Annotated in this window: 85 protein-coding genes and 2 pseudogenes (1 of these 87 running past the window's edge); 60 read left to right on the forward strand and 27 right to left on the reverse strand. The window is 47.2% G+C overall.

Annotated features, from left to right (window positions below):
- Positions 1–291: 291 nt before the first annotated feature.
- Complete coding sequence (locus tag FN808_RS12375; protein ID WP_142714921.1) at positions 292–933, reverse strand: DUF3871 family protein; 642 nt, start codon at positions 931–933, stop codon at positions 292–294.
- A gap of 1,152 nt (positions 934–2,085) precedes the next feature.
- On the opposite strand from FN808_RS12375, the gene FN808_RS12380 reads away from it, so the two are divergent.
- The 4 genes from FN808_RS12380 to FN808_RS12395 all read left to right on the forward strand — a co-directional run bounded on the left by FN808_RS12380 (position 2,086) and on the right by FN808_RS12395 (position 5,608).
- Positions 2,086–2,349: a helix-turn-helix domain-containing protein gene (locus tag FN808_RS12380; RefSeq protein ID WP_142714922.1), complete on the forward strand. Its 264-nt coding sequence runs from the start codon at positions 2,086–2,088 to the stop codon at positions 2,347–2,349.
- 5 nt (positions 2,350–2,354) lie between these two features.
- Complete coding sequence (locus FN808_RS12385; RefSeq protein WP_142714923.1) at positions 2,355–3,446, forward strand: AAA family ATPase; 1,092 nt, start codon at positions 2,355–2,357, stop codon at positions 3,444–3,446.
- Between the two features lie 670 nt (positions 3,447–4,116).
- Complete coding sequence (locus tag FN808_RS12390) at positions 4,117–4,557, forward strand: hypothetical protein (RefSeq protein ID WP_142714924.1); 441 nt, start codon at positions 4,117–4,119, stop codon at positions 4,555–4,557.
- Between the two features lie 733 nt (positions 4,558–5,290).
- Complete coding sequence (locus FN808_RS12395; RefSeq protein ID WP_142714925.1) at positions 5,291–5,608, forward strand: hypothetical protein; 318 nt, start codon at positions 5,291–5,293, stop codon at positions 5,606–5,608.
- Positions 5,609–5,657: 49 nt separating this feature from the next.
- On the opposite strand, the gene FN808_RS12400 is transcribed toward FN808_RS12395, so the two are convergent.
- The 3 genes from FN808_RS12400 to FN808_RS12410 all read right to left on the reverse strand — a co-directional run bounded on the left by FN808_RS12400 (position 5,658) and on the right by FN808_RS12410 (position 8,336).
- Positions 5,658–6,431, reverse strand: coding sequence for an SOS response-associated peptidase (locus FN808_RS12400; protein WP_142714926.1), 774 nt, complete (start codon positions 6,429–6,431; stop codon positions 5,658–5,660).
- 6 nt (positions 6,432–6,437) lie between these two features.
- Complete coding sequence (locus tag FN808_RS12405) at positions 6,438–6,779, reverse strand: hypothetical protein (RefSeq protein WP_142714927.1); 342 nt, start codon at positions 6,777–6,779, stop codon at positions 6,438–6,440.
- Positions 6,780–6,995: 216 nt separating this feature from the next.
- Complete coding sequence (locus tag FN808_RS12410) at positions 6,996–8,336, reverse strand: Y-family DNA polymerase (RefSeq protein ID WP_142714928.1); 1,341 nt, start codon at positions 8,334–8,336, stop codon at positions 6,996–6,998.
- Between the two features lie 79 nt (positions 8,337–8,415).
- On the opposite strand from FN808_RS12410, the gene FN808_RS12415 reads away from it, so the two are divergent.
- Positions 8,416–8,760: a hypothetical protein gene (locus FN808_RS12415; RefSeq protein ID WP_142714929.1), complete on the forward strand. Its 345-nt coding sequence runs from the start codon at positions 8,416–8,418 to the stop codon at positions 8,758–8,760.
- On the opposite strand, the gene FN808_RS12420 is transcribed toward FN808_RS12415, so the two are convergent.
- From FN808_RS12420 to FN808_RS12455, 8 genes are all read right to left on the reverse strand, one after another.
- On the reverse strand, positions 8,757–9,404 hold the full coding sequence (locus FN808_RS12420) for a LexA family protein (RefSeq protein WP_142714930.1): 648 nt from the start codon (positions 9,402–9,404) through the stop codon (positions 8,757–8,759). The genes FN808_RS12415 and FN808_RS12420 overlap by 4 nt on opposite strands.
- Positions 9,405–9,845: 441 nt before the next feature.
- Positions 9,846–11,321, reverse strand: coding sequence for a class I SAM-dependent DNA methyltransferase (locus FN808_RS12425; protein ID WP_142714931.1), 1,476 nt, complete (start codon positions 11,319–11,321; stop codon positions 9,846–9,848).
- A complete protein-coding gene (locus FN808_RS12430) occupies positions 11,318–12,982 on the reverse strand; it encodes a hypothetical protein (protein WP_142714932.1) in 1,665 nt (554 codons plus the stop codon). Before FN808_RS12430 ends, FN808_RS12425 begins: the two co-directional genes overlap by 4 nt.
- 4 nt (positions 12,983–12,986) lie before the next feature.
- Positions 12,987–14,417, reverse strand: coding sequence for a restriction endonuclease subunit S (locus FN808_RS12435; RefSeq protein ID WP_142714933.1), 1,431 nt, complete (start codon positions 14,415–14,417; stop codon positions 12,987–12,989).
- Between the two features lie 8 nt (positions 14,418–14,425).
- Positions 14,426–15,160, reverse strand: a complete 735-nt coding sequence (locus FN808_RS12440; protein WP_142714934.1) for a DUF5131 family protein — start codon at positions 15,158–15,160, stop codon at positions 14,426–14,428.
- 11 nt (positions 15,161–15,171) lie between these two features.
- On the reverse strand, positions 15,172–16,281 hold the full coding sequence (gene tcmP / locus FN808_RS12445) for a three-Cys-motif partner protein TcmP (RefSeq protein WP_142714935.1): 1,110 nt from the start codon (positions 16,279–16,281) through the stop codon (positions 15,172–15,174).
- A 64-nt stretch (positions 16,282–16,345) separates the two neighbouring features.
- Positions 16,346–19,090 carry a type I restriction endonuclease subunit R gene (locus tag FN808_RS12450; protein ID WP_142714936.1) on the reverse strand — a complete coding sequence of 915 codons (2,745 nt, stop codon included), beginning with the start codon at positions 19,088–19,090 and terminating at the stop codon, positions 16,346–16,348.
- Positions 19,091–20,070: 980 nt separating this feature from the next.
- Complete coding sequence (locus FN808_RS12455) at positions 20,071–20,400, reverse strand: antibiotic biosynthesis monooxygenase (RefSeq protein ID WP_142714937.1); 330 nt, start codon at positions 20,398–20,400, stop codon at positions 20,071–20,073.
- An 813-nt stretch (positions 20,401–21,213) separates the two neighbouring features.
- On the opposite strand from FN808_RS12455, the gene FN808_RS12460 reads away from it, so the two are divergent.
- The 3 genes from FN808_RS12460 to FN808_RS12470 all read left to right on the forward strand — a co-directional run bounded on the left by FN808_RS12460 (position 21,214) and on the right by FN808_RS12470 (position 25,133).
- The gene (locus FN808_RS12460; RefSeq protein ID WP_246068355.1) at positions 21,214–23,070 is read left to right on the forward strand and encodes a tetratricopeptide repeat protein; all 1,857 of its coding nucleotides are present in this window, start codon (positions 21,214–21,216) and stop codon (positions 23,068–23,070) included.
- Positions 23,071–23,341: 271 nt separating this feature from the next.
- Entirely contained in the window at positions 23,342–24,115 is a 774-nt protein-coding gene (gene mddA, locus FN808_RS12465) for a methanethiol S-methyltransferase (protein WP_142714939.1), read from the forward strand.
- Between the two features lie 46 nt (positions 24,116–24,161).
- Entirely contained in the window at positions 24,162–25,133 is a 972-nt protein-coding gene (locus FN808_RS12470) for a hypothetical protein (protein WP_142714940.1), read from the forward strand.
- Positions 25,134–25,263: 130 nt separating this feature from the next.
- Here FN808_RS12470 and FN808_RS12475 read toward each other — a convergent pair whose 3' ends face one another.
- From FN808_RS12475 to FN808_RS12485, 3 genes are all read right to left on the reverse strand, one after another.
- Positions 25,264–26,937, reverse strand: coding sequence for a S8 family peptidase (locus tag FN808_RS12475; RefSeq protein ID WP_142714941.1), 1,674 nt, complete (start codon positions 26,935–26,937; stop codon positions 25,264–25,266).
- A 30-nt stretch (positions 26,938–26,967) separates the two neighbouring features.
- Positions 26,968–27,801 (reverse strand): hypothetical protein, encoded by an 834-nt coding sequence (locus FN808_RS12480; protein ID WP_142714942.1) that lies wholly within the window; start codon positions 27,799–27,801, stop codon positions 26,968–26,970.
- Positions 27,802–27,882: 81 nt separating this feature from the next.
- Positions 27,883–28,677, reverse strand: a complete 795-nt coding sequence (locus tag FN808_RS12485) for a protein-L-isoaspartate(D-aspartate) O-methyltransferase (RefSeq protein WP_221930038.1) — start codon at positions 28,675–28,677, stop codon at positions 27,883–27,885.
- Positions 28,678–28,852: 175 nt separating this feature from the next.
- On the opposite strand from FN808_RS12485, the gene FN808_RS12490 reads away from it, so the two are divergent.
- On the forward strand, positions 28,853–29,578 hold the full coding sequence (locus FN808_RS12490) for a hypothetical protein (protein WP_142714943.1): 726 nt from the start codon (positions 28,853–28,855) through the stop codon (positions 29,576–29,578).
- A gap of 62 nt (positions 29,579–29,640) precedes the next feature.
- Here FN808_RS12490 and FN808_RS12495 read toward each other — a convergent pair whose 3' ends face one another.
- On the reverse strand, positions 29,641–30,072 hold the full coding sequence (locus FN808_RS12495; RefSeq protein ID WP_142714944.1) for a hotdog fold thioesterase: 432 nt from the start codon (positions 30,070–30,072) through the stop codon (positions 29,641–29,643).
- A gap of 129 nt (positions 30,073–30,201) precedes the next feature.
- Between FN808_RS12495 and FN808_RS12500 the strand changes: the two genes are divergently transcribed.
- From FN808_RS12500 to FN808_RS12520, 5 genes are all read left to right on the forward strand, one after another.
- Entirely contained in the window at positions 30,202–31,995 is a 1,794-nt protein-coding gene (locus FN808_RS12500) for an AMP-dependent synthetase/ligase (RefSeq protein ID WP_142714945.1), read from the forward strand.
- A gap of 54 nt (positions 31,996–32,049) precedes the next feature.
- Entirely contained in the window at positions 32,050–34,422 is a 2,373-nt protein-coding gene (locus tag FN808_RS12505; protein ID WP_142714946.1) for a 3-hydroxyacyl-CoA dehydrogenase/enoyl-CoA hydratase family protein, read from the forward strand.
- Between the two features lie 111 nt (positions 34,423–34,533).
- Positions 34,534–34,836 carry a four helix bundle protein gene (locus FN808_RS12510; RefSeq protein ID WP_221930039.1) on the forward strand — a complete coding sequence of 101 codons (303 nt, stop codon included), beginning with the start codon at positions 34,534–34,536 and terminating at the stop codon, positions 34,834–34,836.
- 84 nt (positions 34,837–34,920) lie between these two features.
- Positions 34,921–36,108, forward strand: coding sequence for an acetyl-CoA C-acyltransferase (locus FN808_RS12515; protein WP_142714947.1), 1,188 nt, complete (start codon positions 34,921–34,923; stop codon positions 36,106–36,108).
- Positions 36,109–36,171: 63 nt separating this feature from the next.
- On the forward strand, positions 36,172–37,032 hold the full coding sequence (locus tag FN808_RS12520) for an SDR family oxidoreductase (RefSeq protein WP_142714948.1): 861 nt from the start codon (positions 36,172–36,174) through the stop codon (positions 37,030–37,032).
- 78 nt (positions 37,033–37,110) lie between these two features.
- On the opposite strand, the gene FN808_RS12525 is transcribed toward FN808_RS12520, so the two are convergent.
- The 3 genes from FN808_RS12525 to FN808_RS12535 all read right to left on the reverse strand — a co-directional run bounded on the left by FN808_RS12525 (position 37,111) and on the right by FN808_RS12535 (position 38,977).
- Positions 37,111–37,965 carry a Gfo/Idh/MocA family oxidoreductase gene (locus FN808_RS12525; protein ID WP_142714949.1) on the reverse strand — a complete coding sequence of 285 codons (855 nt, stop codon included), beginning with the start codon at positions 37,963–37,965 and terminating at the stop codon, positions 37,111–37,113.
- Positions 37,966–38,056: 91 nt separating this feature from the next.
- Positions 38,057–38,239: a PspC domain-containing protein gene (locus FN808_RS12530; protein ID WP_142714950.1), complete on the reverse strand. Its 183-nt coding sequence runs from the start codon at positions 38,237–38,239 to the stop codon at positions 38,057–38,059.
- A 54-nt stretch (positions 38,240–38,293) separates the two neighbouring features.
- The gene (locus FN808_RS12535) at positions 38,294–38,977 is read right to left on the reverse strand and encodes a CDP-alcohol phosphatidyltransferase family protein (protein WP_142714951.1); all 684 of its coding nucleotides are present in this window, start codon (positions 38,975–38,977) and stop codon (positions 38,294–38,296) included.
- Between the two features lie 581 nt (positions 38,978–39,558).
- On the opposite strand from FN808_RS12535, the gene FN808_RS12540 reads away from it, so the two are divergent.
- A complete protein-coding gene (locus tag FN808_RS12540) occupies positions 39,559–41,322 on the forward strand; it encodes a PAS domain-containing sensor histidine kinase (RefSeq protein WP_142714952.1) in 1,764 nt (587 codons plus the stop codon).
- Positions 41,323–41,440: 118 nt separating this feature from the next.
- Here the strand turns inward: FN808_RS12540 and FN808_RS12545 are convergent, their stop codons facing one another.
- Positions 41,441–42,400, reverse strand: a complete 960-nt coding sequence (locus tag FN808_RS12545; RefSeq protein WP_142714953.1) for a hypothetical protein — start codon at positions 42,398–42,400, stop codon at positions 41,441–41,443.
- A 416-nt stretch (positions 42,401–42,816) separates the two neighbouring features.
- Between FN808_RS12545 and FN808_RS12550 the strand changes: the two genes are divergently transcribed.
- The gene (locus FN808_RS12550; RefSeq protein ID WP_185958387.1) at positions 42,817–43,221 is read left to right on the forward strand and encodes a hypothetical protein; all 405 of its coding nucleotides are present in this window, start codon (positions 42,817–42,819) and stop codon (positions 43,219–43,221) included.
- 383 nt (positions 43,222–43,604) lie between these two features.
- On the opposite strand, the gene FN808_RS12555 is transcribed toward FN808_RS12550, so the two are convergent.
- The 3 genes from FN808_RS12555 to FN808_RS12565 all read right to left on the reverse strand — a co-directional run bounded on the left by FN808_RS12555 (position 43,605) and on the right by FN808_RS12565 (position 46,966).
- Positions 43,605–45,626 (reverse strand): TonB family protein, encoded by a 2,022-nt coding sequence (locus tag FN808_RS12555; protein ID WP_142714955.1) that lies wholly within the window; start codon positions 45,624–45,626, stop codon positions 43,605–43,607.
- A 2-nt stretch (positions 45,627–45,628) separates the two neighbouring features.
- On the reverse strand, positions 45,629–46,006 hold the full coding sequence (locus FN808_RS12560; protein WP_142714956.1) for a BlaI/MecI/CopY family transcriptional regulator: 378 nt from the start codon (positions 46,004–46,006) through the stop codon (positions 45,629–45,631).
- Positions 46,007–46,735: 729 nt separating this feature from the next.
- Positions 46,736–46,966 (reverse strand): hypothetical protein, encoded by a 231-nt coding sequence (locus FN808_RS12565; protein WP_142714957.1) that lies wholly within the window; start codon positions 46,964–46,966, stop codon positions 46,736–46,738.
- A gap of 589 nt (positions 46,967–47,555) precedes the next feature.
- Here FN808_RS12565 and FN808_RS12570 point away from each other — a divergent pair.
- The 7 genes from FN808_RS12570 (at position 47,556) to FN808_RS12600 (ending at position 56,936) form a co-directional block, all read left to right on the forward strand.
- Positions 47,556–48,662 carry an aldose epimerase family protein gene (locus FN808_RS12570; RefSeq protein ID WP_185958401.1) on the forward strand — a complete coding sequence of 369 codons (1,107 nt, stop codon included), beginning with the start codon at positions 47,556–47,558 and terminating at the stop codon, positions 48,660–48,662.
- 44 nt (positions 48,663–48,706) lie between these two features.
- Entirely contained in the window at positions 48,707–50,251 is a 1,545-nt protein-coding gene (locus FN808_RS12575; RefSeq protein ID WP_142715048.1) for an alpha-N-arabinofuranosidase, read from the forward strand.
- A 61-nt stretch (positions 50,252–50,312) separates the two neighbouring features.
- Positions 50,313–51,017, forward strand: coding sequence for an NUDIX hydrolase (locus FN808_RS12580; RefSeq protein ID WP_142714959.1), 705 nt, complete (start codon positions 50,313–50,315; stop codon positions 51,015–51,017).
- Positions 51,018–51,106: 89 nt separating this feature from the next.
- Complete coding sequence (locus tag FN808_RS12585; RefSeq protein WP_142714960.1) at positions 51,107–52,798, forward strand: ribulokinase; 1,692 nt, start codon at positions 51,107–51,109, stop codon at positions 52,796–52,798.
- A 10-nt stretch (positions 52,799–52,808) separates the two neighbouring features.
- Complete coding sequence (locus FN808_RS12590) at positions 52,809–53,513, forward strand: L-ribulose-5-phosphate 4-epimerase (protein ID WP_142714961.1); 705 nt, start codon at positions 52,809–52,811, stop codon at positions 53,511–53,513.
- Positions 53,514–53,546: 33 nt separating this feature from the next.
- Complete coding sequence (locus FN808_RS12595) at positions 53,547–54,947, forward strand: L-fucose/L-arabinose isomerase family protein (protein WP_142714962.1); 1,401 nt, start codon at positions 53,547–53,549, stop codon at positions 54,945–54,947.
- Positions 54,948–55,181: 234 nt separating this feature from the next.
- Entirely contained in the window at positions 55,182–56,936 is a 1,755-nt protein-coding gene (locus FN808_RS12600; protein WP_142714963.1) for a sodium:solute symporter, read from the forward strand.
- 94 nt (positions 56,937–57,030) lie between these two features.
- Here FN808_RS12600 and eboC read toward each other — a convergent pair whose 3' ends face one another.
- From eboC to FN808_RS12615, 3 genes are all read right to left on the reverse strand, one after another.
- A complete protein-coding gene (gene eboC, locus FN808_RS12605; RefSeq protein WP_221930040.1) occupies positions 57,031–57,957 on the reverse strand; it encodes a UbiA-like protein EboC in 927 nt (308 codons plus the stop codon).
- A 169-nt stretch (positions 57,958–58,126) separates the two neighbouring features.
- On the reverse strand, positions 58,127–59,062 hold the full coding sequence (locus FN808_RS12610; protein WP_142714964.1) for a TatD family hydrolase: 936 nt from the start codon (positions 59,060–59,062) through the stop codon (positions 58,127–58,129).
- Between the two features lie 59 nt (positions 59,063–59,121).
- A complete protein-coding gene (locus FN808_RS12615; RefSeq protein WP_185958388.1) occupies positions 59,122–60,024 on the reverse strand; it encodes an EboA domain-containing protein in 903 nt (300 codons plus the stop codon).
- Positions 60,025–60,271: 247 nt separating this feature from the next.
- Between FN808_RS12615 and FN808_RS12620 the strand changes: the two genes are divergently transcribed.
- The 12 genes from FN808_RS12620 to FN808_RS12675 all read left to right on the forward strand — a co-directional run bounded on the left by FN808_RS12620 (position 60,272) and on the right by FN808_RS12675 (position 77,913).
- A complete protein-coding gene (locus tag FN808_RS12620) occupies positions 60,272–61,453 on the forward strand; it encodes a 3-dehydroquinate synthase (protein ID WP_142714965.1) in 1,182 nt (393 codons plus the stop codon).
- Between the two features lie 99 nt (positions 61,454–61,552).
- The gene (gene eboE, locus FN808_RS12625) at positions 61,553–62,773 is read left to right on the forward strand and encodes a metabolite traffic protein EboE (protein ID WP_142714966.1); all 1,221 of its coding nucleotides are present in this window, start codon (positions 61,553–61,555) and stop codon (positions 62,771–62,773) included.
- A 99-nt stretch (positions 62,774–62,872) separates the two neighbouring features.
- Positions 62,873–64,258: an alkaline phosphatase family protein gene (locus FN808_RS12630; protein WP_142714967.1), complete on the forward strand. Its 1,386-nt coding sequence runs from the start codon at positions 62,873–62,875 to the stop codon at positions 64,256–64,258.
- 310 nt (positions 64,259–64,568) lie between these two features.
- Complete coding sequence (locus FN808_RS12635) at positions 64,569–65,174, forward strand: RNA polymerase sigma factor (protein WP_142714968.1); 606 nt, start codon at positions 64,569–64,571, stop codon at positions 65,172–65,174.
- A gap of 635 nt (positions 65,175–65,809) precedes the next feature.
- Positions 65,810–66,856: a FecR family protein gene (locus tag FN808_RS12640; RefSeq protein WP_185958389.1), complete on the forward strand. Its 1,047-nt coding sequence runs from the start codon at positions 65,810–65,812 to the stop codon at positions 66,854–66,856.
- A gap of 57 nt (positions 66,857–66,913) precedes the next feature.
- Positions 66,914–70,234 carry a SusC/RagA family TonB-linked outer membrane protein gene (locus FN808_RS12645; RefSeq protein ID WP_142714970.1) on the forward strand — a complete coding sequence of 1,107 codons (3,321 nt, stop codon included), beginning with the start codon at positions 66,914–66,916 and terminating at the stop codon, positions 70,232–70,234.
- 33 nt (positions 70,235–70,267) lie between these two features.
- Positions 70,268–71,878, forward strand: a complete 1,611-nt coding sequence (locus tag FN808_RS12650) for a RagB/SusD family nutrient uptake outer membrane protein (protein ID WP_142714971.1) — start codon at positions 70,268–70,270, stop codon at positions 71,876–71,878.
- Positions 71,879–71,882: 4 nt separating this feature from the next.
- A complete protein-coding gene (locus FN808_RS12655) occupies positions 71,883–72,905 on the forward strand; it encodes a ThuA domain-containing protein (RefSeq protein ID WP_142714972.1) in 1,023 nt (340 codons plus the stop codon).
- Positions 72,906–73,006: 101 nt separating this feature from the next.
- The gene (locus FN808_RS12660; RefSeq protein WP_142714973.1) at positions 73,007–73,912 is read left to right on the forward strand and encodes a sugar phosphate isomerase/epimerase family protein; all 906 of its coding nucleotides are present in this window, start codon (positions 73,007–73,009) and stop codon (positions 73,910–73,912) included.
- Between the two features lie 207 nt (positions 73,913–74,119).
- Positions 74,120–75,448 (forward strand): Gfo/Idh/MocA family oxidoreductase, encoded by a 1,329-nt coding sequence (locus tag FN808_RS12665; protein WP_142714974.1) that lies wholly within the window; start codon positions 74,120–74,122, stop codon positions 75,446–75,448.
- A 430-nt stretch (positions 75,449–75,878) separates the two neighbouring features.
- Positions 75,879–76,877, forward strand: a complete 999-nt coding sequence (locus FN808_RS12670) for a ThuA domain-containing protein (protein ID WP_142714975.1) — start codon at positions 75,879–75,881, stop codon at positions 76,875–76,877.
- Between the two features lie 160 nt (positions 76,878–77,037).
- Complete coding sequence (locus FN808_RS12675; protein ID WP_142714976.1) at positions 77,038–77,913, forward strand: sugar phosphate isomerase/epimerase family protein; 876 nt, start codon at positions 77,038–77,040, stop codon at positions 77,911–77,913.
- Positions 77,914–78,514: 601 nt separating this feature from the next.
- Here FN808_RS12675 and FN808_RS12680 read toward each other — a convergent pair.
- Positions 78,515–78,711, reverse strand: a pseudogene (locus FN808_RS12680) (integrase core domain-containing protein); the annotation flags it as partial.
- Positions 78,712–78,758: 47 nt separating this feature from the next.
- Here FN808_RS12680 and FN808_RS12685 point away from each other — a divergent pair.
- From FN808_RS12685 to FN808_RS12800, 25 genes and pseudogenes are all read left to right on the forward strand, one after another.
- Positions 78,759–79,007 (forward strand): annotated as a pseudogene (locus FN808_RS12685) (transposase); the annotation flags it as partial.
- 294 nt (positions 79,008–79,301) lie between these two features.
- Complete coding sequence (locus FN808_RS12690; protein WP_185958390.1) at positions 79,302–80,471, forward strand: M14-type cytosolic carboxypeptidase; 1,170 nt, start codon at positions 79,302–79,304, stop codon at positions 80,469–80,471.
- A 391-nt stretch (positions 80,472–80,862) separates the two neighbouring features.
- Positions 80,863–81,099 carry a hypothetical protein gene (locus FN808_RS18930; protein ID WP_185958391.1) on the forward strand — a complete coding sequence of 79 codons (237 nt, stop codon included), beginning with the start codon at positions 80,863–80,865 and terminating at the stop codon, positions 81,097–81,099.
- Between the two features lie 81 nt (positions 81,100–81,180).
- Positions 81,181–82,653, forward strand: a complete 1,473-nt coding sequence (locus FN808_RS12695) for a sulfatase family protein (protein WP_221930041.1) — start codon at positions 81,181–81,183, stop codon at positions 82,651–82,653.
- Positions 82,654–82,841: 188 nt separating this feature from the next.
- A complete protein-coding gene (locus FN808_RS12700; RefSeq protein ID WP_185958392.1) occupies positions 82,842–84,515 on the forward strand; it encodes a sulfatase family protein in 1,674 nt (557 codons plus the stop codon).
- A gap of 93 nt (positions 84,516–84,608) precedes the next feature.
- The gene (locus FN808_RS12705; RefSeq protein ID WP_221930042.1) at positions 84,609–86,072 is read left to right on the forward strand and encodes a sulfatase; all 1,464 of its coding nucleotides are present in this window, start codon (positions 84,609–84,611) and stop codon (positions 86,070–86,072) included.
- A 154-nt stretch (positions 86,073–86,226) separates the two neighbouring features.
- Positions 86,227–88,440, forward strand: coding sequence for a polysaccharide lyase family 8 super-sandwich domain-containing protein (locus FN808_RS12710; protein WP_142714980.1), 2,214 nt, complete (start codon positions 86,227–86,229; stop codon positions 88,438–88,440).
- A gap of 340 nt (positions 88,441–88,780) precedes the next feature.
- Complete coding sequence (locus FN808_RS12715; RefSeq protein WP_142714981.1) at positions 88,781–89,959, forward strand: VCBS repeat-containing protein; 1,179 nt, start codon at positions 88,781–88,783, stop codon at positions 89,957–89,959.
- Positions 89,960–90,081: 122 nt separating this feature from the next.
- The gene (locus tag FN808_RS12720) at positions 90,082–90,639 is read left to right on the forward strand and encodes a gluconate 2-dehydrogenase subunit 3 family protein (RefSeq protein ID WP_142714982.1); all 558 of its coding nucleotides are present in this window, start codon (positions 90,082–90,084) and stop codon (positions 90,637–90,639) included.
- A gap of 38 nt (positions 90,640–90,677) precedes the next feature.
- On the forward strand, positions 90,678–92,387 hold the full coding sequence (locus FN808_RS12725) for a GMC oxidoreductase (protein ID WP_142714983.1): 1,710 nt from the start codon (positions 90,678–90,680) through the stop codon (positions 92,385–92,387).
- Positions 92,388–92,863: 476 nt separating this feature from the next.
- The gene (locus tag FN808_RS12730; protein WP_185958393.1) at positions 92,864–93,442 is read left to right on the forward strand and encodes an RNA polymerase sigma factor; all 579 of its coding nucleotides are present in this window, start codon (positions 92,864–92,866) and stop codon (positions 93,440–93,442) included.
- 264 nt (positions 93,443–93,706) lie between these two features.
- Positions 93,707–94,777, forward strand: coding sequence for a FecR family protein (locus FN808_RS12735; RefSeq protein WP_142714985.1), 1,071 nt, complete (start codon positions 93,707–93,709; stop codon positions 94,775–94,777).
- Between the two features lie 58 nt (positions 94,778–94,835).
- Positions 94,836–98,180: a SusC/RagA family TonB-linked outer membrane protein gene (locus FN808_RS12740; RefSeq protein WP_185958394.1), complete on the forward strand. Its 3,345-nt coding sequence runs from the start codon at positions 94,836–94,838 to the stop codon at positions 98,178–98,180.
- A gap of 24 nt (positions 98,181–98,204) precedes the next feature.
- Complete coding sequence (locus FN808_RS12745) at positions 98,205–99,701, forward strand: RagB/SusD family nutrient uptake outer membrane protein (protein ID WP_142714987.1); 1,497 nt, start codon at positions 98,205–98,207, stop codon at positions 99,699–99,701.
- A 46-nt stretch (positions 99,702–99,747) separates the two neighbouring features.
- Complete coding sequence (locus tag FN808_RS12750) at positions 99,748–101,217, forward strand: sulfatase family protein (RefSeq protein ID WP_142714988.1); 1,470 nt, start codon at positions 99,748–99,750, stop codon at positions 101,215–101,217.
- An 82-nt stretch (positions 101,218–101,299) separates the two neighbouring features.
- Positions 101,300–102,820, forward strand: coding sequence for a sulfatase family protein (locus FN808_RS12755; protein WP_142714989.1), 1,521 nt, complete (start codon positions 101,300–101,302; stop codon positions 102,818–102,820).
- 92 nt (positions 102,821–102,912) lie between these two features.
- Complete coding sequence (locus FN808_RS12760; protein ID WP_142714990.1) at positions 102,913–104,337, forward strand: hypothetical protein; 1,425 nt, start codon at positions 102,913–102,915, stop codon at positions 104,335–104,337.
- A 56-nt stretch (positions 104,338–104,393) separates the two neighbouring features.
- On the forward strand, positions 104,394–105,938 hold the full coding sequence (locus FN808_RS12765; RefSeq protein ID WP_142714991.1) for an arylsulfatase: 1,545 nt from the start codon (positions 104,394–104,396) through the stop codon (positions 105,936–105,938).
- A gap of 131 nt (positions 105,939–106,069) precedes the next feature.
- A complete protein-coding gene (locus tag FN808_RS12770; RefSeq protein ID WP_142714992.1) occupies positions 106,070–106,552 on the forward strand; it encodes a VOC family protein in 483 nt (160 codons plus the stop codon).
- Positions 106,553–106,774: 222 nt separating this feature from the next.
- Entirely contained in the window at positions 106,775–108,229 is a 1,455-nt protein-coding gene (locus tag FN808_RS12775; RefSeq protein ID WP_185958395.1) for a sulfatase, read from the forward strand.
- Positions 108,230–108,249: 20 nt separating this feature from the next.
- Positions 108,250–110,136 carry a neutral/alkaline non-lysosomal ceramidase N-terminal domain-containing protein gene (locus FN808_RS12780; protein ID WP_142714994.1) on the forward strand — a complete coding sequence of 629 codons (1,887 nt, stop codon included), beginning with the start codon at positions 108,250–108,252 and terminating at the stop codon, positions 110,134–110,136.
- Positions 110,137–110,180: 44 nt separating this feature from the next.
- The gene (locus FN808_RS12785; protein WP_185958396.1) at positions 110,181–113,255 is read left to right on the forward strand and encodes a PVC-type heme-binding CxxCH protein; all 3,075 of its coding nucleotides are present in this window, start codon (positions 110,181–110,183) and stop codon (positions 113,253–113,255) included.
- A 176-nt stretch (positions 113,256–113,431) separates the two neighbouring features.
- A complete protein-coding gene (locus tag FN808_RS12790; RefSeq protein WP_142714996.1) occupies positions 113,432–114,136 on the forward strand; it encodes an orotidine 5'-phosphate decarboxylase / HUMPS family protein in 705 nt (234 codons plus the stop codon).
- Positions 114,137–114,196: 60 nt separating this feature from the next.
- Positions 114,197–115,222: a zinc-binding dehydrogenase gene (locus tag FN808_RS12795; protein ID WP_142714997.1), complete on the forward strand. Its 1,026-nt coding sequence runs from the start codon at positions 114,197–114,199 to the stop codon at positions 115,220–115,222.
- A 5-nt stretch (positions 115,223–115,227) separates the two neighbouring features.
- On the forward strand, positions 115,228–115,343 hold the beginning of the coding sequence (locus FN808_RS12800; RefSeq protein ID WP_142714998.1) for an SDR family NAD(P)-dependent oxidoreductase. It continues 688 nt past the right edge of the window; 116 of the gene's 804 nt are visible here — the first part of the coding sequence; the start codon lies at positions 115,228–115,230; its stop codon lies beyond the right edge, outside the window.

Here is a 115,343-nt window from a genome sequence, read left to right on the forward strand (position 1 = left end):
TGGCAAAACAACAATCAGGTCGCCAAAGACGTTATGCAATCGGCTGAATCTGATATTGGATTAACCGATGAACAACCAGCTCCGGAAGAGCCAAACTCAGATGAGATCAACCTGACAACTAAAACCAACTTCTAACGGCTGACTGTCAGATCAAGTCGTGGCTATTACAACTTATAACGGCTGACTGTCGGATTTCATCGTGGCTATTACACATTATATAACATTTCCTACTCTGACATTATATCTAAATAGGAGGGGCTAATCCCCCTCCCATTTTACTTCCAAATTCAGTCACATCTCTGTATTAGCAGAGAAACCAGGATAGTTACTTACTCTTTTTACGAAATTGAATAACCTGCCCTCCAGAGCCCTTACACTTTCCAACTGATTTGCTATAAGGGTTTCACACGTCTTTATAGCCAGTTGTCTGCTCCTCTTGTCTTCGAAGCCTTCAAAGATTTTAATTATCTCCTCTCCTGGCTTCTTACAATCCGAACTTTGATTGTAGCAGTGGAAACCGCCTATTATATATGTAAGGTTGAACGCCTCTAATTCTGATGTAATGGGTACAGGTATCACTACACGCATGGCATTATAATAGATCGTCTTCTCAAATTCTTGCAACTGGCTATCCGGTTTGCCCTTCGCCTGAGGTATTCTTCCTATAACAGGCTGTTTAACTAAAATATTTGGCTCCAGATTGCACTGCAATGGGAAGACATGCTCTACTATGCCTATAACAGAATCAACAAACGTTGTGTGAGAAATAAATGGCTTATTCTCTTCTTTGTTTTCTGGGACTATGTGTAAGAGGTCTAGCTCATAATGCTTGAGTCGTTTGGTTTCGGGAGCTTGAAAATGAAGCTTTTCATCTTTCACAGTCTCCTCTTTCCAGTTTGTGGTTGTATTGAAATTCAATTGATTTGATTCCATGATATCATGATTTGATTACGGTTTTAGTGGGGGGGTATTTGAAATCCCGGAACCAAGCGGGGGTGATCTGTGGAGATGGTTGCTTTGCGCTTAAACAATTGGCAAAAATGACATTATGACGATAAACTATAGACGAAAAAATCTTAGAAAATTTGTAATTATCTGGATAGGGGGGGCAAATTGAATGAGGTCTTTGATGATTTGGTTCCAAGTCTAATCATAGATTTGTCGAGAGCGGACTTCTGTTTATTCAAACCAGCCACTTCACAAAAAAGGTACCAACTACAGAGAGGTGAAAAGTTTCTCAAACATACGAAAGAGGTTGCCTGATCCATTTATGTCATATGGTACTGATGAGAAAGAAAATAGGATAGCCTAAAGATGGGTAAAATCCCCCGTAACAGGATATACCTGTTCTCTTACAAACAGATTTAAACGACTTGACAGAGGAGTTTTAACGTACATTTTATGCTCTATGCCTATTAGACAGATGTAAAAGGGGGGGGTATTTAACACAGAGCCTTCAAATCCATACTCTTCTACTTATTTAGCTAATTTCAATGATCATGAGTTAGAGATACATTAGAAAGCAACACCCGGAGCCGAGGTGGAGTAATTAGTCGTGATACTACATACTTCTCTCTCCCGTTCCGGAGGACAGACCATTCCAGTAAGCCGACTTATTCTTATTGTCATATGGCTTTATGGTGATAGATGCATCTAAGAACCTATACTATCATATTGATATACTATACATTGATGGAAAGTAGCTCCTAAATGGTTTTATATCTTATAGCAAAATAAGATTATAAAATATTTGACAATACCGATTTTAACATTTAGATTAGGCGGTCCATTACTGGAAAAGAAGACAGACCCTTCAAACGATATTGAAATTGCTCTTTTTCAGGTGGTGACTATTGTAGTGGAAACGATTTCCGCCAATAGCATGTGAGCCGAGGTACTCACACTTTTACAGACTCCATTTCCATAGATTACCTTATATATATATATATGACATTTAGTGTAAGCGCATGCGCTTACCTCTAATTTCATTCGATCTCGCTTTTACAGACATCCGTATTATATAACTCGGGAGTTATATAACAAGGGAAAAGCGTCTAATTTTCATATTTCAAATTCAAAACAACTATGAAAACCATAGACAAGGGCGAGTTATTATCTCTTATGTACTCAATTGATAATAAGCTAAACACACTCATAAAAGAAAACCTTGCACAAAATAAAACGTGGATGCGCACTTCAGAAGTTGCAGATTATTTAAATATGTCTGAATCGCAACTTCACGTTCTCAAATCAGAGGGAACCCTTCCATTTACAAAACTGAAAGGGATAATTTATTTCGATAAAGAGGATATAAATGAAATTCTTGAGAGTAATAAAAACTGGAGGTAAAAACTATGTCTAATACAACACAATTTGATAACAATACAAAAACAATGTCAATGGGTGAAACAGTGAATAAATACAAAGACATGCCAGAACCTGAAACAATATGGAGAGGAATCACAGAAGGAGATTTAGGTTTTGTTGTAGGCCGATCTAAGAGTGGTAAAACAATCATGTGTGAAAATTTTGGTTTTAACCTTGCAGCACGCAGAGATCAATTCTTGGGATCCAAACTTTACTCCCATGACAAAACTGTTCTTTTTGTCCCACTTGAGGGCATAGATTTAAACGATCGGAAAAGAAATATCAATCAACTTGAAGGGTATACACAGGAAGAACAACAACTTATTTTTAATAACTATTACATTATGGATGAATCTCCATCACATTTAGATACAAATGAAAAAAGAGAGATGCTTATTGATTGCATCAATATGTGTAATGCTAATGTTGTAATTATTGACTCCCTTACCAGATTATACTTTGGTGGAAAAATAGAAGAATCAGCAACGGCTCAAAAAGTAATGAGCTCCATTAGTGATATTTCCAAGGCAACAAATGCAACAATGATAATAATTCATCACACTCCTAAAATACGCAGAGATAAACCCATGTCCATTGAAGATGTGGCCGGTAGTAGAGTAGTTGCTCAAGAAAATGGATTTGTTATCGGAATTAACAAATGCATAACGGGAAAAAGATACGTTAAAGACGTTGCATATCGATATAGGAAGGAAGATAGTGACAATGTGCTGTTATTTGATATCAATGAAAATAGAAACATTTTTTTGATTGGAGAAACCTCTGAGTATAGAGCTCTTAAAGGAAAAGATGGACGAAGAAATAACACTAACCGTAATTACATTCTTGACACTATTTTAAATTATATAAAAGAAAACGATATAGAAGGAAATACCGTACAGTCCTCTGACATATACTCTTTGACAGATATTAAAGACAAAATGTCCAGAAAGGCATTTCAAGACAATTTTAGACGTCTAACCGATAAAGGATTACTAATCAAAATCAAGAAAGGGGAGTATAAAGTTAATGTAGAAGAAACAACTACCACACCAATAGATATAAGTCCCGCAACCCACTAACTATAATAACCACAATAACTTCAATATCTATAATAACTTCAATATAGATCATACATATAACTGAAATAGAAGTTATTGAACATATTGAAGGTAATATGTAAGAGTATAGAGCCCATAACTTGTCCGGTTATGGGCTCTACTTTATTCAGTCTATTGGTAATGTAAATTAAACTCTATCCGCGTTGTTTATTTCTTAGGGTAACGGTTTAAGTTTAGGCCAGTTGAACTCTTATTCGAGTGTGAGCTCTTGTACGCTTAAGTCTCATTCATATAGTGGACTTGTTAAATCTCCTTTACTGAACTCATAAAAAATAATTGTTGTAACCGTCCACTTTCGGTTATCCTCACGCAATGTTAGTTCAAGTAGATGTCTCTCATTTGGTGTGTAAGGCGCTAAAAATGGTTTAATGGGGACTCATATAAGGATACGTTTTTGTTCAAGCGTATGAGGTACAGAGGATGGATAAGAATGTTCAGGGATGGGGTACATGAAGAGGAGCCAAACAACCTTGAATTATTGAAATAACGAAATTCAGGTTTCTGTGTTATCTTAGAACAGTATATAGATTACTTATTTATGCTAACACAAATTTGACTATTTGAAAAGGAACTACTCTCGCTAAGAGCGATTGGAACTTACTTTCTGAACATCCATAATAGTGGGGTAAAGATGAAATCAATCACGCAGTTACGGGAGGCTATAAACAGCTTCATTGATGCTCATGGTAGTAAGCCTGCCATAAAGATTAGCAAAGCGTACTGGGAGGATAATGCCAGTGAGATAGCCATGCTTTCAAAAGAGGGCTATGATATTGTAGTGACTGAAGAGCTGGAAAGCAGGAAAAGTTTTCATGTGGGTCCGTCACCAAATCTATATCCCACCGTCAATACCCTTAATGATCTAAAAGAGCAGGTAGATCGTCTTATTGAGGAGGGAAAAGGTCACTGGCCTGTAAAGTATCTGCCCCATGATGCCAACTGCTACCTGCAAATTAAACTTTGCCCCATTATACCAGGGAACGCACCATTTGAAGGGTTGGAACTAATGTCCGGTTTTGCCGATGCTCCAGAAGGGGAACATATTCTAATGCTCGTGGGCAACACAGAATGATCCTATGGTTTGCCCGGACTCTTTATCTTTTGACTGAAATCAGATACGTAAACTATAAATAGTCTAATTAAGGTCTTAGAAAGCTCGATCACCAGATAAGGATTAGATTGAAAAAATTAGGTAGTGCCTTTTAAAGTCTTTTCCAGTAAATTTTATTAGATATAAAGATATCAACGAGAGATCTGTCTAACTACGATGAAGGCCTTAAGCTTATCAGCTATCATAGGTGTAGTCTTGGGATCAAGCGTAATCTACTGGCTTGAGTTAGATGAAGTGGGAGCAATAGGACTGGTATTGCTACTGTGTTTAAGTTTCACCATCGCAATCGGAAACTTTATTTCGAGGTCGAATGCCAAAGGGACTTAAAACATATCATAGAACCTACAATTTATCGTTTATACTTGCGATCCTTTTTATAGTGGTAGGATGCCGGCAGTGGAGTAAAACAGCCGGGGGTGGCAAAGGACCAAACTTTTATATCCCAACACGGGACTTTTTATTTGAAAATCATTTTGGAAGCGACGGATTGGGAGGATACAGTTACTTGCTTTTTACAAGTCGACCGACACCTGATACAGAGGACCGTTACCTGCGCGTATGCAATTCCTTTATTAGTAGCATGAATCTTAGTTCCTATTATCCGGCTTCCACGACTTACCAGCAGATTGTAACCTATTGGCCTTTGCAAAATAAACCGTTTTCTACCTCAGATTTGAAAAACTGCAGTTGGTTGGTGGAAAACTACGATTACGCAAAATCAGAAACCATCCTCTCATACATCCGTATGAATCATGTCAGCGGACCTATACTTGTGGCCTGGGAAAAACCGTTCAATCCAGCTATTGTAAATGATAATTTCATTGTATTTAATTTATCAAATTTCGCTGACCATGATATCGCCAGAGCAATAAGCATATGGAAGGGGCAAACAATTAAAGGCCCGGAGGATTGGGAGGACGGATTTTTATACACCCGAACCAAGGAAGAGCTTCGAAATTTCATTCAGCGGTACGGTAATACCATTTTTGCTTTTGTAACGGGGGCAGGATAAAGCTCAATGGTAGGCTTTTTAGCAACCAAAAGTAGTATTCAAAACCTTTTCAGTCTCCAAACAGTCCCTTTTGGGTCCCTGGAATCTCGTCCAGGTCAATGGGATGGTCTACGGGCTTAATGAGCTCTTCGTCATTCTGGCCATAGTCCAAACCCTTGCTTACCTGCCACACCTCCATATCGTCTTCCGGGTAGGGGACAAAGATGTTCTGATCAAAATAATCTTCGGGGTTCAACGTCTTATCCAGCCAAAAATCATAATCCTCTTTGCGCAGGATGGTCGGCATTCGTTCTTTTGAATTATGAATTTTTCGGACCACAGGGTTTGGATCGGTGGTGATAATGGAGAAGGATCCTATGGTTTGTCCGGACTCTTTATCCACCCAGTGGTCGTACAAGCCTGCCAGCCCAAATGCCTGCTGGCTTGACAGGGTAAAGTAATAGGGGATTTTATCCGTGGGCTTCTTGCCACCCGGAATGGAAACTTCCTTGTCCAGGTGATGGTGCTCATAAAATCCGGCCACTGGTACAATACACCGCTTGCTCTTGAACAGGGGACGCCAAAGGTTGCTGCTCATGAGTTTATCATCCCGTGCATTCATGGTGCTGTATTGCAACTTTCTATCTTTAGACCAGCTTGGTATGAGTCCAAATTCATGGATGGTGACCTCCCTTTCACCATCTTCGCCCGTTTTAATAATGAAGGATGGATTAGTGGGCCGGGTATTCCTGCGGCCTTCAAAATTCTTGGGGATATTAAGCTTAGCCCCAAAAAGGTATCCGAGTTTATCAGGATGAATGTGGCTGTCAAAAAAGGTACACATAGCTATTTAATTTGTTGGCCTAAAATCTTCATTATCTTCAAAAAAGTCAGCCTGACCACTGACATCGATGTTCTTTTTTCCCTCTTCTACCGCTTTTACTATCATGACTACATAATTGGCAATAAGCCGGAGATAGTTTGCTGCAGAATAGCCTTCCTTTTTGCTTACAGCACTAAGATGCTGGATATCATGATACACGTGCGCGGAGTGGGTTACCGTCTCTGGCACTTCTGAATCGATAACGGCTTGTATTTCATGCTGAAACTGACTCAGAAATTCAGGATGTGTTTTAGCCCGGCGATAGGCTGCAATCACTTTTGATTTTATCCTGTCCTTATCCATGATCACCGCATGTAATTTTAATAAATGTAGCAGGAATAACGATAAGCAACAACAGGAAATACAGCTTGTCAGCATTGGTATATGGAGGCTCTGATGCACAGTGATGACTATTAGAGCCTTCTACGGTGTTATATACGTTAAAACATGGGCTGTTATGCTGGCGAATGTGGAGTATCGTATTTGGAAATAGATCGGGGGACGTGATATAAGGTTCGTTAGAGTTTACGAGCGTTCCAGAAAATGGGTTTTCCCTTGAACTGAGTCCATGATGGAAGCTCGGGTGATGGTTTGGTTGCCAAAAGTGTTGTTAATAGCATCCTGCACCAGGCAAAATTGTCGTTCCTGGGGGTTTTCCCGGAAGAAGAGTTCCTGCTGGTTGGAATGGTCTACCCCAACAGTACCTACGCCAATGCCCCGGAGGGCATAACCGCTGTTCAGCAGTTGTTTCATACGTGGGGCAGCCCCCTTCATACACTCATGATGGATGTAGCCGTCCAGGTTGGTATAGCCCTCAGTATTAAACCGAAAGCTGACGCCCTTGTGCTCCCGGTGCTGGATACGAAGGTAACAGAAGTACTGCCGGGCCCGGAGGTTATATCCGCGCATCCGGTAGCAAAGCCGGGAGATCCCTTTCATGATTTCTCCGCTAATGCAGGCGGGATCGGTGGACTGACTGCTGAAGGTGTGCATATAGTTCAGCTGCTCTTTGGGGCTCAGTTGTTCCGTGAGTACTTTGGCGCGGTCTTTCCCGGAGATCATCTCATACATGATTTTGCCAAAGTAGGCGCCAAACAGCTGCTGGAAGATGGGATAGCCCCGGTCAATGCCTTCAGATATAGTATTAAGACCTTCCTTTTGTAGTTTTTCATACCGCTTGCGGCCTATTCCCCAGACTTCATCCAAGGGCAGGGGGCCCAGCAAGTCTTTGGCTTCCTGTTGGTCCAGTACCAAGGTTAATCCATCCGGCTTGTCAAGGTCACTGGCCAGTTTGCTATAGGTTTTGGAATAGGAGATGCCAATAGAGCATACCAGCCCGATCTCCTGGTAGATCAGGTTACGGAGGGATTGGCCATACTGCTGAATCTCAGCGCGGGAGTGATCCTTTAGGAAATTGATGTCCAGGAAATACTCATCCATGGAGTATTTCTCCATTGTAGGCGCAAAATCGTTGAGCACATCCTCGATCAGGCTGCTGATTCCCTTGTACTTTTCGTAATCAGCCTGCAGGCCGATGATATACGGGCAGATCTGCTCGGCTTCATAGGCGCTCATGGCGGTCTTGATACCCAGGGCACGAGCCTCATAGGAGCTGGTAGCGACTATGCCCCGGGGAATCCCTTGTTCGCCCTTGTACCAGCCCCCAATATAGATGGGTAGGCCGTGAAGCTTGTAACACTGCTGTTCCACCTGGGCATAGAAGCAATTCATGTCCAAATGCAGGTACAACCGCTCCTTCACAGAGGTATGCTGCATATCCCGGCTCACGCACCGGTAATCGGTGATCTTGTGTACATCTTCATCTGGGCTGTAGGTTCCGGGATTAATGGAAGGTAGTTTAGGCATGAATAATAAGTTGAAAATAATGGCTTTTATTGCTTAATATACATGAAAATAAATATGAAAAACAATAAATGTATTAGCCATGCAAACCGTGCTCAAGGAAAAGGTGAATGTAGATGCCGTCTTCCGCTCCTTTAAAGAGGATAATACCCGTAACCGGAGTGGGTGGGAGCATAAACGCATTCAGCCCCGCTATGTCAAACGAAAGAAGGGGGAAGTACTAAAGGTCCGGGAAGTGAGAAGATCATATGTCCAGCGTAAAGGCAAGCGCGTACAGGTCCATTTTGTTATTCACTGTGAGGAGGACCGGTATTTTCATCTGGTCTATGACTCCGATAAGATTATCTGGATCCTGTTGTACGAATTTGACGACCAGATGCTCTTTGATGAGCGAAAGGTTGACGTTGACATTCAATGGAAGGGCTAGGCGGATCTAAAGATTAGGCCCCAGTTGCCGCCGGTCTTCCATGCTTTACCTACATAGGTTCCAATGACTGTGATCTCTTCCCATTCTTTCGGGGTAATGGTAATGGAATCATAGGCGGGATTCTCCGGGTGCAGGATAACGCCACCCGAGGTACGCTCAATGGTTTTCAGGGTAGTCTCTCCACGGTAGTCAATAGCTCCAATTTCCCCATCTCCGGGAGACCGTGGATCTATGATAATGTAGTCGCCATCCCGAATGTCCGCATCTATCATACTCTCGCCATCGACAATCAAAGCAAAATAGTGATCCGACTTGGCAGGATGAATTTCTACCGGCAGGTGCCCCAGGTTCTCACTGATAGCCTCATGCATGGCTCCAGCGGTAATGCGCCCCTTTACCGGTATGCCCGGATAAAAGCCTTTGAGTTGTGAGCGCTTGGTGGGATGAATGGTATAGTTCCCCCTTCCTTCTTTGGACAGGTAATTTTTCTTTTCCAAGGCCCGCAGGTGCTGGAAGATGCTGTTGGTGGAACTGTAGTCCAGAGCCTCCTGCATGTCCCCGTAGGAAGGGAACTGGTCATGGTCTTCCAGATAGCCGAGGAGGTACTCCCAAACCCCTTGTTGTTTGTCGGTCAGTTCTTTCATAAGAGCTAATTATACAAAAATAGCATGAAAAAATATATGAAAATAATTAACTGTTGATTCTTATTTCAATACCTCTAAGGTGCAATTATTAGGAGATATAAGCTAAGAGGTATGCTTATTAGGCGTCGTATTTTAAGCGTACTATCTTGATTAGTTGTGAGCATAAGGTCAGAGAATTCACACAAGTCTTTTATGGCTTCATGGCAGAAGATAGCACGCAAATGACTATCACAGAGCGGGAAACTTTCCCTGTCCATCAGTTGAAAAAACGTCAAAGATCGTGAAGTACGGATATATCCATTCATTGCTCTGTGCAAGGGCTCTATCCAGCTTTATGTTCTGGCAAATGAAAAGTCCGTTATAAGATAATTTTACTAAAGAAGGGGAGAGAACATTAGCCTTATTATTTAACTATGACCATACATAAGGGGATAAAGGATACTACTCATCGAGTTCATCCATAATCTGCCTGAAGCTTTCCAGTCCGGCCTCTAAGTTTTCTACAATGTCACCGGCTAATACTTCCGGTTCCGGAAGATTCTCCAAGTCAGTCAGACTATCATCCTTGATCCAGGTAATATCGAGAGAGGTCTTATCCCGGTTGGTAACCTCCTCATAGGTGTATTTACGCCATCTGCCATCCTTGTTATCCTCTGACCATGTTTGTTCCCGCTTATGTCGTTTGCCAGGCTTATAGCACTGTACGAAAGGTTTCAAGTCCTCATAGGTCATCGGCTTTTGCTTGAGTGTGTGGTGGACATTGGTGCGGTAGTCATAGAACCATATCTCTTTGGTCTGGGCCTCCTTGGAAGCAGGTTTAGTATCGAAGAAGAGGACATTCGCCTTAACGCCATGTGCATAGAAGATACCGGTAGGCAGGCGCAGAATGGTATGCAGATCGGTGGTTTGTAAGAGCTTCTTCCTAACGGTCTCACCAGAGCCGCCTTCAAATAGGACATTATCAGGCACTACCACTGCTGCCTGACCATTATTTTTAAGCAGTGTTCGGATATGCTGCAAAAAGTTGAGCTGCTTGTTGGAGCTTGTGGTCCAGAAGTCCTGTCGGTTGTAGGTCAGCTTCTCCTTACTCTGGCTACCATCCTCATTGGTGATGGTAATGCTGCTTTTCTTGCCAAAAGGCGGATTAGCCAGTACATAGTCAAATCGGTCTCTTGGGTCGGATATTAAACTATCTTCTCGTTCAATGGGTGGCTTGGAGGTAAGATCGCCTATGTTGTGGAGGAATAGGTTCATCAGGCACATACGCGCCGTATTAGCGACAATCTCCCACCCTTTAAAAGTATCGTACTTTAAAAATTCTTTTTGGGCCTTGTCGAGCTCGTAATTCTCTAATATGTAATCATAAGCGGCCAGGAAGAAACCTCCCGTACCACAGGCCGGGTCTCCGATTGTTTTCTCTGGTTTTGGAGCTACACACTCCACCATTGCTTTAATCAAGGGACGTGGGGTGAAGTACTGACCGGCTCCGCTTTTGGTATCTTCGGCATTCTTCTCCAATAGCCCTTCATAAATATCGCCTTTTACATCTGGGCCGAGCATGACCCAATCTTCGCTGTCAATCATCTGGATAAGCTTGTACAATTTAGCTGGATCAGTAACCTTATTTTGGGCTTTCACAAATATTTGCCCAATCATTCCTTCTTTTTGTCCCAGTTCACGTAGTAGCTTTATGTAGTGGGTCTCCAGATCGGTACCGCTTTTACTGGTCAGGCTATTCCAGTTGTACTCTTTAGGAATATGGGTTTCCCGGTTATAGGGCGGTTGACTATACTCCCAAGCCATTTTCAAGAACAGGAGATAAGTGATCTGCTCCAGGTAATCCCCGTAGCCAACCCCATCATCCCTAAGTGTATCGCAAAAATTCCAAACCTTCTGTATAATTCCGTTTGTCGTCATATTAACTTAATACCTACTTGTTCTATAATATTTTTTCTAATTAGATCGAAGTTGATATAGCCAAATTTCAATGATAATCTTTCATTTATATGTTCTATATATTTTTTGATTTCCCTATCAGGATGAATATTTGATACTAAGTAAAGTTCATCAACCTGTTCATTATCAGGGAAGAAGTTATAATCAATTAGCTGGCCTAACCCTACATTAAGAGAAGTTTTTAGTGAATTATAGCTCTTTACTTCAAAGATAATTTGTTTCCCTCCATGTACCATATAAATATCAAGCTTACGACCGTCTTCAGTGGGGTGCTCTACCTCTAAAATATTTGGATTTAATCTATTATAGAGCCAGTTGCTGAATGATACCTGAATCTGATCATGTACATTTTTAAATTCCTTTTTTTCTGTCCTTGTGCTACGAGTAATTTTGGGTTTAAAATCTTTGGGTGAATATTTTTTGTTACCACCTTTTATAGCATATGATTTCTCATTCTTGACACTTGACAACCGGTCTCGAATTGCTTTATAACGATCAGAATTTATGGCCTGATATTCTTCCTCCTTCATTGGAACTAATTCATCGTGTAGGCTTTCAATTTGGTCTGGACGGAACCGAACATTAAACAAAGAGGTAGGATCATCAATAAACTGATTATTTTTAACAAAAGTGTTCGGATCTAAATCGTGCGGTATCAAATCTTTTTTTCTCTGGTCTAACCACCCCTCTGTGTCGAATCTTTCATATGCATATCTACTAATTTCTTTACCAACTATCTCAATATCATTAATAGCCCCCACCCAATACCGTTGTTTATTTATCCCATCAAATGTATAGAGTTTTACATCTCTCTTTGTGAGACTAAAAGTACTTTTACCGTTACTATGGAATGGTTGCATGAATCCGTATAAATATCCATCAAGCATCTTTGATTTATCAAAAAGCCACTCCTCAAATCCAAATCCGTACTTTCCCTCATGGGTATCCTTATTTTTACTTTTACCTTCTCTTCCGGATGGTAATTCCCAACCATTAGTATTCCATGTTAAGCGAATAATTCTTGTATCCTTGGGCTCAAAATAATTATTAAGTACAACCCCCTCGTAAACGGGAATTAATTTATCGAACGTCGATACTATTTCTAATAGTTGATCATCATTTAGGTTGTAATCATCTTGTTCAAAATAATTGCCAATGAAGATGAAATTACCTTCTCTAATAAATTTATCCTCAATCGGAACGACTTTTTCAAAAACTGTAGCTCCAAATTTATCCTTTTCATTTATCCAATAGGTTAAATCTTCAAAAATTGTTGGATAGTCATTTATAAACTTGTTAAATCTTTTAATTAGTTTGCCTAATTTATCTGTTGGATTTGGAATGCTTTGAGTTGCTTTTAAAGAAAATGCAACACCGTATCTCAATACATTGCGTATTCCTAAAGTTTGAATGCCTATATTAAATTGCAACTCATCCAAGCCCCCCCAGTGAAATGTATATCCATCTCTTTTAAGAGATGGAGATTTATTAAATATTTTATGGTCTCTATGTTTGTAATTTAAGCAGTGCGCACGCCTTCTTTGAAGTCCCCCAAATGGATGGAGATCATTTTGTTCTAAAATGTCTTCGATTGCTTCGGCAAGATTTATTATGGTATTCATATTCCTAACTAATTAGCTTCCCTTCAAAAGCTTTTTTGAGAATGCTTTGGCGTAGAGCTTTTGCTTTTTGAAGTTCTTGCTCAATTGTTTTTTCAGTCTGATCCACAATAGACAATCGGGAGTCAATCATATCTGCCACTTTTTTCTGCTCTTGTAAACATGTGAATGGTAATGGATAACCTGAAAGTTTTGTCCCATTTATGTTAGACTGATTAACTCCATCCGTTTTGACCTTATTACCATAATTTTGAGCTTCATAGCTATTCAGGTAGTAGGTCAAATACCGAGCATCTATTATTGTATTAATTTGATTTAACCGTATTAAATAACCAGCAAAAATTGCTTTCTTTTTTCCTTTATAAAGAGCTGTTTTCCCAACCAGTTCTGGACTATTAGTTCTATTAAACAACACATCCCCTGGCTGAAGTAAATACTTCTCAATTTCTTCTGGATCATTTGAATAGACTAAATCGTCCCATACAAACTTCCCATCTTGCATATTTCCCATTCTAAGAACTGGCATATCACCCGAATCCTCAGATTTTTGAGATGTCCCATACTCCACCCTTGAAACTGTATCACTAATCCTAATCCATTCCCAATTATTTGGTAATTTGGGTAAACTATCTAATTCTTCATCGAGAGGATCAAATGTTCTCCCTTTCATGGGTTTACGTGGCTTCTTACCGGGCTCTCCCTGTTCTTCCCACTCATCAACTTCTTGTTCCCATTCTTTTAGTTGCTTCTGTCGATATTCTTCTTGCTCTTTTTCAATATGTCGTTTCAACTCCTCCGGGGTCGGCAAATCCTCCTGTTGCTCCCGCCACTGCTTGGTGAATTTCCCTTCAAAGGCGGCTTTGAGGACGGACTGCTTGTAGGTTTCGAGCTGCTGCTTCACTTTTTTGAGGTTTTGGATTCCGTTATCCAGGTCGGAGAAGAGTTCTTCTATTTTTTCGACGATACGGTGTTGTAATTTAAGTGGAGGAACTAAAATCTCAGTATTTTCAAATTTCTTTTTAGTCACATGGACCATTCCAGATCCATGTGACTTTGCATATAAATCCCTTATTATTCTTTTCAAATAGTGAAAAAGAAAACGATTATCGATAAAATCTCTTGGGACTACCTTAAAGATATGCTGATTTAGCCATGCGTTTCCCCCTTTCCAGATGTAAGCATCCAAAGAAGCTGACCAAGCAAATAACAGATCCCCACTCTGCACCAAATATCTATCCTTAAAATCTTTAGTAGAATAATTATAACTTGCCTCAGGATCGTTCAAATTCTGTATCCTAATTATTGGCAGTCCTTTATTCTCCCATTCTTCAGGCTTAAATGCTCTTCCATTGAGATATTCAGCTACCTCCCCCAAAGTGTATTTTTCCCATCCCTTGATCTTTTCTTCTGTAATTTCAATTGTCTCAACTTCACTCATATTATATCCTATACTACTGTAAATTCTTGTGGCATATCCGGCATGGCATCATAGGTACGCCCATCCAACTCACGACCAGCCTTTTTCTTATTACGTCCACCCCATTGTTTAAAAAAGAATGGCACATCGTCTTTTTCACACTGCCGTTTAATATCTATAACCCATTCCGGCTTCATAGGCCGTGGATTGTGGCCACTTTCGCCTCCAACAATGACCCATTCTATATTATCCAGTGGCATATTAGGTAGTGGTCCTATGAGGGGCTCACAAGAAAGGAATTTAACATGTGCTTTTGTTTTACGCAGTGTATTTATACGGTGCATCACATCTTCATTTTCGACAGATACACCCATCCAGATGTTGTCAGCCCAATCAAGGTAACCGACTTGGTCATACTCTAATAATACTTCGGGCCGCTTGGTCAATATCTGAAAAACGTGGCGCCGGTTATCATTCATAACCTTGAATACGTCCTGTATGAACTCGACCGGAATTTTTTCATGAAATAGATCGCTCATGGAATTGACAAATACCACTCGGGACTTCTTCCAGGAATAGGGCTCATCCAGCGTATCGGGATGTGTTGTTACCTCAAACTCATTGCGGTATTTTTCTACGCCCATTGCTTTCAGGCGCTTGGCCATTACTTCTGCATAACAGAACTTACAGCCCTGAGATACCTTGTTGCACCCGGTTACGGGATTCCAAGTCATCTCGGTCCATTCAATGGATGATTGTGCCATGTTGCGCCTAATTATACTTTATAGTTAACTATATTCTTCTTTTTGAAGACATTATCATAAGTAATACCTGGTGTTCTTCCTTCATAGTCAATTATACCGTCCTTTTTCAACATCCTTAAGTACTTATTTGCAATCTGTCGTGAATTTCCAGTTTCGTAAGTAAATTGTAAAGCCTCTTTGTTATTGGTAATTGAACCTTCAACTATTTTTTCTTCTAATTCCTTTTTGAATTTTTCAATTTTAGTCAATTTTTCATTGTCAAATAAGTCAGTTTGCCTTTTTGAAGTGTCATCATCAATGTCAAAGTTAGCTTCACCATTCTGTTTATTTTTCTTCCATGATATATATAGGAATTTATCAACTGCGAGGGGATGACTTGCTCCAAATATTATACCGTAAATATTTGCACCCTTTTTGATTGAAAATGGATGCAGCTTTAGCTGACTGTCTAAAGACAAGCTTTCCCTTAACTTGTCAACTATAACCCGGTGAATATTTGCCCATTCTATTTCATTTAGCTCCTTTTTTGAGAATTTTAGCACATTCTGGAATTCATCAGTCATGCCAAACCTTTTGAAATAGGATGAAGAACCAAAAAACAAAAAATCTGTGGTATTTAACTTTTCAAGTTCTGACAAATATTGATCTGATATAAACTTAATACCATTCTGATCCAAGAATACCAAGGATGGATAATTTTTCATTATTGGTAGTAACTCATTTAAAAGTGACCCAGCATCCTTGTTATAGAATTTAAGTTCTAAGCAATACTTAAATTTTTCATGCTCATCGACAAAATTTTTACAGTTTTCTTTAAGCATTTCAAATTTTTTTTGATCACTTTTATTTGGCTCAAATTCATTGAGATGTAAGGTTATTTGTGTTTTTTTGTTAAGAATATTACCAAGGTGATCAACAATCTTTTTTAAAATTCGAATAGGGCTCCCAGCTATCCCATTCACATCATATCCCGGTCCGGCAAACAAATCAAAAATATGAATTTGTTGTATCCCACTCATTACAAATGGTGGTATCCAAGCTTCGGCATAATCCTCGAATATCTCTAACTTAGAAAGAGTGGCCTCATCGAAAGGCTCAAGATGCAAATCTTTATATCCCATTAAGGTTTCTCCTGATATTTAATTAAGGCCGGTGACAACACTATGACATCCCCTATTGTGCATTTTAAGCCACCAACTCTTCATTCATCTCTTCAATAATTTCATCCATCTCATCCCCAAAGACTTTATACATCCCCCCGATGCCTCCCTTGGCATCAAACGGGGCATAGTCCAGATCATCCCTAGTGAAGTGTATGGAAGTAGCGATATGATCCTTGATCATGTGCAGCCATTCCATCTGCTCTTCATTGAATTTCAGGGCACCGGCCTGTTTATCGAAGACCCATTCCTGGAAGTTCCGGTTTACCGTGGAATCAAACGGTCGGAGCTCCTCATCCAGTCCACACACCTTTCGGATCAAGGCCACCAAAGCCGTTAATTCCGATTTTGGATTTCTGCCTTCATACTTCTCCAGCTGGGAATAGCCCTGCCAAACATGCATCGGTGCCAGATTGGGTTTTTCCTGCCGGATCTTGTCGGCCAGTTCCTTTATCATCTGGTAGGTAACCTCTTTCAACCGATGGGGCTGATCGTAAAAGATGGATAAGGCTGTAATTTCATCCTTATGCTCTTTGATATAGGCCTTAAAATCTTCAACAAGTGTTTCAGACTGCTGTTTCTGTTCTTTGTCCCACCCAGCGTAGGTGACCTCATCAATATTGACCACATCAAGAATCTGCTCGTGGGTCTTCTTCGCCTGGTCCAGAAACTCAATCAGTTCCCCCGTAAAATTGGAGGCGGCCTTCTCCCGTAACTTTCTCTTTGCCGCTTCCTCATCCCCTCCGGTTCCTCCTTCTTCCTGCGGCTTACCGGCCAATTCCTGGACTTTATCGGGATTGGTTGCATCCAGCAACTCGTTGGTAACAGTGTTAATGGATTTCCCGGTCACCTCCTTGAAATGCTCTTTCTCTCTGCCATCAAGCAGTTTATTTAGTCGTGCCAGGCGATTGGCTGCCGAATCAAAAAAGTCTTCGTCCGCACTGCCCATCATAATGTGATGCAATAGATCCTTAAAAGGAACAGTGCGGTTTCGCTCTAAGGGACGGCTGTCGGTTTTCAGACTCTTGGTAACCCCAACCGCATCCACAACCACAAAATGGGTCTTATCCGTTTTTGCGGAGGGCGTGACCTTTTCCAGATCCTCTTTCTGCAGGGTACGGGTACCCCTTCCTTTCATCTGTTCAAAGTAATTCCGGCTCTTCACATCCCGCATGAACATCAGACACTCAATGGGTTTCACGTCGGTACCGGTAGCAATCATATCCACCGTTACGGCAATGCGGGGATAAAATTCATTGCGGAACTGTTGCAATACCGATTTGGGATCTTCTTCGGTCTTATAGGTCACCTTTTTACAAAAATCATTGCCCTCGGCAAACTCTTCACGGACCGTTTTAATAATATCATCACAATGACTGTCCGTCTTGGCAAAAATCAGTGTTTTGGGCACTTCCTCCCGATGCGGGAAAATAGTCGGTAGGCTGTCTCGATATGTTTTAATGATATTGCGGATCTGGCTGGGATTGACGACATCTTTATCCAGCTGTTTGGCCGTATAATCCACATCTTCATCCAACTGCTCCCAACGCTTCTTGCGGGTGAGCTTCTCCCGCTTCTCAACATACTCCTTTGCCTTAATTTCCTTGCCATTCTTGGAAATCTCCGTTTCAATCGTAAAGACATCGTACCCAACGTTCACACCATCTGCTACAGCCTGCTCGTGTTTATATTCGCTGACCACGTTCTCTTTGAAATACCCATAGGTGCGCTTATCCGGGGTGGCAGTCAGCCCCACCTGAAAGGCGTCAAAATAGTCTAATACTTGCTTCCATAAATTATAGATAGAGCGATGGCACTCATCTATAACGATGAAATCGAAGAACTCAATCGGTACCTCTTCATTGTACTCAACCGGAACCGGTTCCTTCGGCTGGTACTGCTCGTTGGGATTCTCTTCCTCACTACTTTCTTCCAGCTCATCTCCCTGCAGGATGGAGTACATTCGTTGTATGGTGCTGATACATACCTTGCTATCAGGTGCGATGTAGCTGGACCGCAGTAATTGAACTGGATAGATCTCGGTGAACTTTCGATTTTCCCCGGTGGGCGTATACTTCATAAACTCCTGTTCGGCCTGTTCCCCCAGGTTTTTGGTATCCACCAGAAAGAGAATGCGCTTGGCATCGGCATGTTTCAGCAAGCGGTAAATCGAGGTAATGGCCGTAAACGTCTTACCAGCACCGGTAGCCATCTGAATCAAAGCACGTGGCCGACCCTCCTTAAAGGATTGCTCCAGATTTCTAATCGCACTGATCTGGCAATCCCGCAGGCCTTTGGTTTGAAGGTCCGGAATCTCCTGTAGGCGGGCTCTTAGTGTCTTGTCCTTTTCCATCCATCCCTGCAACGTTTCCGGGCGGTGAAAGGAAAATACTTCACGGGACCTCGGTTTGGGGTCTCTTAAGTCGGTAAATCGGGTTATTTCCCCATTGCTTTCATAAATGAAGGGGAGGGATGCTTGTCCAATATACTGTAGATCGCTTGCCGAATACCGGTTAGACTGAGCCTCAGCCTGTAGAAGTCGGTGTCCTTCTTCCTCTCGTTTTGCTTCTATAATGGCTGCGGGTCGTTTTTGTACAAAAGAAATGTAATCTGCAGGACCGGAGTCGGTATGGTACTCACGGATAGTGACCCCATCTGATACAGAAAAATCTATGCTTTCCTTATTTTGAATATCCCAACCTGACTGTTTAAGTCTCTCATCAATTTTTTTTCTGGCCTCTTGTTCAGGCGTAAGGTTATTACTACTCATTATGCGGTAGATAGACTATGATAAGATGAAACCCAACGTAAATCATTAAATTGGTTATAAGGTAACAAAATGTTGTAAAAGAGCAAGGAGTAGAAGGAGGTGGCTTGTTAGCAGTAAGAAAAAGAAATCCCATGGCATCCAAACATTTGTAACGATCCAATGCCTCGGACTACTTATAGTTGCATTGTGGTTGAGTTGGTTTTTTTCTTACGGTAAAATGATCCTGGATAACAAATAACTGATCGAGTAGAGTGTCAATGTTTAGTAAAATCAATAGGATAGCTTAACTATTCCTGGTGTACAGAATTTCTGGTGGGAAGACTTTTCAGAGGAAGAAAACAAGGGGCCTCAAGGCTTCCGAAGAAGGCCGGACCTGTATCAGAGAAGAAATTTGGAGCGACTCTGAGCAATGCCTTTGATATAATATTGTTAAACATAATATATTTTCTGTCGATCAGACGTGGAAGAACTTTTTTAGCTGAAATTTGCGGTTGCCTCTTTGCGAGTAGACTTATGAATCCAAGTTGAAAAAGGAAATAGCTAATTTGCGAGTAGGAAAAATCGGTGATATATTAGATTTTTGATTTGAACCCTCGATCCTTGATGATCGAGAAATTTAGTGAACCTATGGGTGACCATAGGAATTGAGCGGTCAAAATCGGTTTCTGTGTACTGTAAAGCCACAAATTAGAGAAGGTTCAAAATCCTCTCTCTCCGCTCTCAAAGCCCTGATATAGGTTCTGCTCCTGCATCAGGGCTTTTTATGTGCCGCACAGGCGGCAGAGCATACCAACTGGAAACCAGAGGCAGCGCCTCTTTGGAGAGGCGGCAGCAAGCCTTGCGCATTTGCCTTAGTCCTTGTAGCAAAAGCCCCGGGCAGATTATCTGTTGATGTACAATACCTCCGCTTCCGGCTGCCGGGCTATGGGGTTTCAGGGTAGCGGAAGCAGGAGCTGCCGTCACTGCACAGCCCCATCCCCTTAAATCGCCCTGCTGTACTGGAATTGTTCCCTGACTTCGTAGTGCTGGGATCGATTATCATACCGCTTGAGAATTTTTCTCTCCACAGCCGATACATAGGATCTCTTAAAATTTTGCCCGGCAAATTCCTTTACCGATTCCCAGGAGTCAAACCACATGATGGTGATGAATTCTACCTCATCCCCGTGGTTTTTTCGAAATAGCTGAATGCTTTTATAGCCCCTGACCTGCCTGTCGGCAATGGTCGGGAAAATTTTCTCCCGAAGGAGGTTTTCGTATTCATCAGCATCTTCCATGGTGGTCCATCCACGCCAAATTCTACTAATCATAACATATGACAGCTTATTATCGGTTATTGCCCTATTTAAATTTTATCTGCCTGCCAAAGTTCCGGATCGTATAAAAAAGAGGGGTAATCGGCTGAAATTAGTCTCTTTCCGGTCATATTGTGCCTTTTCGACCGGTGATTAATCTCCGGGCGGCATGCACCCACCCGGTGCCCTGAGGGAAGTCCCGGGGAAGGCTGTGGGGGAGAAGCAGCTGAATAGGGCCGCCCTCTCCGAGAGAGCAGGTTGCTTCTGCATTCGGGGCCATGAGGGCCGGATGCTGATAATACAATGGTTTTTTCAACCGCTGACACACAAGAGTTTTGGGAGTAGTTCGTTAGGAGTTTTATACACCGGTACTGCGTGGTAAGTGCCGGTCGTCATTTTACACCTACACTAACAGTAACCTAAAAGAACAATAAAGCCTGCGAGTCCTGCACGAATATAACGTGCAGGACTCCAAAGGCTTCGGAGAGTGCTTCCAAAGGTTTGGGTATCACAGCATCCGGTCTTTCGGTTAGACCATTTCGCCGGTGTTGGGAGGCTTTTGAAACGGATAATGCATGGGGGCAACTGTTTTGATGGTCGGCCTGTGCCGCATAAAGTCAACAAGCATGGCAAAAGGATGAACCATGGGATATTTCGGAATAATCTGACAAGTAATCTTTAGCACAGACTGGAGGCTGCGATACTTTTGATGGATAATGATACGGTAAATTGATAAGATGATTGGAAAAAGCTGTTTTTTTGCTTTTCTATCCTTAGCTTTTACATATGGTTAGGGGTTGTGCAATTGTCATACTGTTAGTGTCATTGATGGGAGGCGTTCCCGACAGGGGAGGTGCGCAATTCAGCCTGGACCGCGACAGCTTGCGGATTCTGCTGGATGAATCCAGCGGCAAAGAGCGGCTGACCCTGCTTCATCAATTGAGTGAACGGCTGCAGCAGTCAAGTCTGGATTCTGCCCTGGGGTATGCCAATGAGGCGCTGATTCTTGCCCAGGATATGGAGTCACCGTCCCTTCGGGCCGAAAGTCATTGGCGACTGGGTCGGCTGTTATCCCGAAGCGGCGCCCATACCGAAGCCCTGTCCCATTTGCTGGAGGCAAAAAGGACGTTTGAGCAGCTTGGAGACCTGGCCAGCGAGGCGGCTGCACTTGGTAGTCTGGGAGCCTTGTACCGGCGCCAAAGCAATTACAATACTGCCCTCGAACACTTTTTTAGTTCCCTGAACTTGTGGGAACAAGTTGAAAATGTTCGGGGAGCGGCAAATATCCTTCACCAGATTGGGATTGTCAATGAACGGATGGGACAATTATCGCAGGCTGCTACTTTTTATGAGAGAGCTTTACGCCTGAGTGAAGATATCCGGGATTTCAGTGATATGGCGGTCAATGCCACCCAGCTGGGCAGGGTATATGGAGAACTCGGAGAAAACGAGAAAGCTTTTGAACTGATGAGACGGGCACTGGATGCCTCGGAGCATTTGCCGGGTAAACATGCTACGGCATCCATTTTACTGGAGCTGAGTGCGTTATATGAAGAAAAGCAGGCCTATGATGATGCCATCATGGCAAATCGCCAGGCACTGGCGCTGGCTGATTCAATGGAAAACCCTGTATTGAAGTCACTGAGTTTGCAAAATATAGCTGCCGTATCTGCCGAGATGGGAGCCTATAAGGAAGCAAATGAACACTTGCAGCGGGCACTTTGGCTGCTCGAAACAACAGGTGTTAAGCAGGAATATATCAAGGTGTTGAACCGAATGGCCCGCAACTTTCTCCATTTGGATCTACTGGCAGAAGCTGTGGATGCGGCTGAACGGGCGCTGGATGAAGCTATGGCGATGAAGGCGTATGAATTGAGCCAGCAGTCTCTGTTTATCTTAACGGAAGCTTACGAGCGGGAAGGAGATTTCGAGCAGGCACTGGATACCCAGAAACGTCTTAATGCCATCAAAGACAGTATCTTTGACCGGGAACAAGCCCGGCAGATAGCCAACATGCAGGCGCGATACGAAATGGACCAGAAACAACAGGAGATTGCCCTTCTGGAGGAGCAACAAAGTCGGGCAGAGCTGGTTCGCAATGTCTCTATGGGGGGAGTCGTTCTGATAGTGGTTATAGGATTCCTGATTTATAACCGGCAGCGTCTCAAGATAAAGAAGAACAAAGCAGAACTTGAAAATACACAACTGAAAGAACAACAGCTCGAGAAGGATCTGGCCTACAAAAACAAGCAGCTGACCAGTCATTCACTTCATCTGGTGCAAAAGAATGAAGCCATGAAGGAATTAATGGATAATATTGACCGGCTCAGTCAGAGCCGGGGAGGAACATTGAGTCATGAGCTGCAGGAGCTGAGAAACCTGGTAGATTACAGCTTTAACCTTGATGAGGATTGGGAACAGTTCCGGCTCTATTTTGAAGAGGTTCATTCCGGTTTTTTCAATATTCTAAAAGAGCGGTATCCCGATCTTACCCCCAATGAACTACGCCTTTCGGCCCTGGCCAAATTGAACCTTTCTATCAAAGAGACGGCTACCATTATGGGCATAACACCCAACAGCGTGAAGACCGCCCGTTATCGGTTGCGCAAGAAACTTAATATGGATACCAGCGAAAATCTCAATGAATTTATGATGGCTGTCGAAAAAACGGCCAGCGACCGATAGCAGCAGACTGTCCCTGTTGTTAAATGCCGTCTGGCAGCACGGCATTTTCTCTTCCGTTCTGCATGTTTACCTGTTATCTACGTAATAATTCCTGATGTATACTCATTGTTGACCCCTGCTGGCTTGTGCCTTCAGCCCCCCTCATGATAGTTTTTTGCGTATCAGGGACGATAAACCTTCTGGCTGAAGGGAACTGTGGAATTCCATTTCATCATGGGAAAGTAACCCCGTGGCAAACCTGTGACAATTACAAACAAAATATGATAAGACAATGAAAAGAATACTGGCGTTCATCTACGGTATATTAAGTTACGTGATATTTCTGGCTTCTTTTTGCTATGCGATTGCTTTTGTGGGCGATTTTTGGGTACCGAAGACCATCAACAGCGGTGCAACAAGCGCCCTGGTGCCGGCCCTTCTGGTTAATATGGCGCTGCTGGGGGCATTTGCCATTCAGCACAGCGGTATGGCCCGCAGGGGCTTCAAAAGATGGTGGACGAACATCATCCCCAAACCCATTGAGCGAAGCACCTATGTACTCATATCCAGTATGATACTGATCCTGCTGATGTGGTTCTGGCAGCCCATACCGGCAACAGTCTGGAGCGTAGAAAGCGAGCTTGGCCGGTGGCTTTTGTGGGGCGTGGCCGCGCTGGGCTGGCTGATCGTGCTTGTTACAACCTATCTGATCAGTCACGCTCACCTGTTCGGCCTGCAGCAGGTCTACGATTTTCTGCAGGCCCGCGACTTGTGGTATCCCCGGTTTCAAACACCCGGGCTGTACCGCTATATCCGGCATCCCATGATGCTGGGATTTTTTCTGGCTTTCTGGGCCACCCCCGAGATGACGGGCGGGCATCTGCTGTTTGCTGTTGCCACTTCGGGCTATATCCTGGTCGCTCTTCGTTTTGAGGAGCAGGACCTTATTCGGGTATTTGGAGACCAGTACCGGAAATACCGGAAGCGGGTGCCGATGTTATTACCGGGCATAAAGGGGAGAAAGGCTGTCAGCAAAAACAGGAACGTCAAGGTCCCGTCTGAATAGGGAAGAATAACAAGCTGAAATATTGCACTCAAAAGGAGGAAGCATTATGAGCACAAACATCGACAAAGCACTGCATGCCGCTCTTGAAGGTCCCGAAATACAGCGACTGAAAGTGTATGGCCACCACTGGAACGTCAAACCCGCAGATGTGCTGCGAAGAGAAGGTACACGGGTTCGCGTGGAGGGCCAGCTTGATCACAGCGTGCGCATGTGGGATGATGACCATCTTTTTTACAAGTTTACCTTTAAAAACGGCAAGCTTGAAGAGCAGGATCTTCAGATTAAAGAGAAGGGACTCGGGCAAATAGCGGGAATAGTAGCCAATGCGGTTGGCAAATTCGTTGATATGCCCATCCCGCCCGAGGAGATATCGAAGATTGGTAATAAACTTGAAAATATGGCGCATAATGAGTGGCAGTATGCCATTCAAAAACTGGCGCTGCGCATTGGACTGGAAGGGTACAGGCGAATGCACAGCATTACGGCCTATACGAAACCCCGCTTCGGGGGAGTATCCCAGGTTTTTTCGCCCGGGGTCTATGAAGCCAGCGACTTCTGGGCCGTGGGCAACGATCGCATCGCTTCGCTGAGGGTGCCGCCCCGTATGAAGGTGCTGGTTTGCAAGCACCGCCCGGGGGTGGGCCGTCCCGAAGAATGCAAGACATACACCAAGGATCGTCCTGCGCTTGACGAAGAGGTGATGGGCGTGTCTTACTTGAGTGTGGAAGACCTGGACAACCCCGGCCATACGCTTGTCATTGACGGTACAGAGGCACAGCGTGCCGAGTATACGGTTCGCCTGAAGGAAGGCAGCGGCTGGCTTCGGAAGGACGCCCACCGGGGGTCGATACAGCGAAGCGACAAAATATCCGACGACCGAACCACGGCGCGCGGCATTGTGGGCGGCGGGAAGGACGCCTATCAGTTTACCGGCGACCTTGAGGAGGTACGGCTCAGCGGTGACGAGCAGCAGGTCGTGATTAAAGTAGACGGGGAACCCGTCGAGGCCCTGCACTAAGCGGTAGTCTGATCTATAGGTTGAAAAATACCGGTCCTTGCCCGCGGCCCTTATTTTTTGCCTGTGGCAACGGGTTGTGGGGTCGGGCCTGTGAGATCAAAGGCAAAGCCGATATCGAGGTCCTGCGGCCTCACTGCTGCGATCGGGCATCAGCTGCCTGCAGTGCCCTGAATACATTCACCACACCGTCGGATACGGACAGTTCACTGAAAGGTACGGTCCGGGCCTCCTGGGTGGGTTTGTGCGGGATGGTGACGGTCTGTTCGGGATAGGTCACCACGCTTTGCATAATGATTTCACGGACCCCGGCAGCCGTTAACTCCGGGTAGTAGTTCATAAGCAGGGCAGCTGTTCCGCTGACGACCGGGGCAGCCATGCTGGTGCCCTGCTGCCGCTCATATTCGTTGTCCGGCATGGTGGAGTAGATGTCAACGCCCGGAGCAAAAAGATCCACGGTTTGATCGCCGTAGTTGCTGAACCCGCCAACAAATTCATTTCCCGGCTTCCATGAACTTGCACCAACGGTGAGCCAAAGTTCAATGGAGGGTCCTCCTTCTTCAGGTCCGAGAGTATCGGTGGGGTAACTGGTATCCTCATCGGAATTCTCGGACGAGTTGCCTGCCGCGTGAACCATCAATACGCCGTTTTCCTGGGCATGCCTGACTGCATCATCGACAATCGGCTTGTGGGGCGAGTAGGATTTCCCAAAACTCATGTTGATGATATCGGCCCCGTTGTCGACAGCGTAGCGGATGGCGTTGGCCACATCTTTGTCTCGTTCGTCGCCATCGGGTACCGCACGGACAGGCATGATACGCACGCTGCTGGCAATGCCTTTGATGCCAATACTGTTTTCCCGTACGGCACCGATGATGCCGGCAACATGCGTGCCGTGGGTGGGATCGGGACCGGCTACGTCATTGTTGCCGTAAAACCGTTCTGTCTTGTCTTCGTAGTTGTCTCCCACAATATCACGCGGCGAAAAATCGGGGTTGTAGCCGTACTTGGCAAAATTATAGATCTGTTCTTTTTGATCGGCGATGAGCGTAGAATCAATATCATTCTCCATAACATAGCTCATCACATTCTGTGCAAAATACGTCTGCTGATCCTGAGGCTGTAGATTCTGTACCTCCTCGTATGTATAGTCGCCTTCAAAATACTGTTTCAGGATCCGGTCGGCACGCTGCATGTTCTGTTCAAGCGACTGGATGTTGCTGTACTGTCTCAGTAGTTTTTCTATTTCATAGCGGTATGCACTCAAAATATCCTGGTAATACCGGTATTTTTTTAGTTCTTGTGAATTCAGAACGGTCGTATCCACATCACTGTATTCCGGATGGAGTTTTGCATAAATGCGGGTAAGCTCAAAGGTGTCATGATTGACATTTTTACCGTCCGGTCCGCCGATGAAATTCCATCCATTGACATCATCGACATAACCGTTTCCGTCGTCATCCTTCCCGTTGCCGGCAATTTCATCATCATTGGTCCAGATATTGGACTGAAGGTCTTCATGATTGATATCAACTCCACCGTCGATTACGGCGACGACCACCTCTTTTTGGGCGGATCGCTTGCTGAGAACATATTCATAGGCCAGTTCGCTGCTGATGCCGCGGAACTGCGTGAATTCCTCGTCCAGCAGGTGCCAGTCCTCGGGTGGTTCCAGCATGGAAGAAAAGTCAACAGAATCCGCCGGCTGTGGAGGGGTGGGACGTACAATCTTCTGTGTGGTCGAGCAGCCATATGTTAATAGTATTGCGGAAAAGAAAAGAAGAATGCGGGATTTCATAGAAGTCATGGTAGACGGATGGATTTTAGAGATGGTAATCTAGTTGCTTTGGGTGCTGACGGCCTCTAAAAAACGGTCGGATGCTCGCTCATAGGCTGTGTACATACTTTTGCCAATAGCCTGGTCCAGCAGCTGACCTGTCTCGGATTGCATCAGGGCGAGATAGCTCTCAAGAGTATTGATGTCTACATTGTAATAGGTAATCATGAGCTGATCATGGGTTTGCTGAGACGCACCCGCCTGCATCTGTGTTCTAAAGTTGGCAGCCACGGCATCAATTTGCTGGTCGGTAAAACTGTGTTGCGCACTCAGATTTCCAAGAGCCTTGATGACCGAACGCAAAATAACAATGGAAGACTCAACCGATCCGGCAGCTGCCGAGGTTGTATCAACAAGCGTTTGTATAATCTCAACGCGTTCAGGGGCGGGGGGCTGTTGTTCCATTTCGTACTGGGTGACTATCCTCTTGCGTTTTCCCTGAAGGCTGTAGAATTCCTTGTGGGCCTCAGTAACATGCTGTATGGGAGGACTCCCCAGCGTATTGGTTATTTTGTTGATCTGCTGGCTGCTCAGCCGCTGTTGCAGGGCGGTCTTGAAATCTTCCAGCAGGCGATCACTTCGGTATGCATCCGAGAACAACTCCAGCATCAGCTCATTTTTGTCGGCTGCCAGGTTGAGCGGGTTTTGTTCAAACTGCATGCGGATATTTTCAGGCGCTTTTCCCAATTGTTGCTCCAGGGCCAGCTGCTCAATGAGCTGATCGACGGGAGACTGACCACTGCCGGTGGATTGTCCCGGCAAAGGGAAAGGCAGGATGGCAAACAGCAGAAAAAAAACAGTGAGGCGTTTATCGAGTTGCATTGTCAGATTCATCAAAAGTGATTTGATTTCAAGATTAGGGATAAGCTACTAATTATTTTCAGGCCGAAAAAATAAATAAGAGAACAGGACGCTTCAGTGTGCAGAAGTTGAATCCTGATCCCGGGTCATAGGTACAAAACGCACCGGCAGCTCGCGGCTGATCCGTACCTTGCCCTCTTTGCTTTTTGTTACTCTTGTAAGCGTCTGTATTTGGCCTGCAGCACCAACCGGAGCAACCAGTACTCCGCCCGGTTTAAGTTGATCAATAAGAGGCTGGGGGATGGTTTCAGGCGCTGCCGTCATGATAATGGCATCGAAAGGGGCCTGTTTGGGCCATCCCCTGTATCCGTCCCCTATTTTTGTTTGAATAGTGCTGTACCCCAACTGATCGAACCGGGACCGGGCCTGTTGACCCAGTGGAGCCACTATTTCGATGGTGAAGACATGCGGCGTAATTTCAGACAGCACCGCGGCCTGATAGCCGCTGCCTGTTCCGATCTCCAGGACTTTCTCACCTGCTTGCAGATCCAGCATCTGGGTCATGTACCCCACAATGAAAGGCTGTGAGATGGTTTGCGCGTGGCCGATGGGCAGGGGGCGGTCGTCATAGGCAAACTCCTGGTACTGGCCCGGCACGAACTCGTGCCGGGGGACGTGCCGCATGGCATCCAGAACCCTGGAATCTGAGACTCCCCTCCGTGCGATGTCTTCCTTTACCATCTGGTGCCGTTCGTCCCGCCGTTCTTCGAAACGGGGCGGTTTCCATTCAGCCTCCGACTGGCTTATTTGGGCCTGGGAGACCATAGGGGAAGCGTTGGTGGCGGGAAGGAGCAGGAATACCGAGCAGCTGAGAACGGCTGTGCATAGTATGTTAAAAACGACTTTCATGGCATCAACTTTTAATCAGGAGTTAATTAAAACATGATGGAGGAGCTGTTTAGTTCATTTTTTGTGTAGGGCGCAGGGGGATTTTACGGTACAATAAAAGTTGCCTGATTCTGCGTTAACAAATAAGATGTTAATAACCTTACGTTTCACCGTTATCAATTATGCAGGAGATCTCATGGAAAAACCGTCGCTTACTGTTCAGCTTTTTACGGAAGCCACATCCGATTTTGAAACCTCACAATATAGAATTCTGGCAGCGCTGAAAATTATTTCAGATGACTTTCAGAAAAACAAGATCTATCCCCATCTCAGCCACCTCGTCGAACTTTATGCAACCCTCGGCAATGTGCTGGACCGGCTGCAGGATGCAAGGAAAAAATTCCCAAAGCGGATCAAGAGAATTGATTTTGTCAACCAGGTTATTGAGCATGAAGTGGTTTTTGTACCGGGTTCAGATCTAACCAAGACAGAGGATCTTATCGAATGGGCCCTTCCCTATATACGGGCAAAAATTGAAGAGGGTCGTACCATCTATGAATTCGCGAGCGAAGAGATCAAGCTGCAGGAGGTGGGGATCATACCGAATTATACCGATGAGGGATATCTTTTTGTCCCTGATAATGAACGTTCCAGGTTGCTTCTTTTTCAGTATGAGGTTTCTGTTTTTGAAAGTTCAACGGCCAAGTACCGCTCGTTAAAAACCTCCTTCCTCAAGGCGATTAACAAAGGCCGGGCCCACCGGTCGCCGAATGCTATTAAACTCAATTTAATCAGCGAACATGGCGTGCTGCCCAACCCGGCCACCTATGCCTTCAACACCCGGCTCCAGTTTCCCTTCCAGGAAACCATTTTTCCGATTACCAAACGCAAGTTGATGCAGCAGCTGTATGATGAGCGCTGATTCCAGTGGGGGAGGCGGCTTGTTTGGAATTGGAGAGAATGGCGGTGGTTTCAATGTCACGGTTATGAACTGTCTACAACCGTCAGGGTACATCGCGAGATGCAAACCAGCTTCTGGCTGGGGGTATGGATCTTTGTCTCCCAGACCTGGATGCGCCGCCCCCGCTGCACGGGAACAGCGGTACCTGTTACGCTATCCCCCTTCTTTACCGACCGGATGTGATTGGCGTTGATTTCGATACCTACAGCGGTTTTACCTTCCTCCCTGATGTTTAGCCAGGCGCCGATGGAAGCCAGCGTTTCTGCCAATGCCACCGAAGCGCCGCCATGTAAAATGCCGAAGGGCTGAATCGTGCGTTCATCTACAGGCATGGTGGCTTTGATTTCATCTTTCTTGAAGGAGACGAAGCTGATGCCGAGGGCATTACCCATGTTGGCCTGACCGGAATCAAAAAAATCTTGTACGCGTTTTTGAATATCAGATTGGATATACATAAATATTATTTTACCATTAATAGAGCTTTCTGCATAATAGGAACAGCCAGAGAGAAATAAAATTATGCTTTCAAGTGAGTTATAATCAATTATATTGATGCTATAACCGCCAGCAAACGAGGGAATATCATGGATTATCAGCCGACAACTATTCTAAGTGAAGTTGACAAAGGGTTGCAAAAACATGACAAGGAGGTTCTTTTTGCAACGAAACGAGAAGGGGACTGGGTTGATATTGGGAAAGAAGAATTCCAGGAAAAGGTTCGTCACTTTGCACTGGGTCTCTATGAACTGGGTGTGCGCCGCGGCGACCGTGTCAGCCTGCATTCCGAGAATAGTGCTGAATGGCTGATCTGTGATCAGGCGATACTGTCGATTGGGGCTGTTGACGTGCCTATCTACCTGACACAACCGGGAAAACAGATACAGTACATCCTTGAGAACGCCGAGGTGAAAGTTCACATTGTATCCACCGATAAGCTGTGGAAGGATACACGCTCGCGCATAGAGAAAGTGGAAAATATTGAGGCAGTCATCAGTATCCTGGGTACTGAACAGAAGGAAGTGATGAGTTTCGAGGATATTCTTGAGAAGGGAGCCCGTAGAAATGAAGAAGATCCAGGGCTTATCGAGCGTCTAAAGTCGGAAGTGGACCCCGATGACCTGGCAACCTTCATTTATACCTCGGGAACCACGGGTGCTCCCAAAGGGGTGATGCTCACCCACTGGAACATCGCCTCCAATCTGCTGGCCTCCCTGGAGCGGGTACCCTTCGGGGACGATGTGCAGGAAGACCAGCGGATGCTTTCTTATCTGCCGCTTTCTCACGTCTTCGAACGGTTGATAACCTACCTGTACATCCGGCTGGGGTATCCCATCTATTATATCGAGGAGGTGGATCAGATCCGGGATGATTTTGAATACGTGAAGCCCTATTACCTGGCGACCGTCCCGCGCCTGCTGGAGAAAATACACACGGGTATCAAAGTAAGAGGGCAGGACATGAGTGGCCTTAAAAAACAGCTCTATTACTGGGCGATCAACAGGGCAGAGGAATATGATCCGGAGCATCCGCCCACCGGCTTGGCAGCCCTCAAGCATAAGATTGCCGATAAGCTGGTTTACAGCAAGATACGGGCACTTTTTGGCGGGAAACTGCTGGGCGTAGTGAGTGGGGGAGCTGCCCTTTCACCCACGCTCTTTCGCTTTATGAATGCCCTCGGGATCATATGCCTGCAGGGGTATGGGCTGACGGAAACTTCGCCGGTGCTGTCGGTTCACGACAAGGATCACATGCGCGTGGGCAGCGCGGGCCTTCCCCTCTCCAATGTGAATATAAAGATTGCAGAAGACGGGGAAATTCTGGCCAAGGGCCCCAACATTATGAAAGGATACTACCGCAACGAGGAGAAAACGAAGGAGGTATTTAACGAGGACGGCTGGCTGAAAACGGGAGATGTAGGCAAGCTGGAGGACCATTATCTCTTTATTACGGATCGTAAAAAATCAGTGTTTAAACTTTCCACGGGTAAGTATATTGCCCCGCAGATCATTGAGAACCGGTTGATAGAAAGCGGCTTTATTGAACAGGCGATGGTTGTTGGTTACAAGCGGAAGTTCTGTGCCGCCCTGCTTGTACCGAATTACGAGAATATAGAGAAGCGGCTAAAGGGACGGGGAGAGTCGATATCCAAAGAACCAAGCAAGGAGCCCAAGGTTCGCAAGCTTATCCAGCGGGAAGTTGACAAGGTGAATAAAAACCTCTCGCCCTGGGAAACCGTCAAAAAGTTTGTACTCCTGAAGGATCCTTTTACGATTGAGTCGGGTGAACTGACCCCCACGCTGAAGGTCAAACGTCCCCAGGTGAAGGAACATTACGAAGAGGAAATCAATTCTATGTATGAAGAGGAGGAAGAGGAATAACAGGGAAACGATCAACACCCCTGCAGCTCCAATGCTAACACCAAAATTATTTATATGAGTCAGGCTAAATATTCTATTCAAAAAGTTGCAGTACTGGGATCGGGAACAATGGGGAGCCAAATTGCCGCACACTGTGTGAATGCCGGTTTGGATGTTTGGCTGCTGGACCTCAAGGATGAGGAGAGTGAGAACCCGAACCGGCAGGTGGTCGAAAATATCAAAAAACTCAGGGAGATGAATCCCTCGCCACTTGGGCGGCCCGACTATGCCGATCGCATCACGCCGGGCAACTTTTCCGATGACCTGGATATGCTTTCAGAAATGGACTGGATCTGTGAGGCGGTGATTGAGAAAATGGATATTAAAAAGGATTTACTGGCCCGGGTTGAGGAGGTGCGATCGGAGGGCTCCGTCGTCAGCTCAAATACTTCGGGGCTGCCGATCGGGGAGATCAGCGAAGACTGCTCGGATGAGTTCAGGGCCCATTTCCTGGGAACCCATTTTTTCAATCCCCCGCGGTACATGAAGCTGATGGAGGTGATTCCCACGGCTGATACGGCCGGGGAAGTCATCAATGCGATGAGCCGCTTCTGTGAGCGGCAGCTGGGCAAAGGAGTGGTGAAGTGCAAGGATACACCCAACTTCATTGCCAACCGCATTGGTATTTTCTCCATCGCCAGCATTATGCCCTATTTTTTTGACGGCACTTTCCGGGCTGAAGAGATTGACTTTCTGCTTGGTACCCTCACTGGTTATTCCAAGGCTGCTACCTTCCGCACCGCCGACATGTCCGGCCTGGATGTAATTCATCATGTGGCTGCCAATCTGTATCCGGCCATACCCGGGGATGAGCGTCGGGAGGTGTTCGATCTGCCCGAGACCTTTGAAAAGATGGTGGAAGAGGGACGGCATGGCAACAAGGCGGGACAGGGCTTCTACAAGAAAGTGAAAACCGACTCCGGTAAAGAGTACAAGGTGATCAATCCGGAGACCATGGGTTATGAGTCACAGGTCAAACCCGAATTCGAAACTGCTGCCGTGGCCAAAAAAAGGTTCAAGAGGGCCGGAGAGCGGCTGCACTTCCTGGTGAACGAGGATGATAAAGTAGGGGAATTTTTGTGGAAGGTTCAATGCGACCTGATGCTGTATGCAGCACATCGCATCCCGGAGATAACAGACTCGGTGGAAGCCATCGACCGGGCCATGAAGTGGGGCTTCAACTGGGAGCTTGGGCCCTTTGAACGCTGGGATGCCATTGGTGTGAAGGAGGTCGTTGCACGTATGCAGGATGAAGGCCGGGAGGTACCGCAATCGGTGCTGGAAATGCTTGAACAGGGTCGAGATCAGTTTTATAACCGGGAGGAAGGTACCGTCTACAACCTGGCAACAGGCGAGGTGGAGCAATTGAGTGCACCGGCGCGCGGGGCTGTGCGGGTTTCGGATCTCAAGTCTGAGAATAAAGAGGTATTTGGCAACGACAGTGCGGGGTTGTATGACCTGGGACAAGGAGTGGCCCTTTTCGAGTTTCGAACCAAACAGTATACCCTCGGTTTTGAGCTTGTACAGTCGCTGCAAAAAGCCTGTGATGTCGTTGAGGAGCAGTTTGATGCCCTGGTTATCAGCCATGACGGGGAGAATTTTACCTATGGGGCCAACCTCATGGAAGCGATGGGAGCCTGGCAGGAGGGGGACAAAGAGCGGGTGAGGCAGGCGGTGAAAAATTTTCAGCAGACTGCCGTCGGATTGCGTTATCGTCCGTTTCCAGTGGTAGTGGCGCCTTTTGGGCGTTCGCTGGGCGGCGGTGTGGAGTTTATCCTTCATGCTGACAAGGTTGTTGCGCACCATGAGTTGTATGCCGGCCTGGTGGAGGCAGGCGTGGGCCTGTTGCCTGCGGGAGGCGGGACTAAAGAGATGCTTCACCGGACGATGCAGAAACTGATGCAGGATGAGCAGATCGATCCCCTGCCCAACGTAAAGGAGACGTTCAAGACCATAGGCATGGCCAGAGTCTCTGACGGGGCACCGAATGCACAGGAGCTCGGTTACCTCGGGGCATCCGACGTTATCGTGATGAACCGTGATCTTTTGATTGCCGAGGCCCGGGCGGAAGCCCGCCGTCTGGCAGACAGGGGGTATCATCCTCCGGCCAAACCGCGGGTGAGGGTGCTTGGCAATCAAGCACTGAGCTCTCTGAAGATCATGCTCTACATTATGCACGAGGGTGGCTTTATTACCGATTATGACCAGGTGGTGGCTGATAAAATTGCCTTTGTACTGAGTGGCGGTGATCTGAGTGAACCCCAGGAGGTCCCGGAGCATTACCTGCTCAGGCTTGAGCGCGAGGCGTTCATGGAGCTGCTGGAGGATGAGCGAACCCAGGCCCGCATTGAGCACATGCTTAAGAAGGGAAAACCGCTAAGGAATTAATAGCAAGAAAAAAGTAGAAGGTAGAGAGTCATAAGTACAGATCGTTTTGATAATATCATCGTGATTTACGGCTCTACACCTGAGTGTATTTGGTTAAAATATCAGTTGATTATGAATAATTTTAGAGATCTTCAGGTTTGGCAAAAAGCCGTAAATCTGGTAACTCATGTCTATCAATTGACTGAGAACGTTCCAAAAACAGAACAATATGGTTTAACAAACAAAATTAGAAGAAGCGTTATTTCAATAAGCTCAAATATAGCGGAAGGAGCTGGTAGAAAATCTAAAAAAGGATTTAAGCAATTCCTTTACATCTCCACAGGGTCATGTTATGAATTAGAAACTCAGCTTACCATTTCGCAAAACTTGAACCTTGTGGATGAGAGTGAATATGAAGCTGTCAAAAGGAATTGATTGAGATTCAGAAAATGATATATGCTCTGCGAAAAAGCTTGCAATGATATAAGAAAATAACTTTTTACTTTAAACTTTTTGCTTATGACTACCAAGGAAGCCGTAATTGTAGCCGCTGCTCGAACACCTACTGGAAAAGCGAACAAAGGTTCACTCCGTTTTACCCCGCCCGATACGCTTGGAGGGGAGATCATAAAATCACTGCTGGAACGGGCTCCAAACCTCCAGCCCGAAATGATTGACGATGTGATTATGGGGTGCGCATTCCCGGAAGCGGCACAGGGACTGAATATCGCCCGCCAGTGTGCGGCCCTGGGAGGCCTTCCACCATCGGTTCCGGCGGCGACGATGAATCGTTTTTGTTCGTCGGGACTGCAGACTATCGCTCAGGCTGCTGAACGAATTATGGTGGGCGGGGCGGATGTGATTGTTGCCGGAGGAGTTGAGTCCATGTCGCTGGTTCCCATGGGCGGTTATGTTTCGCGGCTTAATCCGGAACTGGTGGATAATTACCCGGAAATCTATATTAACATGGGACTTACAGCCGAGAAGGTGGCTGATAACTATGAGGTGAGCCGTGAAGCCCAGGATGCCTTTGCCTACCGCAGTCACCAGCGAGCGATTAAGGCCTGGGAGCAAGGATATTTTGAGGATCAGGTTGTGCCGATCCAGGTAAAAGAAAAGAAGGTGACGGCCGGCGGAGAGGTGGAGGAAAACGAATTCTTGTTTGATACGGATGAGGGACCCCGCCGCGATACCTCTGAAGAGATATTGGCAAAGCTGAATCCGGCATTCAAGCAGGGCGGAACGGTCACGGCGGGCAATTCTTCGCAGATGAATGACGCGGCGGCGGCCGTTGTGGTGATGAGCCGGGAGAAGGCGGAAGCACTTGAGCTGAAACCGATGGCTAAATACCATGCCTTTGCTGTGGCGGGAGTGCCCCCTGAAATTATGGGCATCGGTCCGGTGGAAGCGGTACCGAAAGTTCTGGAACAGACCGGCATGGAACTGGCTGATATGGATCTTATTGAGCTTAATGAAGCTTTTGCCGCACAGTCCGTCGCCGTCATACGCGAGCTGAATATGGATGAGGAAATTGTCAACATCAACGGCGGTGCGATTGCGATGGGGCACCCCCTGGGATGTACCGGGGCAAAGCTGACTACCCAGATTCTGCATGATCTCCAGCGACTTGATAAACAGTTTGGCATGGTGACCATGTGTGTGGGCGGGGGAATGGGGGCCGCCGGCATTTTTGAAAATTTGGCATAGCTTTGTCCATCAGCGGGCTGTTTCTATTGTCACTATTATTCAATCTACCAATGCTATTGACCTATGTTTACCTCAGATACCCTCAAGGACGAAACCATCCTGATTACCGGCGGAGGCAGTGGCCTGGGACTGGCCATGGCCAGAAAATGTGCTTCTCTTGGCAGTAATATTGCCATATGTGGCCGAACCGAGGAAAAACTTCAAAAGGGGGCTGAGAAAATTAAAGAGATGGGATCGGGAGGAACCGTTCGCTATTATGTAGCGGATGTCCGGGATTACGATCGGGTCAAGGAGATGATGAGACAGATCATAGCCGATTTTGGCAAGATGACCGGTTTGGTGAATAATGCCGCGGGAAATTTCCTGTCGGCTTCCGAAGATCTGAGCCCCGGCGGATTCAAGGCTGTCGTGGACATCGTACTCCATGGATCCTTTAACTGCACGCATGTGTTTGGAAACTACCTGATCGGGGAGGAGCGGGCAGGCAACATACTTAATATGGTAACAACCTACGCTGAATCTACGGGGTCGGCCTTTGTGCTCCCTTCCGCCTGCGGAAAGGCGGGCGTACTGGCTATGACGCGATCACTGGCCTACGAATGGGCTACCTACGGTATTCGCTTGAATGCGATTGCGCCCGGACCCTTTCCCACAGAGGGGGCGTGGGAGCGCTTGATGCCCGATGAAAGCGCAGAGAAAAAATTCCTGTCAAAAATACCGGCCGGCCGATATGGTGATAAAGAGGAGCTGGCCAACCTAGCTGTCTTCTTAATGTCGGATATGGCTTCCTACATCACCGGCGAGTGTGTAGTGATTGATGGGGGCGAACGCCTGGCGGCCGGGCAGTTTAATTTCATTGACAAGCTGGCCCCCCGCGAAAAGCTAAAGGAATTTTTCAAGAGCATGCATAAAAGGGAAGGATAAGGGGAGAGACACCAACCTTGGGCAGGGGGGGAGGTTCGATCCCTTTTTTCATGCTGCCATCCACCTTGCTGTTTGTTTCTACACTCTGTTCAAACGCCGGTCGATCTTGTCGAGTGTTTTATTAAGCTCCATGAGATGATAGCCGTTATATATGGTTGGACGCTTTAGCTGTATGGACTTAATAAATTCCATGGCAGCAAGTTCGGCAGACTTGGAGGCATCAAACGACTGGCGTTTGAAATAAAGATGGCTGCTATCGTGCTCTTCGGCCAGGCGCACCGTTTGTTCCAGCGCATTACAGTCGGCAAGGTAGTTGTGATCGGCTGCCACGCGGTGGTGACTGGCGGTTTGGGAAGCCGCATTGAGATAGATATTGGCCGTAGCGCCGCTGTCAAATCGAATAAAAAGGTGCAGGGCGTGCGGATTTTGACTATTGAGTGTTACACTTTTCAGATCAGTATGATGTACCGCCCCGTTAATCCATCGCAGGCAGAAGGCCAGCTCATTGATCCACAGGTAATCGAAGCTGGAGTCGGACTCCGTGCGCTGGGCATGGGGCATCTCACGAACGACCTGCATGAAGGTGGGCTTGATTATTTTTTTAGCCATCCATTTGGAGGCGGGATTCAGCGTCGGCCAGTGCGAAAACTGGATCCGTACATTCGCTTCCTCGGCAGCATGGTATACTTTTTTAATGAGCTTAGTATTGCCGGTGGGCAGTGGTCCCACCAGAAAGGTATGCAATCCCATCTTTACAGTTTCCAGCAGGTGCTCAAGTCGATTTGGTGTATCATCGAGAAGAAAACAGGCATCAATGGGACCGATACTGGAGAGTTTGGCAGCAATAGTAACTTCAGACACCGATTGGTGAGTTCGCAAATGCTTTTCCCAGGCGATGGCCCTTTCGGCAGACCCGACGATTCCAATTTTCATAAGCAGGAGCTTCTATAGTAATTAATACAGCATAATTATGAAATTGGAATCTAATTTCAAAACGGTTTATCAATTCCAGCACTTACCAGTCTCAATCGGGCATAACAAGCGCCAGAATGAAATAGAGCAGTATGGGACTTCCCCATCCGAGAAAGGTTGTGATGACGAAAATAATACGTATGATGGTCGGGTCCCAGCCAACATACTCTGCAATTCCACCACAAACTCCTGAGATCATTCGATCACTGTGTGACTTTTTTAATCGAGCTGCCATAAATATTCAGTTCATTTACTTGGTTGTCCTTTGAAGGTAGATCATACGCAACTTCTAGGAGGATGTTTCAGCTGTCTTAACGTTCAAGTAAAAAGAGAGTCCGAAGTAGTAGCAGGGGAATAATAAGGAGCTGTAAAGCAGGAGCGGGGAGGCACGGTCATAAAAGTAGATCAAAGCCAGGAAATGAATGACAAAGAATGAGCCGAGCAGCAGGGTGGTTTTCCGCAGAAAAAGGGTACGGGTCGGATAAACATATTTGACGGGTAAAAAAGTAGCGACTGCGAAGGCCAGCATAATCAGGGTTGCCCAAAAGACGGAAAGCTGGAGAAGAAAAATATAAACGACGACAATATTCCAGTAGGAGGGAAAGCCCAGAAAGAAGTGATCACTGGTCTTGGCCTCTGTATTGGAGAACCCAAGTGCACTGGCCGCTGCACAGACCAACAGCACCCAGAGCGGCAGGTGCATCGTAGCATAGATCCAAAACAGGGGGATGGCTGTCCAGGTGAGATAATCAACAATATTGTCCAGCAGCGCGCCGTCGATGGCGGCCGCATGTTTTTTTGTTTGAACCAGCCGTGCGAGGGCGCCGTCCACCGAGTCGATGAGTACCGTTCCGGCAAGCGCCCAGAGCGCCATTTGATAGGATTCCTCGAAGATGAGAACCAGGGCCCACAGGGCTAAGGCAGCCCCGGAAGCCGTGAACAGGTGAACCCCATAGGCGGCTATTTTTTTCACAGGCGGATTGTTTTGGACGTTACGATTTCCATGGCTACGGCAACCCACAATAAAATAAAAAAAGCGGAACCGATGAAGTTATTAATTGAACAGATAATACCGATCAAACGGTATAAAAGGCAATTTGAACAATTAAAATGATAAGTCTCGCCCCAAATCATACCCAAATTCAACTAACACCAGAATGGATTGCCACGGTTAATGAAGACGGTTCATACTACGATACCGTCGAAAAAGTGGGGTAATCGCTGGTTGTATCGCTTTAGGCATCACTACCAGCGATCCCCTTATTAGATATTATCTGTCAGCATTATGTGTATTCATGGTCCTGAAATTATACATATAAGGTAGCCTATTTTAATTTTAACAGTATAGGCGTGGGAAATCGTTTGCAGGCATTCTTTCTGTATAAATAAGGTCATGTTAAACCTATCCTTTAGTACCTTGTATTTTACGTAAATATTTTAAGTGTTCATTCAGATCATTGATATATCAATATTTTATTTAAAAAGTTATATTGTTAAGTAGCATTTATATTTTCCTGCCAATCAATGTGTTATTGCTAATAATAAAATAGGCTAATGCCTCATAATAATATTGACCTTTACTTCGAAGAGAATCCCAATCCCATGTGGATCTTTGAAAGGGATACCTTAAGAATTATTGATGTAAATGAGTCTGCATTATCATTATATGGGTATCACAGGGAAGAAATGTTGTCACTCAGGATTACGGACCTGAGAACAAAAGAAGAGATTCCTAAACTTCTCGAATCTGTCACGACAGAAATACAGTCTTTTCAAGATGCTGGTGTTTGGAGGCATAAGACAAAAGCAGGGGATGAAATTTATGTCAACATCTTATCTTATCCGATAAAGGTAGAAGAAAAAAAATGTGAACTGGTCTTGGCCAAAGATATAACAGAGCTTAAGAAGACCCAGGAAAAGCTTGATAGAAGAGAGAAAATCTTCGAGATCTTGTCAGAAAATGTGGCTGGAACCTTTTTTGTCTTTGATTCAAATGGGAAGATGTTACAATGGAATAATTATGTAGAGGAAATTACCAATTATACTGCAAAAGAAATCTCTGAAATGAATGCCCTGGATTTTGTTGACGATGGAGAAAAGGAAAAGATTTCTGATGCTATTCTGGAAACTCTTCAATCGGGATTTGTAGAAGTTCAGGGTAAATTAAAAGGGAAGTTTGGGAAAGAAACTCCATTACTCTTTAAAGCAAGCTGTGTAGAGATTGATAACAGAAGTTGTATAGTCGGAATAGGGATAGATATCTCAAACTTATTAAAAGCTCAGAAAGACGCTCAGGAACATCTTGAACTTCTTCAAACTATTATTGATAACTCAGAATCAGTCATGTATCTAAAGGACAACCAAAACAGGCTGGCTTTTGTTAACGATGCTTTTGCTGAGCTATTTGATATCAACAAAAATGAGGTGATTGGGAAAAAAGACACCGGATTAATTGGTCCAGAACAGGCAAAAAAAGTAAAAGAAAACGATGATTTGGTTCGGTATAACGGGCATGCAAAAAATTTTGAAGAAGTGCTCGAAATTGATGGAGAAACTCGAACATTTTTGAGTACCAAAACAGTAATTAATGGAATTCAAAAATATGATGGTTTCATTTTTGGGATTTCTACCGATATAACAGAAAAAAAGCAAACAGAACATGAATTAGAAAAGACGATTAAAGAAAAGAATACACTTCTATCAGAAGTTCATCATCGAGTTAAAAATAATCTTGCGATCATTTCTGGCCTGATAGAGCTTGAAGTGATGGATGCCGATAATGAGCAAATAATTAGAAAACTCAAGGATAGTCAGTCTCGTATAAATTCAATTGCGTTGACACATGAACTTCTATACCAGGAACAACATTTTTCTGATATTAACTATGGTGATAATGTCAAAAAATTAGTTGCCCAGGTAACCGATACTCTTGGCACTGAAATAGAAATTAGATTTGATGTGGATCCTTTAAAGCTCAATATAAATCAAGCATTACCCTGTTCACTTATTATTAATGAAATTGTAACGAATGCTATAAAACACGCCTACAGGGGAATAGATGAGCCGGAACTATATGTGGTAGTTAAGGATAGGGATGGAACCATAAATCTAAGAATTGAGGATAACGGTATCGGCCTACCTGAAGGATGTGATATTAACTCACCAAACGCCCTTGGAATGCAACTTATCAATACGCTGATTAAACAACTTGAAGCTGACATAGAAGTCACAGTTGAGGATGGGAGTAGTTTTGAAATTTGGTTCAAGAAACAGGATGTGAAAGGTACAGGTAGTTCGATACTTAATAATATCGAATAGCCACGACTTGATCTGACAGTCAACCGTTAGAAGTTGGGTTTAGTAGTCAGGTAATCTTCTTGGTCTTTCGAAGATTATGCATATGTCCTATTCGATTTATATGTTCTCCCGTTTATACTTATCGATTTTCCACATTTATCGCTTCAGTGCCATCAAAGCTTACTATTGATGTCCCAAAGTTTGGGCTTGCGTCACTTCGAAGGCAGAAAAGAAATTGAATATATCCAAGATTTCCGGAAGGCGTAATTCTCACTTCCATTAATCTTCTGTCATCCAGGTAATCTTTTGTCAAGTATTTTCGTATTTCCTGAAGAAAAATTCTCTCTGCATCCCGGGTTACATAGCCCATAATAACGGGAAGCAACTTTTCGATGGTTTTTGCAACCGTTGCACTATGCCCGAGGGAAATGATATCCTCGAGCCAATGGAAATTGGCATTTTCATCGGATTCAATTCTGACTTCCAATGAGGTTTCATTATCATCGTCCAGTTCCGCTCTAATATAGAGCTCAAGAGTTATATCAAGATCCCCATTAAAAAAATTATTTATAACGATTTCTAAGGGTAACTTATATTCAATTCGGTTGTTATGCCACGTTGATTCGATATCAGATCGAAATCTCAGGTATCGAATACCATTGATCTCTTTGTTCATTTGTCTAAAGGCCAGACTATCAATCACTGATTGTGAGATATCCCGGATCTGGTTTTCTCCTTCAACAGCAATCTGGCGTGGTTCACCGATGGGGGACCACAAGTTCCCACTATTTAATCTTCGTGCCAACAGTGATAAAGAAGTATCTTTGAAGACAGAAAAATCTTCTGATCCTCTGGCTGGAATATCGTTGTTAATGTTTGCGTAATGAACACGAAGCCTGAACTGAAAGTCACTTAGGTTAACATTATTTTGCTTCGCTCTTATTTCCCAGTTTGCCTGAATCTCTTCACAGGGGCTTACTGTTGATTTGGAAACTTCAAATTCAGCTACTTCAAGAACTTCTCGAAGATCTGGTATTGTCGGTGGAGGAAGGATAACACCATCATCTCGAATCAGATTTGGGTCGAGTTTAATTTTCATTTTTCCCTCTTATTATTAGACTGATTTCCAATCCATGATAAATGGAATGACCTTTTATGACTCTGTTAGTTCACTTCAACCAGATGAGTAATTGATTGAAGATCAATTAGGTACGACCAGAAATCAGTAGTTTAATCCCTTGTTTTTAAAAATACTTAGGCATGATGACTAAATATTATTATTAGTTTAATATAGTTAGGGTTGATAACCAAGGAATTAATTCATTAATATGGTCGGGTTTGAAAAAAGAAGCGATGGGTATAAGCTTAATTAGAGAAGCGGATAAACCTATGTGGCCTAAGCTTTGGTTGTAGTTTCATTACATTTAATCATCGATGATGGAAAACCTCGTACTTAATAATGTTATGATTATTAGTTATGACAACCGGTGAAAGTGTATGTATGAAAAAAGACCTATGAATCAACTGGAAACTCTTTCTTTTTTACTGATAATAGCGATTTTTAGTGGTTGTTCCATTTTGGTTAGCGATACTCAAACATCACAAATTGTCGGAAAATGGGAATGGATTCGTTCAACTGGTGGAGTTATCGGAGAAACTGTTAACTCTGATTCTGCTGGTATTGCTAATCGTCAGATTGTATTTAAATCTAATTCTGCGTTTTCCTTTTTTCGAGGGGATACATTAGTAATTGCAGGGACGTATTCGTTTCACAAAAGTGAGGGTGAAACGGTAATCAATTATGATACAGAAACGGGAAGCTTCATAGATCAACGCCTTCGATTCCAAGGGGAGGATACGCTCATATTGGCTGATGAATGCTATGACTGTTTCATTAATTACTACAGCCGAGAGGAGTAAATTCTTCGAGACTAAATAATAAAGGGGATATATTTCGCTATGTTTGAAACCTGTAGCCTTTCAATCCTTTGTTGTTTACTCTGGTACCTCAATAATTTATAAAAGACTGGAGAGATGAGATGCCACAATTAACAAAGGTTGCGCTTGAGCATGATTCAGTTTGATATAATCCCCTGAAAATAAAACCGGGAGATCATCTAAATATTCCGTTTACCCCCCATAAACGCCCCCGAGGCTGTAAACAGGTGAACCCCATAGGCGGCTTTTTTCACAGGTGGATTGTTATGGACGTTATGATTTGCATGGCTATGACAATCCATAATAAAATAAAAAAAGCGGAACCGATGAAGTTCCGCTTTGAAAGGATAACAGCTTATTGAAAATTACTCAATAGTGACCGTCCCTTCTGATGGTTGATAGCCAACGTAGCTGACTGTCAGGCTGTGGGTTCCCTGGTTTAGTCCCGGGATTGAAAATTTGCCGTTTTGGTCGGTGGAAGAGCCCTTGCTTGTCCCTGCAATAACCACATTGGCACCAGCAAGAGGAGTGTTGTCTTTTGTGGAAATGACTTTCCCCGTGAGCGTACCAATCTTGCTAGCTTTAACATCTTGAAGTGTCATCTGGGAGGTTTCAACTTCGGGAGACTCTAACTGCGTATATCCTACAACTGCTACTTCATCCAAGCTGTTTACCCTTTTTTCATTTTCATCACTTGCTGACGAAGCAGATTGCTCGTCAGAACCATCTCCGCTCCCTGCAAGTCTGAAAATCATGGGCAGCGAGTATTGTACGCGAACCGGCTGGCCGCGCTGTCTTCCTGGTTTGAATTTTGCTTGCTTGACAACTCGTAATGCCTCTTGATCCAATGATTCACTTACACCGCGAATAATTTCTGGATTTTCAACTTCTCCCTCTTCATTCACAATGAACCTAATGATCACTCTTCCTTGATCGCCGGCTTCTCTTGCTTCTTCCGGATAGTTAATTTTTGTCTGAAGTTCTCCGAGGCCGCCAATAAGCCGCGGCATCTGTTCGACGGCAACGAAGAAGTCTTCCTGTGCCTTGGAGTTAGGGTTAACCTTTGATGCAGATGCTGGTTTTAAGTCTGACAATACTGTTTGTACATCAATGCCCTCATGGAGCTGAATTTTAACAACTCCATTTTGACCAGAATTACCATACGCATCAGTAGCATCTTGTCCTTTTAAAATGTTAACGGAGGAAATATACTCTGACTTGAGTCGTGATAGGGCATTGGGTGCATCCACTTCGTTTTCAGAGATAATTTCCCCATTTATTATATAAAGAGGCTGATCTTTGTCAGCTTGCAGATTCAGTTGAGACTGCGCCTCCTGGAACTCAGTGTTGGTGATACCATCGTCGCTGCTAAGGTCGCTGCAGGAGATCGTCAGCACGACGAGGGTGGCGGTTGCGAGTGTCAGCAGAAAGCTGGATCGAAAGGTAGCAGTTGAGATGTTTTGGGTAGACATAACCTGGATACGTTTTTTTAATGATGAAGGATTAACAGCCATGCTCATGGCAAGATTGCTGTTTTGGTATTCGCGCTCAGCAAGTTCGAAAAGGAGGTTGGCATATCGTTTCCTGGAAAATTGCGTATCGGCCAGTACCTGTCCGTCGCAGGTAATTTCGCGGTACTCCTGGCTGCTTCGGTACAGGTAATGGGAGAGGGGATGAAACCAGAATAAGGCTTTCACGACCATTAACACGCCATTGAGCAGGAAGTCCCGGTGTTTGATGTGCATGAGCTCATGACGTACGGCCATGGCGGTTTTTTCCGGATCCGTTTTAAGCTCGGCCGGAATGACAATCCGGGTTTTGAGCCATCCGTAGGTGAACGGTACACTGGCCTGTGCTGAAAAAGCGATGAGGGGATTGATATGCTGAAATTTTTTGTCGCCTGATGGAATATAGGGTTCGTCCATCTGCTTCAGCCTGCTAAATGACAGCTGTTGCCCAATTTGTTTAAGCTGAATAGCGTTGACGCCCAGCTTGCACAGGTGATACAGTGCTCCCAGAATGAACAGTGTGCTGAAGAATCCAATCCAAAGCATGGGGCTGGAAAGGGTTTGCCAGAAAGTAGGCGTGGCAGGAGCTGCGGACACCACAATGGGGTTTTGGATGACGATGAGTTTAGCTGTGGCTCCTTCAGATGAAACCAGGAGTTGTCCCAATGCTTCGACCCCGTAAGATCCTATAATGCCCAGAGGCAGGGCAAGCAGAAGTGCCACCCGGCTGTGATATTGATAGACAGGCTGCCAGCTATCTTTCCGGCGTAAAAACAAGATGACCGGGATCGCAACGATGGTCCATATCACAACCGGAAACCAAAAGGGCTGCAACAGGGCCGTTCCCATCCATTGTAAAAAATCGGTTAACGCATACATAATCAGTCCTCCATGTCATCTATCATATTCTTGATTTCATCCAGATCCTTTTCAGTAAGATCTTTGCTCTTAACCAGCGTCTGAACCAGTTCCTTGGGTGATCCCTTGAACACTTTATTGATCAGATCTCCAATCAGGTTGGAGCGCACGGAGTCCGGTTGTTGGGCAGGGCTATAGACATAGGTGACTCCGTCTTTTCGGTATTTCAGATAGCCCTTTTCAGCCAAATTCTTCATGACCGTCATAATGGTGGTATAGGCGACCTCGCGTTCTTCCAGAATGCGCTTGCGGACTTGTTTAACAGTGGCTTCTTCCAGGTCCCACACATGATGCAGTACTTCCATCTCGGTTTCTCCCAGGGGAGTAAGTGATTTTTTCATAGTAGTAGACAGTTAATCGTTGGGTTCAAACTAGTTTTATATCCTTAGTACTAATATAATAGTATTAAGGGTTATGTCAAATATTTTTTGATTTTGGTAACAATATATCCTGAATGTTTACCCTAGGGAGGATGCCCTTTAATAGAAGAAGAGTTATTGTCGATTAATGGCTCATGGACTTAGAATTGGATGATTCAGGTGTTCCAGGCTATGGGGTATTTGTGGCATTTTCTTGTGGACCTCATTCATGAAGTTTCAAAACAGGTTTTGTTATTGCCCGACAGGCAGGGTATCAATTTGCACTTTTGGACTTTTCAGGAGCTATGACCCCGGGTATAAGGCCCTACCAATCTATTTGTCAGGACCTCTAACAGGAGGTGTTATAACTTTTGGTGATTGAAATGAAGCGGAGCAATCTCCAATGATCAGGAAATAGTGTAAATGAAGGCTTATTTACACGTATTTATTAAAAATAAAAAAGGCTTCCCCGCCGGTGAGCAGGAAAGCCTTAACTGCCAGGAGATACAGTGATTAAGTAGATAGAAGTCGTTTTAAAGACAATTTGAATTAAATCGTAAATAAGTCAATCCTCCTGTCCTCCTTCTCCAAAGCTTGTCCCGAAAACTATTGGCAGAGGAACTCCTGGCTTACGTTTACGTACAGGATGGCTAACGTCCCTCTTGAAGGAAAGGGACTTAGGGAGAGTTAACTCTCATCTAAAACTTTCTTTCAAATTGTTTCTCTTAAAGGATTTACTGTTTGGGTCAGCGCAAACTCCGGCCCGTGCTTGATCGCACCACCATCCATGGCCGATTCATGGGCCAGTAGAGCCACACAGGTCCATTTGGCCACCTGTATGGCACTGGGATAGGGATCCCGGTCTTTCCGTATCGCTGCAACAGATTCATGCGCGAGGTGCAGGTGTGATCCATCGTGACCACCGCCCTGAATGAACGACAAGTGTGCATGCTCCTCGGCGTCATAGCCCCTTCCTGGGTAAATTCCTGAATCGCATCAGGCCGCAGATCTCTGAGCAGCCTGCCGACTCGATAAAGAACCATTCATCCGGCAGGCGGTATATGCTGATTGATGATGCTTCTCTTGACCGTGCTTTGCGCGCGAAAAATACCAGGCATTTTTTTGGAAGGATGGAGCGACAGGAGGATGACTTTTTATAAGCAGCGGGCGGCGGGTTTGTCTGCTCTTTCTTTTCCCTCCCTCTGTCAAGGAAATTCCATAGCGCTGTCAGGCTTGAGAAAACCATTTGCATTATATGGTTGGAATGCTTAAAAATAAGAAGTGTATTAATAACACTTGGGAAATGCCATATTTATAACACTCAGGACGGCTAATTACCATGCAGAGCGCGGGACAGGGGGCACACTTTCGTTGGACATCAGGTAGTACTGAAGCCTGAAATACCTTGTTTCCAAAATGAGAAGTCAATCAATTAGAACAGCCAATTAATCATCAAACAATGAAACCATTATTATTTTTGTACGAGGGCATCAGCTGCTGGGGATGGAGCGGGGCGGTTTGTAGCCTTTTTATGCTATTTACCCTGGTTGGATGTGCCGGAGAAAAGTCCGAATCGCCGGATGAGGAACCGTCGGTTGCTGAACCTGCCCGTATTGTGGAAGAAGCTTTCGGGACCCTCGAAGATGGGCGGAAGGTACAGCTGTATACACTCACTAATGCGAATGACATGGTAGTACAGATCACAAATTACGGGGGGATTGTCACAGCCATACGTACGCCAGACAAGGAGGGAACTGTTGAAAATGTTGCTCTTGGTTTTGATTCACTTGAAGAATACCTGAGCGGACACCCGAATTTTGGGGCGCTTATTGGGCGCTATGGCAATCGAATTGCTGAAGGCCGTTTTGAGCTCAACGGCGAGAGCTATAGTCTCGCTCAAAATGACGGTGACAATCACTTGCACGGTGGAGAGGTCGGTTTTGACGATGTATTGTGGTCGGCCCGGATGACGGATGATGATGCCCTGGAACTCACCTATACCAGTGAGGATATGGAGGAAGGTTATCCCGGTCAACTTGATGTGAAGGTGACATACAGCCTGACGGATGATAATGAGCTGAAAATAGATTACGAGGCAACCACCACCAAAGCCACCCCGGTTAACCTGACCAATCACAGTTATTTTAATTTGACGGGAGACCCTTCCCGGGATATACTGTCTCATGTACTTGAGCTCAACGCAAGTCGGTATACCCCGGTCGATGAGGAGTTGATTCCGACCGGAGACATTGCAGCCGTTGAGGGGACACCTTTTGATTTTACCAAGCCCAAACCCATTGGCAGAGATATTGAGGAAACCGAAGGGGGATATGATCACAATTTTGTACTTAATCAACACCGGGATAGCCTGCAGCTGGCTGCAACAGTTTATTCGCCAGACAGCGGCCGGGAGATGAAAGTATTTACCACCGAACCCGGTGTACAGTTTTATACAGGTAATTTCCTGGATGGATCGCTCGAAAGCTCGCAGGGGATCCCCTTTGACCGCCACGCCGGATTTTGCCTGGAGACCCAGCATTTCCCGAACGCTCCCAATGAGCCTGATTTTCCTTCCACCATCCTCCATCCCGGTGAACAATACCGGACAACGACCATCTATCAATTTTCCACACGATAACCTAATTAATACAGATGACTGTCAATAGCCTTGAGAACCCGGTAATGCGTACTATTTTCCTCGTTGTATTTGTGCTTGGCCTGAGCGGTCCCGTATCGCTTCAGGCGCAGAACACCATGACGATCAATGCCGACCAGCCCCGGAACAAGATAAGCCGGCACATTTACGGCCAGTTTTCAGAACACCTGGGAACAGGTGTATACGGGGGACTCTGGGTGGGGAAAGATTCAGACATCCCCAATACCGATGGTTTCCGGAATGACGTGGTGGAGGCCTTGAAAGAACTGGAGATTCCAAATTTAAGGTGGCCGGGGGGATGCTTTGCCGACGAGTATCACTGGCGAGACGGCATCGGCCCGCAGGAGGATCGCCCGACCCGCATCAACACGCACTGGGGTATGGTGGAAGAAAAAAATGAAGTGGGAACTCACGAGTTTATGCGTCTGACAGAACTATTGGATACAGAACCCTATATTTCAGCCAATGTGGGGAGCGGCACAGTGCAGGAAATGGCCAGCTGGGTTGAATATATGACCTACAATGGAACCAGCACGCTTGCAAACCTGCGCCGGGAAAATGGACAGGAAAAAGCATGGGAGGTCAAGTTCTGGGGTATCGGGAACGAGAGCTGGGGCTGTGGCGGTAACATGCAGGCTGATTATTATGCAGACCTCTATCGACGATATGCCACCTTCGCAAAAGACTACAGCGGCAACGAGCTCTACAAAATAGCCAGTGGCTTCTCGGACGACAACTACGACTGGACAGAGACCGTGGTAAAGAATGCGGGGAGGATGATGGATGCCATTTCTCTGCACTATTACACCATTCCCACAGGCAACTGGGGGCAAAAGGGGCCATCCATGAATTTTGAAGAGGAGATGTATTTTTCCGGTCTCAGGCAGGGACTGAAGATGGACGAATATGTTTCTCGTCATTCAGCTATCATGGACCAGTATGATCCTGAGAAACGTATCGCACTGGCCGTGGACGAGTGGGGGATCTGGACGGATCCATTGCCGGGCAGTAACCCGGGCTTTTTGCAGCAGCAGAATTCCATCCGGGATGCGCTGATAGCTTCTACTACACTCGATATCCTGAACAAACACAGCGACCGCGTGCGTATTGCCAATATTGCTCAGACGGTGAATGTACTGCAGGCCATGATCCTAACAGAGGGTCCGGAAATGCTTAAGACCCCTACCTACCATGTGTTTGACTTTTATACCGTTCATCATGATGCCATGCTGTTGCCACTGCACATCGAAACTGAGGATTATAGCCATGGAGGTGAAAGTATTCCGTCGATTAGTGCAACGGCTTCCAAAGATAAAACGGGGGCCGTACACCTTACGGTGACGAACCTGCATGCCACGGAAGACAAGGAGGTTAGCCTGAATATCCGTGGCATGGATGTCGAAACGGCCGGCGAGGGACGTATTCTGACCGCCGATGCGGTCGATGCTGTTAATACCTTTGATAATCCGGACAGAGTATCGCCCGGACCCTTTGACAATTACACCCTGGAGGGGAACCAACTGATATTGCGCTTGCCTTCAAAATCTGTTATCGTCATACGCATAGAGTAATATACAGGGATAGTTGGTGACGGGTTATTCCCAGATTGTTATAACATTAAAGAGATTTTTTATGCAAAGCTATTATGAAGAGCACGATCGAATTCTCGTGGCGCTGGATTGCATCATTTTTGGATTTGATCGGAATGGACTGAAATTGCTGTTGATTAAGAGAGATTTTGAACCCGAAAAGAGCAACTGGTCGCTGATGGGGGGATTCCTGAAGCGCGATGAAAGCCTTGATGAAGCCGCTGACCGGATTCTTTATACATTAACCGGATTGGAGGATGTTTACCTGGAACAGCTTTATGGGTTTGGGGAGGTGGACCGTGATCCCGTGGAGCGGACCGTCTCCATTGCCTATTATGCCCTGATCAATATTCGGGAGCACGATCGTGAGCTTTTGGAGAAGTACGGTGCCCGCTGGTTTCCGATCAATGAACTGCCCGACCTTATTTTTGATCATCCGCAAATGGTGGAGGCAGCCAAATCACGACTCCGGTACAGGGCGTCTCACGAACCGGTTGGCTTTGAACTGCTGCCCGAAAAATTTACGATGCCTGAGCTTCAGATTTTGTATGAAGCGATTTATGAGACAAAGCTTGACAAGAGAAATTTCCGGCGCCGGATTCTTTCCATGGATGTGCTGGAGAAAACAGATGAGAAGCAGAAGAAATATTCCAAGAAAGGAGCCTATTTTTATACGTTCAACCAGGAAAAATACCGGGCAAAAATTAACAACGGAGACAGCCTGGTATTCAAGCCCATTAAGCTGTAACCGGGCAAAGATTCAGGCGGCTGCAGCTGTATGTTTATCACCTGCACCGGTGGTTGCAGTTTTGACTTCAAAATTTGGGAACAAAGAGGATGGAAGCAGACAAAAATTATATTATTGGTGTTGACTTTGGAACCGATTCCGTGCGTTCGGTGCTGGTCGATGCAGCTGGAGAGCTGCATGCCGAGGCGGTACATCAGTATGAGCGATGGGCCGACGGGTTATACTGCAACAGCAGGAAAAATCAGTTTCGACACCATCCACTTGATTATCTGGAGGGACTGGAAAACACCCTGAAGGAAGTGGTCGCAAGCGTTTCAGCTGCGATGGCCGGGCAGGTGTGTGGAATTGCCGTGGATACCACGGGATCCACGCCTGTTGCAGTAGACAAAAAGGGAAAACCATTGGCCCTGAGTGAGCCCTTCATGGAGAATCCCAACGCCATGTTTATCCTGTGGAAAGATCATACGGCCGTGCAGGAAGCTCAGGAGATTACCGACCTGGCAAAATCATGGGATGGGCCCGATTATACCAAATATGTGGGGGGCGTCTACTCCTCTGAATGGTTCTGGGCCAAGATGCTGCATACCATCAGGGAGGACAAAGCCGTGGGCGAGGCCGCTTATTCATGGGTTGAACTCTGCGACTGGATCCCTTTTGAACTAACGGGTGGGCAGAATGTGCATGCAATGAAACGAAGTCGCTGTGCAGCAGGGCACAAGGCCATGTGGAATGAGGAGTTTGGCGGATTGCCCGCAAAGGAATATCTGGAGCAGCTGGACCCGGAATTGGCGGATGTGCGCGATCGCCTGTATGAAAAAACCCATACCTCCGATGAAGCGGCGGGGACCCTCTCTGGGAGATGGGCCGAACAGCTTGGCTTGCCTGCGGATGTAACGGTGGCTGTCGGGGCTTTTGATGCACATATGGGAGCCGTGGGGGGGGAAATCGCCCCCTACTATTTAAGCCGGGTGATGGGGACTTCCACCTGTGATATTTTAGTCGCTCCCTACGAGGACATTCAGGATAATCTGGTACAGGGCATCTGTGGACAGGTGGATGGATCGGTCATCCCCGGTATGGTTGGACTGGAAGCCGGTCAATCGGGCTTCGGGGATGTTTATGCCTGGTTTAAAGACGTGATATACGAGCCTGTGGAAACCATCCTCATGCAAAGCACATTACTCCCTGATGAGCTGAAACAGGCGTTGACTGAAGAATTAGATCAGAAACTGTTGAAGACGCTGTCGGATCAGGCCGCTGCACTGGAAGAGACAGATACGGGTATTATTGCCCTCGACTGGCTCAACGGCCGCCGAACCCCCGACGCCAACCAGCTGCTCAAGGGAGCCATCGAGGGACTTGACCTGGGGAGTGATGCTCCCCGTATTTTCAAGGCGTTGGTTGAAGCAACATGCTTCGGGGCCCGTGCTATCGTAGAACGGTTTCGTGAGGAGGGGATTCCTATTGAGGGTGTCATTGGCCTGGGAGGGGTGGCTAAAAAATCGCCTTTTGTCATGCAGACACTTTCCAATGTGCTGGGGATGGATATTAAAATTGTTAAGTCGGAGCAGGTCTGTGCCAGGGGCGCAGCCATGTTTGCCGCCACGGCGGCCCAACTTTTTGATGATGTGACCGAAGCTATGAAAGAGATGGGCAACGGCTTTGGAAAGGTTTATTCACCGGAAAAGAAAAAAACAGCGGTATATAACCAGTTATATTCGCAGTATAAGTCGCTTGGTGAGATTGTAGAAGAGCGCATTGAAAGAGAATCAACAAGGTGAAACAGTCAGTATGAGTGATTTTAAAGCATTGAAACAGAAGGTCTATGAAGCTAATATGCGGCTTCCGGAGCTTGGCCTGGTATTGTTTACGTTCGGCAATGCCAGCGCAGCGGACCGCAAGCGTGAAGTATTTGCTATCAAGCCCAGCGGAGTACCCTACGACGAGCTCAGTCCTGAGGACATGGTGATTGTTGATTTTGACGGCAAGGTGTTAGAAGGAGAGATGCGACCTTCTTCCGATACCGAGACGCATGCGGTCTTGTACAAACACTGGGAGCATATAGGAGGAGTCGTGCACACACATTCAACCTATGCTACCGCCTGGGCGCAGGCTCAGAAAGATATCCCCATTATGGGGACAACCCATGCCGATCATCTGACCACGGATATCCCGTGTGCTGCGCCGATGAGCGATGATATGATTCAGGGAGATTATGAAGAACAGACCGGGTACCAGATTCTCAATGCCCTTGAAGATCGGGGTTTGTCATACGAAGAAACTGAGATGATTCTGGTGGGCAGCCATGCGCCCTTCACCTGGGGAAAATCAGCAGAGAAAGCTGTGTATAACAGCGCGGTGTTGGAGGAAGTGGCAAAAATGGCCTGCCTGTCGCTGCAGATAAATCCCGGAGCTCCCCGGCTTAAGGATACGCTCATAAAAAAGCACTGGGAGCGGAAGCATGGCGACGACGCATACTATGGACAAGGAAATTAACAGCATCCTATAATTAATTAAGATTACCAGCTAATGATTGAACAGCGCAAGCCCAGGATAGGGCTATTGGGAATAATGCAGGAACTGTATGATGATGACATTCCAGGCATTACCGAACATCAGGAGGATTATGCCCGCAAGGTTTGTACACAACTCAGCGATATAGCCCACTGGGAGTTTCCGCGGGCCGCCCGCAACCGGAGCGATATTGAGGAAATACTGGGTGATTTCAACTACAAAAATCTGGATGGCGTCATGATCGTTATGCTCACCTATGGTCCGGCCATGCGTGCGGTTCGCGCTCTTCAGCATAACAACTTGCCGCTGTTGCTGGCCAATATTCAGCCGGTTCCCGAAGTGACGACCGACTGGGATATGGATGATTTGACCTATAACCAGGGGATCCACGGCGTGCAGGACATGGCCAATGCGATGCTTCGAACCACCGGTGATCGCTTTGAGGTTATTTCGGCCGACTGGAAGAGTGAAGAGTTTGAAACATTTGTAGGCGATTGGGCCCGTGCAGCCCAGGCGGCATCGGAGCTGAAAAAGATGAAAATAGCATCCATCGGGAAAATGCACGGCATGGGTGATACACTTACCGACGAGGCGGCCTTTACCCGGGTTATTGGCCCGGAGGTCAATCGTGAGTACATAGGCCAGGTAGTTCGAAATATGGAGGCCATTTCCAGAAAAGAAGTCGAGGAACAGATGGCCATTGATCGCGAACGCTTTGAGGTGGATGAGGATATGCCGGAAAAAAACTTTCGATATGCCGTCCGCATGTATCTCGGGTTTAAACAGTTTCTCGTGGAAGGCGGCTACCGGGGATTTTCGGCCCACTTTGATACCTTTAAGGGCGACGGCCGGTTTAATCAGATCAACATGCTGACTGCCTCCAACCTGTTGGCTGATGGGTATGGCTATGCGGCCGAAGGGGATACGAATACGGCCAGTATGGTAGCTGCAGGTCATGTTTTAGGCGGTGATGCACACTTCACCGAAATGTACGCCATGGATTTTAAACAGGAATCAATGTTGATGAGCCATATGGGGGAGGGCAACTGGAAAGTGGCCCGTAAGGATGAACCCATACGACTGGCTAACCGTGAGTTGGGGATAGGAGATCTGAATAATCCTCCGACGACGGTATTCAGGGCCGAGCCGGGACCTGCCACCATCGTATCACTGGTGCACCTGGAAGGTGAGAAATTTCGTCTGGTTGCTGCACAAGGTGAGATCCTGGATACTCAGCAGTACCCCGCCATTGAAATGCCATATTTCCATTTCAGGCCCGATAGCGGCGTGCGAACATGCAATGATGGATGGCTGAAGGCAGGAGGGACGCATCATCAAACGCTGTTGTTGGGTGATCAGCGGCAGAAATGGCAAATGCTGTGCAAGATTCTGGGTATTGATTATATGGAGGTGTAACAGAAATGGCACTTGTCAGGAAGCTTTTTCATTATTAAACATAAAGGAGGGCATGCTGCATTTGTCTTTCAATCATAAACTGTTATCATAGGTCAGCTTAGGGAAGCCGTGCCGGGGCATTATCCAACCGGCTAAGGGATAAATTTGACCGCTGCCGTGCACGGACCTGAAGCAGCCGGGATGAGTGTACGGCCTGATGGAATTCACAGTAATATAAACGATAAAAGGAGTTTTATGGGAACACTTGCACTGGTGGACTGGATGGTCATCGGCCTGTATTTTCTGCTTATTGCTGGATTAGCCTGGTGGGTGATCAATCAGAAGACGGATACGACAACCGACTACTTTTTGGCCGGCCGGCATTTGGGATGGATTATCGTGGGCACCTCTATCTTTGCTTCCAATATCGGATCGGAACACCTGGTGGGACTGACCGGCACGGGGGCAACCGACGGGGTGGCCATGGCGCATTACGAACTGCATGCCTGGTGCCTGCTGGTGCTGGGATGGGTAATGCTTCCCTTTTATATCCGATCCAGGGTATTTACGATGCCTGAATTTTTGGAGAAGCGATTTTCTCCGTTGGCCCGTACACTCCTGTCCGGGATATCACTTATTGCCTATATACTCACCAAGATAGCGGTGGGTATTTTTGCGGGGGGCATTGTGTTCAGTGTTCTCATGCCTGAGCTCTCATTCATGGGAATGAACAGCTTTTGGATCGGATCGATCCTGGTGATTGTTTTTACCGGTCTTTATACCGTGCTGGGTGGACTTCGGGCCGTTGCCTATACCGAAGCCGTGCAAACTCTGGTGCTTATTTTTGGATCTGTGATGGTCCTGTATTACGGACTGGATGCCATCGGGGGATGGGGACGGTTATATGAAATTGCAGGGCCCGAGATGTTTGATTTATGGAAACCCATAGTTCCGGAAGGGGTCGATGCCACCTGGGCACCAGTCATGCAGGAGGGACAAATGGCATGGTACTTTAACAGTAATTATCCCTGGGTGGGAATGCTTTTTGCAGCGCCTATTGTGGGATTGTGGTACTGGACTACGGATCAGTACATCGTTCAGCGTGCGCTGGGGGCTCCCAATGAGAAAGAAGGTCGCCGGGGAACCATTGCAGCGGCATTTTTAAAACTTCTGCCTGTATTTCTTTTCATCATTCCCGGCATTATCGCCTTTGCCCTGGCCAAATCGGGAGAGATGGCTATCCTGCAGCAGGAATTGATGAATGAGCAGGGCGAGATTATCAATCAGAATGCACAGGCCTCTTTCCCGCTTCTGGTAGCCCATATCTTGCCGGTGGGCATCCGGGGTATCGTGGTAGCGGGACTCCTGGCCGCCCTTATGAGTTCATTGGCCGGCGTTTTCAATGCTTCCTCCACACTTTTCACCATGGACTTTTACAGCAAGTTCAAGCCCGGTGCTTCTGAACAGCATCTTGTTTGGATGGGACGGCTGGCAACGGTTGTCATGGTAATTATCGGACTGCTCTGGATACCGGTGATACAGGGTAGCAGGGGATTGTATGACTACCTTCAGGGGGTACAGGCCTATCTGGCTCCCCCGATATTTGTGGTTTTTTTCTTTGGCATCTTCTTCAAGCGGCTTAACAAGCAGGGGGCGCTATCGGCCCTTTTTATCGGTTTGTTCCTTGGAATATTCCGCCTGGCCGTCGATACGCCTGTAATGCTGGGTGACGGCTTTACCTATGCCGAAGGATCTTTCTTCTGGATTATTAATAATATTTTCTTTCAGTATTACAGCCTGTTTATTTTCCTGGTCTGTATTGCTGTGATGTTCGGGGTAAGCTATATGACGGATCCGCCCAAATATGAAAAGATTTCCGGCTTGACCTACGGAACCCTTACGGATGAGGATAAGCGGCTGTCGCGCGAGAGCTGGAACTGGGTGGATGTGTCACTTTCGGTTCTGCTTGTGGCTGTTATTGGTTTTATTTACATCTATTTTAGTGGATAACAGATAATTCCCTCCTTACCTATGCCTTTGGATGAGAGCATAACCCCAGAGGTTTGACGCATATGCAGCTGGGAAATTAACTTTTCAGGGGATACTACGTCACGGCAAAGAGCTTGGCCAGCAGTACCGACAGGGGTAGCAAGAGCAGAACCAGCAGGCCTGTAAAGAATCCGCCAAAGCCGGCTGCAATAGCAGCGTTCATCAGGATAAGGGAGAGGACACCGCGCTTAATAGCTTTCTTTATCAACTGCGGCTTGGGCTGAAGGGCTGCTTTTCCAAAAGGAGGGAGGACCATGGCACCGAAGAGCAGGATGAACGGAATAGCAAGAATAATGCTGTATCCGCGGAGAAAACCGAGCAGCAGCAGCCCGGCGATCACCAGCAGGATCAGTCCCAGGGCAGCAATTCCGGACTTTTTGCTGCCGCCGTGTATTTCTCCCTGGCTTACCAGTGTAATGCTCCCGATGTAAGTGACCGGCAGAAGGCCCAGAAACCAGAGGCTGCCCAGGGTAGCGGGCAGGATGCTGCATCCCAGTAAAAGATTGCCGCCCCGGCATCCACCCATAAAAAGGGGCCCCCACAGGGAAGAGTGTTTCGCCCAATAATCGTAAAGCAGGGCTCCGCCGCTGATAGCTGTGGCCAGAAGACCGGCCGTTGTATTGACCCGGAAAGCCGCGGCAATTCCGACCCCCAGAAGCATGAGTCCCATTAGTATGGCTCCGTCCCTGGAGGCCCGACCACTGGGGATAGCCCGCTCGGGACGTTCCCGCGCATCCAGTTCAGCGTCAAAAACATCGTTGAACACAACGCCGCCTCCATAGAGCCCAAAAGTGGAAAGAAGCAGCCATCCCAGGGCAGGAGGGTTGAGCGAGAACTCCATGCTGGAGAGGGCGACGGATCCTCCAGCTGCTGCATAACCCGCCATAATATCGGCAAAGGCCGTTATGATGTTGGCCGGCCGCAACAGCTCGCCATAAGCTCGAAGCCGGGAAACAAGGGAATGATCAGTTTGTTTTTTCAAGGAATGAAATTCAACTTGTAAGTCAGACAGTCAGCGGATCAACATGTTATCCGGAGCAACTACGAGGGATTCAAAATCTCAAAGACGTAAAGATCAGGCATCAGTGGATCCCTGAAAGCCGAAATTGTGAGATTCCCTGTGTCATAGTCAATGGCTGTTCCAGCCGGGTCTATTCGATGATGATATCGTCTTCGTCCGGATGTTCCTTTTCGATAAACGGTTTTGAACCGCCTCGTAATACCGTATTGCCCCCGTATGTTTTGCTTTGGTCGATCAGCGGACGATCCAGCCAGTCTTCCTCTTTCATCTGCCCGCTCTGTTTATAGGCATCGAGAGCATTCTGGTAACAGACTATTTGGACATCCTCTTTGCTGATGCCGCGATCCAGCATCAATTGGGCTGTTTTGGGAACCCCGAGAGGATCGCTCTTGCCCCAGTCTGCGGCACTGTCTACAAAAATTCGTTCGGTCCCATACTGCTTGACAATATCGACCATGCGCTCGTTGCCCATCTTGGTACCCGGGTAGATGGTGAAGGCGGTCCAGTAACCTCGGTCGAGTACTTCTTCAACAGTTTCCTCATTGTTGTGATCAACAATAACCCTGGAAGGATCGAGGCCGTGTTCCTCGCACAGGTCCATGCTTCGACTGGTTCCCTGCTTCTTATTGCGGTGGGGGGTATGAATGAGAACCAGCTTATCCATTTTCTTGGCGAGTTCAAGCTGCAGGTGAAAATATTTTTCTTCGAGATCCGTCATGTCGTCATAGCCGATTTCACCAATGGCAACGACCCCTTCTTTGTTGGCAAAACGAGGGAGCAGTTCCATCACATCCTCTGCCAGCTGTTCATTATTGGCTTCTTTGGCATTCAGGCCAATGGTGCAATAGTGCCGCACGCCGAACTGCTCAGCGCGAAATCGCTCCCAGCCTACGATCATGCTGAAATAGTCAAGCATGGAACTGGCATCTGTTCGGGGCTGTCCCAGCCAGAAAGCCGGTTCAATGACGGCAACCACACCGGCCTGGCGCATTGCCTCATAGTCATCGGTTGTTCGGGAAACCATGTGAACATGCGGGTCGATAAATTTCATTTCATCAATAGACATAGTGATAAGATACTTTGTTTCAAATTATGTAGAATATTCTGCAGCTAGTGCAATTGCTTTTACTTCTTATTAAACCGGACCCCAATCGTGTTCCAGTCAATTCCGGCCTCCTTAACTTTGTCAACCGTTTCCGGATGTTCATCGAGCAGCGCTTGGGCTTGGTCCGAGGGGCTGGCCGACAAGGCTAACACTGCGGCCTGCTGCTGAAGTTCATCATCATGGGTCAGTACCTTTTTGAGATCATCAATCGTATCCCCTTTGGCAAAAGGTCCCACCGGTCGCCAGAGCTCCGGTGATACGCTTCGGTCGGCTGCCCAGCGCTCGTGAGCATAGTCTGCGAGCATCCCGGCCAGCTTTTCATTTGCCCTCCGGTCGATGCCGTCGATAAGGTAGAGGGGGCTTTCAACAAACAGGGCCTTCAGAACGACCTGATTCCACGCGCCATCATCCATAAAATCGGCCGGATAGGGATTGCGAAGGGCTACAGCATTGAATACGGAGGTTATATTACTGCGAATTCCTTCGGCAGCCCGCTTGGTCAGATCTTCGGGATGAGGCAGAACCGGCAGGCTCTGGTACAGAGCGATGGCCTCATTCATGTCGCTGGAGATAAATGTTTTTTCCAGGATATCCAGAAAGTCGTCCTTTCCCTTGTTCGCTATACTCAACACCAGGTACGTCCGGCCCAGCTGATCCACCGACCAGTGTTCCGGCTGCCAGCCCCTGCGCAAATTTTCTGCTTGTTTGCCCTCTTGTTCGGAGAGCTCAAGCAGTTCTTTTCCCGTTTTTTGGGGCACGCCGCTGAAGGATGCGAAGAACTCCCAGTCTTCAGTTCCCATTTCGAGTTTTTCACTTGTCTCAGTTATCCAGGTCAGTGCTTCGCTGCTCAGCCGGTTCTCAAGCCACGTATGAATGGTTGAACGCAAGGTGGAAAAGTTAATTTGCTGTTGAGAGTTGGCCATCGTACTATTTTTTTTCTTGGGTTTAATGTGAGAATACAGCCTGATTTTTTGCGAAGATCAACGGTCCCTGAGACTTGCCGCCGGGAACCTACTGTAAGGATGATTTCAAAGAAATTCCACTCAAAATTATCGGATTTCACATAATATTACCATCTTTGCATCGGTTTTATAAAAAAATGCAAAACCTCCTTTTTTTACAATCGATTTTTGTTGCACTTATAGCGCTATTTAAATAGGTTCGCTTATTATGAAAATTATAGAGCAAAAAGTACCTGTTTCCTTTACCTACAATGTTCACTTCACCGAGGGGATTTTTGATAATGGCAACCCACTCTTTTCAGATATTATCCAAAAAGCCTCGCCGGAAGTAGCGCGCAATGTCTTGTTTGTCATCGATGCCGGAGTCGTTGACCACCATCCCGGGCTGCCAAATAAAATCAAGGCTTATGCCCATGCCCATGCCGGGGCCTTTAAACTGGTGCCGGAACTGCAGATCATTCCCGGCGGTGAGGCCGCAAAAAATGATCCGGAAATCATCGAAGAGCTGCATGAGGCTATTCATGAGGCTAACCTGGACCGTCATTCTTATGTGACCGCCATTGGAGGAGGGGCGGTATTGGATGCTGTTGGCTATGCCGCCGGCACTGCCCACCGGGGCATACGATTGATCAGGGTACCTACGACCGTGCTGGCTCAGAACGATGCAGGAATAGGAGTGAAAAATGGGGTTAACGCTTTTGGGAAAAAGAATTTTCTGGGCATTTTTGCTCCTCCCTTTGCGGTGTTGAATGATTCGGCTTTTTTACAGACACTCGACCAGCGCGACTGGCGTTCCGGGATATCGGAAGCCGTCAAGGTGGCCTTGCTTAAAGACGCTGTTTTCTTCGAATTCCTGGAAGATCAGGCGGCGGTACTGGACGGCCGCAATGAGGAGGCGATGGATCATCTCATCTATCGTTGTGCCGAGCTGCATATGGAGCATATCGCCACTTCGGGCGATCCTTTTGAAATGGGGTCCTCCCGCCCCCTTGATTTCGGACACTGGTCGGCCCACAAGCTTGAACAGCTGACCAACTATCATTTGCGCCACGGGGAGGCGGTGGCTATCGGGCTGGCACTGGATTGCATCTATTCCACCTTCGCCGGCATGCTGTCGGCTGCTGCGTGCCAGCGCATCTTACACATGCTGAAAGGAGCCGGCTTCCGCTTGTTTATTCCCGAGCTGACCCATGAGGTGGATGATCCCGAAAATCCGGAATCGATTTTCCACGGCCTGGAAGAATTTCGCGAGCACCTGGGCGGTGAGTTGACCATCATGCTGCTGGATGAGATAGGCAAGGGGCGCGAGGTGCACGAAGTCGATTATGGCCTCTATCGTAAGGCGATTGCAGAATTGCAGTCCTTTGAAGAGCAGGGAGTTGAAGCTTAGAGCTGTTGGCTGTTCATAGTCATATGTGTTCTCCTGACGTTATCTGAGATATAACAAACCTCCAGTGATCAACAGCGAAAATATAAGTAACCTACAGCAATGCAGCTAAAGAACTATCCGTCGTATCACATTACCTATTGCACCAATATCCATCCCGGTGAACAGTGGAATGATGTTTTCGAGCAGCTCAAAACTCATGTACCCGAGCTCAAGCGACGGCTGTCGCCGGACAGGGACTTTGGCATTGGACTTCGCCTGTCGGCCCGGGCCGCCCGGCAGTTGCAGGATGCTCACCTGGAAGAGTTTAAACAGTGGCTGAACCAGCGGCAGTGCTATGTGTTTACTATGAACGGCTTTCCATATGGTGATTTTCACCACCAGCGCGTCAAGGACCTCGTGTATGCACCCGACTGGCGAACCGAAGAACGCCTAAATTATACGATAAATTTGGCTCATATTCTGGCTGAGCTGCTACCTGAAGGAATGGACGGTGGCATTTCAACTTCTCCGGTATCCTACAAATACTGGCTGCAGCAGCCGTCGCTGAAGGAACAGGCCTGCCGGAAAGGAAGCAAAAATCTGGCCCGTGTGGCCTGGGCCCTGGCCAAAATCCGGGAGGAAAGCGGCAAAATTCTTCATGTTGATATCGAGCCCGAGCCCGATTGCCTGATAGAGAATACCCCGGAAACCATTGACTTTTTCAACCGCTGGCTGTTGCCAATAGGCAGTACGTTTTTGGAAAACAGCTGCGGAATCAGCCTGGAAGAAGCCGAAACCATTCTTAGAGACCACGTCAGGCTGTGCTATGATACCTGTCACTTTGCTCTGGAGTATGAAAATCCCCGGCAGGCCCTCAGGCAATTTGAAGAGGCTGGCATCAAGATAGGAAAGACACAGGTTAGCGCGGCCCTGAAGGCCGTATTGCCCGAGACGACGGTGGGGCGTCGCCAGATCAGGGATGAGCTGCGTAAGTTCGTGGAATCCACCTACCTGCACCAGGTGATAGAACGCCGGGAAGATGGCTCTTTCAGGCAGTACCGCGACCTTGATCAGGCACTGCCGCATATATTTGATGAACAGGCCCGGGAGTGGCGGATTCATTACCATGTTCCCATATTTGTGGATTCCTTTGAACAACTCAACGCCACCCAGCGGGATATCACGCAGAGCCTGGAGGTTTTAAAGGCTACCGGTCAGTGCCGGCATTTTGAAATTGAAACCTATACCTGGGAGATTCTCCCGGAAGAACTCAAAAAAGACTCACTGGAATCCATAGCCCGGGAGTTTGAGTGGGTTATTGCGGCATTCGGGGATCATTGAGATTGCTCTGCCCGAGGTTAATTTCCCGGGGTAAGCGCTGCTCTGTCCGGTGATTTTTCGTTTAACAGATAATACCATGGACCATAAAAGCAGATAGACATGAACAAGACGGCTGTATTGAATGTAGTGGGGCTTACGCCCGATCTGATTGGCGAACATACCCCCTTTTTGAAACAGTGGTTTGAGAAGGGGAAATCGGTTACCGTACGATCAATGCTGCCTGCCGTGACCTGCTCTGTACAGGCGACTTATTTGACGGGGACCATGCCTGGCGAACACGGCATCGTTGGAAACGGGTGGTACTTCAGGGATACCAGCGAAGTCCGATTCTGGATGCGTTCAGGAAAGCTGATTCAGCAGCCGGCGGTCTGGGACCTGGCCCGGCAGCGTAATCCGGACTTTACCTGTGCCAACCTCTTCTGGCGATATGCCACCTATTCGGGTGCCGATTATGTTGCTATTGAACGCCCGATGTACCGCAAGGACGGGGTGAAGGTGCCGGATGTCTATGCCCGGCCGATGACCATGAGAGACAAGCTGCAGGATAGGCTGGGACCGTTTCCCCTGTTCAATTTCTGGGGACCCAATACCACTATTGCCTCCAGCAAGTGGATTGCGGAGGCGGCGAAAATGGTTGCCGGGGAATATGACCCCACCCTCAGCCTTGTTTATCTGCCCCATCTGGATTACTGCCTGCAGCGGATAGGTCCGGATCTTTCCAAAATAAAAAAAGATCTCAGGGAAATTGACCAGGTTTGTGAAGATTTGATCACTTATTACGAAGAGCGGGATACCCAGGTCATGGTCCTTTCTGAATACGGCATTGCCTCGGTTAACCAGCCTGTTTCCCTGAACCGCGTATTGCGGGAAGAAGGATTCATCACCGTGCGCGAAGAGCTGGGGGGAGAAGTATTGGATGCCGGGGCCAGCCGTGCATTTGCCGTGGCAGATCACCAGGTTGCGCATATCTACATTGAAGATCCCACAGACATTGAGCCGGTGAAAAGGATGCTGGAAGAAGTACCCGGTGTGGAAACCATTTTAGGCAAAAAGGAAAAAAATAAATACCATCTTGACCATCAGCGGTCGGGTGAGCTGATAGCTGTTGCAGAGCCGGAAGCCTGGTTTACCTATTACTATTGGCTGGATGATGCCAAGGCACCCGATTTTGCACCTACCGTTGATATTCATGCCAAGCCCGGCTATGATCCCGCAGAGATGCTTCTGGACCCGGGCATCCCCTTTCCCAAACTTAAAGCCGGGTTAAGGCTGCTACAAAAAAAATTAGGCTTCCGGTATATCATGGATCTGATTCCCACCAATGGAGAGGGCGTGAAAGGATCGCACGGGCGGATCTCATCCAAGCCGGAGACAAGTCCGCTGCTGGCCTCCAGGCAGCAAGAACATATTCCCGAATATTATCTTCAGCCCACTGATATTCAGCAGGTGATTCTGCGCCATCTTTTTGGGGATGAACCGGCATAGGTACAGAAGTCGCTTTTTGCGGTATTGATTTTGCAACAATTACCAGCATTGCTAACATCTGATAGCAACAGGTCGCAATCCCGCCTTCCGGTCTGCTCTCAACAGGCTATTCTGTCCAAACTGCTTCTGCTTTGGCCAATAATGGGCCCCTTTCTCTTCACTATCAGGGCCTCAGCCCGGCTATTGAGTATTTTTTTAAAAATTTATTGGTTAGATTAAAAAAATTGCAGAAAATCCGGGACATTATCTGAGGGGATGTTTCTGTATAGTTAAGGGATAGCTATAAGGGAATCTAAGGGAAGGGTGGATAATGTATAATCAATCAGAAGGATGTGGTGAGTGGGAGCTGTGGGACAAAGAAGAACTGTGGGCGGCTTTCAGTGAGAGTAACAGAGAAGCGTTTTCAATATTATTCCTGCGCTGCTATGAGCAGTTATTTCGCTATGGCATGCACTTTGCGTCCAGTGAAGAAACGGTAAAAGATGGCATACAGAAGCTTTTTTTCCGGCTCTGGAAAAAAAGAAAAACATTAAGTCGTCCCCGGTCCGTGGATGGTTATTTGTATGTTTCTCTTCGGCGCATCCTCCTCCGGGACAAAAAGCGGAAGCAGGCCAGAAGAGAGCGGAATATGGCTTTTATAGAAGAAGAACTTGAGCATATCTTTTCCGTTGAAGAACTCATTATTTTCAAGGAAGAGCGGAAGAAACGACAGGAATTATTTCAGAATGCCCTTCAGCAGCTGAGCCCGAGGCAAAAGGAAGCACTCCTGCTGCGGGTCGACAGTGGGATGAGCAACGGAGAGATAGCCTTGATAATGGACCTCTCCGACAAACGAATCCGAAATCTTATTTATGAAGCTACCAAGCGGTTAAAAAACGAGATCCGTGCCCTCATAAAGGATATTGACGGGCCGTAGCTTTTTATTGCAGCAGATAGGCCCTCTGAGATTCTTCTTTTCCGCCGCTGTGAGGGCGAATGATCTAATCTTGTCCTTGCTGTTCCTCAAGAGGGACCGAAGCCGGGAAAGTGGCCAGCTGCTGTTTTATTTCGACCGATGTTCTGCCTACGGTACTGCGCCTGACCTATACACGGGTAAACATCACCTTCCCATGAGCATTTTCTGTTTTAAGGGTGGACGATCAATCATCATCAGCGTCAAGGGGGATTGTCAGCACCACCGGGTGAGTGCAGCCCGCAGAGAGGGCATGGTTTTGGAGCACGGATTTTTGTTTTGCATCCACAAAGGCAGCTGAAGCATGATGGTGGGATGACTATTCCGGGACAATGGGAACAGGAGCGTCTCTATATAAATGATAGTCCTATATGGTCCATATATAGGTTGACTATCATTCCTACGAACTCACCATAGGGTTGCTGTTCAGGCGTCATATACGTTTGTACAGTCTTCGTAACCCTTATAGCAGGTCAGGGGAGATTGAGTTCTTCCCTGACTTTAAAATTTAGGAGAATTTTGTACGGGACATCTGCTATCGCGCTGTTTCTACATAAGTGAAATGGAAAAAACAATTAGAAGTGAGAATGGGTAACAGGTTGGAATATTTATTAGCGGACCGTTCCTTTGTTTTATGGTTGCGAGACGAGTGCTCGGTAGAGGAACAGAAGCAGTGGGACCGGTGGCTACGCGAATCACCTGAGCATCAGATGTTCGTTCGGGAAGCCAAAGAGATTGTGATGGCCGTAGATGACGAATATGATATTCCGGATCCCAGAAAAGAGCTGGAAAGAATGGATCGGGTTATTGATGAGCATGAGAGCCGGCAACAATGGGAAAAAGTGATTTTTACTTTTGGTCGTGATAACCAACCCTATCGTGTCATAAGTCGATGGTCCGCAGCGGCGGCTATTATGATAGCTGTTATACTGGGGGGGCTGATAGGGTACTATACCAATAAAACAGATGGGTTGACGGAACCTGAAATCGTAGAAATCCCGAAGATAGAAGAATATCACACCGATTACGGCGAGAAGCTCACCTTTAAATTAAGTGATGGATCCCGGATTACCCTCAACGGGAATTCGTCGCTCACCTTTTCATCCACTGTTGAAAAGGGGCTCAACACCGAAGTTCGGTTGGAGGGTGAAGCCTATTTTAATATTGCCCATCTGGAAGATGAAGACCAGCGGACGTTCACCGTTCAAACCGGTGACGGGTCGATCCAGGTACTGGGGACACGCTTTGTGGTAAACACTTTCCGGGATGAAACAAAAGCCGTTTTGGAAGAGGGGAAGATAGCTATAAATACGGGTTCAACCACAGACTATGAACTAACGCCCGGCCAACTGGCTCGGTTTAAGTCCCACGATAATAAGATTACCGTTAAAGAAGTAGATACGCAGCTTTACACCTCATGGACCGAGAATAAACTCATTTTTGAACACGCACCCATGACAGCGGTATCCGAACGCATCGAAGATATTTTTGGGGTGGAAGTGGTGTTGGGGAAATATTTGAAGCATGAAACACTTTCAGGGTCTATCAAAAGCACTAGTCTACAGGTATTAAAAGAAGCACTGGAAGAAGTATTGAAAACAGATATTAGTCAGCACGAGAACCAGCTGTTGATCGGAATGAAATAATCAGAATGGTGTAACTAAATCAAACGGGAAGCTACAATTCAATAAAACGGGATAGATATGAAAAAGCTACGATGGATTATGATGGGACTTATAGTGCTATTTGTTATGCGGGGGGCCTTGGCACAGGGCTCATCTTCCTCAGATGATGAGAAAATAATGCTCACCAGCAGCGATATTAATGGTATAGAACAGGACAAGAAAGGTAAGGTTTTATTATCTGATTTTCTTTTAACCTTGGAAAATCATTTTGATGTGACTTTTCTGTATAAAGATCAGGTGATGATGGACAAGTATGTACAAAAAGATTTCATCAGGATCGACGAAAAAACCGGTCAGGAACTCTCTGAAATTTTAAAACAGCTTGGTATTACTTTTCAGCGCATTGACAAGCAGACCTATGTCCTGTTAGCTAAGACAAAGCCCGAGCAGCCTGAAAAAAATCAGGAAGATATAGGGGGTACGGTTACCGACGCCCAGTCTGGTGAAACCCTGCCAGGCGTGAATATTTTGGTCAAAGGAACTTCAACAGGTGCATCTACAGATGCAAATGGGGAGTTTGAACTAACAGTACCTTCTTTACAGGATACATTAATAGTCACTTACATAGGGTACCAGAAACAGGAAGTTCCCATTAATGGACAAGATGAGCTTGATATTCAATTATCTCCGCAAGCTATTATGGGAGAGGAGATGGTTATAGTAGGTTATGGTGAGGCAAGAGCTGAAAATATTACGGGATCTATTGAAACATTGGACGTTGAACAAATAGATTCAAGGCCAGCAACGAATGTATCTTCATTATTGCAAGGTCAAATTCCTGGTGTAAATGTTACTCAAGCTACCGGTCTCCCAGGGCAGGAAGAGGCAAGTATTTTAATTAGGGGTTTGGGGACTATGAATGATTCACAGCCTATGGTTGTAGTTGATGGAATTGAATCAAGCATTGACAATGTCAATCCCAATGATATTGCAAGTATTAGCGTATTAAAAGATGCTGCCTCAGCAGCTATTTATGGGACTCGGGCAGCTAATGGCGTAATTCTCATTACAACAAAGCGAGGCAGAGAAGGTTCACCACAGATATCTTATAAAACATATGGAGGTTGGCAACAACCAACTGGAACTCCTGATTTCCTGGAATCTGCCGATTATGCGAGATTGTTAAATGAAGCAAATGAGAATGAAGGAATAAGTCCAAGGTATACCGAAGAGGAAATCAGACTTTTTGAAACTGGTGAAGAACCTTTTAATTACCCAAATGTAGATTGGTATAATTCACTCTTAAAAAGTTCAGCGTTCACCCAAGATCATAATTTGAGAGTTTCTGGCGGTAATAAAGCTTCAACATACAGTATTTCGTTGGGTTACAATGATCAAAACGGGCTCTTAGCTAATACAAAAAATGAGCGCTATAACATGCGGGCTAATTTGGACAGCCAAGTAAATGATTGGCTTGACGTCGGATTAAATTTGTCATTTGCAGAAAATCACAACACTATGCCTACAGCTCCATACGCGGGTGGTGGTATAGGAACCTTTTTTGCTCAAATGGCCAGGATACCTCCTACGACATTAGACAAATTTGAAGATGGTACATGGGCCCGACATATTGATGGGAATCCAAAGGCGTGGTTAAAAGAAGGGGGGACAGATTCTAGAAAAACGGAAGAAATATTGGGAACCTTTTTTCTAGAAGCTGATTTATCGAAGTCTATTTCTTTTGAAGGCAGTTTGGCCATTGATTATAGTACTTTTGACAGAAAAAGACAGATATATGACTTTGAATACGGAGATGGAACTTATCAGGGACCAAATTCTCTTGAAGAATTTTTGAATAGAGATCGTGATTATGATTCACAAGCTATAATTAACTTTAATACCGGGTTTAATTCTCACAGCATTAGCGGCCTTTTAGGTACTTCTTATAGAAACGAAACCACTAAATATACTAGTGCATACCGAAGAAATTTACCTTCTAATCGTTTATCAGCACTCAACGCCGGATCAACTGAGGGCATGTCAAATAATGGATATGACTCAGAAACTAAATTAAGTTCATTCTTTGGAAGAGTAAATTATGATTTTGACAGCAAATATTTTATTGAATCTAATTTACGTATAGATGGTTCTTCAAAATTTGCTCCTGACAACCGTTGGGGAATATTTCCTTCTGTTTCTGCTGGATGGTTAATCAATAAGGAGAATTTTATGCAAGATATAGAATGGATTAACTTTCTCAGGTTGAGGGCCTCTTGGGGTAGACTCGGAAATCACAGAATATCCAATTATCAATACTTGCCTCTTATCTCTTTAGGTCAAAACTATCCTTTTGGAGGGGCTATACAAAGCGGTGCAGCACAACTTATTGCTGATAATCCAGATATTTCGTGGGAAGTTACTACCGAAACGAACTTAGGAGTAGATATGGAGTTTTTCCAAAGTCAACTTGCCGTAAGTCTCAATTATTATGACAGATTTACGGATGATATACTCACAAATGTTCCGGTGTCAGAAGTTTTTGGATTACCAGCACCTATTGTAAATGCTGGAGCAATGAGCAATAAAGGAATAGAAATAGAATTGGAGCATTTCTCTTCAGTGGATGACTTTCAATATGATATATCTTTTAATACATCTTTTAATCGGAATGTAGTAGAAAACTATGATAATCCTTCCGTTGGGGACACTTTCATTAGAGTGGAAGGAGAACCGTGGAATTCCTTCTATGGTTATGAATGGATTGGCTATTTTATGAGTGATGAAGAAGCAGAAAATAGTCCGGTTCATCATCCAAATGTAGGAGCAGGGGATTTGAAGTTTAAAGACCAAAATGGTGATGGAGAAATCAATGCGGATGATCGTGTCGTATTAGGGAATACAATTCCTGAAATAACTTTTGGATTAAATTTGGGGCTTAATTATAAAAGTGTTGACTTTTCAGCCTTTTTCCAAGGTGCCGACAGGGTTAATAAAAGGCTTGGCCAAGGATGGGGAGGACAATGGCCTTTCCAAAATGCAGGGAAAGCCCAATCGATGCATTTGGATCGTATGATTGTTGAAGATGGACAGGTTGTCGAGGAGGGATATTTTCCAAGAACACTTGTAGATAACCATCACAATGAAGATCCATTAAGCTCCTTTCAAGTACATGATGCTGCTTATGTAAGACTGAAAAATTTGCAACTTGGATATACGCTACCGGTTTCATGGACGGAAGGAATAAATATCTCAAACGTAAGATTCTATTTTAGTGGTCAAAATCTTTTGACTTTTACAAGAGACTTTCCAGGAAATTTCGATCCAGAAGCTGCTGACGGTCGGAGCGCATATTATCCACAGGTAGAAATTTATACTTTTGGAATGGAAATCGACTTTTAAAGAAATATTCTAATAACATAACTACTACACATTATGAAAAACTCAATTTATTTATTGATAGCATTATTTTTGGCTCTAGGAGTAAATGGTTGTACTGATGTGTTGGATGTAACTCCCAGCGATGAATTGTCAGATCCAGTATTCTGGAAAACACAAGAAGATGTAGAACTAGCACTTACAGGCGCCTATCATGGCTGGGAATCAGGTGTAAATATCTTATTTCTTGATGCGATGAGTGATAATGGTTATGAACAATTTGGCTATGGATTTAGGCAAAAAATAAATGGTCAAGTTAGCGCATCTAATTGGAGATCAAGTAGTTGGACAGCGCCCGCTAGTGGTAATGTAGCTAATTGGTTCACTTATGAACGTATTAGAAAATACAATAACTTTCTTACTAAAATTGAAGATGTGGAATTAGATGCTGCTGTTAAAGAGAGATATAAAGCGGAAGTTCGATTTTTGAGAGCTTATGACTATTTCAATAAGGTGATGTTTTTTGGGGATGTTCCTCTTGTACTTGAAATTCAGTCTTCAGATGTAACCATGTCAAGAACACCTTCTTCAGAAGTTAAGCAGTTCATTTTAAGTGAATTAGAAGATATAAGTAATATACTTCCAGTACAGAATAATATTGACTCTCAGGGGCACATTACTAGTGGCGCTGCTCTTGCTTTAAAGGCGAGGTTGGAGCTTTATATGGAGAATTATAGTGATGCCATGGCCTCAGCTAAAGCCGTAATAGATATGGGGGTATATGAGCTATTCCCGGATTACAGAGGACTGTTTTTAAGAGAAAATAACTCAATAAACAAAGAATCAATTTTAGAAATCCAATATGTCCAAGATGACTATTACAATATGTTACCACAACTTAACCTTCCTGCGAGTGAAGGTGGGTGGTCTGCAGTAAGTGTTTCCAAAACAATGGTTGATGCTTATGAAACTGCCAATGGATTACCTATTACAGAAGACCCTGAGTATGATCCTGATAATCCTTTTGAAAATCGGGATCCACGTTTAGAAATGACAGTAATTCATCCCGGTAGTTGGTGGAATGGGAGGTACTATAACTCCTTGGACCAAAACTATATGAATAGTGATGGGGAAATGGTTTCTAATCCTGATTACCGTCAAAATGCAGCCGCTTCACGTGGGGGGCAACAATTGAAAAAATATATGCAACCGGAAAGCATCGGAGATATGAATAATTATGACGCTAATATTATGGTTATAAGGTTAGCTGAAGTTTATTTAATCTTTGCAGAAGCCGCTCTTAAGACAGGTCAAGATATGGGTTTAGCTTTGGATTATGTAAATAAAATTAGGAGTAGAGCGGGTCACGTTGAAGCCACTGAACTGACCGAAGAGTTGATCCGCCGCGAACGGCGGGTTGAATTGGCTTTTGAAGGATTAAGATACTTTGATATTAAACGCTGGGATCTTGGACCAGAGGTTATTGATGGCCCCTATTATGGAAGTAGAGATGGTTCAGTGAATTCACAAACCGGTGAAGTTACCTGGGATGACGAATACATAATGTTAGAAGAACGAAATTTCATACCAGAAAGAAATTACCTGCTACCTATTCCCCAATCAGAAATGGATGCAAATCCAGAAATGACTCAAAATCCTGGCTATTAATCAAATGTGGTTATTAAACGAAATGCATGGGAAGCGAATTCTCCTATTAGGAACGGTTTTGGTTTTGGCGGCTTTGGGTTATATGGTGACTACGCAGTATTACCAAAGTACTCCAATTGCTGATAAATCGAACCCCGAAGAACTATTTGACAGAATCAATAACGATGATCCTGATGTTTATGAGCCAGCGGTACTTGAGTTGGCAGAACGGGGTTCAGAGGCGTTGATTGCAGTAATTCCACGACTCAAAGACGATAATCAGTTTGGCAAAGTGATTGCCGTTCTTGAACAACACGATATTTCTAAGCTTATTCCCATTGAAAAGCCGGTGGTCAAGGCAAATCAGGGTGGTGAAAAAAAAGTATTGATTGTCACTGGCCATGAATATCCGGGGCATCTCTGGCAGCGCACCGCTCCGGCGCTGGTCGATATATTGGCGGAAGATGCGCGGCTGGAGGTAAGTTATGTGGAAGATCCGCGTATTCTTGCTCAGCCTGAGCTAAACAACTATGATGTAATCTTTCTGAATTATCAGAATCACCAGGTGCCTGCTCCGCAGGGAGCACTGAATAATCTCAAACAGGTTATCAAAGGTGGCAAAGGGCTGGTGCTATTTCACTTTGCAAGTGGTGCCTTTATTGACTGGGAGACACGACAGTTGAATACCGAGTTTGCAGAAATCGCCGGCCGGGCATGGAATCCTGATCTTCCCGGTCATGATCCACGTGGCCCCTTCAAGGTGCGAATAACTGATACAGAGCATCCAATTACAAAGGGACTTTCGGATTTTGAAACCATAGATGAACTCTACACCTGCCTTGATGGTACTGTCCCAATTCAGGTGTTGGCTAAGGCAACTTCCATCATGGACAACGAAGACCATCCAATGGCTTTTGTGCATAAAGCGGGCAATGGCCGTGTTTTCCATTCTCCGCTTGGCCATGACTTGGAAGCATTGAACGACCCCGTTAAGGAACTATATCGGCGTGGCACTCAATGGGCGGCAAAATTGGAGGTAGATGATTAATGATGATAACCTGACAGCTATAACACAAGTGACATTTGGGAGAACAAGCCGTTCCCAACGCAACATAAGCTGACAACTCTAAATTAACAGGAAACAAGGAAATGGATAATTCAATATCAACAGAAAACAAGGGAATGAAAATAGGATTTCACACAGATGCCTTTAATACATCGTTTAAGAATTTTGAATTTGCTCTCCAATGGGCGAAAGAAAATAATGTCCATTATATTGAGCCTGGTGTTATTGATGGTGTAAGTTGGATTCATGGTCTTGGTTATCAACCACATATTGCACTCTACGAAGATCCACTATTGCTCAAAAATAAAATGAAGGAGGAATACGATGTCCAATTTTCCCAGATAGATGCGGCTTTTCCGCTCTCCGGGAAGGATGGCCCGCTCTATGGTATACCCTATGTTCTTAAATCAATCCCATGGGCTAAACATGCAGGTTGTCCATGTATTGCAGTAACCGACGGTTTACATAAACCGGAGAGCATGACGGATGAGGAAGCCATGGATATGATGAAACGGGGATTCGAACGGATTATCGAGGTGGCAGAAGCCTACGAGATACAGATCAATATTGAAGTCCACGGTTACTTTACAACCAATCCGGATATGCTGGAAAAGATGCTAAATTTCTGTGACAGTGAATACCTTGGACTTAATATGGATACCGGAAACTCATATATTGCCGGACGCGATCCAGTTGAATTTTTAAAAGAGTTTATCAACAAAGTAAACCATGTGCACATTAAGGATGTGTCAGAGGAGCTGGATAAAATGCTGCGAGGAAAGGACACCGGAATTGCTTTGAGCCATTGTGCAATTGGTGCTGGTGTCAACGCGGACAATATTAGGCGTATCTTGTCTTTGCTGCATGATTCAGGCTATACGGGTGTTTTGAGTATGGAGTGTGAGGGTAAGGGTGGCCCAATGATTGAGAGATCTCTGGAGTGGTTGCGTGCAACCATGGATGAATTGAGTATACCTGAGACTACATAATTGTGATTATGGTATTTAGAAAAAATCTTAGGCAAGTATGACAAAAAACAGCAGTCAACAACACTTGACCAATAATGGCGGTATAGTGATTAAATCCATCTAAGGTGTATTTAACAAAGTTTGCAGTATTTTGAAATCGCCAGTTAAGGGTAGTTGCAGAACCTTTAAAATAAAATATAATTCGCTCTATAATAAATATGAATAGATATGGAAAATGATAATAAAAAGAAAACTATAAATCATACAGGAATCTCCCGACGCGATTTTATAAAGAAAACAGGAAAAATGGCTGGCGGCGGGCTTTTTTTAGGATCGCTTCCGATACAGGCCTCGGCCTACGTCGGGGCAACCGCCACTATTAAGGTGGGTGTTATTGGTTGCGGTGGCCGTGGGACCGGGGCAGCTAATCAGGCCCTTATGGCTGACCCCGGGGTAAAAGTTGTTGCATTGGCTGATTTATTCAAAGACCGCATCGACAAAACCCATGAAACTCTTTCCGTGCGCCACAGTGACAAGCTGGATGTACCGGAAGAACGAAAGTTCGTAGGACTAGATGCATACAAAAAAGCCATAGAAGTTTCGGATGTAGTACTCATTGCTAATGCTGCAAAATTTCATCCACTGCACATGAAAACAGCTATTGAAGCGGGAAAACATGTTTTTGTAGAGAAACCTCATGCCATAGATCCTGCCGGTATCAAGGTGGTATCAGAGGCGCTAGAAATGGCCGAACAAAAAGGGCTTTGCCTAGTATCCGGTTTGCAAAACCGTTTTAATGCGGGCAGACGTGAAACTATCCGGAGGATTCAGGAAGGCCAGATAGGCGAAATTACAAGCATTGAGGAGAACTGGCTCAGAGGTCCCTATGGCAACACCAGCCGTCCGACGGGTATGACGGAAATGGAGATACAGTTTGGCAATCAATACCGGTTCTCTTGGCTGTCAGGTGATGATGTTACCCAGTCGCTGGTTCACAATCTGGATCGCGCCACTTGGGTAATGGGCGAAATAGCTCCAGAATATTGTACTGGAATGGGTGGTCGGTCAGGGGCACAAGACCTGTTGGGCAATGTGTTCGATCATAATTCAGTGGTTTATCACTACGGAAATGGAGTTCGTCTCTATGCCAATTGCCGAACCACACAGAGCTGTTATAACGAGCACTCCAGTATTGTTAAGGGTACCAAGGGTACAGCATATTTGTTGAACAACCGTATCACCGGGGAAAACCCGTGGGAATACGAGCAAGAAGTCTCAAATCCCTACCAAGAAGAACATAATCAGCTATTTAAGGCCATTCGTAACGATGAACCTATTATCAGCGACTACATGGCCCGCAGTACTCTGGTGGCCATTATGGGTCAGCTTTCATGCTACAGTGGAAAGAAAATTACCTGGGAAGAAGCGGTCAACTCCGATTATTTCTTAGCCCCAGCTGTGGAAGAGTGCCGGATGGACATGGAACCGCCGATCATCCCAGATGAAAACGGAGTCTATCCTGTATGTGCCCAACCCGGAATCACCAGCAATATCTGATGCTCACCGGTGGCTTATTGAAGGTTGCCCATTTGGGGTATAGGCTGATTGCCCTGATGGTTAGGGTCAACTGTACGTACATGCACTCGAGGGAATCGTTTGCTCGAAAAACTAAAGAATATATATTTAAATTTGTCATTCATGAAGAAGTCAAAAGAAAGTGGCGGGTATTAGTACAATGACGATAGAGAAGTATAGTATTTACATTTATTTCTTGTTGTAGTGCTATTAGCGTCCTTATTTGTTCCGAATTTTTTAACACCGTAAATGCAACTAGTCTGCTTCGACTTGCCTCTGTGCTGGGAGTAGTCGCCGTTGGTCAAACCATCATGATGGTCTCGGATGAGTTTGATTTATCAGTTATTTCTACGATGACATATGTTGCCCAATTTATCGGGTTTGCTCGTTGATGGTCACAATCAACAAATAAATGAGTTTAGTCAATCAAATTATGTTTACATCCCGACTGCTTCTAACTTTTTATTTTTTGATTACAATTTTGTTTTATTCTTGTGCACACACAAATAATGAATCAAACATGCAAGCCGGGGTTTATGAAGAACACCACATACTATTTATAGCTGGCAAAGCTTCACATGGATTTGGCGAACACGAACACTTAGCCGGTAGTAAGCTTTTGGCCGCAACTATCGAAGAAGGAAATATTGGAATCAGAACTACGGTAATTAGCAATTGGCCTGAAGACGATTCTATTTTTGATAATGTGGACTCCGTGGTAATCTACTCAGACGGTGGTCCCGGCCACCCAATCATGGATCATTTAGAAAGTTTCGAGGAGGTAATGGACCGCGGAGTAGGATTTGTAACGTTGCATTACGCGGTTGTGGTACCACCGGGAGAGGCGGGTGATCTTTTCCTGGAATGGCAGGGCGGTTATTTTGAAACCCATTGGTCGGTAAATCCTTTCTGGACTACAAAGATTACCGGTTATCCAGATCATCCGATCAGTAATGGTGTCGGGGAAATTTCTATCCGGGATGAATGGTATTTTCATATGAGATTTTCGGAAAATGACGGAGAACTCACACCCATCCTTACGGATCTTCCGCCGGAAGAAACTCTTACCACACGTGATGACGGTCCTTACTCCAATAATCCGTATGTTCGGGAAGCCGTTCTGGAAAATAAAGAAGAACAGCACATGGCATGGGCTTATGAAAGGTCAAACGGGGGGCGATCTTTCGGTTTTACTGGCGGCCACTATCACTGGAACTGGGGAGTCGAAAATTTCAGAAGGGTAGTTGTCAATGCCATCGTCTGGTCAGCCGGTGTTGAAGTTCCACCAGAAGGCTTGCAATTTTCACCAATCGATGTACTCGAACTCGCTGAATTCATAGATGATCCGAATCCCGAAGATTGGAATCCTCAACCTATACAGGATATGTTGGATGAAGCTAACCAATATTAATGAGTTGGATACATTTATACTTACGTTATTTACACTAAAAAAATGTGTAAAAAATTTATGAGTACAACGGGGTACAATAATTTTAAAACCAAGTTCTCAGAAATGGACATGATTAATAGCAGTGCAGGACACTCCACTGTCATGATGGGGGGAGGGTGAGATGCCAAGCAAACTTTTTGATAGTATAAGTAACAAAGAAAAGGCCGTTCGCAACGGACGTATTAAACAGCTTATCGTATCGTGGCCATATATGGTTTTCGGTGAGGAATGGACGCTTGATGAACTTTGCCAGGTAGCGGTCAATTTCGGGGTGGAAGGCATTGATCTACTCGGGCCTGATCAATGGCCTGTGATAAAGCGATACGGACTAACCTGCGGGATGTCGGTGAACGGAATGCCCGATCCGCCTTTCGAGAAAGGACTGAACAACCCGCGTTATCGCGATGAAGTTATTGCACGAACCAAGCGTCGAATTGAAGAGTGTGCAGACGCCAATATACCTAATGTGATCGCTTTCACAGGCTTTGAATATCGTGATTTGGACAATCCGGATGCAGGTGTTATTTCATTGGAAGAAGGTGCAAAAAATACTGTTGCAGGTTTGAAAGAATTGGCTCTTCATGCTGAACGCCATGGTGTAACAGTATGTCTGGAACATCTCAATTCAAGATTTAAAGATGATGATTTCAAGGGGCATCCAGGCTACCAGGGTGATGATATTGATTATTGCGCTGACATTATTCGGAAAGTGGACTCTTCTCATGTAAAAATACTTTTTGATATTTATCATGTTCAAATCATGAACGGAAATATTATCGCAAGGATTAAAGAGTACGGTACCGATCTAATCGGCCATATCCACACGGCCGGTGTTCCTAACCGCAGTGAATTGGATAACAAACAGGAACTTTTCTATCCACCCATCATGGAAGCTCTGCTTGAAATTGGATATGAAGGCTATGTAGGACAGGAATTTATTCCTACTCGTGCTCCAATGGACGGACTAAGACAAGCGATAGAAACATGCAATGTATAGAATTTAAAGAAAAGTATTACTATTAAATGTATTTTGTGGATGAAATTAAGCAACCATGACATGTTAAATTATTAACTCAGTTTTCACTGAGTTTTATGGCCAATTATCAGACCGAACAATTAATCATAGTAATTACTTACCCAGCAACCATGGTCTGTTTACCAAAAACACTGGAATTGCGGGGGAATATATGACTCTGTCCCGAAGTGAAAATCGCAGTATTTATACATGATGCAGAACAAGACTTTTATTTGGTGTCACTTTGCTTTGGTGAAGAACTCAACCGGGAAATGTGGATACAGTCAAATCGCCATGGGCATCCCAGCATTTTGGTCATAGATATCTGTTTGGAAATGTGGGGATTGATTTACTAAAGGCAACAAAAAATTAGAGTTAAACAGCTGAACTGTTTGGCTATGGATTGAATGTGATTCACCGAATGATTCATTCAAGTACCAAGTGGGGATTTACCCGAAGAACTGCAGCCAGTGAAACGTTTGAATATATAAGTATAGATGATGAGGCCTTCAAGAAAGGCTTTCAATACATCTGTGCCATGTGCAATTTTAAAGTAGGTACATATTGAGCCCCTCCCCATAATTCACCCACTCATAAGTAGAGAATCGGGCGTTATGTGATGTTTCTGAATGTACTCATTCGGCGTTAAATCTCCTAGTGGGCTGTGAGGCCGAAAGGAGTTATATTCGCTTCTCCAAGCCTCAATTTTTTGGCGGGCATCATCCAGGGATAAAAACCACGGAAGCTCCCATTGATAGACTCAATATAAGGGTTGTCGGAAATACGACTATTTTAGCAAGCTCCAAACTGAAGGAAAATACCAGAATGGATTTACGTATTTAAACTTTGATTACCGAATTGGATCTATGATTTATACCAGTAATTGGATCGAGCGACTGAACCGGAGTTTTCGCCGGGTCCTAAAGATGAGATTAAGCATGCCCGACGAGAAGTCCATGCTGGTGTTGCTGGGGAATGTGACCCGGAACCAGCGAGCCTACGGGCGGAGGCTTACGCATATGGATAAGAAACAAATCCTGTTCCCTCAACAAAATAATTCCCCGAAAGAGTTCTGAAAAGTTATTATCCTGCTATCCTATACAAGGAAACGGGCAGCCACACTCTGTGGGGAAGTACCAGGAGGTCATTGATTTCGCAGTAGAAAACAATGACATTAGTACGCTTACATGAAGTGTTTTAAACGATATGAGGGATATGGAAAATGGATTGAAGCCGTCGACTAATTGCTATATATACATTGAACAGATATTGATAATAAAGGAATAAAGGCCATTCGTTTTGCGCATTTTATATTGTAACCGAAAAATAAATACGCTTTGAAATATGTAATCTGTTGTTTATTTCTACTGATGGGCATTCCTGGCTGGGGGTATGGGCAGTCCACTGATCAGCAGCCAATTCAGATAAGATCGGATTTCGACCATGGCAGTATGGGAGTGCTAAAACAAGCAGCCCCCGGAGTCTTCAAAGGGCAAACCATGCACTTTATCAAAAAAGATCAGATTGGCAACCAGTATTACTGGTTTTATATCCAGGTTCTGCATGCTGCTGATAAACCTGTCACTATTGAACTAAACAATATGGAAGGGGTTTACCGGGGCGGGCCTCACCTGGTTTACACCGACTACACCCAGCCGGTTATCAGCAATGACCAACAGCAGTGGAAACGCATTAGGGAGGTGCGTTATAATGAGGACGACAAAATATATACCTTCTCTTTTACGCCCTCATCGGATACTGCCTGGGTGGCCTATGCCCATCCTTATTCGTATGGCCGGTTACAACAGATGACCGATACACTGGCCTCTGATGAGCGGGTAACCACTGAAACCATAGGGGAGTCGGTGGACGGGAGGCCGTTGGAAATGATAAAGATAAGCGGGAAGGGGGATGACAAAGAGGCTGCGAAGAACATCTTTATAACGGGTTTGCAGCACGCCGGGGAAGATGCAGGAGGTTATTTTATGGAGGGATTGATACGGTTTTTACTATCGGGAGATAAGCAGGCCGCTTCTGTACTTGAAAAATGTAATTTTTATCTTGTTCCCATGATGAATCCGGACGGCATTTTTTATGGAACCAGCCGCTATAACTGGAATATGGAAGATTTGAACGCCGATTGGGATGACGGGTGGACAGATACTACCGATACGACCACAGAGCCGGAGGTCTTGGCGGTTAAAGAATGGACTGAATCATTTTCCCGCAATCACAAGATTGATTTATTTCTTGATGTCCATAATCACAGTCAAAAAAATCGCCGGAATCTATTTGTTCACCCCAGGGAAAGTTTCAGGGAATTTGTGGAGATAAATAGTGGATTATGGGAGGTAGGAGGGGTAAATAGTAACTTTGATGGTTCTGTGGTCTGGTACATGCACAATAAATATGACATCCCTGCTGCGACCATTGAGTTGACCCAGTCACATACTGGGAACGGTCATTATCTTGATATCGAAGATTACCATGATTATGGAGCGGGCCTGGGAAAAGCCATTGACCGGTATTTTTCTGAATAAATTCCTGTTATATTATTTTATCCAATGTAATATATAAGATTGTGTATGTACACCTTCAGCTCCCCAGGCGTTATGTTACAGCGGTGGATGGCAGGGATATGATGATGTTGGTGATGTAGGCTATGACAAGCACTGCTGAGATGGAAATGGTGAGGATGAATGCAGCACCGGTTCGTTCATCCTCACCATTTTTTACTATATATCTAATATATCCAGTAAGGTTGTTCCAAACATCCAGTAAGGATATTCCAAATATCTAGTAAGGATGTTTGAAATATCTAGTAAGGATGTTTGAAATATCTAGTAAGGATGTTTGATACATCTAGTAAGGATATTTTAACGGTGGCTCAATGAGCCCCTTATAACGATCAGGTATTTGAGGTTGGCTTTCATGATGATCAACGGGCTTAAAAGGGAAGAAACCTCCTCATCTTGTTCCTTTTCAGAATGCACCGCAAGTGGCAAAGAACGTCGGCCATGTGCCAAAAAGGAACATAAACCTTCCACGCTGGAGTGCATGAAGATGAAACAAGGGAAAGATAAGGAGATCAGTAATCGGTTTATGAGCCCGTCTGAAGGAGCGGCTTTAATGATGAAGCGTTTTAAAGGGGGCGGCTGCCTTGAATAAAGGATGGAGGTTGGGCCTGCCTTTTTTTATTATATTTTTTCGTATAACTTAAAAACTATTGCTGGGATTAATGGTATCGGGATGAAGAATGTTGTAGTCTTGCTTATGCTGATGGCGCTGGGGGTACCTTCGTATGGGCAATCCCCGCCCAATATTATCTGGCTGATGGCCGAGGATATCAGTACTGACCTGGAGACCTATGGCACGGCCGGGGTAGAGACACCCCATCTGAATAAGCTGGCCGGGGAAGGCGTTAAGTACACCAATGTTTTCAGCACCAACCCCATCTGTTCTCCCAACCGTTCGGCCATGATGGTCGGAGCACACCAGAATGTGATCGGCGCGCAGCATCACCGCAGCAATCGCAACCGGGTGCTGCCCGATCCCTACAAGCCGCTGACCTACTGGCTCCGTAAGGCCGGGTACACTAATATTTTGGGGCACCACGGGGTGCGGGGGCACGGCCGAAAAATTGATGTCAATTTTAAGCATGAGCGGCTGGGGCCCTATGACGGGGAGACTTCTTTCGGTTTGTTTGACAAGCTGGATACCCTGAGTGTGGCGGATCAACCGTTTTTTGCCCAGATTCAGCTTAATGTCACCCACCGCGGCGACTGGTGGAAGCAGATTCGGCGCCAATCTCCGGATCCGGTTGACCCGGACAGCATCGAGCTGCCGCCCTATATGGCCGATCACCCGGTGATACGGCAGGACTGGGCCCGTTACCTTGATCAGGTTGAGTACATGGACCGGGAGGTCGGTCTGATCATGAAGGAACTGGAGGATATGGGTATTGCCGGAAATACGGTCGTCATCTTCCTGGGAGACAACGGCCGCGCCAATGTCCGGGGAAAAGGATACCTGTACGATCCGGGGCTGCGGGTCCCGCTCATTGTACGCTGGCCCAACGGGCTGCCCGGGGGACAGGTCAGTAAACAGGTGGTCAGCACTACCGATATTGCAGCCTCTACGCTTCAGCTTGCAGGGGTTAATCTGCCGGATTACCTGACAGGAGTTCCCTTTATAGGTACGGAGTCCAGCCGGGAGGCTGTCTTCTCGGCCCGTGACCTGTGGGATGAGGTGATGGAACGCTCTCGCAGTGTCTCCACCAGGCAATATAAATATATCCGGCATGAAATGCCGTGGGTGCCGTACGATGCCGGCCAGGCCTACCTTGAATTCTATCGTCCGGCACTTCACATCATGCGGTCACTTCACCGGCAGGACCGACTGGACTCACTGCAGGCCAGTTTTTTGTCCGGAAGCAAGCCCCAAGAGGAACTGTACGATCTGCAAAATGATCCTCATGAAACCAACAATCTAATTGACAATCCGGCCTGCCAGGACGAGCTGAGCCGGCTGAGAAATATGCTTGAGGAATGGGAGGCCGGGCTCCCGGAGAGTGATCCGGACGATCATAATTTTGTGAGCCCGGGCGCCCCGGAACTGCTCCAGTGGGTCAAGTACCAGCGAACCCCGCTTTATCTGGAGATGCTGAAAGGGGAAGAGATAGGCTTCGGGCGCCTAAATCGCAAGTATCGATCACTGAATTAATCGCTGCCGCTTCGATGGTACACGCTTCCGAAGGCAAAGAAGCGATGGCGGCGAGATCCATTATTATGCTGATCATCAGTGATGGTCTGGGATGAGGAAAGGGGAGTTTCCATTTGGAAAAAACCGTTCCGGAAAAAATTCTGTAAAAAAATAAATAATTATAAACGTATACATAAATGTTGAATGTCATGATGAAATACCTCTGCAAACGCACCATAATAATGTGTCCTCTTTTTTTATTGGTACTGCTAACAGTTGGAATACCACTGAGTTTTGGTCAACCACTTGATGCAGCACCCACCGCGAACAGTGAGATTGTATCGGATCCCCCCCGGGAACAGCCCCAGCGCCCCAATATTATTGTTATGTACTCTGATGACCACACCGCTCAGTCGATCGGAGCCTACCGGGAAGCCCTGGATTATGGTCTCAAGCTGGATCATAGCCCGACGCCCAACATCGACCGGATGGCTGCAGAGGGGATGCGTTTCGACAATGCTTTTGTGACCAATTCTATCTGTAAACCTTCCCGGGCGGTGCTGCTGACCGGCCGTCACAGCCATGAGAACGGGGTGTTTACCAACCTGCAATCCATTGATGAAAACTTGGAAACTTTTCCCAAACTGCTCCAGAAGTCCGGTTACCAGACGGCCATGATTGGGAAGTGGCACCTGGGTACTGAACCACAGGGCTTCGATTATTATGAAGTGCTCTATGGACAGGGCCCCTATTATAATCCGACCATGCGCACGCCCGGGGGCGACGTGGACTATCAGGGGCATACCACCGGTATCATTACCGATGTAGCGCTTCGCTGGCTGAGAATGGACCGGGACCGAGAGCAGCCGTTTATGATGATCTACAACCACAAGGCCCCGCACCGGGAATGGCTGCCGGGTCCAGCTCTTAACGATTATCAAAAGAGGGACCTGCCGGAGCCCTCCAGCCTGTTCTATGATTATTCCGGGTTGACGACCGCAGCTCACGAGCAGGATATGGAGATCGGGGAAGTTGGCGGTTCCGATATGAGATGGGGTCGGGATTTAAAAGTTCCGCTGCATCCGGAGACGGGTGAAGTCAATGAGAGCTGGAAAAATCTGGTCAAGGGGAATCGGCTGACCGATGTCCAGCTGAAGCGCATTAAGGAAGCGTATGCGGAGGACAATGAATATCTCTATGAACATTATAAGCAGATGTCCGACAAAGAGCGACTTCGCTGGCGTTATCAGCGTTATGTCAAGGATTACCTGAGGGTCATCCGCGAGGTCGATAACGAAGTAGGCCGGATGATGGATTACCTGAAACGCGAGAATCTGCTGGACAACACGGTAGTGATCTATGCAGGAGATCAGGGTTTCTTCCTGGGCGAAAACGGCTGGTTTGACAAACGCTGGATCTACGAGGAGTCGATGCGAATGCCGCTGATTGTCCACTGGCCGGAAGGGATTGCCCCGGAATCGGTTAACAAAAAGCTGGTCCAGAATCTCGATCTTGCGCCTACCATCCTGGACCTGGCAGAGGCAGAGATTCCCGGGCGCATGCAGGGCCGGTCACTGGTCCCCCTGTTGAAAGGAGAGGAACCCGCTAACTGGCGAGAAGCGGTATACTACCACTATTATGAGGGCCCGGAGCTGGAAAGAGGATGGCATGATGTGGCCAAGCACTACGGCGTTCGCACCGACCGGTACACCCTGGCTCACTTTTATACGCATGACGAGTGGGAGCTGTTTGACTTGCAGGAGGACCCGGAACAGCTGCAAAGTGTCTACGGGGATCCCGAATATGCCGACGTGCAGAAAGAGCTCAAACAGAAAATCAACGAACTGCAGCAGCAGTACGGGGTGGAAAATCCAGAGCGATAGCTGGCTTGCGGAGGCCATGACACACCCAAACCCGTTTGGTTGAACCGTAAGTATCGATCACTGAATTAATTGCTGCCGCTTAGATCCATTATTATGAATTATTACACACGGATGAAGGGGATTTCGGTTATCATGGCAGGCCTGTTACTCCTGTCCGCTGGTTCGATGGTGCACGCTTCCGAAGGCATGGAAGCGGGGACATCGAGGCCCAATATTCTGTTGATCAACATTGATGATTTGGGATGGAAGGATCTTGGATACATGGGCAGCAGCTACTATGAGACGCCCAACGTCGACCGGCTGGCCGCCCGCGGGATGGTTTTCAGTCAGGCATATGCTTCGGCGGCCAACTGTGCTCCCAGCCGGGCTGCACTTTTTAGTGGGATGTGGACTCCGAGAACAGGTATCTATACGGTTGCAAATTCCGACCGTGGAAAATCAATCCATCGCAAACTTATTCCCACACCGAATACGGAATACCTGGCTGATAGCGTCCTGACCATCGCCGAGCTGCTGCAGCAGGGCGGGTACCGGACGGCCCATGCAGGAAAATGGCACTTGGGAGAGGATCCCGCCGACCAGGGTTTTGAAGTCAACATTGCTGGGCTTGAGGCGGGAAATCCCTCTGCGGGTGAGCTGGGAGGATATTTCGCACCCTATAACAATCCGTATCTGGAAGAGGGGCCGGAGGGCGAATATCTTACCGACCGTATTACAAGCGAGGCAATCTCATTTCTGGAATCCACACGTGGACAACCGTTCTTTCTGAATTATGCACCCTATATTGTGCACACACCCATTCAGCCCAAAGAAAAATTAAAGTTAAAATACGAACAGAAGTTAAAGGGCCGTAGTGCAAACAACCCGGACCCGGGGTATGCGGCCATGGTAGAGACGATGGACGCCAATGTAGGGCGATTGGTGGATTATTTGATGCAGGCAGGTCGGTTTGAGAATACCCTTATCATTTTTACTTCCGACAACGGGGGACTCTACCGGGTGAGCCGGCAGGAGCCGCTCCGGGCCGGCAAAGGAGCCTATTACGAAGGCGGAATTCGGGTGCCGCTGATCATCTGCTGGCCGGGCCGGGTGGCAGCGGGAAGTGTCACCGGCGAGCCGGTGACCAATCTTGACTTTTACCCGACCATCCTGGCTGCATCAGGTTTGGAAAAGCCGGCGGGAAAAGTACTGGACGGGACAAGCCTGCTGCCCCTTTTTCGTGGCGAACGGCTGAATGAACGCTACTTGTACTGGCATTTCCCCATCTACCTGCAGGCCTATAAGCCTGGGGCGAATCCGGACCTTCCGGATCCCTATTTTCGAACGCGCCCGGGCTCCGTAATCCGAAAAGGTCCGTGGAAACTGCATGAGTATTTTGAGGATGGGCGGATAGAGCTGTACAATCTGGAGACCGATATTGGTGAGCGTAAAGATCTGAAGGAGCTGTATCCAGAGCGGGCCGGAGCTCTGTACCGGCAGCTCAAGCAATGGCGACGGCAAACCGGGGCGCCGGTGCCAACGGAACGGAATCCCCGGTACCGAAAGAAAGAGGAGTGACCGGCCGGACGGGACGGCTGTATGAGGAGCAGAGCATGGCATCCGTGGAGATGGAAAAAATGAGGAATTCTGCTTGGTCTGCGACTACATGTCCTGCTGGAATATTTTGTAAAAGTCATATTACAATCAACATTATGATTAAAACCATCATACTATGAAACGACAAAGAACGGCTGAATCAGGATTATGTCTGCTCCTGTTGGTGTTCCTGTTACCGGGAGCTGCCTGCCATGCAGCTGAGAGCGGAAGTGATACTGTGTCTGACCTTGAGCTGCTGCGGAACCGATTTGTGAAGGAACTGCTTGAACCGGATGTGAACAGCGATCACATCCGGGAGTTGCTCGAAACCGTAGAGCCGGCGGGATTCTGGCCCGACATAAATTATGAAGATACATCCAGGACGGCCTTTGAACACAGCCGTCACTTGAGTAATATGCTTGCGCTGGGAAGAGCGTACAGGAAGAAAGAGTCCCCCTATTATAAAGAACCGGAAGTCAAGAAGGCTGTTCATTCGACCCTCGATTTCTGGCTTAAGCATGACTTTATCTGCGAGAATTGGTGGTGGAATCAAATAGGAACCCCGGAGCGCATTGGAGACCTTCTGCTGATTATGGATGATGAGCTCACCGCCGAGCAACAGGCAAAAGCAGCGCCTATTGTGGGACGGGCCAACCTGGATGCCTGGGGGGCTCGGCCGGGGGGCGACCTGATTAAGATTGCAGGGATTCTGGGAAAATATGGAATATTTGCGGGCGACCGCAACATCCTGGAGCAGGCCATTACAGCTATTGCCGGAGAGATAGAGTTTGCTGTTGAAAGGGGAGATTCAACCGACATGAGGGGACTGCAGACAGATTACAGCTTCCATCATCGCCATGATCGTGTAACTTCAACCCTGACATATGGACACGGCTTTGCCCGTTACTTTGTTGACTGGGCTTACAAAGCCAGGGGTACCTCTTTTAGCTTTCCGGCCGAGTCAATTGAAATGCTGGTAGACTTTTACCTGGATGGAATCATCAAGACCATGGCTTTTGTAACCTACCCTGATCTCGGAGCAAAAAACCGGGGGATAACGCGGCGGGGATCACTTTCGGCCTACAGCGCAGATGTCCCGGAAAAACTGCTTCGGATTACGTCGTACCGGAATCGTGAGCTGGCAGCTATTGCCGGTATACGCCGGGGAGAGCAGGACCCCGCCCTGGAGAGCAGTCGATTTTTCTGGCATACGGAATACTATAGTCATCAGCGGCCGGACTATTTTGCTTCGGTCCGCATGTATTCTTCACGCAACCACAATATGGAGGTTCCTTATAATGGGGAGGGATTAAAAAACCATCACCTGGGCGACGGCTATACCTTTATTACCCGGACCGGGCAAGAGTATAGGGGCATTTTCCCGGTGTGGGACTGGCAAAAGATACCGGGAACCACCGTAATCCAGAAGCCGGCGCTGCCGGCTCCCGACCAGGTGCAGCAGGCCGGGGTGACTGAATTTGTGGGAGGGGTTACAGATGGGATGTACGGGGCTGCCACCTTTGATTTCAGGAGTCCTGTTGATCCGCTGGAAGCCCGGAAATCCTGGTTCTTCTTTGATGAAGAGTTTGTCAGTCTGGGAGCTGGCATCAATGCGTCGTCTGAACACCCCGTCGCTACGACCTTGAATCAGAGTTTGTTAGCAGGGGAGGTGATTTCAGGAGGACCGGAAGGTAGGGAGAGCCACGTCCGGGGCACCCATCATTTAAAGGAGATAAGATGGGTGCACCATGATAAAACTGCCTACATCTTTCCCGAACCGACTACGGCCCGCCTCGAAAACAGAAGACAGAGAGGTGAGTGGGATGCTATTAACAATCAATTCTGGGCAAAGACATTAGAGGAAGTACAAAAAGATGTTTTTACCTTGTGGATCGATCACGGCGTGGCTCCCAGGCAGGCGCGATACGAATATATTGTCGTTCCCGGCATAGCGGCCACCGAAGTTCAGCGGTATCGGGAGAGCTCCCCCATCCACATACTGGCCAACTCACCAAGAATACAGGCCGTACATCACAGAAGGCTAAACATCAGCCAGATTGTATTTTATGAACCCGGTCGGGTAGAGATTGCAGAAGGCATCAACCTGTCTGTGGACAATCCGGCTTTGGTAATGGTTGAAAGGACAGGCGGGAAGGTAGCGAAAATCACCGTTTCGGATCCGACCCGGCGGTTGACCACATACCAGCTGCAGATTAGCTCCGGTGCTGAGCCTGGACCTGTAGATGCTAAACAGGTAAGATGGAATGAGGATGAGGGGACCGCTACCGTTACGCTCAACCTGCCCCAAGGTGAGTATGCCGGGCAAAGCGTCAGCGTAGACCTGCTGTGATCTCCAGGTCGCCATCTTGTACGGCCGCAAGGGAAGTAGAGAGCAGTGGTTACCCCTGCGAGGAGAATCATTGATCGCTGTTAGCAAGACCTATATTGTAACTGGCACTTTTCCAATGGATCAGGTGCTTGAATATCGTCGCCGGTGGGCTTTGTCACAGCTGGGAGCTGCCCCGGGAATGCATTCGGTGAACACAGCTACAACGGCAATTTCAAATGAGCATAAAAACCGATAAAATCAGGGATGGAATGAAAGATAAGTCAAAAAAAAATATGAGCAATATTCGCGCAAATTTAATGCTGAATCTGGCAGGGGGGGCTTTTTTTTTGCTGCCTTGGTCATGTCTTGTAATTCGGACCAAAATTCTGAGCCGCCCCATCCGCCGGTAGTGGTGGATGAGCATATCGTACAGGGATACCTGGGAGAGCAGCACCTGGCAAACCTGGTGCACAGAAGGGGCAGCGATGGCGATACCTTTGTGGGATGGGGACGAACGCCGATCACGGAATGGCCGGTTGGGTCTTCCTCCGCGAGGAGGGTGGTTCCCGAGAATGAGGACCACCGCTATTCAAATGGGGGGACGGCCGTCGACCTGGATGATGACGGTATCGATGAAATTGTAACAGCGCGCGGTGAGATGAATAATTTACGCAATGCCTCACTGATGTGGTTCAGGGAGGTCGAAGGTCAAAAATACTGGGAGGGACACACTATCGCCGATCTCTGGTCCTCCGGCTACTCGGCCCCACACGATATTATGCCTTATGCCAGGAATGATTTTAAAGCGGTGATTGCCAATAAATCCCGCAATGAGCTTCATCTGTTTGTCGTTCCGGAAGACCTGGAAAACGACTGGACCCATTATAAGATCGGCACCTTTCCTTCCGGCAACCAGTCCGGCATGGTAATCAGGGACATCAATGTTGATGGCCATGATGATATTGTCAGTGGCAATTTCTGGGTGGAGGCGCCCTCTGATCCGACACAGACCCCCTGGACATTTCATCGGTTCAGCGAGTGGGATGAAAGGGGAGACAACAGGTGGGGAGGGATGAACAAACACGGCGTCGCCGATTTTGACGATGATGGATCAGTTGAAATAGTGACTTCTGAGGCCGAAATCCCGGATGCAAGGCTGAGTATCTTTGACCGTCAATCAAAGGACGGCGCGGGCTTGTGGAAGGAAGCGGCGCTGGATAACGGGCTGGAGGCCCCTCACAGCCTGGTCGTGGCTGATCTTAATGATGACGACCAGCCGGATTTTATCGTTGGTGAAATGACGGCCGGGGGCTGGGATTTTCCCTATAATCCCAATCCCTGGTTATATGCCTACCTGAACGAGGGGGGATTGCAGTTCGAGAAAAAGGTCATATACGAGGGCTGGGGTGTTCATGAGATGAGACTCTTCCCAAAGCCCTATGAGGGAAAAATCATGCTGTACGGGGCCGACGAGATACAGCCGCAAAAATTTAATAATATGAAGACCCACGTAAGCTACTGGCTGCTGAGCCAGAAATAAAGAAAACCGGGAAAATAGGGTGCTAATCTTTTCATAAACCAGAACTCTACTTTTTAATTAAAATTAGTTATACTCTGGAAGTATACGATTGGCCATTATCAACGCAATAGATATTATTCAATATGGACAGACGATCTGCATTAAGGAATATGGCTTTGCTGGGGGGAGGCCTGTTGCTGGCTCCATCCTGTACGGTGAGTGAAGAGCGCGTATCCATAGCGCTCAACAATCTGAATGTTACCGGGAGACAGGAACAACTGCTTTCCGAGGTGACAGAGACCTTTATCCCGACAACCGATACCCCGGGGGCTCAAGCCCTCAATATTCACCATTTCGTACTGGTGATGGTGGATGACTGCCGGAATGAGCAGGATCAAAAAGCATTTGTTGGGGGACTGGATCAGATTGAACAGGCAGCGAAGGATCGATATGAAGCTTCCTTTTCATCATGTACGGCCTCACAGAAAGAAGAGGTGATAGCAGGACTGATGGGTGATCAATCAGAAATGCAATCAGCAACGGATAACACCTACCAGCAGGCCCGGCAGTGTCTGTCCATGACCAAGCGTTATACGATACAGGGGTTCCTGCAGTCGGAATACGTCATGACGAACGAGCTTCCCTACCAGCTGGTGCCGGGTCATTTTAACGGCTGTGTACCCCTGGAGCAGAAAACGTAATTTAATTGTAGCAGAAATAGGCAGAAAGAAACAGACGCATGGCAAACGTAAACATTGACAGCAAGAACGACCGCACTTTCGACGCTATTGTTATTGGCTCCGGCATGAGTGGTGGATGGGCCGCCAAAGAGCTTACGGAAAATGGGCTGAAGACCCTGGTGTTGGAGCGTGGGCGGGATGTGAAACATGGCGACTATCCCACCACCAACATGATGCCCTGGGAGTTCAAACACCGCGGTGAGATACCACTTGAGGTTCAAGAAGAAAATCCCGTGATAAGCCGCTGTTATGCCTTTAAGGAGGATGCCCAGCACTTTTTTGTCAAGGATACCGAGCACCCCTATGTGCAGGAGAAACCCTTTGACTGGATTCGCGGCTACCAGGTGGGGGGCAAGTCGCTGCTGTGGGCCCGGCACACCCAGCGCTGGAGCGAATATGATTTTGAGGGACCGGCACGGGATGGTTTTGCGGTCGACTGGCCGATCCGGTACGAGGATATTGCTCCCTGGTACAGCCATGTAGAGAAATTTGTCGGCATCTCCGGCAATGAGGATGGCATCCCGCAGCTTCCGGACGGAGAGTTTTTACCGCCGATGGAGCTTAGCTGTGTTGAGAAATACTTTAAGAAGCAGATGGCCGAACAGTACCCTGAGCGGCCGGTCATCATTGCACGCTGCGCCCATCTGACCGAGCCCCAGCCTATTCACCTGAAACAGGGAAGGGGCAAATGCCTGCATCGTAATTTATGCCAGCGCGGATGTCCGTTTGGGGCCTATTTCAGCAGTAACTCTTCGACGATCCCGTGGGCGCGTGATACCGGTAATCTTACCCTGCGGCCTCATTCCGTTGTACATTCTATTATCTATGATGAAGACAAGGGCCGGGCTACGGGCGTTCGTGTAGTAGATGCCAACAGCAAGGAGATGATCGAGTATTACGGCCGTACGATTTTTGTTAATGCGAGTGCGCTCAACACGAATATGATCCTGTTGAATTCTACCTCGAACCGTTTCCCCAACGGCTTGGGTAACGACAATGGATTACTGGGCAAGTATGTAGCATTTCACAATTACCGGGGTAGGATATCAGCCGAATACGAAGGCTTTATGGACAAGACGACCTCCGGACGGCGGCCCACCAGCGGCTATATCCCCCGCTTTCGTAATGTTTTCAGTCAGGAAACTGACTTCCTGAGGGGCTATGCCGCAGGTTTTAGTGCCCACCGCTCATCCCAGCGCGACACCGATCATCTCGGAGCATCGCTTAAAGAGAGCCTGTTGAATCCGGAACCCGGCCCCTGGCGGGTGGGGTCGCACATCATGGGAGAAACCATTCCCAAGGAAAGCAACTACGTATCCCTTCATCCCGACAAAAAGGATGAGTGGGGCATGCCGCAGCTTAATGTCTCGGTCGATTATGACGACAATGATGAGAAAATGCTTGAAGACTTTTTCGTTCAGCTTTCCGAAATGTATGAGTCGGCCGGTTTCAAAAATATCAGAACCAGTGACAGCGAACAGGCCCCGGGACTGGACATTCACGAGATGGGCGGGGTGCGCATGGGCAAAGATCCCGAGACTTCTCTGCTCAACAAATGGAATCAGCTGCATAAGTGCCAGAATGTGTTTGTGACTGACGGCGCCTGTATGACATCGACGGGAACACAGAACCCGTCGCTCACCTACATGGCACTGACGGCCCGCTCTGCCAATTATGCAGTGGAGGAGATGAAAAAAGGGAACTTGTAAGGCCCGGATCAGCTGAGCTTACTCCGCGGGGAAATCTTGTGGCAGGGGTGAGGGCTTTAGGGTTTCTTTGTGCTCATCTGCTGCAAAGCCGTGGTTGAGACTGCCTGCCTGGGAATCAAGGGATACAGGCAATTATATAAATGGGGACTGCATGGCTTCTCATTTTATCCTTGAGCGGGGAAAAAGCCTTTCTTAAAAGCCATGCCGGCTGTTTGACTCCCTTGCCTGTCTTTTTCTCCCGGCAGTCTTCTGAACTACCATCACAATAACATATTTCCCCGTCCGGGAGCTGGACAAGGCCAGATCATTTGTTGCTACTGTCAAATCAGCAACGATTTTCGAATATTTTTGCAGGTATCCCGGAAAAAAGTTGAATAGACTTGCGTAATTTTATATTTATTTAGTCATATCTTGGGATAGATATTGTGTTATAGGTTATCAACTACTGGGGAATGTTTCTTTACAATGGGAATAACATGGATAATACCGGGGAAAGAAGGGAGGAGGTATGTCTCTGGGAAGCCATGCGCGGCGGTGAAAGAGAGGCACTGGAAACGCTGTTTCGACGCTACTACTCTCCGTTGTATGATTACGGCATTAATCTCGTTGCAAATGCAAATAATGTAAAAGATGCTATCCAGGAGTTGTTTCTGAAACTCTGGAGAGACCGTGCCTCGCTGAGTACCCCCCGCTCCATTAAGGCCTATCTGTTGGTGTCAATCAGACGTATCCTGATGGACGGAAAAAAAAGGAAACGCAAAAGGTATCAACGGAACAGGAAATACATAGAGGATGCGTTTTCAAGGGTTTTTACCAAGGAAGATTTGATCGTACGCAGGGAGATCGAAGAGGGGAAGAGGGAGCGCCTGGTTCAAGCCATCAATCAATTGAGCAACCGGCAGAAGGAAACGCTTTTCCTGAGGTACTATCACGGGTTGACTAACCGGGAGATTGCCAAAATAATGAATATCAATTATCAGAGCGTTAAGAACAACCTCTACAGGGCCCTCAAAAATGTCAGGGGTATTATGGAATCCATTCCCAACTCCGTTTGATAGCCAGCTCAAGGCCCGTGGTTGCAACCCATTCTTTTCATTTCGGCATCAAAGGAACTTCTGTAGTGAGTTTGGCTGTATACCCTCTTACTTGCTTATCAATCCAACCCTGGTTTTCCCCATTCCCGGCTGTTTCTGCGAAGAGTTCTCAAAAAAATGAAAAATTTGAGTACTCCCTTTCTTTGGGTCCGTCTTATAGGGTGAAGTGGAAATAGGGCAGGGCTTTCCCATCGCTGGTAAATCAGAACAACTAATTTGTAACAGGTGGCGGAGTACGAACAGGAAATAGAAGAACTGCTGACCGATGATTCCTTTATCAGATGGATAGAGGGAAGAGCATCGGAAGTAGAAGCTGCCGTGTGGGAGCGGTGGCTGGAGAACGATCCCGCCCGAAAACAGCTGGTGGAAGAATCAAAACTGCTACACCGCAGCATGGCCTTCAGCAGGAACAGACGTTCTGAAGTCGAGCTCGAACTCGATCGATTGAAGGAAAGGATGGGCAGGGAAAAAAAGGCAGCAGAGAACGGGATCCGTAGCCGCCGGATCAGCCGGGACAGGACCTACCCGGGCATGGCTGCTGCCCTCATTATTATGCTGGTAGCGGTGATGGGCGTTCTTTCGCTGTCATATCCTGGCTTGTATACCTCTGAACCGACAGCACGGTCTGTTTCGAAATTTATCACCCAGAAGACACAGAACGGGCAACAGAAGAAACTGACACTTTCCGACGGCTCGACAATCACGTTAAACAGCAATTCCAGTCTCAAATACCCGTCAACCCGTACGGGGGGCGATTTGGAGGTTTGGCTGGATGGGGAGGCTTATTTCGATGTTGCCCATAAAACGGGGGCGAAGGCCCGCTCCTTTACCGTTCATATTCCCGGGGGACAGGTTCGGGTGCTGGGGACAACATTCAATGTGAATACGTACGAGGAGGCTGCTGAGGTGGTTCTTGTAAAAGGGAAAGTGAAATTAGAAAAAAAGAATAGGCAGGGCCGTGACGTCGACTCACATGTGATGGAGCCGGGGGAATTAAGCCGCATATCTGAATTGAGGGAAGGCATCAGCAGCCAGAGAGTGGATGCCGAACGATATACCTCGTGGACCCGGGGTAAGATGATTTTTGACCGGACGCCCCTGCACGAGGTTGCCGAACGGGTGGAACACATTTATGGGGTAGAGTTTCCCCTGCCCGGCCAGGAACTGAAACAGATTCGGATTTCCGGTTCGCTGCCGATTCATAACCTTGAGGTCTTTTTGAATACCATCGAGAATATGTTGAACCGTACTGTTGTGAACAGGAATGGAAGGATAATACTCGGAAAAGAGAAATAAATAATACATGCAAACCACGGGAAAGTTAACGTCTAAAGCTAATTTAAAACAAAGGATTATGAAAAGACTGTTGTTAGCAATCATAGGATGGCTCCTGGTGGGTCAGTCCATTACGTATGCCCAAGACGAACAGCGTGCGTTGACCATGACGGAGCAGGCGGCCGAACAGACCATATCGCTGGATGAGTCGTTTCGCTTGTTGGAAGACAAATACGACGTCAGCCTTGTTTACAAGAGCTCCGTGAGCAAGGGCAAGGTATTGCCGAGGAAGGTCATTGAAGCCGATGATTTTCAGACGGCTCTGACTGATCTCGTACGAATACTGGATCTTACTTATAAACAGGTTGGACGCCGGAGCTTTCTCATATCATCAAACAGTGTACTTCAGCCGGTTGGTGTTCAGGAGACTGTAACGGGAACAGTGACCGATGCGCAGTCCGGTGAAACGCTGCCGGGAGTGAATGTGATGGTCAAGGGAACGACTACGGGTACTTCCACGGATAACAGTGGAGGGTTTGAATTGACGGTCGAATCACTGCAGGATACGCTTATCTTCTCCTTTGTTGGATACCAGACCAGGGAAGTGCCCATCAGCGGCCGAACCGAACTCGATGTGACCCTGCAGTCGCAGGCTATTGCCGGTGAAGAGCTGGTCGTGGTCGGCTATGGCACCCAGCAGAGGAGCGACTTGACAGGTTCCGTTTCCTCTGTCAAGGCCGGGGATATCGGAGCGGCATCCATCAATTCCATTGATCAGGGGTTGGCTGGCAGAGCGTCGGGTGTGCAGGTTACTCAGACATCGGGTCAGCCCGGGGCCGGGGCCTCTGTACAAATTCGCGGCGCTGGATCACTGCAAGGCGGTACACAGCCCCTGTATGTAATTGACGGACTTCCCATATATCCGGGATCAGGAACAGGGCCGGGTAATAAGTTGAGTCCGTTGTCGGCCTTGAACCCATCTGATATTGAATCAATAGAAATCCTCAAAGATGCATCAGCTACAGCTATTTATGGATCAAGAGGGTCAAATGGCGTTGTTTTAATAACGACAAAAAGTGGCGGAACAAGAGACCAGGTCTCCTTTTCGGCTTCCTACGGGGTCTCAAGGTTAGTCCAAAAGCTTGATGTGCTGGAAGCATATGAATACGCCACGCTGGTAAATGAAGCCTATACCAACGATGGCATGGATCCATACTACAGCAGTAGCCAGCTTGAGCAGATTCAGAGCGAAGGAGGAACGGACTGGCAGGATGAAGTTTTTGACCCGGCACCCCGGCAAAATTACAGCCTGAATTTTGCAGGGGGCGGTGATAAAACTACCTATTCGATTACGGGTAATTATCAAAACGAAGAGGGGATTGTTGACAACTCTTCATTTGAACGCTTTAACGGGCGTATCAACTTGAATCGTGACATAACAGACCGACTTAATGTCAGCAGCAAGTTGACGGTGAATAAAGCTTATTCATCTTTGTCCAGGACCGGAGGAGGAGGAACAAGTTCGCTAACCTATGCCGCTTTAAGAATGAACCCCGTGCAGCCTGTATACCAAAGTACCGGGTCGACTCCTCCTGATTACACATTACTCAATGCTCCGGGAGTGCAGGCGGAAAATCCGGTCGCTTCTGCTAATGAACTGATGAATGATTTTGAGTCCACCCGGCTTTTCGGTAATGCATTTATTCAATACGACCTGATGCAGGATCTGGTAATAAAGTCTGAAATAGGGGTGGATATGTCGACTCGCAAGATGGAAAACTTTGTACCGGATTATATTGCTGAAGGATCAAGCGGGAATAGAGCTTCTGTTCAGAACCTCAACGAAACGATGTGGATTAATGAAAATACCATCAACTACAATACAACGGTAGGTGAAAGTCACTCGATCGAAGCATTGGGCGGCATAAGTTTTCAGAAAAATATATTTGAGCAGGCTTATGCAGGGTCCCAGGACTTTGTGAATAATCGCCTGGCCTATTATGCCCTTGAAGGAGGAAGTACCTTTAATCAGCCAAGTTCCGGGCAGCGGGAATGGTCACTGGCCTCCTATTTTGGAAGGTTGCGATATAATTTTGACGACCGATATCTCGTAACATTAAATGGTCGCGTAGACGGTTCTTCACGCTTTGGAAAGAACAATAAATATGGTTTTTTCCCTTCTGCAGCCATTGCCTGGCGACTGATGAACGAAGATTTCATGCAGGATGTGAGTATCTTCAGTGACCTGAAACTGAGATTGAGTACCGGTGTAACAGGGAATCAGGAAATTGGTCTCTATAATGCCTTGTCAACGCTTAACAGTAACAGCTATGCGATCGGAAGATCAATTGCAACAGGCTTTTACCCTAATAAAGTCCCCAATCCCGATTTAAAATGGGAGAAATCGAATGAGGTTAATGTGGGTCTCGATATGGGTTTCTTTAATGACCGCCTCACGGTGACCAGTGATTATTATTACAAAAAAACCGTGGATCTCATCTATAATGCTTCCATTCCTTTTGTTACCGGATACAGTACGGCCTTGCAAAATGTAGGCAGTATTCAGAGCCAGGGCCTGGAACTTGCCCTCGAGAGCTTCAATATTACGGGTGAAGGCTTTAATTGGAATACCAGTTTCAATATCTCCTTTGTAAGCAATGAGGTAATAGAACTGGGAGGAGAGAAATATAAAGATGTGGGGGGTGGTGACGGTCATTTAAAAACCGGCTCCGTACACAGGTTGCAAGTAGGTAAACCGATATCCGTTTTTTATGGGTATGTCTATGATGGCATTTTCAACACTGAGCAGGAGCTGGCCAATGGACCCGAAGGGCCTACCAATTGGCTCGGAGGCAGAAAATACCAAGATCTTAATGGTGACGGCAGCATCGATGCGACGAACGATCGCACCATTATCGGCGATCCGAATCCCGATTTTTACGGGGGACTCCGAAACACCTTCTCGTACGGGGGATTTCAGCTGGATGTCTTTATGCAATTCCAGTACGGAAATGATATCCTGAACTACAACCTGATTGATATGGAGCTCCCGACCGGAGGCCAAAATCAGCTGGAGGAGATGAAAAATCACTGGAGTGAAAGCAATCCGGATGAAGAGATTTACCCCAAGCCGACGACAAACCGTTCTCAGGTTTTCTCCAGCCGACAGATTGAAGACGGTTCTTATCTGAAGCTCCAAAACCTGACCTTTGGGTACAATTTCCCCCGATTGAGAAACCAAATGCAATCGATCAATAATTTGAGATTGTATCTGTCCATGACCAATTATTTAACATTTACTGGATACAGTGGATATGATCCTGATATTAGTTACCGGGGAATAAGTAATCTTCAGATGGGAGAAGATTTTAACCAGTATCCGAAGACCAAGATGATTCAATTAGGGTTAGAAATCGGATTTTAAATACAAAATATTGGTGTCATCATTATGAAGAATATTATATATCTTAGTTTAACAGTCGTTTTCCTCACTACCTTCATTGTTTCCTGTACGGATAGTTTTTTAGCAGAGAATCCCAAGGGACAGCTCACTCAGGAAAATTTTTACCAGAGTGAAGATGATGCAGTAGCAGCCGTAAATGGAACATATAACCAGTTATACGGCATCTACGAGCGTCTCATGTTTCTGGTCGGTGACCTGCCTGCTGATGTTGAAAAGAATGGACTTGGCATGCCCAATCAATACCTGCAAAACCTTGAGTTCATGCGTTATACCGCCGAGAATGTGTTTGTCAGACGCATGTGGAGTAGAAATTATTCCGGTATAAACAGAGCTAATACGGCCATTATTAATATATCGGAGATGGATCAAACAACTCTTGGCGAAGATTTGAAAAATAGGTTAACGGCTGAGCTGCGATTCTTACGGGCATTATTTTACTTCAACCTGGTGCGGTATTTTGGCGATGTGCCCCTCGTAACCAATGCTGAAACGGTGCAGGAGGCCATGATTCCCCGCACTCCCAAGAATGAGGTTTATGCCCAGATTATTAGTGATTTGGAATTTGCGGGTCAACATCTCCCCATAGAATATGGAGAAGGTGACATGGGAAGGGCAACGAAGGGAGCCGCAAAAATTTTACTGGGGAAGGTGCATCTGAGGCGTGAGAACTGGGAAATGGCTTCTGCAACACTTGCCGAAGTCGTAGAAAATGAGTCGCAATACGGTTATGGGCTTTTTGAAAATTATGGTGATAACTGGGGGCAGGCCACCGAAACAGGGCAGGAAGCTGTGTTCTACATCGAATTTATGATGCCTCCACTGAACTCCAATGGAGCAGGGGGCTTGCAGGGGCCGAAGTATTCAGTGCACGAAGGTCAGGGGATACCCTGTAAATCTGCCGCAAGCTTTGAAGCAGATATTCCCACCGAAGAACTTTATAACAGATTCAGTGATGATGACGAGAGAAAAAATGTTACCTTCCAGACTGAATTTTATTGCGGCGATACTGCCTACCCATCAGATATCCCTCTTTTTACAAAGTACTGGGATGAAAACGTTTCGGTGCCAACACAAAGCGAACACAACTTTCATGTCATCCGCTATGCCGATGCGTTGCTCATGTATGCGGAGGCGCTGTTTGAACAGGGCAACGAAACCGAGGCCCTGGCCCAGATCAACAGGGTACGCGAGCGGGCCTTTAATGACCAGGCACATAATTACGTGACGCTGAGCCGTGAAAAAATATGGGAGGAGCGCTTGCTGGAGCTTGCCCAGGAGGGGCACCGCTGGTTTGACTTGACAAGGCAAGGACGGTTTATAGAACGGATGAAAGAACATTCCCAGCGAGAGGAGGAGATTGCCGGTGAACCGGTCAGAGCTTCACTCAGGAATAATATAAAGGATTATATGAACCTCATGCCTATTCCTCAGCGCGAAATTGATGTAAATCCCGAGCTGGAACAAAATCCGGGATGGAATTAACGGACTAAACTATTAACCAATATGTACTTAAGCTAAACACTTACTCATGAACAAGATCAGTAAAATACCTTATTTGCTTGCTCTGATTCTTTTCCTGCTCCCCACGGTATATGGGCAGGCCCAGGATCAGCCCACGAATGTGATCTTTATTCTAAGCGATGATCACCGGTATGACTATATGGGCTTTCATCCCGAGAGTCCTGACTTCCTGAAGACTCCGGGGATGGACCGCATGGCCAGGGAAGGGGCGCACCTTGCCAATGCCTTTGTGACCACCTCCCTGTGTTCGCCGAGCCGGGCCTCCATTCTGACCGGGCAGTATGCCTTCCGCCACGGCGCGGTTGACAATGCCAATCCTATGATTGAGGGTACCCAGTTTTTTCCCGAGCAGCTGCAGAACCAGGGCTATCAAACGGGCTATTTTGGCAAGTGGCACATCGGAAACGCCCACGATGATCCCAAACCGGGTTTTGACCGGTGGGTAAGCTTCCGCGGGCAGGGGGTTTATAACAATCCCACCCTCAACATTGACGGGGAGCGCAGGAAGGTGGAGGGGTATACCACCGACCTGCTCACTGATTTCACCCTCGACTGGATTGAGAATCGCGATCAGGACAAGCCGTTTTTTGCCTATCTGTCTCACAAGGCGGTGCACGCGGAGTTTTATCCGGCCGAACGCCACAATGAGAAGTACGCTGATGCCGAGATTCCAAAACCGCAATCCATGAAAAACATCGAATCCAACTACGCGGGCAAGCCCGACTGGGTGCGTGAACAGCGTTACAGCTGGCACGGCGTCGATCATATGTATCACGGGCGGGCCGACCATCCGCAGAACCTGGATGAGATTATTACCGAGTACAGTGAAACGCTGATGGGGGTGGATGAGAGCATCTCCCGTGTGCTGGATTATCTGGAAAAGGAAGGGCTGGCCGAGAATACCCTGGTGATCTATATGGGCGACAACGGGTTTATGTTGGGCGAACACGGCCTGATCGACAAGCGTCAGGCCTACGAGGAGTCGATGCGGGTACCGATGCTGGCATGGGCGCCGGGCTATATCGAGGCAGGGTCCACCATCGATCAGAATGTGCTGAACATCGATATCGCCCCGACATTCCTGGACCTGGCCAGCGGGAGCATGCCGGAAGGACATACGGTCGACGGGCGTTCGTTCTTGCCGTTGCTGGGGGGCGAAGACATCGATGACTGGCGTTCCTCGTTTGTCTATCAGTATTTTTGGGAGCATGCCTTCCCCCATACCCCTACAACCTATGCTATCCGTGAAGACCGCTACAAGTACATATACTATCACGGCGTATGGGACAAGAATGAGCTGTATGATCTGCAGAACGATCCGAAGGAGATGCATAACCTGATTGATGTACCGGCTCAGCAGCAGCGGGTCAAGCGGATGCGGGAAGAGCTCTTTGATATACTGGAGACCAATCAGGCCACGGATGTGAAGTTCCGACGCCCTTCCGATTATCAGGCTGATGAGAAGCTGATTGAATGAGGCTGCGGTAGACCTGAATGGACAGCAAGATTGAATAATTGCTTATGGTATCGTCCAACCACGCATAAACTGATTGCATCTTATGAGGAAATATTCTCTTATCTGTCTTCTCGCATGCTTCCTGGTGGCCGCATGTGAGTCCGAGCCGCCCGGGGAGTCGCCTCCCAACATCCTGTTTATCATGAGCGACGACCATACCTCCCAGGCGTGGGGAATCTATGGCTCGGTACTCGACAGCGTCGCACGGACGCCCAGTATTTCACGACTGCGCGATGAAGGGGCCAAACTCAAACATGTTTTTGCCACCAATTCCATTTGCACGCCGAGCCGTGCCGCCATTCTTACCGGGCAGTACAGCCACCGAAACGGGGTGTATACGCTGGGAGATACGCTCGACCCGGCCAGGAAGACAGTCGCTGGTACATTCCAGGATCATGGATACCAGACGGCACTTATTGGCAAGTGGCACCTGAAGAGTCGTCCCTCAGGCTTCGATCACTACAACGTCCTTCCCGGTCAGGGCCGGTATCATGATCCTATCCTGCGCGATTCCAGCAGCTGGACGAAGGGCGGACAGGAATATCAGGGGTTCGTCACGGATGTGATCACTGACCTGTCCCTGCAGTGGCTGAACGAACGCCCGAAGGATAAACCTTTTCTGCTCATGACGCATTTTAAGGCAACGCATGAGCCGTTTAACTATCCCGAACGTTACGATACCTTGTACCGGGATATCCGAATGCCCGAGCCGGAGAGTTTGTATAATTTCTACCCGGACCAGACCGAACGGACGTTCGAAGGACAGGTTCTGGAGATTCTGGGAGGGCGTTTTGAACAGCGGCCGGCGGTCTACTCCACCGATGACTTTTCACTGGAGGGACTTGCCAAAAAGGAGGCCCGCAGCAAGGTCTATCAAAAGTTTGTCAAGGATTTTCTTCGTTCCGGCGCCGCCATTGATGAAAATATCGGGCGTCTGCTCGATTATCTGGACCGGGCCGGAATGGCAGAAAACACCATTGTCATTTACACGGCCGATCAGGGATACTTCATGGGAGAACATGGCCTCTTCGACAAGAGGATTATGTATGAGGAATCAATGCAGATGCCGTTTGTTATTCGCTACCCGGGTGAAATTGAGGCGGGCACCGTCAATGATGATATCATCCTGAATACCGATTTTGCCCCGCTGCTGATGGACTATGCAGGCATTACACCACCAGAAAAAATGCAGGGCAGGAGTTTTCGTGCCAACCTGGCGGGCGAGACGCCGGACGACTGGCGGCAGTCGATGTATTACCGCTACTGGATGCACCAGGAACACCGTCCCGCTCACCTTGGCATTCGAACCAGGCGCTACAAGCTGATTTATTTTTACGGTCAGCCCCTGCGCGATGGCTATGGCGAGTCCGCTACGGAACCCGCATGGGAATTCTATGATCTGAAAAAAGATCCCAGGGAGCTGCACAACGCCTACGGAAATCCGCAGTACCGCCATCAGATTGATTCGTTAAAATCGGAGTTGTGGAAGTTAAAAGATCGGCTTGGAGACAGCGATGCCTCCTATCCGTCCATGCAGTCCCTGTTGAACAGAAATAAGAAATGAAATTCAGGATGTGAAAAATATGTTAGTCTGTGTATCTTCCCTGCAGATTACATAGGAGGGATGGGATAAGACAGGAAAGGGGTCCAGGGATTATGAAACATCATGCATGTTATCTTATAACGGTATTGATTGCAATACTTCTTTTTCTAAGCAGGGATGTTCTGGCACAGGCTGCGGTCCAGCCTTCTGAAGAAAATCCGTATTACTGGCAGTACCAGGAAAAACCGGTCCTTCTGCTGGGCGGATCAACGGATGATAATCTATTCCAGATTTCGGAGCTGAAGCAGCATCTCTCTGCCATAGCGGATGCGGGAGGCAACTATATTCGGAATACGATGAGCGATCGCTCTCCGGATGGCGTGCAGCCGGGGAAGGGACGAGTTGTCTATGCATTCAAGGAAATAGACAGTGGAAAATTCGATCTGAACCGATGGAATGAAACCTACTGGAAACGTTTTGAGAATATGCTGCGCTGGACCTATGAACGGGATATTATAGTACAAATTGAAATCTGGGATCGCTTTGATTATTCCCGGGAGAATTGGCCTCCTCATCCCTATAATCCACAGAATAATATCAACTACAGTTACCGGGAATCCGGTTTCGAACCGCAGTATCCTGAGCACCCGGGGGCAAACAAGCAGCCCTTCTTTTTCACAACGCCCGGACAGGATCACAACAAGGTGGTATTGCAATATCAGCGGAAATTTGTGGATAAACTCTTAGACTATACGTTGAAATATCCCCACGTCCTCTATTGCATTGATAATGAGACTTCCGGCGAGGAGGCGTGGGCTGTATATTGGGCGGAATTTATTCAACAGCGTGCTAAACAGGAGAACAGGAAGGTATACATTACCGAGATGTGGGATGACTGGGATTTAACGCAGGAGCAGCATCGGCGTACGCTCGACCATCCCGAACGCTTTGCCTTTGTCGATGTGTCACAGAATAACCATCAGCGGAATGAAACACACTGGCAGAATTTTCACTGGGTACGGAATTATGTAAAGGAACAGCCGCGCCCGATTAATAACGTTAAGATTTATGGTGCTGATGACGGGCGGCACGGGGGAAATAATATCGACGCCGTGGAAAAATTCTGGAGATTGATTTTTGCGGGTGCTGCATCCGCTCGTTTTCATCGTCCCACTTCTGGTATCGGTCTCAGTGAGCTGGCCGTAAAGCAACTGCGGAGCGCCCGCCTGTTTTTGAAAGAATTTGATATTGTTGAAGCCGATCCGGATCCCCGTCATGACTACCTGGTGAATCGAGATGAAGATGAAGCCTACCTGAATTATATTGGGCAGGAGCAGTTTGCCGTATATTTTACGGACGGTGGAGAGGTGGAGCTCCGGGTCCCCGGGGCACAGCGGGAATGGCATCTCCGGTGGCTGGATATTACAAAGAGTCAATGGCTGGAGTCCACGCTATTAACTGCAGGGGATACGATACCTTTGCAAGCCCCGGGGAAGGGGCCGTGGCTTGTCGTGGTTACTTCGAAGGGCGCGCAATGAATAAGTATTGATGTACCGAAAAGCTGGAAACGTACAAATCAGGAAAGATAGGCGGCATGAGTAATTATATTGGCAGGAGCATATTCGTAATTTGTGGGTTTTTCTTTTTTTGGTCCTGCGCTCCGGTTACGGGGGGACAGCAGGAGAAACCCAACATTGTTTTCATACTGGCTGATGATCTGGGGTATTCCGACATCGGGGCCTATGGATCTGAAATTAATACGCCTAATCTGGACAGGCTTGCCAAAAATGGCATCCGGTTTACCCAGATGCACAATACCAGCAAATGTTTTCCTTCAAGAGCGGTGTTGCTGACAGGGCAGTATGCCCAGCAGGTGGGAATGGATGAGGCTCCCGAGGATTTTGAACAGGCTGTGATGTTCGGAGAAGTGCTGAGCCGGGCGGGATACACGACCATTTTTGTGGGGAAACACCATAGTACGGATAATCCCTATGAGTGGGGCTTTGATCATTACTGGGGATTGCGGGACGGGGCCGCCAACTATTTCAATCCCGGGGAACAGCGTCCGGGAGATCCCGGGCCACCGGCTCAAAAACCGCAGCTTTATCCCCGCACTTTTGCTTTTGATGATTCTCTTGCTGAGCCCTATACGCCGCCGATGGACTACTACAGCACCGATACATGGACCGACTGGGCACTGCAGCTGCTGGGTCGTTATGAGAAAGAGGACCGCCCGTTTATGTTATACCTGGCATATCAGGCGCCGCACGACCCATTGCAGGCTCCGAAGGAAGAGATTGCGAAGTATGAAGGAGTGTATGAGAAGGGATATGAGGCCATTGCCCGGGCCCGTTATGAACGACAGCGCCGGATGGGACTGCTGGATGAACGTTACCCCCGTTCTGAACCCGTTCATCGAAGCTGGGAGAGTCTTGATGATTCAACAAAAGAAGACCAGGTGCGTCGCATGCAGGTATATGCCGCCATGATCGACCGGCTGGATCAGAATATTGGGCGGCTGCTGGAGTACCTGGAGGACCGGGGCGAGTTGAACAACACGCTCTTGCTGTTTGCTTCGGATAATGGAGCTTCGGCTGAGATCGTGCGGATTGGCGAGGGGCCGATCGGTTCTATGACCCGTTGGGCCTCGCTGCAGGAAGACTGGGCCAATGTAGCCAACACGCCCTTCAGGATGTATAAAAACTATTCGCATGAAGGAGGAACGGCTACCCCCTTTATTGCGCACTGGCCCGATGGTATAACAGAAACAGGACAGGTCAATCACAGCCTGCTCCACTTTATTGATATCATGCCAACCCTGATCGAGGTAAGCGGTGGCAAATATCCTGAACATTATCGCGGTGAAGCATTGCCACAGCTGGCGGGCAAAAGCCTGGTTCCATTATTTACGGGAGACTCCCTGGAGCGGGAGAAGCCGCTTTTTTATGAATGGAGGGATGGCAGCGCTGTACATACCAGCGACTGGAAGCTGGTACGCTGGCAAGAGCAGTGGGAACTGTACAATCGAAAAAATGACAGGTCGGAAACAACCAATGTGGCCGACCAGCATCCCGAAATCGTCAAGGAACTAAGTGAACAGTGGCAGCAGTGGGTGATGGAGACCGGACCCGCCCGTTGAACAAACAGGGCCTCGGTTATATTTTTGCCTGCAGGCTTGTCAATCATAATTTTCTTGCGCCTGTGACAGTATAGTGGTATATAACCCATTGAATTCGAGGTCTGTTTTTTTAATTTAAATTTGTGAAATACATGAAATTTCGTCTCCCGTCAGCTTTATTATGCTCTGTTATCAGCCTTTTTATAGTACTGAATATTAGTCCGTCTGCTGGTTTTGCCCAGGAATTTGATACGGAATTTGACCATCAGGCACTGGTAGTGGGTGACCTGGAAGCTTCCGCTGCTTTTTACAAAGAGGTACTGGGATTAAAAGAGATAAGAAATGAAACCGGGAAGCCCACCCGGCGCTGGTTTTCACTGGGTGGAGAGTTGCAGCTCCATCTCCTGGCCGATGACAGGGAAGGAGTTCATGTAAATAAGTCTATCCACCTGGCTGTTACCGTCCGTAACTTTGATCAGTTCGTTGAGAACCTTCGTGCCCGTAATATTCCCTTTACCGATTGGCCGGGAAACAAAAATCAGGTTAACATACGCCCCGATGGAATAAAACAGGTCTATGTCAAAGATCCAGACGGATATTCGATAGAAGTAAACAGCCGGGCAGCAGAAGAATAGGCTGCGGCCTGGCAGCCGCTTGTATTTACAGGTTGGCAGGGAGAGATTTGATTTGGGGTGCTTTGGATTCGGGCAGTCGACCGCCGTAAACAACCATGAGCCGGGGCAGGCATCGTGGCTATCCGGAAAGAAAATACGTTGTATCGGTATCAAAAAGGGAACCGCTGTCTGCCCGCTTCATGGCGGATGGATATCCGATATATGAATTCAGCTAATGGGATAATGATAGACAGAAGATCAAATATCACAAAGACGCCGTTTGGCATCTTCCTGCTGTTTATCCTGGTGCTGTCTACTTTCGCCTGTGCAGGAGCTGGCAAAAGTGAGCCGCCGGGTGCTCGTGCTCCGAACATTATTTTCATATTGGCGGATGATCTGGGATACTCGGATATTAACAGTTTCGACCCACAGCACCGACGCTACTATGAAACGCCCAACATCGATCGACTGGCTGGAAAGGGGATGAAATTTGTTCAGGCCTATACAAGCGCTGCCAATTGTGCTCCCACCAGGGCGGCCTTGATGAGCGGACAGTACTATCCCAATCAGCCTGTTTATCATGTCGGTACTTCCGGGCCGGGTAGAATGATTCCGGCACCGAATGCGGAGGCACTGCCCCTGGACAAGGTTACCATAGCCGAAAAGCTCGACGAGGCGGGCTACCGTACGGCCTTGATTGGCAAGTGGCATATAGGCAATCCGCCGGAGCATGGGCCCCGGCAGCAGGGCTTTGCCATTAACATAGGGGGATACGGAGCAGGAAACCCGGGAGCCTGGGACAATGGGTACATGCAACCCAACGGGAATCCATACATTTCTGATGCCCGGCAAGGTGAATATCTGACGGATTATCTTACCCGGAAGTCAATAGAGTTTATCACAGACAACAAGGAACAGCCCTTCTATCTTCAACTGTCGTACTATAGTCCGCATAGCCCGTTTCAGGCCCCAAAAAGCCTGGTTGAAAAGTATGAACAGAAGAGAGGAGACGGCGGGCATAATCGTCCTGTCTATGCCGCCATGATCGAGTTGCTGGACAAGAATGTGGGTAAGTTGATGCAGGCGGTGGAAGAGCTCGGTATTGCAGAACATACCGTCGTTATTTTTTATTCGGACAACGGCGGACGCGGCGGCTATGATTTTCTCGGTCATGCTGAAAATAATATTACCAGCAATGCTCCTTTCAAGGGGGGCAAGGGCACCTTTTATGAGGGAGGGATACGGGTTCCCCTGATTATCCGATGGCCTGGAATAATTCCACCGGGAAGTCAGAGCCGGGAGCCCGTGAGCAGTATCGATTTTTATCCAACTTTTCTCGACGCCGCTGGCATTGAAGGCACAAAGTATTATCAGGTCGACGGATTAAGCCTGTTGCCAGTAATGAAAGATCCGACGGCCGTGCTCAATCGGGAATCTCTTTTCTGGCACTTTCCGGGCTATCCAAACTCCCCGTGGCGAACAGGTCCGGTGAGTGTTGTTCGTTCAGGTTCCTGGAAGCTGATGAAATTTTATGAAACAGATGAATTTGAGCTTTACAACCTGAAGAAGGATCCGGGGGAGCAGCAAAATCTCGCCGAAACATATCCACGAAAACGGAACAGTTTGCATCGCATGCTTCAGGATTGGCTGCAACAGACGGAAGCCCCTCTGCCCGCCTGGGGAGAGGAGGCGAATTGATAATTAACATTCAGGATACTATGAGCTACAGTAATTCATATTTTCATTATCACACCATTTCCTTTCTGGGAAAGAAGACGCTGTCATTTGCAGCCATGGTTTGCTTGTTGCTGCTTCTGTCGGTGACAGTAAGGGGGGAGGGGCGCCCGGTCTTCCATACGGATATCGGGAACAGGGAAAGTATGCAGGTGGGTGTTGCCCGGGTGGATATCACACCGGAAGCGCCCATTCGCCTGGCCGGTTATGGCTCGCGTCAGGGAGAATCCGAGGGGGTACTCCAGCGCCTGGAAGCGAAAGCACTGGCTTTTGGCAGCGACCGGCAGGGACCCTCTCTGCTTATTACGGTGGACCTCATTGGCATTCCAGGTCATATAACAACGGCGTTGCGAAACCGCTTAAAAAAGAAAGCTGGAATTCAGCCGGAGCAGCTGACCATCGCTGCCAGTCACACCCATTCGGGACCAGAAATTGGTACATTATTGAATCATTTCGGGGAGCCGCTGCCCGTGGATCAACTTGGTAGAATAGTGAGATATCTTGATGGGCTTACCGATGATCTAGAAGAGGTAGCACTGGCGGCCCTGCAGAATCGCAGTACCTCTTTTGTAGCGTGGGGTCAGGGCCAGGTGGAGTTTGCCGTGAACCGTCGGCTGATTGAGGACGGGCGATGGGTGGGCTTCGGGGTGGTTCCGGAGGGCCCCGTTGATCACACCATGCCCCTGTTGCGGATAACTGATCCCGAAGGAAACATCAGGGCGCTGTTGATTAATTACGCCTGTCACGGTACGACCCTCGGGCCGGATGTTAATAAAGTACATGGCGACTGGATGGGAGAGGCCCAGCGGATTATCGAGGAGCGACATCCCGGGGCCATGGCCATGGTTGCCATCGGAGCGGGTGCAGATGCCAATCCTGAGCCCCGGCTTGAGCTTGAACACACCACCAGGCACGGAAAAGAAATTGCTGATGAGGTTGATCGCCTGCTGAACACGCCACTGGAGCCGTTGTCGGTTCCGCCCACGGGAAACTATCAGGAGATCGAGCTGCCCTATGCCGAGGTGCCGACTATTAATGACCTAATTGACCAGGCGGCCGGGGATGGGGCAAAAGGGTATTATGCCCGGCTGGCGCTTGAACGCATGGCCCGCGGGGAATCGATCCCCTCCAGTCTTACCTATCCGGTTCAGACCTGGACATTTGGTAATGATTTGGCCATGGTCTTGATGGCCGGAGAAGTGGTGGCTGATTATTCCCTTCGGTTAAAAAAAGAGCTGGATGCCGAACGCCTTTGGGTTACGGCCTATGCCAATGATGTACCCAGCTACATTTCCTCTCGCCGCATCATTCGGGAAGGTGGTTATGAGGTTGAATCTTCGATGTATTCCTATGATAACCCGTCGCCTTTTTCAGAAGAAATTGAGGAGCTGATTATCAATGCCATACACGAACTGTTACCACCGTCATTTGCTTCTCAGCAGGCCATCAACCAGCCCGCCGTAGTCCGAGGCCCTGCAGGGGGCGCGATCCTTACGCTGAATGCTGAAAGTGGACGGGCTATAGGGCCGGAAATTGAATATATGCCCGAATGGAGAGCTTTTGGCTGGTTTACCGCTGATGACCGGGTGGAATGGGATGTGGAGGTAAACAGGAGGGGACGATATGAAGTGTCGATGGAGTGGTCGGTATCTGATGAGGAGGCCGGAAAACCGTTTGTCTTCCAGGTGGGGGAGGAACAAATAAGGGGAACCGTAGAGCGTACGGGATCCTGGGAAGATTTCAAGACGACAGTCATTGGTACCATTCAATTGGATGAGGGGGCACAAAAAATGACATTCAAGCCGGGCTCATACTTTGAAGAAGGCGCCCTGCTGGATCTGCGGGCGTTGCACCTCACCCCGGTTGAATAAATGAACTATAGAAACGAATGGATATATCGTGTAGAAGAGACAAAATGAAGAAAATAAGAGTCCCGCGGGCTGATTTCCTGTTCATTAGTCTGAAAAAAACAGTTGTGCTGTTCGTCTGCTCTCTGGTGCTGATGAATTGTTCAAAAACGGGGAGCCATGGCCGTTCCGGCGAGGGCGCCCCCCCTCTGGATCCTGAGCAGGCACGGGCGTCCATGACTGTTATGGACGGTTTTAAAGTGGAACTTTTTGCCCATGAACCGATGGTCCAGGATCCAGTGGCCATGGAGGTGGATGAAGAAGGACGCATGTATGTGGTTGAAATGCGCAGTTACCCCCTTGACGACAGCGGTCTGGGACAGGTCAAGCTGCTGGAAGATACCAACAGCGACGGCCTGCCCGATCGTTCAACGGTTTTTGCCGACAGTTTGGCCTTTCCCAATGGGGTGATGCGGTGGAAGGACGGTATCCTGGTAACGGATGCTCCGCACCTGTTGTACCTGGAGGATACGACGGGCAACGGTAAAGCTGATCGCAGGGAGATTGTACTCACGGGATTTGCCCGCTCCAATCCCCAGCACAATGTTAATACCCCTGTTTACGGCTTGGATAACTGGATTTACCTGGCCAATAATGGGACGATCAGTACCAGGGCGTATTCCCAGATCCTGGGGGATGAGGGAGCCCCCGTACGGTTTCACGGTTTGAAAAACGGGCCGGTTCTGCCCCGGAATGCGGCGGGACGCAATCTACGGTTCAAGCCTGGTTCCCATCAGCTGGAGATGAGGGCCGTCTCCTCCCAGTATGGTCATACGTTTGATGCCTGGGGTACTCATTTCCTGGTCAGCAACGCCCATCATCAATATATTGAGGCAGTTGAACAACAATACCTTGAAAGAAATCCCTACTTTCCTATTCAAAGTGCCAGGCATTATACCCCGGATCATGGCAATGCCGCAGAAGTGTACCCGACAACCAGGGATCCGGAATACCAACTGCTGACCGACCGGGGTGTGATAACGTCGGCCTCCGGGATCACCTATTACCTGGGCGGCGTGTTTCCCCCGGAATTTAAGAATGTCACTTTTGTTGCCGAATCGGTGCATAACCTGGTTCATGCGGATGTAGTAAAGAGCGAGGGCGCCATGGTAACGGCAAAGCGGCTGCTGGAGCAAAAAGAATTCCTGACGTCAACGGACGCCTGGTTTCGTCCGGTTCAGTTTTATATCGGGCCGGACGGGGCCCTTTATGTCATCGATTATTACCGGCGTATCATCGATCATCCCCAGTGGATGGATGATAAAAAAGCACAAAATGAGGATCTGTTGTATGAGGCCACCGAGCGGGGGCGTATTTACCGGATCACGCCCGATGAGATGGGCAGCCCGGAGTGGATGAGTAACCTTGGGCTGAAGGAGGCTCCTGTGACAAAACTTGTTGATCTTTTGGAACATTCCAACCTGTGGTGGCGGCGTACGGCCCAGCGGCTGTTGGTGGATCGAAAAGATGCTGCGGCGGTGCCCCTGCTTGAGGATATGGTGCGCAGCAGCAAAATGCCAGAAGCCAGGCTTCATGCCCTGTGGACCCTTGAGGGACTGGGGGCATTGGAACGGAATATGATCACCGCCGGACTCCGGGACAAGGTGGCCGGCGTGCGCCGGAATGCGATAAAGATGGCCGAACAAAGACTGGCGGACGATGCCTATTGGGTTGACAGGCTTCTGGAGATGACGGCAGATGATGACCCCGGTGTGCGCTACCAGCTGTTGCTGAGCCTTGGCGACCACTCTTCCAGCCGTGTAAAAGAGGCGAGGAAAAAGATTCTATCTGAAAGTATGGATGATCCGTGGATGCAGATTGCATTTCTATCCGCTGCAGACCTGGAGGCCTCGAAACTGATTAACGATTTTCTCGAACAGTTTAACAATGCTCCGAAAGCGGGACGGCAACTGTTCCTGAAGCGCCTGGCTTCCATGATGGGGCGGCAGGGAAATACAACCCGGATCAGGCAGCAGCTTCGTAAGAGCATGACGCAGATAGGGGAGGAGAATGAGTGGTGGAAAACAGCAGTCCTTGCCGGTTTAACGGAAACATTACGGCATGCTGATATCAAAACGGAAGATTACCGTTCGGAGGCTGAGCTTGCTGCAGATCTCTTTTTACAAGCAAAATCGGAACGGCTTCGCGGGGCAGTTTCCGAGCTGATAGCAGTGCTGGGCCTTCCAGCTGAAGTGCAGCAAAGGATGCTGCCGGAGTTGGTGGCCCTGGCGGACGATCGTGAGGCAGAGGACCATATTCGTGCCGACGCCATCGACCTTATGGCCCTGTTTGCCCCTGCATCGACCAAGGATAAGCTCAAGGAATACAGCGACCCCGGCGAACCGGTGGCTGTCCAGAGGGCAGGGGTGAGAGGGTTGAAGAAACTCCCGGGACGGGCCATAGGACAATACCTCATGGAAAACTGGAAGAGCATGACACCGGTTGTTAGGGAGGAGGCGGTTGATGTGCTGCTCCAGGAAGACGAACGGGTGAAGTTATTGCTGGATGCGGTAGCGGAGAACAGGGTTGCTGTTTCCTCCATTGGGTGGAGCCGCCGTGTGTCCCTGATGCAGCATGCCGACGAGGATATTCGCAGCAGGGCGAGAGAGCTGTTGAAAGAACGGCCTGAAGAGACAAGATCTATGGTTGAGAAATACCGGGCTTCCCTCAGCCTGGAGGGGGATCCGGCAAAGGGCAAGGAGGTCTACAGGACGCAATGCTCGGCCTGTCACCAGGTAGGGGAAGAGCTGGGGATGGCTTTTGGTCCCGATCTGTCGACAGTACGGCACTGGGAACCGCAGGCCTTGATATCTAAAATTGTGGATCCGGGCAGTTCGATAGCCGATGGTTATAAAATGTGGATTGTGGAACAAACTTCCGGCGGCCGTGTGGCGGGGGTTGTGCAATCAGAGAATGGCAATACGGTCACCCTGCGGAATGCGGGGGGATCGGAGACGACAATTTCCCGGTCAGAAATTAAATCTATGACGCCCTCCGAGGCTTCGCCCATGCCTTCAGGTCTGGCCAATGAGATCAACAAACAGGAAATGGCAGATCTGATTGCCTTTATTCGTCAGCTTTAAGGTTTCTGTGGCACGGGGCAGGGGAGGACGTACGTTGCAGCCTTCGCCACTGCTTTGCGGCTGCTGGTACTGGCATCGACGGATGGCCTTATCCCCGGTTGTTGATGATCAATTTTAATAATTCCATGATATATTGTTATATATGCGTACAACAAAAAATTTAAATAGATAATGTTATGGAACCTGTCGTACAAATTTCATTAGATCTGACCAATATCGATGAAGCCCTAAAAACAGCTTCCATGGCATTGCGAGCCGGGGTCGACTGGCTTGAAGCCGGGACTCCGCTGATACTGGCCGAAGGTCTGCACGGGGTTCGAAAGCTGAGAGAGGCATTTCCGGAAACGCCTGTGGTGGCTGATCTGAAAACGATGGACGGGGGCTATCTGGAGGCTGAAATGATGGCCCGGGCGGGAGCGACTCATGTGGTCGTTATGGCGCGGGCTCATGAGGAAACCATAAAATGTGTGGTACAGGCGGGCCGGGATTTTGGCGTGAAAGTCATGGGAGATAATTTGGCCTGTCTCGATATGATTGCCGGTGCAAAACGCCTGGAAGCGCTGGGATGTGATTATGTAATCCATCATATAGGCTATGACGAGCGAAGAGGCATTGCCGCACGGGGAGAACGAAAGCCCAGCCCGATGGATCAGCTTAAAGAGGTTATTCAGGCAGTCAATGTGCCCGTTCAGGCGGTAGGGGGATTAAGCCTTGAAGAAGCGGTTCGTTGTCCGGAAATGGGAGCCCCCCTGGTGGTATTGGGAGCTCCCCTCACCATTGACGCTGATGCGTTTAAGACAGCTGAGGGGAATGTGGAAGATTCACTTCGGTTAATCTGTGAAAAAGTACATTCCTACGGGGACGTGAAAATAGAGGCTTGAGGCAATCGGGGGATCTGCGCTTTCTAATCGAATTTTTAATGGAAAAGTAAAATACGTTTCATGAAATCAGCAGCGGTTGTTAATTATGCGCCTGAAGAAGGTGCCGTTGAAATTCGCGAGATAGACAAACCAGCTATAGGAAAGGAGGATGTACTGCTTGACGTTTCTCATGTGGGCATTTGTGGCAGTGACCTTCATCAATGGACGGCCGACCACAGCTGGCCCGTCAACTATCCCGTGGTGCTGGGCCATGAATTCGGCGGACATGTTGCAGAAGTCGGGAGCGGGGTTGAGAATTGGCAAGAGGGTGACCGGGTTGTCAGTGAAACGGCTGCGATAATAGATAAGGACAACCCGATGAGTCGCCAGGGACTCTATAACCTCGATCCTACCCGCAAAGGTTTTGGCTATGGCACTGACGGGGCCATGACGCGGTATGTGCGGGTGCCCGCCCGTTGCCTGCACAAGGTGCCGGATGCGATTCCCTTTGAGCATGCCTGCCTGACGGAGCCATGCAGCGTGGCCTATAATGCCGTGGTCGAAAACACACGCATAAAACCGGGCTACCGGGTTGTAGTGCTGGGGCCGGGCACCATCGGCATACTGTGTGCTGCGATGGCAGGGCTCTGCGGGGCTGAGGTTGCCATTGTGGGACTGAAATCAGACGAGCACCGCCTGGATATCGCCGGAGAATATGGCTGTGATACGATCATCGGAGATGCCACCGATTGGGCCAATAATTATGACGGACTGGGGGCTGATTGTGTGATTGACGCGGCCGGGGTGAGTGCAACTCTTGAAATAGCCCTGGAGCTTGTCCGGCCCAACGGTGCTGTAACTAAAGTGGGGTGGGGGCCTCAGCCCCTGGATTACTCCCTGGATCCGCTGGTCCAGAAGAATGTGGCACTTCAGGGCAGCTTCAGCCACAACTGGCCGGTGTGGGAACGGGTCCTCTCCCTGATGTACACTGGCCAACTGGATGTCAGTCCCATAATCGGTGGCATATGGCCCATCACGGAGTGGCGTACCGCCTTTGAAAAGATGCACAAGGGTGAAATGGTTAAAAATATTCTTAAACCGGTATAAAATTTATGCGACTGAAAGATAAGGTCATTATTGTCACCGGCAGCACTACGGGTATCGGCAAAGCCATCGCAGTGCGATGTGTGGAAGAGGGGGCCCGCGTTGTTGTCAACGGGCTTAGCCA

This window comes from Fodinibius sediminis, from assembly GCF_900182555.1.
Classification (GTDB): Bacteria; Bacteroidota; Rhodothermia; order Balneolales; family Balneolaceae; genus Fodinibius; species Fodinibius sediminis.

Coding starts and splice junctions, on each gene's coding strand:
- FN808_RS12375 (WP_142714921.1), bottom strand. CDS start 933: ATGGAATCAAATCAATTGAATTTCAATACAACCACAAACTGGAAAGAG.
- FN808_RS12485 (WP_221930038.1), bottom strand. CDS start 28,677: ATGAAAGTCGTTTTTAACATACTATGCACAGCCGTTCTCAGCTGCTCG.
- FN808_RS12510 (WP_221930039.1), top strand. CDS start 34,534: ATGAATAATTTTAGAGATCTTCAGGTTTGGCAAAAAGCCGTAAATCTG.
- FN808_RS12705 (WP_221930042.1), top strand. CDS start 84,609: ATGAATTATTACACACGGATGAAGGGGATTTCGGTTATCATGGCAGGC.
- FN808_RS12430 (WP_142714932.1), bottom strand. CDS start 12,982: ATGAATACCATAATAAATCTTGCCGAAGCAATCGAAGACATTTTAGAA.
- FN808_RS12750 (WP_142714988.1), top strand. CDS start 99,748: ATGAACAAGATCAGTAAAATACCTTATTTGCTTGCTCTGATTCTTTTC.
- FN808_RS12400 (WP_142714926.1), bottom strand. CDS start 6,431: ATGTGTACCTTTTTTGACAGCCACATTCATCCTGATAAACTCGGATAC.
- FN808_RS12550 (WP_185958387.1), top strand. CDS start 42,817: ATGAATCAACTGGAAACTCTTTCTTTTTTACTGATAATAGCGATTTTT.
- FN808_RS12730 (WP_185958393.1), top strand. CDS start 92,864: ATGGATAATACCGGGGAAAGAAGGGAGGAGGTATGTCTCTGGGAAGCC.
- FN808_RS12630 (WP_142714967.1), top strand. CDS start 62,873: ATGAACAAGACGGCTGTATTGAATGTAGTGGGGCTTACGCCCGATCTG.
- FN808_RS12385 (WP_142714923.1), top strand. CDS start 2,355: ATGTCTAATACAACACAATTTGATAACAATACAAAAACAATGTCAATG.
- FN808_RS12745 (WP_142714987.1), top strand. CDS start 98,205: ATGAAGAATATTATATATCTTAGTTTAACAGTCGTTTTCCTCACTACC.
- FN808_RS12410 (WP_142714928.1), bottom strand. CDS start 8,336: ATGCCTAAACTACCTTCCATTAATCCCGGAACCTACAGCCCAGATGAA.
- FN808_RS12620 (WP_142714965.1), top strand. CDS start 60,272: ATGAAAATTATAGAGCAAAAAGTACCTGTTTCCTTTACCTACAATGTT.
- FN808_RS12525 (WP_142714949.1), bottom strand. CDS start 37,965: ATGAAAATTGGAATCGTCGGGTCTGCCGAAAGGGCCATCGCCTGGGAA.
- tcmP (WP_142714935.1), bottom strand. CDS start 16,281: ATGGGATATAAAGATTTGCATCTTGAGCCTTTCGATGAGGCCACTCTT.
- FN808_RS12795 (WP_142714997.1), top strand. CDS start 114,197: ATGAAATCAGCAGCGGTTGTTAATTATGCGCCTGAAGAAGGTGCCGTT.
- FN808_RS12755 (WP_142714989.1), top strand. CDS start 101,300: ATGAGGAAATATTCTCTTATCTGTCTTCTCGCATGCTTCCTGGTGGCC.
- FN808_RS12380 (WP_142714922.1), top strand. CDS start 2,086: ATGAAAACCATAGACAAGGGCGAGTTATTATCTCTTATGTACTCAATT.
- FN808_RS12450 (WP_142714936.1), bottom strand. CDS start 19,090: ATGAGTAGTAATAACCTTACGCCTGAACAAGAGGCCAGAAAAAAAATT.
- FN808_RS12785 (WP_185958396.1), top strand. CDS start 110,181: ATGAAGAAAATAAGAGTCCCGCGGGCTGATTTCCTGTTCATTAGTCTG.
- FN808_RS12670 (WP_142714975.1), top strand. CDS start 75,879: ATGAGTTTAGTCAATCAAATTATGTTTACATCCCGACTGCTTCTAACT.
- FN808_RS12635 (WP_142714968.1), top strand. CDS start 64,569: ATGTATAATCAATCAGAAGGATGTGGTGAGTGGGAGCTGTGGGACAAA.
- FN808_RS12425 (WP_142714931.1), bottom strand. CDS start 11,321: ATGACGACAAACGGAATTATACAGAAGGTTTGGAATTTTTGCGATACA.
- FN808_RS12495 (WP_142714944.1), bottom strand. CDS start 30,072: ATGTATATCCAATCTGATATTCAAAAACGCGTACAAGATTTTTTTGAT.
- FN808_RS12390 (WP_142714924.1), top strand. CDS start 4,117: ATGAAATCAATCACGCAGTTACGGGAGGCTATAAACAGCTTCATTGAT.
- FN808_RS12460 (WP_246068355.1), top strand. CDS start 21,214: ATGGGAGGCGTTCCCGACAGGGGAGGTGCGCAATTCAGCCTGGACCGC.
- mddA (WP_142714939.1), top strand. CDS start 23,342: ATGAAAAGAATACTGGCGTTCATCTACGGTATATTAAGTTACGTGATA.
- FN808_RS12575 (WP_142715048.1), top strand. CDS start 48,707: ATGCGTACTATTTTCCTCGTTGTATTTGTGCTTGGCCTGAGCGGTCCC.
- FN808_RS12540 (WP_142714952.1), top strand. CDS start 39,559: ATGCCTCATAATAATATTGACCTTTACTTCGAAGAGAATCCCAATCCC.
- FN808_RS12740 (WP_185958394.1), top strand. CDS start 94,836: ATGAAAAGACTGTTGTTAGCAATCATAGGATGGCTCCTGGTGGGTCAG.
- FN808_RS12585 (WP_142714960.1), top strand. CDS start 51,107: ATGGAAGCAGACAAAAATTATATTATTGGTGTTGACTTTGGAACCGAT.
- FN808_RS12470 (WP_142714940.1), top strand. CDS start 24,162: ATGAGCACAAACATCGACAAAGCACTGCATGCCGCTCTTGAAGGTCCC.
- FN808_RS12655 (WP_142714972.1), top strand. CDS start 71,883: ATGTGGTTATTAAACGAAATGCATGGGAAGCGAATTCTCCTATTAGGA.
- FN808_RS12595 (WP_142714962.1), top strand. CDS start 53,547: ATGATTGAACAGCGCAAGCCCAGGATAGGGCTATTGGGAATAATGCAG.
- FN808_RS12505 (WP_142714946.1), top strand. CDS start 32,050: ATGAGTCAGGCTAAATATTCTATTCAAAAAGTTGCAGTACTGGGATCG.
- FN808_RS12490 (WP_142714943.1), top strand. CDS start 28,853: ATGGAAAAACCGTCGCTTACTGTTCAGCTTTTTACGGAAGCCACATCC.
- FN808_RS12610 (WP_142714964.1), bottom strand. CDS start 59,062: ATGTCTATTGATGAAATGAAATTTATCGACCCGCATGTTCACATGGTT.
- FN808_RS12415 (WP_142714929.1), top strand. CDS start 8,416: ATGCAAACCGTGCTCAAGGAAAAGGTGAATGTAGATGCCGTCTTCCGC.
- FN808_RS12480 (WP_142714942.1), bottom strand. CDS start 27,801: ATGAATCTGACAATGCAACTCGATAAACGCCTCACTGTTTTTTTTCTG.
- FN808_RS12780 (WP_142714994.1), top strand. CDS start 108,250: ATGAGCTACAGTAATTCATATTTTCATTATCACACCATTTCCTTTCTG.
- FN808_RS12475 (WP_142714941.1), bottom strand. CDS start 26,937: ATGACTTCTATGAAATCCCGCATTCTTCTTTTCTTTTCCGCAATACTA.
- FN808_RS18930 (WP_185958391.1), top strand. CDS start 80,863: ATGATGATCAACGGGCTTAAAAGGGAAGAAACCTCCTCATCTTGTTCC.
- FN808_RS12690 (WP_185958390.1), top strand. CDS start 79,302: ATGGGCATTCCTGGCTGGGGGTATGGGCAGTCCACTGATCAGCAGCCA.
- FN808_RS12520 (WP_142714948.1), top strand. CDS start 36,172: ATGTTTACCTCAGATACCCTCAAGGACGAAACCATCCTGATTACCGGC.
- FN808_RS12700 (WP_185958392.1), top strand. CDS start 82,842: ATGATGAAATACCTCTGCAAACGCACCATAATAATGTGTCCTCTTTTT.
- FN808_RS12515 (WP_142714947.1), top strand. CDS start 34,921: ATGACTACCAAGGAAGCCGTAATTGTAGCCGCTGCTCGAACACCTACT.
- FN808_RS12435 (WP_142714933.1), bottom strand. CDS start 14,417: ATGAGTGAAGTTGAGACAATTGAAATTACAGAAGAAAAGATCAAGGGA.
- FN808_RS12455 (WP_142714937.1), bottom strand. CDS start 20,400: ATGATTAGTAGAATTTGGCGTGGATGGACCACCATGGAAGATGCTGAT.
- FN808_RS12615 (WP_185958388.1), bottom strand. CDS start 60,024: ATGGCCAACTCTCAACAGCAAATTAACTTTTCCACCTTGCGTTCAACC.
- FN808_RS12660 (WP_142714973.1), top strand. CDS start 73,007: ATGGATAATTCAATATCAACAGAAAACAAGGGAATGAAAATAGGATTT.
- FN808_RS12675 (WP_142714976.1), top strand. CDS start 77,038: ATGCCAAGCAAACTTTTTGATAGTATAAGTAACAAAGAAAAGGCCGTT.
- FN808_RS12530 (WP_142714950.1), bottom strand. CDS start 38,239: ATGGCAGCTCGATTAAAAAAGTCACACAGTGATCGAATGATCTCAGGA.
- FN808_RS12725 (WP_142714983.1), top strand. CDS start 90,678: ATGGCAAACGTAAACATTGACAGCAAGAACGACCGCACTTTCGACGCT.
- FN808_RS12710 (WP_142714980.1), top strand. CDS start 86,227: ATGAAACGACAAAGAACGGCTGAATCAGGATTATGTCTGCTCCTGTTG.
- eboE (WP_142714966.1), top strand. CDS start 61,553: ATGCAGCTAAAGAACTATCCGTCGTATCACATTACCTATTGCACCAAT.
- FN808_RS12420 (WP_142714930.1), bottom strand. CDS start 9,404: ATGAAAGAACTGACCGACAAACAACAAGGGGTTTGGGAGTACCTCCTC.
- FN808_RS12555 (WP_142714955.1), bottom strand. CDS start 45,626: ATGTATGCGTTAACCGATTTTTTACAATGGATGGGAACGGCCCTGTTG.
- FN808_RS12590 (WP_142714961.1), top strand. CDS start 52,809: ATGAGTGATTTTAAAGCATTGAAACAGAAGGTCTATGAAGCTAATATG.
- FN808_RS12775 (WP_185958395.1), top strand. CDS start 106,775: ATGATAGACAGAAGATCAAATATCACAAAGACGCCGTTTGGCATCTTC.
- FN808_RS12665 (WP_142714974.1), top strand. CDS start 74,120: ATGGAAAATGATAATAAAAAGAAAACTATAAATCATACAGGAATCTCC.
- FN808_RS12560 (WP_142714956.1), bottom strand. CDS start 46,006: ATGAAAAAATCACTTACTCCCCTGGGAGAAACCGAGATGGAAGTACTG.
- FN808_RS12545 (WP_142714953.1), bottom strand. CDS start 42,400: ATGAAAATTAAACTCGACCCAAATCTGATTCGAGATGATGGTGTTATC.
- FN808_RS12600 (WP_142714963.1), top strand. CDS start 55,182: ATGGGAACACTTGCACTGGTGGACTGGATGGTCATCGGCCTGTATTTT.
- FN808_RS12760 (WP_142714990.1), top strand. CDS start 102,913: ATGAAACATCATGCATGTTATCTTATAACGGTATTGATTGCAATACTT.
- FN808_RS12720 (WP_142714982.1), top strand. CDS start 90,082: ATGGACAGACGATCTGCATTAAGGAATATGGCTTTGCTGGGGGGAGGC.
- FN808_RS12580 (WP_142714959.1), top strand. CDS start 50,313: ATGCAAAGCTATTATGAAGAGCACGATCGAATTCTCGTGGCGCTGGAT.
- FN808_RS12715 (WP_142714981.1), top strand. CDS start 88,781: ATGTCTTGTAATTCGGACCAAAATTCTGAGCCGCCCCATCCGCCGGTA.
- FN808_RS12650 (WP_142714971.1), top strand. CDS start 70,268: ATGAAAAACTCAATTTATTTATTGATAGCATTATTTTTGGCTCTAGGA.
- FN808_RS12500 (WP_142714945.1), top strand. CDS start 30,202: ATGGATTATCAGCCGACAACTATTCTAAGTGAAGTTGACAAAGGGTTG.
- FN808_RS12765 (WP_142714991.1), top strand. CDS start 104,394: ATGAGTAATTATATTGGCAGGAGCATATTCGTAATTTGTGGGTTTTTC.
- FN808_RS12790 (WP_142714996.1), top strand. CDS start 113,432: ATGGAACCTGTCGTACAAATTTCATTAGATCTGACCAATATCGATGAA.
- FN808_RS12770 (WP_142714992.1), top strand. CDS start 106,070: ATGAAATTTCGTCTCCCGTCAGCTTTATTATGCTCTGTTATCAGCCTT.
- FN808_RS12570 (WP_185958401.1), top strand. CDS start 47,556: ATGCTATTTACCCTGGTTGGATGTGCCGGAGAAAAGTCCGAATCGCCG.
- FN808_RS12645 (WP_142714970.1), top strand. CDS start 66,914: ATGAAAAAGCTACGATGGATTATGATGGGACTTATAGTGCTATTTGTT.
- FN808_RS12695 (WP_221930041.1), top strand. CDS start 81,181: ATGAAGAATGTTGTAGTCTTGCTTATGCTGATGGCGCTGGGGGTACCT.
- FN808_RS12440 (WP_142714934.1), bottom strand. CDS start 15,160: ATGGCACAATCATCCATTGAATGGACCGAGATGACTTGGAATCCCGTA.